Here is a 115,343-nt window from a genome sequence, read left to right as displayed (position 1 = left end):
AATTTGTACATCAGATAATGTTTGTGCAAAAGTACTTCGAAAAAATAGGATTTACAATATATATAAAGCTGAATAATTGTAACTTTGGACACAAAGTGTCATTTTTTTTATTTCACTCAAACCTTAAAAATATTTTTCAATAATATGATTTCAAAACAAGACATTATAAAACGATTTGTAGGTTACGTAACTGTAGATACCGAATCGGATCCAGAAAGTGATACCACACCAAGTACAGCAAAACAATGGGATTTAGCAAATGTGCTAGTCGAAGAGTTAAAAACTATTGGTATGCAAGATGTCACTATTGATGACAAAGCATACATTATGGCAACGTTACCAAGTAACGTAGATCATGACGCACCAACTATTGGTTTTATTTCGCATTTTGATACTACTCCAGATTTTACAGGAAAAGATGTAAAACCTCAGATTATTGAAAGTTATGACGGAAAAGATATTATTCTAAATGCTGCGGAAGACATTGTACTTTCTCCAGATTATTTTGAAGATTTACTTTTATATAAAGGACAAACATTAATCACTACCGACGGAACAACGCTTCTTGGTGCAGATGATAAAGCTGGTATTACTGAAATTATTTCGGCAATGGAATATTTAATTGCTAATCCAGAAATAAAACATGGTACCATTAGAGTTGGTTTTACACCAGATGAAGAAATTGGTCGTGGCGCACACCATTTTGATGTAGAAAAATTTGGAGCAGATTGGGCATACACCATGGATGGAAGCCAGATTGGTGAACTAGAATACGAAAACTTTAATGCAGCCGGAGCTGTTGTAAAAGTAAAAGGAAAAATAGTACATCCTGGATATGCAAAAGGAAAAATGATAAACTCGATGTACATAGCACAAGAGTTTATTAACTCGTTACCAAGAATGGAAACTCCAGAACATACCGAAGGTTACGAAGGTTTCTTTCATCTATATTCTATAAAAGGAGAAGTAGAAGAAACGGTTTTACAATACATTATTCGCGATCACGACAAAGGCCATTTTGAAGCTAGAAAAGAAATGATGCAAAAGCTTACTGATGAGCTAAATGCGCAATATGAGCGTGAAGTAGTTACTATTGAAATTAAAGATCAATATTTCAATATGAAAGAAAAGGTAGAACCTGTAATGCATATTGTAGATATTGCAGAAGAAGCAATGAAACAATTAAACATAAAACCGCTTATTAAAGCCATTCGTGGTGGTACAGATGGTTCACAACTTAGTTACATGGGATTACCTTGTCCGAATATTTTTGCCGGAGGACATAATTTTCATGGTCGTTATGAGTATGTTCCTGTAGAAAGTATGATTAAAGCAACCGAAGTAATTTGTAAGATTGCGGAACTTACAGCAGAGAAAAAATAAGTAATCATTAAATAAGATTCCCTTTTTAAAGAGAAATAAATATGAAGAAAATAATATTAACTTCTTGCCTTTGTTTATTTACATTATTTGCAAAAGCACAAGATGCAAGTGTTGAAAAATCTGTTTACGGAATTCAAACTGGACCGATAGGAATTTGGGGTTATAATGAAACTAAATTAACCAATAGCATTGCTTTAAGAAGCGAAATAGGTATAGAAGCTGGATTTTCTGGCGGAAGCAATTATAACGGTACATACTTTGTGGTTGCGCCTAGTATTTCATTAGAACCTAGATGGTATTATAATTTAAAAAAAAGAGAAGGCAAATCGAAAAGAATAGATGGAAATAGCGGAAACTTTATTTCATTAAAAATCAGCTATCAAACCGATTTAGAATTAGCTACTAATGATGACAATGTAGATTTAGTTAGTGATATCTCTATTGTACCAACTTGGGGAATTAGAAGAAACATTGGTATACATTTTAATTATGAAGCTGGTTTTGGTATTGGTTATATTCATTATTTTAAAAAGGATAATGTTAGACTTATTAACGAAGAAGATGTTGCTGTAAATGTACATGCAAGAATTGGGTATAAATTCTAATACATCACAGACGTACTCCAATCTTTTATATAGAAAGCCATAACGTATTTGTTATGGTTTTTTGCTTTTGGAAATATTTGGGTTTTTGGTTTTTTTAAGCTAACTTGGTTTAACATACCATATAGCTTATGGAAACGGCACGACACCCAAAACACTTTAAGCGACTCAAAAAACAGCATACTATGAAAAATTTAATTTTGTTTTTATTAATATCAATAACGCTAAGCTCTTGTGAAACTACAAAAGTTGACTACACTAAAGCTGAACTTAATTCTATTTCGTTTTATGAATTCAATGAAAAAGCTATTTCTATTGAAAACATAACTAAAGAATGGAATAAAAGAATTAATCAAGCTGAGAAAATCAATGCTCAAATAAAAAACCTGAAAATTATTACTATTGTCGACAAGGAAACAAATAAAAGCTCTCTAGTATTATTAGGAAATACCAATAGTAACTCCGTTAAAACAGCCACAAAATTAATAAAATTTAAAAATGGCCTGAAACTAAGTGAAATAGTTGTTAGTTGTAAAAATTGTAATAGTAAAAAGTTAAATCTTGGACTTAATGCTGGAAATTGGATTTGTATTAATGACATCGAAAATGATAATGATGATTGTACAAAAATTGCAACAATGAGAACGGAATAAAAAACTACATACAACATCATAAAATTGCTTTATAATTTTAAAAATCATTTTGTATTTTAGTTTAACGAAGCAATTAAAAGATTCCCACTTTCGTGGGAAATAAATATGAAAAAAGTCTACTCCGTTGAAGAATACATAGAAAGCAATCCACATTTTGCTGAAGCACTAACCATACTTCGCAATATTATTACTAAAACAGAATTAAACGAAGCCATAAAATGGTCTGCACCAACCTATGATTTAAAAGGAAAAAACATATTAGGCCTTGGTGCTTTTAAAAAGCATTTCTGTATTTGGTTTTTTAATGCTGTGTTTTTAAAAGATGAAGCGAAGCTATTAGTTAATGCACAAGAAAAAACAAAAGGTTTGCGACAAATGCGATTTACATCTATAGATGAAATAGACAAACATGTAGTATTAGCCTATGTAAAAGAAGCTATAGAAAATCAGAAATTAGGAAGAGAAATTAAAGTCGTAAAAACCACAAAAAAGGATATTGTTATTCCTCCAGAACTAAAAGAGATATTAGATTCAAATACATCACTACAGGACGCTTTTAAAACACTTTCCCTCTCCAAACAACGAGAATACTGCGAATATATAGGAACCGCTAAAAGAGAAGCTACAAAACAGTCTAGGCTTGAAAAAATAACACCTATGATTATGAAAGGGGTTGGTTTACACGATAAGTATAAGAATTGTTAGCTGTTAGTTGTTAGCTGTTAGCTGTTAGCTGTTAGCTGTTAGCTGTTAGCTGTTAGCTGTTAGCTGTTAGCTGTTAGCTGTTAGCTGTTAGCTGTTAGCTGTTAGCTGTTAGCTGTTAGCTGTTAGCTGTTAGCTGTTAGCTGTTAGCTGTTAGCTGTTAGCTGTTAGCTGAAAATAAAAAACAAACTCCTCTTTCTTCCAATTTCCTGTGGAAATTGAAATTCATTCTCCTCTTAAACGTAAGAGGAGAGCCACTACTTTAGAAAAATCACAATTAGGTACTTGCTCCTCTCTTTAGCTAAAGAGAGGTGGATTTATGAAAAATAAATCTGGAGCGTTTGACATAAAATGCGAAGCTATTTTTATATAGTATAAAGAAAAGCAGAAAGTATAAAAAAGCAAAAAGCTTCAAAAAGAAAATTCCTTTTGAAGCTTTTATATGATTTGAAGTTTTAAAACTTACTTCTTAATTTCGGTTGGAGATACATTTAAGTTCTTACTCATTTCCAAAGAAATTGCAGAACGATCAAACTTTAACTTTCCAGCCATCGTTTCAATAACACAACTGTTATCTTTATCGTTAAGGTCTGCTATTTTTCCATGCAAACCACTTTTTGTAATTACTTTGTCTCCTCGTTTTAATTCGCTAGCAAACTTTTTTTCTTGTTTGGCACGTTTCATTTGTGGTGCAATCATAAAGAAATACACTACAGCAAACATAGCAATAAACGGTAAAAATTGTCCTATTTCTCCCATTCTAATTAATCGTGGTTATGACCTTCGTGACCTGGTTGAGTACTAGACTTTACTGCTGTTGCAGCTGCATTAGATCCTGCTGGAATAGCTTGTTGTATTTGTTGCTTATTTGCTACAGGTGCTTTTACAGGAGCATTAGGATCTGCTTTTACAAAAGCTTTAATCTTAACTGTTTCTTTTCCTGTTTCTGTATTAGCAGTTACTGTAATGGTTTTAGATACTGCATTTTTACCAGAAGCATTATATTTTACAGTAAATTTCCCTGAATCTCCTGGAGCTAAAGGCTCTTTAGACCAATCTTGAGGTACTGTACATCCACATGTACTTTTAATATTTGTAATAACTAAAGGAGTTTTTCCTGTATTTTTATAAGTAAATACTGTTTCTACAGGAGTTTTAGCTTCAATTTCACCAAAATCGTGCTCTTTTTTATCGAAAGTTAATACTGGAAAATCTCCAGTGTTAGCATCTCTTACTGCTGCTTCTGCAACGTTTTTGTCATCAATTTTTTTTGATGCATCTTCTTTACATGAAGTAAAAGCGATTAAGCAAAATGCGCTTAAACCTAATAATACTTTTTTCATAATTCTATTTTTTTTAATGGTTCAAAATTATTTGGAGGTGTAAATGTAATAAATTTTACAATTACAGCAATCCTCTACCTATTTTATTTAACTTTTTTCCTTCTTGGTATTCTTTTACTAACTTATCTAAAACACCATTGATAAACGTACTGCTTTTAGGTGTTGAATACTCTTTTGCTATTTCTAAATATTCATTAATTGTAACTTTTACTGGAATGGAAGAAAAGTTTAACATTTCGCAAATTCCCATTTGCAGTAATATGTAGTCTATACTTGCAATACGATCTGTATCCCAATTTTTTGTTTTTCCTTCAATTTCGGCAGCCAGTGTACTTTGATTTAGAATTGTTTTCTTCAACAAATCTATTGCAAACTTTTTATCGTCTTCGTCTTTATATAGACTAGGGACAAAATATGTTGGTTTTACATTTTCCTTTACCTTTTTTAATAATTTTAAAATGGCTGTATTTATTATAGGTAAATCATCTAACCAAGTTAAATTCTTGTCTTCAATATATTCGTAAAGTTTTTCGTTAGGAGCAATAATTTCCTTAAATACATCAACAACAAAGTCTCTATCTTCTTTAAAAGTAGACGTTTTTGTTTGCATATATTCTGCATACAAATCGCTTGCTAGTATTTCTCTAAAAAGAATATCTACATATTCATCATCTAACTCCCAGTTAGTGATTTTATGTGCTTCAATATCTGCAAGAAGTTCTTGATCGTTTTTTAATAACAAAAAGACTTCGTTAAATATTAATTTCTTGTTTGGATTTTTGTCTTCTGAAGTAGCTAGAAGCTTTTTTTGTGTTTTTTCAATGTTTATTTCTGCTTTTTTATGTACCTCAATTAATAAGGACATTAAAAGCAAATACAGATTGTACATACCGTCAATACTGTGTAATAAAAACCTTTGGTCTTTACTGAAATTGTCACTTTCGCCTCCTTTAAAAGCGTAAAGGATTTGCATAACTTTAATACGAATGTGTCTTCTATTAAGCATATAAAAAAGAACTTAGTTTAAAAAAGGCGAAAGTAGTTACTTTCGCCTTGATATAATAGTATTTTAATAAGAATTATTTAGAATTTTCATTCTTTCTTGCTTCTATTCTACTTTTTGCAATATTAAGTGCTGCTTGATTGGTTGTTATCCCATTGGTATCAGCATTAGATAAAATTTCTAACGTAGTATTATAGATATTTTGAGTTTTACGCATAATTTCTTTTTTATCGTAACCTTCTAACTCTGCATATACATTAATAATTCCTCCGGCATTAATTAAAAAGTCTGGTGCATAAACAATTCCTTTTTCTTGAAGAATTGCTCCGTGTTTCGCTTCTTCTGCTAATTGATTATTAGCAGCTCCTGCAATTATTTTTGCTTGAATTCTATTAATAGTATCGTCATTAATAGTTGCTCCTAAAGCACAAGGTGCATAAATATCGACAGCTTCGCTATAAATATCGTTTCCAGTATATATAGTTGCTCCGTATTTTTTACTTACTTCTTCTAAACGTTCTTGGTTAATATCGGAAATAATAACCTTAGCGCCTTCATTTGTTAGGTGCTCAACAAGAGATTCTCCAACATGCCCAATACCTTGAACAATTACTTTTTTGTCTTCTAATATATCCGATCCAAATTTATATTTAGCAGCAGCTTTCATCCCCATAAACACACCATAAGCGGTTATAGGTGAAGGATTCCCTGCTCCTCCTTTACTTTCAGAAATACCAGTAACATAAGGAGTCACTTCACGAACTAAGTCCATATCCGCAGTTTCCATACCAACATCTTCTGCTGTAATATACTTTCCGCTTAAAGAATGTACAAATTCACCAAACTTTCTCATAAGTTCTGGTGTTTTTTGTGTTTTGGCATCTCCAATAATTACTGCTTTTCCTCCTCCAAGGTTTAAACCTGTAATTGCTGCTTTAAAAGTCATACCACGTGAAAGACGTAATACATCATTTAGCGCTTCCCATTCATTGTTATATTGCCACATTCTAGTTCCTCCAAGTGCAGGACCTAATACTGTATTATGTATTCCAATAATTGCTTTTAAACCTGTATCTTTGTCGTTGCAAAAAACAATTTGCTCATGATCATCGAAAGAAATTTGTCCAAAAACTGGATCTATTTTTTTTAGATCACTTGCATTAATAACGTCTGAAACCATTTAATTTTTAATTTAAAGTTAGGGTTGTTCTTTTGATGATTTACAAAAAACAACGAGCAAAATTAAACCAATATTCATATAAACGCAACATAATTGCTGTTAAATTATGAAATTGTTAAAAACATAAAAAAACACTACTCCTGTAAATGAAAGAATTACAGCACTTAAATAAGTACTTTTTAAAATATAAATTTAGTCTAATCCTTGGTATTTTAATAACCATAGTATCCAAGATTTTTTTACTTTATACCCCTAGACTCATTAGAAAATCTATTAATGTAGTAGATGAATATAGAAAAGGTAGTATTACAGATATTCAATTAGTTAAAGCAGAATTATTAGAGAACATTCTTTATATAATTGGTGCAGCATTAATTACAGGAGTACTTACCTTTTTTATGCGCCAAACCATAATTAATGTATCTCGATATATTGAGTTTGATTTAAAAAACGAAGTCTACCAACAATACCAAAAACTGTCTCTAAATTTCTATAAAAAAAATAGAACAGGAGATTTAATGAATAGAATTAGTGAAGACGTCATTAAAGTACGTATGTATGTAGGACCTGCAATTATGTACAGTATAAATACAATCACACTTTTTGTTATTGTTATTAGTTCTATGTATAGCCAATCGCCAAAATTAACTTTATACACGCTAATACCTTTACCTATTCTATCTATTATTGTATTTAAGGTAAGTAAAGAAATACATAAACGAAGCACCATAGTACAAGAGTATTTATCTAAACTTTCCACTTTTACCCAAGAATCTTTTAGCGGAATTTCTATTATAAAAGCGTATAGTATGGAACCACAAACGTTTAAAAATTTTAATGCGCTTTCGATCGCTAATAAAGAAAAGCAATTAAGTTTAGTCAAAGTACAAGCCTTATTTTTTCCTACCATGGTATTACTTATTGGTTTAAGTAACCTTATTGTAATTTACATTGGCGGACAGCAATATATCAATGGTGAAATTGAAAGCTTAGGAACCATTGCCGAATTTATTATTTACGTAAACATGTTAACATGGCCAGTTGCAACGGTGGGTTGGGTAACTTCTATAATACAACAAGCGGAAGCATCTCAAAAACGTATCAATCACTTTTTAAAAATAGAACCAGAAATTCAAAATAAGGTTAGTGAAACTTCTATTATAAAAGGAAATATATCCTTTAAACACGTTTCTTTTGTTTATGACGACACGAATATTGAAGCATTAAAAGATATCAGTTTTACTGTAAAACCAGGAGAAACTTTAGCTATAATAGGAAAAACAGGTTCTGGAAAATCTACGATTCTAGATTTAATAGGAAGACTTTATGATATAAAAAGCGGACAATTATTAATAGACGATACACCAATAGACCAAGTGAATCTTAAAAATTTACGCGATAGTATTGGTTATGTACCTCAAGATGCCTTTTTATTTAGTGATACCATTAATAACAACATAAAATTTGGTAAAGAAGATGCAACCGATGAAGAAGTAATACAAGCAGCAAAATATGCACAAGTACATAAAAATATTATGGGTTTCACTAAAGGTTATGAAACCGTTTTAGGTGAACGCGGAATCACACTTTCTGGCGGACAAAAACAACGTGTTTCTATTGCAAGAGCAATACTTAAAGATCCACAAATATTATTATTTGATGATTGCCTTTCTGCGGTAGATACCGAAACCGAAGAAAAAATACTTAAAAGCTTAAACAAACTCTCTAAAGGAAAAACAACGATTATTGTCAGTCATAGAATTTCTTCGGCTAAAAATGCAGACAAGATTATTGTTCTAGATGACGGAAAAATTATGCAGGAAGGTTCGCATGATACACTTATAGAAAAAGACGGGTATTATAAAGACCTATATTTAAAGCAACTATCTGAAAAAGCGTAGCTACGTTTATAACAAATTGTTCCTCTTCAATCCTATTCAAATCTTAGCTTTAAAAAGATTTGTAATATTTAGTTGGTTGTTATGTATTTTTTTTTGATTTTTGAACTTCTATTAATGAAACCTTAATATAAAAACAAGACTATGGAAACCAATGGCATGATGGAGAAAGAGGAAATTTATTCTAAAGTATTAAGAGCAGGACGACGCACTTATTTTTTTGATGTTAGAGCAACTAAAGCTGGAGATTATTATTTAACAGTTACAGAAAGTAAAAAGTTTACTAATGACGATGGTTCCTTCCACTACAAGAAACATAAAATCTATATATACAAAGAAGATTTTTCTGAATTCAATAGTATTTTAGCTGAAATGACAGATTATATTATAGCCGAAAAAGGAGATGAAGTAATTAGCGAGCGTCACCAAAAAGACTTTAAAAAAGAATATAATACGGAAGCTGTGGTAGAAAGTACAACAACTACAGAAACATCAGAACCTGCAGAAAGCAGATTTACAGATGTAGATTTTGATGATATTTAATATCTAATACAATTAGAATTTTAAAACCGTTGCTTTTAGTAACGGTTTTTTTTATGCTATAAGATTAGAACTAATACCTGCTCTTCTCTATAGTTAAAGAGAGGGGCTTCCGTTTTTACGGAATCGGAGCCTTTGACCTAAAATGCGAAGCTATTTTTATTAACACAAACTCCTCTTTCTTTTCATTTCCAGTAGAAATTAAAATTCATTCTCCTCTTTAACTAAAGAGGAGAGCTGCTATCTAATAATAATTAAAGTAAATACCGGCTCCTCTCTTTAGCTAAAGAGAGGTGGATTTTATGAAATAAAATTCGGAGAGTTTGACCTAAAATGCGAAGCTATTTTTACTTGCACATAACTCCTCTTTAATAAAACAGAATTCCTTTAACAGATTACTTCGTACCTCGCAATGACTTAATACTTCACATAAAACAAAGCCAACACAGAAACCACAAAAGCATAAATTATAGCAATTTGCCAACCTAAAAGTATAGATAAGGCTAAAACAACTATAAAGAACCAAAGAGGAAACAGTGTAATATAAATAGCAAACCTAAACGTTGCTACAAACTCTATTTCTTTAATTTTGGGTTTTAAATAACTTTTCCAAACTACAAAAGGAAGTATAAAATTTGCTAGAAGGATATACTTTATAACTATTTTTAAAAAACTAGCTTTGGGTTTTATTTGTTTCTGGCAGGTTTCAAAATTGGAAGCAATACAATGGTTTACGGCTTCCGGATTTAAAAAATCTACATTGTTCTCTAGAAGTTTCGCTAGGTTTTCTTCATAATTTTCAAGAGGAATATGTGTTGTTAATTTACAGATTTCCTGATGCACATCTTCTTTAAGCGCAATAACCGCTTGGCTTTTATCTTTTAAGAGATAGTTTTTTGCAACTATTGGCTTTCCGAAGAAAACCGCGGTACTATCTACAAAATGATCTGCTTTTATATAATTAACACCAACAGGGATAATTTGTAAATCTAATTCTGGATATTTCTCTAAAGTTTCGAAAACAATTCTAGTAAATCCTTTACTTAAAGGTCTAACGGTTCGGTTTAAATGATGATTTCCTTCGGGAAATATGGTAACCGCCTTATTTTGTTTTAAAATATCGGTACATGCAGAAAAGATAGAGTTGTTATTACTAATACTACTCCAACCATCTCTAATTCTGTACACAGGAAGCATTTGTAGACTTCGTAAAAGTTTATCGACAATAGGTTTATTAAAAACGGAAGCTCGAGTTAAAAAATAACAAAAACGTCCTGATTTAGTAGCTATTAACAACGGATCAATAAGTGCATTTTGGTGGTTACTTAAAAATAGAATCGGTTTATTTTTAGGTATATCTTCTACATGATACACCTTAAAACTTTTATAATAACAAAAAAGTCCTAGCCTAATATAGGTTCTTACAAAATGTAACCAAAGTAATTTCAAATGTTTTCTTTTTTAGATTTTGAAGACCAATAAAACGATAAGCATAGTCCAGAAACAATATGCCAAATCCCCCAGAATGCTGCCATTAGAGCCATTCCGCCAAGTCCATTAAAAAAGGTGAAAATCAGTAATAAACCTAAACCAGAGTTTTGTATTCCTGTTTCAATGGCCAATGTTTTTTGATTTTCAAAAGATAAACCAAAAGCTTTAGCTACAAAAAATCCCAATGCGAGCGCTATAATATTATGACTAATCCCAATAAGTAACACCTTATCTATATACTGATTAAAAATATCTAAATTATTTGAAAAAGCAATAATAACAATACCTACAAAAACGAGTATAGAAAAAGGTTTTAATACTTTGGAAAGCTTTTCTGCTAGTTTCGGCATTTTGCTACGTAAAGACATTCCTAATACTAACGGAACACCTAAAATGAGCAATACTAGTTTCACTAAATCAAAGAAATTCAATTCTACATTTTGTAATAGAAGTGCGGTTGGCTCGTATAAATTTCCATAAAACTGAAAATTTATCGGAGTTAGTATCATAGCTAAAAATGTAGCAAAAGCGGTTAAACTTACAGAAAGCGCTGTGTTTCCTTTAGCAAGATGCGTCATAAAGTTAGAAATATTTCCACCAGGACAAGCAGCAACCATCATCATACCAAGAGCAATACTGGCTTGTGGTTTTATTAGTAGAATAAAAAGATAGGTCACAAAAGGCAACAACACAAATTGGGAGAGTATCCCAATCAACACCACTTTTGGTTGTTTAAACAATTGTTTAAAATCGTTTATTGTTACACCAAGTGCAACGCCAAACATAACAACGGCAAGCGCTATATTTAATACCCAGAGTCCGTTGGCATCAAAATTAATTTTTACATTATCCAGTTCTACCATATTTATGCAACAGTAGATCCGTTTTTGACTTTATTTTCCGGATTTAACAAGATGACATCTTTGTTATTTACTGCTCCAAGAACAAGACATTCACTCATAAATTTACCAATCTGCTTTTTCTTAAAATTAACAACAGCTACAATTTGTCTGTTAAGTAAATCGTCTTTTTGATAGAGCGTTGTTATTTGTGCGGAACATTTTTTAATGCCTAAATCGCCAAAATCTATAGTAAGTTGGTATGCAGGATTTCGCGCTTCCGGAAAATCGTTTACTTCAATTATTGTTCCTACGCGTAAATCTACTTTGGTAAAATCGTCAAAAGTTATTGTATTACTCATGCGCTAAATGTACAAAATATTGTTTTTGGAATTTCTATTTTGCTTTTTGTATTTATCTTTTTTTTACATTAGTAAAAAATTAAATCATGGCAAGAACACCGTCAAATATGCTTCCGTTGGGCACAAAAGCTCCAAATTTTGAATTATTAGATACGGTTAGCAACAAACCTGTATCGCTTCAGCAATTAAAAGGAAAACAAGCAACTGTTGTTATGTTTATATGCAACCATTGTCCGTTTGTAATTCATGTTAATGCTGCATTAGTCCAAATAGCAAAACAATATGAAACGAAAGGGGTTTCGTTTATAGCAATTTCTAGTAATGATGCAGAAAATTATCCGCAAGACGGACCAGAAAAAATGACGGAACATGCGAAAAAAAACCAATATCCTTTTGCTTATTTATATGATGAAACGCAAGAAGTAGCAAAAGCTTATGATGCGGCTTGCACTCCAGATTTTTATGTTTTTAACTCCGATTTAAACCTAGTCTATCGCGGACAATTAGATGATTCGAGACCAGGAAATGGTATTGCTGTTACAGGAAACGATTTACAAAATGCATTAGATTGTATTTTAAATAAAACCGAAAACACAAAACAACAAAAACCAAGTATTGGTTGTAATATTAAATGGAAGAAATAAAAGTCCAAGTATTGCATAAAAAACTAGGTAATAATAAAGAATACAACACATTAGGTTACATTATTATTTTTATGCGTTAGATAAAAAAAGTAACTTAGCACCACATCACGCATAGTAACCAAACTAGTTTCTTCTAGCTAAATAAAAAGCTAATAAGTGTAATTAGGCCCCAATTAAAATGAAATCGAATTTAACCACAGCCATAATAGCCACAAACAATGATGGCATTATATATCAATTTAACGAAGGTGCAGAAGCCTTATTAGGATATTCTGCCTTTGAAATGATTGGATTTAAAAAAGTCATTTTTTTTCTTATTGAAGAAGAACTTAATCAATTTAAAAAAGATATTGTATTACAATATAAAAGTGAAAGTTCCGATATTGATCCGTATCAATTATTGGCTATAAATGATGGTTATGATTCTCGTGAGTGGACTATTATTAAAAAAGATGGTACTTCTTTTATTGCTGATTCCATACTAACTCCAATAAAAAATGAAAGCGGAAAAAGTATTGGTTTTTTAAGAGTAATCAGAGATATCACCGAACAAAAAGAAATAGAATCTGAACTTTTACGAAAAAACCAAGTATTAAATGCTGCCGAAAAAATAACCATGATGGGTAATTGGCAACTAGACGTTATTACCAATGAAGTTATATGGTCTGTTAATCTTTCTAATATTTTTGGAATAGACCCAGAAGAAAATTTAGTATACGATACCTATTTTAGTTATGTGCATCCAGACGATAAAGAATTGGTTACCATATCTATTGAAAAATCTAAAACGGATAAGAAGTTTTATGATTTATTACATCGTATTAAATTAAAAAATGGAAAAATAAAAACAATTCAACTTCTAGGAGAAGTCATTTTAGACAAGGATGGAAATCTTATTGAGATGATGGGAACTTGCCAAGATGTTACAGAACAAAGAATGGCAGAAATTAAATTTAAAGGACTGCTTGAATCTGCTCCAGATGCTATGGTAATTGTAAATGAAAAAGGCAAAATACAGTTAATTAATAAACAAGCAGAAAAATTATTTGGTTACGTATCTGAAGAATTAATTAATAAACCAGTAGAACTATTAATACCAGAAAGATATAATCATAAACATGTTACACATCGTAAAATATTTTTTAACATCCCCAAAACAAGAAAAATGGGAGAAGGAAAAGAGCTTTACGGTGTAAATAAATTAGGAAAAGAAATACCTATACAAATAAGTTTAAGTCCGCTTAAAACAGAAGAAGGTTTACTCGTTTCTGCAGCAATTAGAGATATAACCAATCAAAAAAAGGCAGAAAAAAAGATATTAGAAGCCAATGAAAGCTTAGAGGTATTAGCAAGAAAACTTACATTGCAAAACACCCAACTAGCAGATTTTGCGCATATAACCTCACATAATTTACGTGCACCTGTTAGTAATTTAAATTCTTTATTAGATTTCTATAATTTAGCAGAAACGGAAGATGAAAAAGTGATTTTATTCGAAAAATTTGAAATTGTCATCAATCATTTAACGGAAACTTTAAACACATTAATTGAAGCTTTAAAAACAAAAAATGAAGATTCAGGAAATTTAGAAATTATTTCATTTGATGATATATTAAACAAGACCAAAGAGATTCTTACCGGTCAAATTATAAAGACACAGGCTAAAATAACTAGTGATTTCTCAAAAAAAGAAAATATTAGCTATAATAAAGTATATTTAGAGAGTATTTTTCTTAATTTGTTAAGTAATGGATTAAAATACAAATCAGAAGATAGAATCCCAGAAATTTTTATTTATTCTGAATTTGAAAATGGGGAACTCCAACTAAAATTTAAAGATAATGGCTTAGGCATAGATTTAAAAAGGCATGGTCATAAATTATTTGGTTTAAACAAGGTATTCCATAGACATCCAGACGCTAAAGGAGTTGGTTTATTTATGACCAAAGTACAAATAGAAGCGATGGGAGGAAAAATAACAGTAGAAAGTGAAGTTAATGTTGGCTCTACTTTTAATATTAACTTTAATAAATAAAGAATAAATAATGAGTAAAAATTATAGCTTTTGTATTGTTGATGACGATGATGTTTATCAATTTACCATAAAAAAAACCATAAACTCTCTTAACATAGCAAAAAATATTATGGCTTTTTCTGATGGCGAAGAGGCTTTAAATTTTATGATTGAGAATCTTCACAATGACGAAGAACTACCAGATGTTATTCTGCTTGATATAAATATGCCTATAATGGATGGGTTTCAATTTATGGAGGAATACATAAAAATCAAACCTAAATTAGATAAGAAAATAACCATTTATATGATCTCTTCTTCTGTGGATGCTTCAGATGTTGAAAGAGCAAATAAGATAAGTGAAGTTTCCGATTACATTATTAAACCAATTAAAGAAGGTCAAATACAATCTATTCTTCTAGAACTATCTAATCAGTAAAATATATAAACATTAAAAACGCTAGTTGATGCCAATCACTAGCTTATTGAACCAAAAATTGCTCATCGATTTATCGACAAGCTTTTTCTTCTAAATTAAATCTACAGAAATCCTTTAAGCTAAAAAACTTGCAATCAAACCTTTAGAATGACTGGTTGCACGCACTGGAAAATCAAACCAGTTTTGTAACTTCTCTTCAAAGCCTGCATTATTTAAATAGTTATGAAGTGCTACGTTTAATCCTTTGGTATATTTAGGATGGTCTGCTCCTTGCGGATCTACATGATACAAGTCGTTTTGAGCAAATCCTTCAAAAACAGGCCCTGTTATTTCGATACCGAATGCTTCTGGGTTTTGACCAATCGGACTATGAATAGTCGTTGTAAATTGATGCCAAAATGCAGACTGAATACAATTCCTTTCAAATAATTGTCGTACGACTTCTAAAGAATCGATAGTTTCTTGTTCGGTTTGCGTTGGAAATCCGTACATGAGATACGCATGCACCATGATATTATTCTTAGAAAAATTATTGGTTACTCTGGTAACTTGTGCGATATCTACCCCTTTTTTCATCTTAGCCAATAACCTATCGGAAGCTACTTCTAGCCCACCAGTTACCGCAATACAACCAGATTTTGCCATAATCTCACATAATTCGAAGTCGAATGTTTTTTCGAATCGAATGTTCGTCCACCAAGTGATCTTTACATTTCTATCGATTAATGCTTTAGACAAAGCTCTTAGCATTTTAGGCGGTGCAGCTTCATCTACAAAATGAAAACCAGTAATGCCGGTATCCTTTGTTATTTTCTCAATTTTATCGACTAAATCTTCAGCTGTTGTGTTTTGATAATTCCCTATATAATCCAAGGTTACATCACAAAACGAACATTGTTTCCAGTAACAACCATGCGAAATAGTGAGTTTATTCCATCTGGCATCTGTCCACATACGATGCATCGGATTTACTACATCTAAGAAAGAAACATATTTCTCAAAAGGCAATCCGGAATAATCTGGTGCCGGTAAATTTTTATGGTGGTAAATGGTATTCGGAATTTTATTCTTGTACACCACTTCTTCATTTTCTAGAATAAAGGTTCGCTCCAGTTCACTAGCATCGACTTTACCTTCTAGATATCGGACTATTTTCAACAAAGGACCTTCGCCATCATCAAAGGAAATAAAATCTACAAATTCAAAAATTCTAGGATCTTCCAGCGTACGTAATTCGGTGTTACAATATCCACCTCCAAAAGCCACATGTATATCTGGAAAAAGTTGTTTGATAAACTGCGAACAGCGTAGTGCTGCGAATAAATTCCCAGGAAAAGGAATGGTAAAACAAACTAAAACAGGTGTATGTTCTTCAATTTGAGCGACTAGAATATCTAGCATTTCCTCTTCTATGATGGTAGGTTGATAACTCAAAAAAGTATCTAGTTGATCAAAACTACTTGCCGAAGTTGCAATTTGCTCGGCATATTTTGTAAATGCAAAAAACTCATCGACATTGGCTTGAATAAAATCGCCAATCTCTTCAATAAAAAACGTTGCATGATGCTTTGCTTTATCGATGACTCCTATTTCCCCAGCTTCCCATGTAATGGTGGTATTGACTTTAGATAAACGATGCCCTAATGGTAAAAAACCTTTTTCTAAGATTTTATTAGCCGTTTTAATATCTTGTTTCTGAAGAAATGCAAGCACCACATCCACTCTAGAAATATACATGTCCTTTCGTTTGCTCATTTCTGAATACTGATAATTCTCCAAATCGGTAGCTTCCTGAAAAATAGCACGCAAAAAATCACTTCTAAAAACAGAAGTAAAAAGCTCGATACTTAAATCGCAATGGGTAACCGAAATCTCGTGTTTTTCTAAAAACCCTTTAAGATAAGCAGTTGCAGGATACGCGGTATTTAACTGCGTAAAAGGTGGTGTAATAAAAAGGATTTTAGATTGCATGCTGCAAAGATATAGTTCTTAAAAATAAATGTGTGGAAATAGTCTGGTAATATTCTGAATGAATTAGTTTGCAATCAGAAACATTTTAAACAAAAAAAACAGACTGCATACACAATCTGTTTTTATATAAAATTCAGTAGAAACCCTACAAAGCAAAATTCACATAAACAGACAAACGCTGTTTAGATTCTACATTATCACCAAATAAACTTTGGCTAATTGGTAATGTATAACTGGCACCAAAAATAAATTTATCAATGGCTAATTCCGATCCAATAGAAGCATTTAAAATGTTTCCGTCGGTGTCTTCTAAAGTTTCGCCATACTGGGTAATCTTTTTATAGACATCTCCAGAAACACCAACAAATGGCATGATATTCATTTTTTCTGTTGCAAATGCGCGATATAGATTAGTTGCATAACTAAACTGGTTCCCAAATTGGTAATCGTTTTTATTTTCGCCTTTTAAGTAATAGCTAAAAAGGGTGTTTACACCATATTTGTCTCCACCATAATTATAACCTAAAGAGAAAATACCATCTACACTTCCAGTACCGACTTGAAAACCTGGATTTATATTATCTGCCAAGCTTTCTTCAAACTTACCGGTTGGTAATTTTATACCCAAACCAAATTGTAAAGAATGCCCCGAAGCTTCACGTTCGATATTAAAATCGACTTTATCGGTATTCTGTTTTTTATAAAATGGTAATTTAAACCAACCAATAACGCTTGCATCTCCTAAACCATTAATGTTTTCCTTCACATTATTAAAGTTTCTAGTTAAATCTTGATATGGCAAATTAGCACTAACATAAAAGGATTTATTAATTGGTATTTGCGCCCACAATTGGTAGGTATTAAAGCTTTCTTTACTGGTTGGGGAGTTTTCGAAAATACCATTTCTAGACTCAAAATTTTGGTATATGTATCGTACACCAACAAAATTGGCATTGCTTAAGGTACCAAAACCAAAGCTTCCGCTACTTGTAGCGCATCCACATAAATCACAATACACTTTAAATGGTTCGTCATGCGTGCATACTTTTTTTATAGTATGTGCTTGTACCAAATTGGTATGTAAAAGTACTAGTGCAAGTAGTATTATTCCTGTTTTAATATTCTGCAAAACGTTCATCTTCTAAAAATTCGTTATCTGTTAATGTTTTCAAGAAAGCGATTAAACTTTCTTTTTCGTAATCGTTAAGCGTGATTCCATAGGTATTATCTTCTCTTAAAAGTAATGGATCCACATTGCTATTATCTACAGCACCAGCATCATAAAAATCTAAAACCACTTCTAAAGTTGCAAATCGGCCATCATGCATATAAGGTCCGGAAACCTCAACGTTTCTGAGACTTGGTACTTTAAATTTGTATAAATCGTTAGGATCTTCAAGTATTTCATAGCGTCCGGTATCATTCAATAAAGGATTTACAGGCAAGCCATTATTTCTAAAAGTTTGATCGGTAAACAAATCTGTGGCATGGCAAGAAGTACATTTTTGTTGAAAAGTATTTAAGCCATCCAATTCTATTGTTGATAAAACGACATTGTCTTCTTGTCTAACATACTTATCGTATTTAGAATTGGAAGAAACCATCATTACCATGAATTGGGATAGTGCTTTCAGCATGTTTTCGGTACTAACTTCGCCATCTTCAAAAGCTTTAGTAAACTTTTTTTGATATTCACTATCTGCGCTTAACTTTTCAATAATATTACTCAAAGTTTCGCCCATTTCTATTTCACTAGTAATAGGAATAATAGGTTGTAAATCTAGATGTGTGGCAGATCCATTCCACATAAAAGAAGTTTGAAATGCTAAATTTTGCATGGGTTGTGCGTTTCTAAAACCTATTCCTCCATTTACACCATGACTTAAATTATGTCCGTGATGTGTAAACGCAAAAGCTTGTTCATGACAAAAAGCACATGCAATTGCACCGTTGGAAGACAGTTTCCCTTCGTAAAACAAATCTTTACCAAGTTCGAAACCAGCTTCTGTAACCGGATTATTATCCAAATTATAAGCCATTTCTGGAAAATTTTCTGGGAGCTCTACTTGTAGCGGAATTGCTACGTATCCTTCACTTTGTGTTTCTGAGTCTTTATTACACGACAAAACAACAAAGCACACGAATAAAAAAAGAGGTACTCTTTTCATGTTTTATGTGTTTAGTAAAATCAAGGAAAACCACATTGCTTCCCTTGATTTCTAATTACTAATTAATCGTTGTGTACGTGGTGTACAGAAAACATCGTATTTATGTTATCTGCTATAATAGGCGTTTCATTAGCATCGGTATGTACTTGATCATAACCATCTGCAAAGTTTACAGATGTAGCTCCATCAAATACTTTAGCGATATCTGCTTTAATATGTACTTCTGGTGAAGCATCATCTCTTACTAACACGGTATTTGGAAAAGCTAAAGTTACTTCGCGGTAATTATCTAATGCAGTACCTACACTTCCCATGTGTACGTTTAATGGCTCATCTGCAAGTGTACTTGTAGAGAATGTACCATCTAATTTAATAAATTTATAACCGGAAGCCCAGCTCCACATCATTCCTTCGTCGGATGCTTCGTCTAAAAAATCTCCTTGTCCGTCTGCACCTAGCGCAAAACGATCTTGGTCTATACCAACACCAAAGGTTACAGAAACATAATCTGCAGCATCTACATCGTCTAAAGTAACATAGATTTCACCTGCATTATTTCCATCGGCTTCATCTACTATAAACACATTATCTTCAGTAGGATACATAAAAGTATTTCCATTGCTATCTGTAAATTGTACATTACTAATAATGTATTTTACATTTTCTAGTTGAAAAGATTCGTTGTTTGATTTGTTATAGGTTGTTCCGAAGATAAAGTCTTGATCTCCTACCCCATTGTCAAACTTTAGAGTTACTTCGCCTGTTTGTCCTGTTAAGTCTTCTGAATTGTTGTTATCATCATCTGAGGTACAAGAAGTAATTGCTGCGCATGCTAATAACGTAAATGTATATTTTAATAATTTCATTTTGTATTATTTTAATTTTGTGAATTGTTGATTTGCTCCAAAAGAACATAAATAGTATTCATAGTAAACCACTACAAATTACAGCAAGGTTTCAGATACAGAGAAACGCGCTTAAATACTATTTAAAAGTTCATTGGATAAAGACTATAAAAGTCTAATTCTAAAAAATAAAATTATACAATTGGAGGTTTGAAATGAGTATGCGCAAAAGAATAGGCATAGTTTTTATTATGGAAAAAAGATTTTTCTCTATTCTCTAAAAAGAAAACAGTATGAAATATTATGGAAGGATATTCGTTATAATAAACAAATGTAAAAGCCTCTACTAAACTAGAAATAGCATCATTACTATTGTTGTCATTAGAAACCGGTTGTAGTTGTTTTGCCAAATGACACTTACCATTACATTGTAGTTCTGGTTTATCTTTATTAACGCAATAGGTATCTACAATATAATCAATATTAAGCTCATAGTAAAGTACTTGACTTACATAATACATTGGCTTAAAAGCAAATGCTAGTAATAATATGTATATAAATACTTTTTTCAGCTTAAAAAATTTTAGCAAATGTATTTCTTTAGATTAGAATTATAAAAAAAACTTGCTATTAAAAATAAAAAAAAGCGACTAATAGTCGCTTTCTTTTATTCTTTTAAATAGATTAAACATTGATTTAGCTCGGGATTTTGCTGTACAAGTGACTCTATAAATATTTTTAGTTCCTCAATTTCATAAGGTAACAATCTACTGATAGCTTTTTGCACTTCTCTGCAAAACAACGTAGCATCAAAACTTACTTTATTAAGTACAGTTTTGGTGTACTCGAACATTGCTCTTGCCATAATTTAATTTAGTTTAGTTGTAAATAAAAAGTAGAAATGTTTTATAGGCTGTTGGTTTGTTATTTTGATTAAATATAGTAAAAAAACTGCATTGGTATTCCATTTAAACAAAACTTTAACACAGAAAAGATATTAACTAAAACCTATTATCCCCATCTAGTAAATCGCCAATTCCTCCAAGAATACTACCTTCTCCTTTACTATTTCCTCCAGTTCTTGGTGCACTAGCTAATACTCTACCTGCTAATCTGCTAAAAGGTAAGGATTGTACAAAAACAGTTCCTGGTCCTTCTAGCTTTGCAAAGAATAATCCTTCACCACCAAAGACTGTATTTTTTATACCACCAACAAACTCAATGTCATAATTTACGGTTTGGTCAAAACCAACAATACAACCAGTATCAACACGTAATGTTTCTCCCGATTTTAGTTCTTTTCTAGCCATGGTACCTCCAGCATGAACAAATGCCATACCATCACCTTCTAATTTTTGCATGATAAAACCTTCGCCACCAAATAATCCTCTTCCAAGTTTTTTAGAAAACTCTACTCCTATACTTACACCTTTAGCTGCACATAAAAAGGCATCTTTTTGGCAAATAAATTTCCCACCAAACTCGGTTAAATCGATAGGGATAATTTTTCCTGGATACGGAGATGCAAAACTCACATTACGCTTACCAGTTAAATCATTATAAAAGGCAGTCATAAACATACTTTCTCCTGTAAGGATACGTTTCCCTGCGCCTAAAATCTTACCAAGAAATCCGGTATCTTTTTTCGAGCCATCACCAAAAATGGTTTCCATTTTAATACCATCATCCATCATCATAAAACTTCCAGATTCTGCAACAACGCCTTCTTGAGGATCTAACTCAATTTCTACGTATTGCATTTCTTCTCCATAAATACGATAATCTATTTCATGTGCTGTCATAATATTATTTTTTTTTGATTGCTATGGGTATAGGTTGGTTTCTTTTATGATTTGTTACAGATTATTTTTTACTCTTCACTTTAATAGACCACTCAAAATTAAATACAGAAACTTCAACGCCATCGGCATTAGTACCTATTGATTGCATCCAGATAGTTTGTCCTTCTCCTGTTTCTATAGCTTTTTTCATGGCAGCATCTATTTTATTCCCGTCGGTACATATAAAGGTTATCCTTCCGGTTGCCTTTTTAGTAAAAGTAGCATTGTTATTAGCGACAAGCATCGAAATATTTTTTCCACTTTCTTTAATTTTCATTAGCATTAAAGCTCCTGTGGTTAATTCGGCAGCCATCCCTTGTACCGCCCAAAACATAGATTTAAAAGGGTTTTGGTTTATCCATCTATGCTTAACAGATACGGTACAAGAAGTATCATCAATAGCTTTTACGCGAATTCCTGTAAAAAAAACAGAAGGTAGTTTAAGTAGATTGAAAGTATTTATCTTTCCTGGTGTTAGCTTCATTTTGTATCTTAATTTCTTCAAAAATATCGAAAAAAATTGACAAATCAATTTGTTAATTTTTTGTTAATTTTTAGTACTATGCGTAACATAATACCTTTTTAAAGACATATATTTGTATAAGAAACTATTATATACTTTTTAATCATGGAAAATAACCATCAAAAAAACATTGCAACTTTTATTCATTTATCTACCTTTTCTAGGTTTATTATTCCCTTAGGAAATTTTATTGGTCCGATAATACTTTGGGTTGCAAATAAGGATAAATCCGAATTTATAGATGCACATGGTAAGCAAGCAATTAATTTTCAGATTAGCATTTTACTATATAGTATTGTAATAGGATTGCTAACGGTTCCGTTTTTCATCTTTAATATTTTTAAACAAATCGACTTTATAGATATTAATGTTTTTGAAAATATTAGCATCAACCTAGACAAGCCTTCTCCCTTATTATATATAGGAGGCGCTTTTGCAGGATTAGCAATTATAGCTTTCTTATTAGAACTTGTTTTTATAATCAAAGCAAGTTTAACAGCAAGAGATGGCCAATTGTTTAATTACCCATTAACCATCAATTTTTTAAAATAAATTACACGAACTAATCACTCGTCCTATTACTAATCATCAATCTCATCCATCAAAAAATGAACAGTTATAACAAAATCAAAAGAAAACTATGAAGATAGAAAACACAAAAGCACAAATGCGAAAAGGTGTTTTAGAATACTGCATATTATCTGTCTTAAAAGACAATGATGCCTATGTTGCAGAAATTCTTGGAACATTAAAAGACGCTAAATTGCTAGTAGTAGAAGGAACTATTTACCCTTTACTTACTAGATTAAAAAACGCTGGACTTCTTAATTACAGATGGGAAGAATCCACCTCAGGACCTCCAAGAAAATATTATGGTTTAACAGAAACAGGAAAACTTTTTCTTAAAGAATTAACCACTACTTGGAACGAATTACAAAACGCAGTGAATATAGTAACAAGACAAAAAACCAACGAAAAATGAATAAAACAGTCAACATAAATTTAGCAGGTATATTTTTTCATATAGATGAAGATGCATATACAAAATTACAGCGCTATCTGGAGGCTATTAAACGTTCGTTTACAGACTCTCAAGGTCGTTCGGAAATCATTTCGGACATTGAAGCAAGAATTGCAGAACTTTTTAACGAGCGTGTTAAACACGACAAGCAAGTTATTGGTGTAAAAGAAGTAGACGATGTAATTACCATTATGGGACAACCAGAGGATTACATTGTAGACGATGAAATATTTGAAGACGAACCTAAGCAACACTCTAGTAACAGAACTGCTTCTAGAAAGCTTTTTAGAGATACAGACAACTCATATGTTGGTGGTGTTTCGGCTGGATTATCACATTATTTTGGTATCGACGCTATTTGGATTCGTTTAATATGGATTCTATTAATCTTTGGTGCAGGAACAGGAGTTTTATTATACATATTATTATGGATTTTAGTTCCGGAAGCAAAAACCACCAGTGATAAACTAATGATGAAAGGCGAGCCTGTTAACATTAGTAATATTGAAAAGAAAATTAAGGATGGTATTTCTACGGTTTCCGACGTTGCAAAAAACGTTTCCGACTCGGTTAGTGATGCTGCAAAAAATATAGACTTTAAAAAAAAAAGTAACTCCTTAAAATCAACATCCACATCGTTCTTTGACACTATTGGAGACATCTTTATGTTTTTCTTAAAAGTAGCAGCAAAATTTATAGGAATTATTCTTATCATCATTGGTGCTTCGGCATTAATAGGATTAATAATAGGTATGTTTACCGTTGGTATTTCTGATGCTATAAATGTTCCTGGATTTGATATTGTAGATACTGCAAATGCAGCAGGAACTCCAGTTTGGCTTGTTTCGCTTTTATCTTTATTCGCAATTGGTATTCCGTTTTTCTTTATCTTTTATTTAGGCTTAAAAATTCTAATTAACAACCTTAGATCGATTGGTAACATTGCAAAATTCTCGTTACTAGGTTTATGGTTAATGGCTATCATTGGATTAGTTGTCATTGGTGTTACGCAAGCTACAGAACATGCTTTTGATGCTACGGTGAATGAAAAAGAAGAGTACAACATCACTGCAAAGGACACCTTAAATATTAAAATGATGGACAATAATGCCTACAATAAAAGTATGCATAGAGGCGGAAACTCTTTTTACTTAGCCTATGGGGATAATGATGAAAAAATTATCTATTCTTCAGACATTAGACTAACCATTAGATCTACCGAAGATTCCATCGCTACTCTACATGTAGAAAAAAATGCAGATGGTAACAGTTATCAAACCGCTAAAGAACGTGCAGAAAACATAATTTATAAGTATGCACTAGTTAACAATACGATACAACTAGATAAGTATTTAACAACCGATGCTGAAAATAAATTTAGCGATCAAGAGATTGAATTAATCTTATATATCCCAGAAGGAACGGTTCTAAAATTAAACAAGAATACAAGGTCTTTTTTAAATTATTATACGTCCAACAACAACTTGGTGACCTATAAAGATGCTGGACATTATTTTAAAATACTTAATGACGAAGCAACTTGTTTAGATTGTCCGAAAGATGACGAAGAGGAAGACGACTATAAAATTAAAATAAATGTTAATGATGAAAAAGGAAGTATTAATATCCATAACGATGGTGTAGAAATTAAAACGAAAGATTCTAATCTAAAAATTGACGAAAATGGCGTTAGAGGAAATGCTAACGACGTAAAAGTACATATAGATGAAGATGGTATTCAAATACATTCAGACGACGATTAACAATTCATCATTAAAAAACAACAATTCAGATATTTAAGTTATTAATCACTAACAAAAAATATAATATTTGAACTATTAATCAATCAAAAAACGAACAATTATGACCACACTAGCCAAAATCATTATAACACTGCTTATCAGCTTGTTATTTACATCTTGTAATTTTGATGTTAATTTTAACAACGGAATTAACGGAACAGGAAACGTTTCTACAGAAAATAGAAACATTGAAGGTACTTTTACGTCAATAAAAGTCAGTCACGGATTAGACCTTTATTTAACCCAAGGCGAAGCTATTTCATTAACTGTAGAAGCAGATCAAAATCTTCATGAACTTATTAAGACAGAAGTAGAAAACGGTACTTTAAAAATTTATGCCGATAAAAATATAGGTAATGCAGATTCTAAAAAAATCAGACTAAGCTTTAAAGATATTTCAAGTATTAAATCTACCAGCGGAAGTGATGTGTTTTCGGTAAATACTATTACTACAAATCATTTAGAATTGAGTACCACAAGCGGAAGTGATATGGATTTAGATATTAATGTAGAAACTTTAGATTGTAAATCTACAAGCGGAAGCGATTTAGTATTAAGAGGAACTGCAAACTCACTAACTGCGCATGCAACTAGCGGAAGCGATATTGAAGCACAAAACTTAATAACCAACTCGTCCAAGGTAAAAGCTACAAGTGGTGCAGGAATTACAGTAAACACAAAAAAGGAATTATACGCCAAAGCTACTAGTGGTGGAGACATTTCTTATTATGGCGATCCTGTATTTATAGAAAAAAGTGATGGTGTCTCTGGCAGTATCCGTAAACAATAAAACCAACCAATTTTTGCTGAATTTATTTAGCATAAAAAACCATTCTAAACTTAAAATCAAGTTTGGGATGGTTTTTGCATATATTTGTATCTATAACAATTAATTACAAAATAAATGTTTAAAAAAGGACTCTTGACGCTATGTATTGCAATGCTTGCTGTAAAAGGATTTGCTCAAGAAAAAGTAAAAGGAAATAAAAATGTCACTACCATAGAAACTATAATAGACGATTTTAACGCGATTACTTTTGGTGATAAATTTGAAATAGAATTAATACAAAGTGATGCAACTTCCGTTGAAATTGAAACCGATGAAAACTTACATGATATCATTCAATTTTCGGTAAAAGATAGTGTGCTAAGTTTTAGTACTTCGGCAAAAATACAATCTAGTAAAAGATTAAATATCGTTGTAAACATTACAAAAAGTCTTCGTTATATAGAAGTAAATGATGATGCAGAAGTTAGTGCTGCTAATACGCTTAAAAATGATTCGTTAGAATTAAAAATTAACGACTATGCCAAAGCTTTTCTAAACATTAAAAACAAAAAATTCACCCTTACAAACAATAACAGATCGACTTTTGGTATCAGTTCAAAATCTAAGCTAAATATAGAAAGCGATAAGGTTATTATAGAACTAAATGAAAACAGTAAAACGGAAGCTTTAATTGAAACCGATAGTTTAAAAGTAGAAATGTACCAAGGTGCTTATGCTAAATTGGAAGGAGACGTGGAACACGCAATACTTAACACGATTAATTCTTCCGATTTTTCAGCAAAAAACTTAACCATAAACACGTGTAATTTAATTATTGAAGATTCTAGTGATGCTACAATTCATGTTGCAAATGAGTTAACTCTCGAAGCTTCTGGAACTAGCGATGTGAATCTTTATGGAGATCCAAAAATAACTATCAACAAATTTAAAGGTACTACTACATTGCACAAAAAGGAATTGTAAATAAAACTTAAATAATAAGGCGCATGCAAAAATGTACTTCTCCAAAATTCCTTTAGGAGATTCTTCTTTAGAAAATGAATTGACAAGTATGAGAAGCTTTTTAGGGCTAAACACTTTTAACTATGAAACCTTTCCTGGGAATACTATAATTAATAATGTTGCTTTAGACTTTTTTCCTGCGGAATATGAAAATCAAGAAATCGATTATTCTTCACGATTTGGAAACAATACAGATGCCTCTTTTACTATTGCATCTATCTTAGAAGTAGAAGATGGTTTGTTTGAAATAGAAGGAAATTTTAGTTGTAAACTATATAAATTTAATGAAGAAACGGAATACAAAATCTTAGAAAACGGACAATTTAAGATTAAAATTCACAGTAATTTAGAAGAATAATACATAAAGAAGATTCTAAGTAGTGACTTGAAACTTATTTTTATGGAGAAACATTAACATGCAATCACGTACAAAAATATCCTCTAACATAGCTTTCAAAAAATATTTTCTCTCTTGGTTTGTATTGGTACTAGCCTATTTTATAACAGCCTATTTCCATTTAAACCGATTTTGGGAGTATGCCACTTGGAGTATCGCCATACTAGCCTTTATCCTTTTTATTAGTTTAAAAAAATTAGAGTTTACCGCAACGGCACTTTACTTTGACAACAACAAAATACCATTTGAAGCTATTACAGCTTTAAGAACTTTCGAAATTCAACAGCGGACTTTTTATCTTTTTAAAACCGACGATAAGCACCTATTGAAACGTTATTATTTAACGCAATTGGGAGGCTTGGGATATTTCTCGATTATTAAAATTTTATTTTCTAAAAAAGGTAAATCCACTGTACCTCTTGTTACATTCTTAGCGCTTTTAGACGAAAAATCGAATATTTCTAAAAGTTAAACCTTATCAATTATTATTTCTGAGCAAATCTTATATTGGAGATAATGCTTCCCTTCTACTCTCACATATCCAATAGGATTTTGAGTTTCTCTTTATATTTCCTAAATTAGGAGTAAGAAATAAGCAAGAAAACCAAACCAATAGGTTTCCTTTTCTAAATGCGAACACCAAAAAAATTTCCCTATGAAAAATAATTTATCCAAAATCACCTCCGAATTAGAAGACTATGCGCAAGCATCAAACCTAACCGAGTTACAGGTGGTTAAAAAGCTTAACGATTACTATTTCAATAAAAAAGTAAACGAAAACTTAAAACTGTATAAAAAAGGAAAGAAAAAGGTTAGTGCTATCACTAAGGATTTAAAAATATCTCCTAGAAAATTTTATGCCATTTTAGAAAAGAAAAAAATACAACATAAAAAGTATAATAAAACGCTCGTAGAGCAAGAGGAAACAGACACGAACACATCTTCTTAAAGACTTCTAAAACCAGCATTTTATACTATAAAAAAAGCCGAAACATAAGTTTCGGCTTTTTTAGTAATTGATTATAAATCTAATATTTTATCTAGTTATAATTTGAAGTACTAACCTCAAAAGTAGCATCTTTAGCTGCTAAATAACGTTCTGCATCTAAAGCTGCCATACAACCTGTTCCTGCTGCTGTAATTGCTTGTCTGTATACATGATCTGCTGCATCACCAGATACAAAAACACCATCTACATTTGTTTTAGATGTTCCTGGTTTTGCATTAATAATATAACCGGTTTCATCTAAATCTAAGAATCCTTTAAAGATGCCTGTATTTGGTTTGTGACCAATGGCTACAAAAAATCCTGTTGCAGGAATATCTGTAGTTTCATTGGTTTTATTATTTAAAACTCGCACGCCAGTAACTACTTGTCCGTCACCTAAAACTTCTTCCGTTTCTGTATTGAATAAAATTTCAATATTTTCTGTGTTTGCCACACGAGCAGCCATGATTTTAGAAGCTCTAAATTCATCACGTCTTACAAGCATAGTAACTTTTTTACAAAGCTTAGATAAGTAATGAGCTTCTTCACAGGCGCTATCTCCAGCTCCAACGATTACTACTTCTTGATTTCTGTAGAAAAAACCATCACAAACGGCACAGGCAGAAACGCCACCTCCAAGTTTTAAATATTTTTGTTCCGAATCTAATCCTAGATATTTTGCTGAAGCTCCAGTAGATATAATTACCGTATCACAGTGAATCTCTTTTGTTTCGTTTATCCAAACTTTATGCACATCTCCTGAGAAATCTACTTTAGTCACCCAACCATCACGTACATCTGTTTCAAAACGTTCTGCTTGTGCTTGCAGCTCCATCATCATTGCTGGTCCTGTAATTCCTTCCGGGTAACCTGGAAAGTTTTCTACTTCATTTGTTGTAGTTAACTGTCCTCCTGGTTGTGTTCCTTGGTATAAAACAGGTTTCATATTCGCTCTGGCTGCATAAATTGCTGCTGTATAACCAGCAGGACCAGATCCTATTATTAAGCATTTTACTTTTTCTATTGTATCAGACATAATTTTAGTATCATATTATGTATACAAAAGTAGGATTTTTGATAGAAACCTTACGTTTAAGTTATCAACAGTTATTATCTATTCATAACAATTATTGATGTTTCCATAAACGACCTAAATATTTCGCTCATTTATAATCTTTCCGATTGGATTTAATCTAAAATTTAGCAATACAGTTAACATGTTATGTAAAGCGATTAATCTTTTATGTGACTTAAGCATACCTTTGGTAGTAGCAAATCCATTCGTGTATTAACTATAATAATTTCAGTTAAAACAAAACCAATAATTCCAATTTAAAATGAAGCAAATTAGCCATAAAGTTATTAATCAGCTCTTCCTATTAGCTATCATACTGAGCATAGCAAGTCTTATTTTATTAGAAATACTGCCTTATTTTTCAGGAGTTTTAGGCGCCATAACCATTTATGTTTTATTACGTATGCCTATGAAAAAACTGGTACAGAAGGGTTGGAATAAAGAACTTGCTGCTATCGTTTTATTAATCTTATCGTTTATATGTATTTTATTACCTGTTACAGGAATAGTATTTATGTTAGGTAATAAAGTGAGTAATGCTGCCGAAAATTCAGAACGTGTTACCAATGCGATTAAATTACAGCTTGAAAAAATTGAAAATGCTTTAGGCTACAATATTAGTTCTCAAATAGATGCCTCTCAAGTCTCTAGCATCGTTTCTGAAAAACTACAAAGTATTGCAGGTAGTACTTTTGAAGTCGCTATTGCCATCTTCATTATGTATTTCTTACTTTTTTACATGTTAACAAATAGACGAAAATTAAGAGAAAGCCTGTTTGCATATATTCCTCTGCATAAAGACAATTTAAAAATTATTGGCGAAGATGTTAATGTTATGGTACGTTCTAATGCATTAGGAATCCCTTTAGTTGCTATCGCTCAAGGTATTGTTGCGCTTATTGGATTTTTAATTTTCGGAATAGAGAATCCGTTCTTCTGGTTTGTCATGGTAACCATAGGTTCTATGATTCCGTTTGTTGGCGGCATGCTAGGTATAATACCTGCGTTTATATTAACCTACGCTAATGGAGATGCTTTTCAAGCTTGGGGAATACTACTCTACGGACTAATTATTGTTGGTTCTACAGATAATTTAATTCGACTTTTTGTTCTAAAAAAACTAGACAATGTGCATCCTTTAATCACTTTAATTGGTGTTATTATTGGTGTGCCTTTATTTGGTTTTATCGGATTAATTTTTGGCCCGTTATTATTAAGCCTATTCCTGGTAATGGTTCGGATTTATAAAAAGGAATACAGCGAAGAAATATAAATACGCTTTAAGAAACAAGTACAACTAAAAGCAAAAACAAATGGGAATAATATCAAAACATAAAAATAAGATTAAATTATATTACAGTTCTAATAGTTCTTTAGGGAAACAAACCTTAGCCTATGTTACTGCATCAAAAAAAGATGTTTTAGCTATTGATTTATCTAAAACAAAGCTAACAGGAACACAATGGATAGAGATTGCTGAAGCGCTTCATACTCCACTGTCTAGTTTGGTAAATCAAAAGCATCCGTATTTCACACAAAATTACACCGAAAAGGGCATCCATTTAGGTAATGAAGATTGGATTAAGGTTTTACATAAGAATCCGGAAGTACTTAAAGGATCTATATTAATAGTTGATAATTCATTTTATCTATTAGAAACGCCTACCGATTTCCTAAAACACATGGAACCAGATACTGCAGCATTACATCCTCAAAAACCACATGAAGATTAATTCGCATTATTATTTGATTTTGGTATTTCTTTAAAAAATTCTGCTAATTCTAAATTTCCTGTTGGTGCATAGCTAGCCAAAACAGTTCCTTTGAAACCAGAGTCTGTTTTTATAGCATATAATATAGAGGCATCTGACGGATTACTCATTCCTTCAAAGCGCATTTCTTGATCTATAAAGATTTGTTCTGGTTTTAATTTCTCCTTAGAATTTATTTCTACCAAAAGGCCGTCTATCATCCTAAAATTACTGGTATAGCCTTTTTCTTTTAATGCGTTTATATATTCTATTTCATGTTTTGCATATTCCATAATACTTGTATTTTAAATAAAAAAGGCAGTAAAATCGTGGATTAAACTGCCTTTCTTTGATTATTAAAAACTACTGACAATACTATTAAAGCTTGGCATTAATCTACTGCATCTTCTATTTCATCTCCTGCATCTTCAATACCATCTCCAATGTCGTCTGTTACATCTTCGACAGCGTCTTCTACTTTATCTTTTTTATCTTCTCTGCAACTGGTAAAAACGGCAGACATGGTAAATATTAGTAGTACTGAATAAATTAATTTTTTCATCGTGTTTTGTTTTAGTGTTTTAGTATTTATTAAATTTTCTTTCTTCCTGTAATTAAGGACACAACAAAGAGTACTATAAAAATATAAAATAGAATTTTTGCTATACTTGCTGCTCCTTCAGATATCCCTCCGAAACCAAAAATTCCGGCGATTATTGCTAAAATGACAAAAATGATTGCGTAACGTAACATATTATTTTGGTTTTAAATTAGTAATACAATGTCTTTCATTGCATTAGGGTAAAGGTCATTCATTATTAGGAATTAGATTAACGGTATCCAATCTTAAATGAACTCTTTTAAGAATTATTCCTGTATTTCTTAAAATTGGTTATTAGAAATAGCATAAAGATCTAATGTTTTTTGATCTACAACTTCAGATTCAAACGTATACGTATCTAAATCTTTTACAAGACTTTTTAAATCGAAAAACGAATTATCTTCGGCCAACCAATAATCGAAATATTTTTTCTTAAGCACTAAAGGTTGTTTTATAGAAAAGCTTGGAATAGAATTAGCTTTAGAATTTGTGTTTGTAGTTATAAGAACAGAGCAGGTTTTAAAACCATCGGCCAATTCATTATATATTCCAGCCAAGCAAAAAGGCAGGTTATTTTTACGAAAAACATGAAAAGATTTAATTTTCCCGTTACTTATGTAGGTGGTATAAAATCCGGTAACAATAATTAAGCAACGTCTTTTGTTTAAAGCTTCCGAAAGAAATGGATCTTTTTCATTTATATTCTGAATATCCACATTTAAGGTATTAGATATATTTTGAAAAACCGCCCAGTTTTCTTCAAAATCAGTAGGTAATAATCCCCAAATAGAAAAATCGATAATCTTCGGCTTTTCCATGGTGATAATTGGTAAGGAAACCTCTTTAAAACCATTTAACACTTGTATAGGCCTATATAATTTAGGATATGCAAATGGTGTATTAAGTTCCTGCTCTATTTGTTTTAAACTAGCTGTATTTCGTAATTTATAAAACATATCTTTTATTTTAAATAAAGGAATAATAAACCAAAGTTCTTAATGCCTTTGATAAAAATAGGTGCGCTATTCCCTTTAACAAAATAAAAAAGGAAATACCGTAATAGCATTTCCTTTTTTAATGCATTGGTGAAGCATTTTTTTATTTTAAATCTTCTAATCTCTTAATAGTATTAAGCTCTTGCTGAATGTGATTTTTCTGATTAAAAAGCATGTTTTTTGTATTTAAAGGCAAACCGACTTCACCAAGAACCTCTTCGTATTCTGCTATGGCCGCTTTTTCTCCTCTAATGGCTTCTTCTAACATGGATTCATCATTATCTGAAGATAAGGCAGCTTTTACATCCATCCAAGCTCTGTGTGCTTTTCCGGTTAGACTACCATCTTTTTCTGTGGGTTGCCCAAAAGATTTAATTTCTGTTTTTAGTTCATATCCAAAATCATAACGCTCTTGTGCCTTTTTATTAAAAAAGTTTTTTAGTCCAATATGCTTCGCGTTTTCTGCTGCTTTTTTATACCCTTTTTCGGCATCGTAGTTTTTCTCTAATAAAGCATTTAATCTGTTTCCTACTTTGTCTGTGTAATTGCTCATTTCTAAATGTTTTTTTGATTAGCAACATTTTATTTTAAGATATATGTCACATACTATCTAAACGTATCTCCAGTATAAGACCGAGTTCGTTATAGTCCAAAATTAACACTAAAGTACAAGAGGTATTAACGCACATCCTATGGATTTTAGCTCATTTAATGATTTAAGAAATCATTAACAGAATCTAGGTATATCTATTTTCATTATTTTAATATATCTTTACTTTAATATTTAGAATAACGAAACGCTTTATATGCTACGTCATTAAATGAAAATTATCAAAATTAATGCTGAAAATACTGTGGACAGTATTAAGCAATTTAAAGAGCAAATTGGAGGAAAGATTACTCAGAAATGGGGAGAATACCGTTTGGATCTGGATAATGATTCTGCCAAAGGATATATTCGATTAATGACCTTTGATTGGGGCGTAAGTTTTATAGAGTATCATCTTATCTTTTTTGAGGAAATACAAGTAATCGTAGATCCTTCTAATTTTAATCCCATCCGTTTTACGTATTCTTTAAATGGTTCTTTTCAACATAAATTTAGTGACCAGAAAGAATATACTATTGTAGAGCAGTTTCACTCCTTTATTGGCACTTGTGACAGTGATGTATCGCATCATTTTTACTTTCCTAAAGGAATACATTTAGAACTGAATAACATTAAAATTGTACGCAAACAGTTTTTAAACAAAAGGATTAATATTGCGCACATGCTAAACAAAAAATTACATGCTATTTTTGTGGATAAAGAGCATGAAAAAAAGTTTGCTTACTACGGACCTATTAGTCTTAAAATGGCAGATCGCGTGAAAGCTTTACAAGATATTAAAACGAAAGGCATGATTAGGCTACTAAAAGCAGAAGGCGAATTGTACCACCTTTTGTCCATGCATATTGAGTTTTATAACAAATACGACAATGCGAATGTTCTTGAAATTGATCTCCAAAAAACGGAATTAAAAATAATAAAGAAACTTGGTAAAAAAATAGTTAAAACTCCTTCTGACAATTATTCTTTAGACGAATTATCTAAAAAAACAGGCTTGTCGCAAGCGAAGTTACAAGAAGGTTTTAAATTTTTATTTGCAAGAACCGTAACCGAATATATTAGACACGTTAGACTAGAAAAAGCTAGAGATTTAATGAATAACACGAACTTAAATATTTCGCAAATAGTATATTCTATTGGTTTTACGAGCAGAAGTTATTTTTCTAAAATTTTTAAAAATAAATATAATATTACTCCTAATGAATATAAGAAACAGCTTGTAGTTCTTATAGAAGAAGACGAATCTTAAAACAACACCTTATTCTTTTACGGCTTCTTTTTCCGCGTCTTTAAAATCGATATCATTATCAATAACATTTTTAAACGCTTCTACCCATGCATTTTTAAAGATGTTAGTTATGGTTGGCCAAACTTTAGAATCTACCGTATTCAAATCTCCAGAAATCGGTACTTTAGTCGCCAACGTATTTTCTTTTTGATTTTTTAAAACAAACTTAAAAAAGCCTACAAATCCTTCCCAAAGGGTTTCTAAAAAACCATCTTCTTTTCCTATTAATACCGCATCTTTTAAAATGGGTTTCACATAGCCTTTTAGATAGCCGTCTGCAATAGCAACCTCACTAAAAACATTAAAATTTCCTTTTTTAAAATCAATACCAGCGTAGTGATTTGTAAAATCGTTTAGAGCAGAAACGTTTGCATTTTCTAAGGAAAAAGAAATATCCATATCTGGAATTTTCTTAATAATATTCATTTTACCATCTAACTTAAAGTTTCCTTCTCCAACAGAAATAGCAGTTGCATGAATGGTAGATGGTAATTTTACCGATTTTTCAACTACATTTCTTAAATTAGACATAGACAATTGTACTTTATCTAAATGCAGGTCTATGGTTGGGTCTGCAGTAACTTCGACAAACGCAAACTTACCGTCACGAATCTCTAAGTTATTAATATCTATGGGAACTAGATCGGTTAGTGCTTTGGACCAATCATCAATATCAGAAGTATTTTCTTTTTCCGATTGATCTTCAAACACATAAATAACTTCTGGACTAGTCATTACTATTTCACTTACAATCTTACCTTTAAACAAGGATTTCCATTCTATAGAAATATCGGTTTTTGGGAAGTTTAAAAAAGGTACTTGAGAACTTGCGTTCCCTTTATTCAAGTACAAATTATCTATAACATAAGCACCGCGTACTAAAGAAATATCAATATCTTCTACTTGTCCGTAATAGCCAGGAATATCTGCAAGCACCTTGTTTACGTGGTTTTTCACAATAAATGGCAACATTAATCTAAGAATTAATACGGTTACCACAAGTAAAAAAGGAATGATATATCTTTTCTTTTTAAATATTTTACGTTTGTTCATCTGGGACTTTAAAATTTAATTTTATTTACTTCCTTTTCCTGTTAATGTGCTTATTAAACCACTCTGTACATTAATCCACAAATAATTAAAGAAAGATTTTGTTGTATTACGATTCACCGCTATTTCTCCATGTCGGTACCCATCTTCATCTGTTTTAGAACCATCATTTACAAACACATTACCAATAGTTGTTAAAAAGGTATTAACCTTGTTTTTATCATTTAGTATTTCAAATTTAAACGCTTCGTATTTCATTTTCAAATCTCCTTTTGCGCTGGCATTATTCCCACTAAAAGTAAAGTAAATCTGTTCTATTTCTCCTTCTGCTTTTGCATTTAAATTTGTCTCAAAAAAAGTATTTGCTATTTCTGCATCGAAATTCTCAAACGCTCCAGAGGCTAAAAAAGCATCCTGTTTATTAGTAACATCAAAATGAATATCTAAGCGCATTGGTGCTTTATCCATAAAATTAGAACGAATAGCTATTTTGGTTTTCTCTCCTTTTTTATAGGTATTTCCTAGATTAGTTAACTTAGCATTTACGGTTTTAAAAAAGATTGCTCCAGCTCGCGTAGTAGCACCTAATCTTTCGGCATAAGCGACATTACCATTATTAACGTCTAGGTTATGTATGGATAAATCTATTGGTAAATCGCGTAACATTTTGCTATACATACTTTTGATTCGTATATCATCTGCAACTCTTTTATCTCTATAAAGACTTAAATTGGGTTGTTCTATTTTTCCGGAATCTGCGGTTACAAAAAAAACGTCTTTATGAAACCCGAAGTCTAATTTATGGAGTACTACTTCTGGAATATGAAGATTTACATGATCGCGTTCTACTTTAATTTTAGAAGACAACGCTTCTTTTGAAAACTTGGTTTCTAAGAAGATGTTTTTCAGATGAAGCCCTTTATTATCTAAGCTGAAATCGTCTATCTTTAAGACTTCATAAGTACTTAAATTCATGAAAAACTGTTTCGTAGTAAGCTGATAATCAAGATAATTAAACGGTATTTTTTGCTGTATTGTTTCCGCATTGAAATGAAGATTATTTACATTAAAATCGATTCTATCTACATTGGCTACAAGCGTATCTGATTTAGCATCTTTCACTTGTAAAGCGCCATTTACAACGGAGAAATTATGTATGGTAATTATTTTATTAAATGAAGACTTTTCAGTAGTATCTTTTTGTTCCCTTTGTTTTTCAGAATAGCTATGGTATTCCAATTTGGGTTGCGTGAAAACAATATTATCTACTGCAATGGTATTATTAAAAATAAACTGCCATAAACTAAATCCATCAACCTTAAGAGTATTCGCATTCAATGTTGCCATTAGATTTTTATCTGCATGTAGTACTTTTGCAGATAGACTTTCCAATTTCACTGTACCGTTAAAAACATTGGCATGTATTGTAGCATATTCTAGCGTTATGTTTTCTGGCAATTTAGTATCCAATACTTGAATTACTTCTTTTTTGAATTTATTTTGAAGAAAGAATAAGCTCCCAATACAAACCATTAAGAATATACTTATTATTATTTTTGACCTATGCATACATTAGATTTAAGAATAAGAAAGTGTGAAATTATAAACCTGAGTAATACCTAAAGTAATGAAGCACATACTCAAACCATAAAAGGAATAACTTAAAAAGCGATCTAAATTTCATAGATTTTTAGACAGCTTAACATCCAAATGCTGGCTTATCATTTAATGATCTTTTTCAATAACATATACCCACCCATTTTTCCCGCAATTTTTAATGCAGTATTCACCCAATTTAAAGGCTGAAGATCTTCTTTAAATTCTTCTTTAACTAGTTTCAATTCTTCCCAAGCTATTTGTCGCTCTAGGTCTAACTTTTTCAAGTCATTATCAATATCTTTAAAGGAATTATAGGTTTTCATAGGTCTTAATTAAAAAATTTAATGGAAATTTTCTGGATTATTTTTCGATCGATATGCTTTCTTAAAACATAAACTAATATGGCTAGCATCAAAAAAATGACAGCAACAATTAGGCAACCCAGTGTTATACTATCTAGGGCATTACCAATTGCAATAGCTCCAGAAATGGCTAAAAAAATGAGCCCTAAAAACACTAAAGCGCCAACAGCAAAAAGCTTCACAATTAAACTAAATGAAAAAGTTAATTGCTGAAATGCCTTAAGCGTGATATACTCTTGTGATGTTTTTAAATACTTTTCACCAAGATCTGTTGCCTTATCGGACGTGTTATTTAAAGATTCAAATACGCTCATCTATTATGACGTTTTTTGTAACTTCTTATTTTTCGCTTTTAAATCCTTCAGTTTTTCCTCTAAAGTAGCGATTACATCTTCGGCTTTATAGCTTGCACTAGACACTATAGATTCTACTTGTTCGTCTAAAGTTTCCTTTTTTAAAGTTGCAGTTGTTACTGCCTTTTCTTTTAGTTCCATTGCTGTTTCTGCTAATTTATCTTTAGCAGCTTGTGCTTCGTCAGAAATACGTTGTCTCGTTTTTGAACCTTTATCTGGTGCAAATAAAATCCCTAAGGTGGCTCCAATTGCGGTTCCTGCTAATATTCCTAATAACGTACTATTTGAATTACTCATAATTTTTCTTTTTTTTTGTTAAACATTTATTTACGGTAAAGATACTACCGAAGTAAAACACCCCTTGACGCAATAGAATCAAGTTTTGCCTCAAAAAGAATTAGGATAACGTTAAGACTTTTCGCAAATAAGTTAATACTATACTTATCTTAACTGTAATTTTGTAATACGTTTAATTAAAACCGAATAATATGTCAGACATCATAAAATCCGTGAACCCTTACAACCAAGAAACGATAAAAAGCTATCCTTTACATAGTAAAGAGGAAGTCTTTTCGAAATTAACTTTAGCTGAAAACATTTTTAAAGATTGGAGCACAAAAGAGGTTAGTAAAAGAGCACTCCTATTATTTGAAGTAGGTAATATTTTAGAAGAACGTCTTGAAGAATTAAGTCAGCTCATTACTCTAGAAATGGGTAAACCGATTAAAGAAAGCAGGGCAGAAATTAAAAAATGTGTTTTTCTATGTGATTTTTATGCCACTAATGCCGATGCTTTTTTAGCAGATCAAATAATTGAAACCGATGCACAGGAAAGCTTTATCAGTTATGATCCTTTAGGCGTGATACTATCGGTAATGCCATGGAATTATCCTTTTTGGCAAGTCTTTCGTTTTGCGGCACCAACATTAACTGCAGGAAATACGGCGCTTTTAAAACATGCTTCTAACGTTAGTGGTTGTGCTTTGGCTATTCAAGAGATATTTGAGGAAGCTGGATATCCAAAAGGCTGTTTTCAAACCTTAATTACAGATCATAAAAATATAGAAGCCATTTTAAAAGAGGACATTCTAAAAGCGGTTTCCTTAACTGGAAGTGAAAAAGCAGGAAGAACTATTGCAAGAATTGCTGGTGAAAATTTAAAGAAAGCGGTATTAGAGTTAGGCGGAAACAATGCTTGTATTGTATTAGATGATGCCAATTTGGATAAATATATGGATACCATGGTAAAAGCTAGAATGCAGAATGCTGGACAAAGTTGTATTGCTGCCAAACGATTTATAGTTACTGAAAATATTTACGATGCCTTTTTAGAACAATTTACAGCCAAAGTAAAAGCTATAAAATATGGAGATCCATTAAATGAAGAAACAGAAATTGCAACCCTTGCCAGAGAAGACCTTGCCGAAGATTTACAAAAACAAGTAGCAGATGCTATTAGTAAAGGAGCCAAAGTGATTACTGGAAACAAAAGAAACAAAGCTTATTTTGAACCAACAATACTTACTAATGTTTCTAAAAACATGGATGTGTTTAAAGAGGAAACTTTTGGTCCCGTAGCACCAATATTTAAAGTGAAAGATTTAGAAGAAGCCATAGCATTAGCAACAGATTCTAGATTTGGATTGGGTACTATGTTATTTACCGAAGATATAGAAACAGCAACCAAAGCTATTTCAAGCATACCAGATGGTGCTTTCTTTATTAATGAAATGGTAAAATCGGATCCAAGATTACCTTTTGGAGGAACAAAAGCTTCTGGTTATGGTAGAGAATTATCTAAAGAAGGTATTCACGAATTTGTAAATATTAAAACCGTTTATATCCAGAAATAAGAAAGAAATAAGAAAAGTATATGCATAAAAAAAGCCCAACATGAAGTTGAGCTTTAGTAGTCGGGGTGGCAGGATTCGAACCTGCGGCCTCCACGTCCCAAACGTGGCGCGATAACCGGGCTACGCTACACCCCGAAAATGTGTTACCATTTAAGGTTTGCAAATATATACCTTTTCTTTAAAAACAAACAATAAAAAGAAGTAAATTGTGAATACTTTTTATTTTGTTAATTATGAAGCATCCTTTATTCCTTTTATTGGCCTTAATTTCACTTAGTTATAATTCTTGTGCCCAAGATAAAAACCCTGTAAATACAGCGCATAGCTACGAAATAATTGTTCCAGAATTACAAAATCCGTGGGGATTTGCATTTTTACCTGATGGTTCTATTCTAATAAATGAAAAATCTGGCAAGATGATTCTTTTTAAAAACAATCAGAAAATCGAAATTTCTAACCTCCCAAAAATAGAACATCTTGGTCAAGGCGGTTTAATGGATGTAGCATTACATCCTAATTACAAAGAAAATGGATGGCTCTATATTTCTTATGCTTCCTCTAATGATGAAAATGATGGCGCACATACATCTATTATGCGCGCAAAATTAAATGGAAACAAACTTGTAGAACAAGAAGTACTTTATAAGGCTTTACCAAATACCACAGCAGGACAACATTTTGGTTCTAGAATAGCCTTTGATAATCAGAATTATCTATACTTCTCTATTGGAGAACGTGGCAAACGAGATATCAATCCGCAAGACATTACTCGTGATGGTGGAAAAATATATCGTTTGCATGACGATGGATCTATTCCTGATGACAATCCATTTCTAACTATTCCAAATGCAAAAAAGGCGATTTACTCCTACGGACATAGAAATCCGCAAGGTATGACTAAACACCCTATTACTGGAGAAATTTGGACACACGAGCATGGTCCTCGTGGAGGCGATGAAATAAATATTATTAAAGCTGGCAAAAATTATGGCTGGCCAGAAATAACCTATGGTATTAATTATCATGGTACAAAAATCACCGACAAAACCAACTTACCAGGAATGGAACAACCGCTTCACTATTGGGATCCTTCTATAGCTCCAAGTGGCATGGCATTTATTACAAGTGATATCTACCCAAAATGGAAGGGGAATCTATTGGTTGGCTCGTTAAAGTTTCAGTATTTAGACCGATGTGTACTTAAAAAGAACAAGGTGGTTTTTGAAGAAAGATTACTCGATGGAATTGGTAGAGTACGTAGTGTTCGTCAGGGTCCAGATGGATATATTTATGTTGGTGTAGAAAATGTTGGGATAGTTAAAATAATTCCGAAGAAATAATCTTAAATTTGTGAATCTAAATCAAAACAAACATTCATGCTTATTATAGGAATTGCTGGTGGAACCGGTTGTGGAAAAACAACGGTTGTAGACCAAATACTTAACGAATTACCAGAAGGAGAAGTTGGAGTAATCTCACAAGATCATTATTATAAAGATACCTCTCACCTTTCGTTAAACGAAAGAACAAAAATTAATTTCGATCATCCTAGAAGTATCGATTTCGATTTAATAGCCGAACATTTAAAAGAATTAAAAAACGGAAACCCAATAGATCAACCGGTTTACTCTTTTGTAAAGCACAACAGAACGGGTGATACCATTCATACCATGCCAAGAAAAGTTATGATTGTAGAAGGTATTTTAATCCTTACCAATCGAGAATTACGAGACATGTTTGATATTAAAATATTTGTGCATGCAGATAGCGATGAGCGTTTAATAAGACGTTTAAAACGAGATATTGCAGAACGTGGTAGAGATTTAGACGAAGTATTATCGCGTTATCAAAACACATTAAAACCAATGCATCAACAATTTATTGAACCCATGAAGGAGTATGCAGATATTATTATACCTAACAATAAGTACAATACCGTTGCTGTTGATATAGTTAGAACTATTATAAATGAAAGAATAAGCTAATGCTGAAGTATTTTAAAAACATATTCCTTATTATATTTGCAATATTCGCTGTTTGGATGCTGTTTTTTGATGCGAACTCGTTACTCATACATAACGAACTAAATAACGATATTAATGATCTTGAAGACGAAAAAAAATTCTATCTTAAAGAAATTGAAAAAGACAATAAAGAACTAAATAAACTAAGTACAGAGGAAGGATTAGAAAAATTTGCTCGCGAAGCATATTACATGAAACGCGATAACGAAGAAATTTATATTATAGAATACGAAGACAGCATAAAAAACAAGAAGGATGACTAAAAAATTATTTACTGATTTTGACAAAGTTTCTTCAAAACAATGGAAACAAAAAATACAAGCAGACTTAAAAGGTGCAGATTATAATGACACTTTAATCTGGAAAACCAACGAAGGCATCGATGTGAAACCATTTTATCATGCAGATGAATTCGATGCACCTTTTAAAAGTATTCCAAGCCCGGAAGGCTGGTCTATTTGTCAAACTATATTTGTGTATGATGTCGCTTTGAGTAACAAAAAAGCGATAAAAGTATTAGAACGAGGAGCAGAAAGCATTCAGTTTATTATTCCTAATAAAGAAGTTTCTATTACAGATTTACTCGAAAATATAGATTTAGAAACAACCACTCTATTTTTTGAATTACAGTTTTTAGATTCCGAATTCGTAAAACAACTTTCTACCATTGCTACAAAGTCCAGTATTCAAACAGACATTATTGGCAATCTTGCAAAAACTGGAAATTGGTTTACAAACTTACAAGAAGACCATCAACATTTTGATGCTATTGTTGCTCAAACCAAATCTTTTAGTGTAGATGTATCTTTATACCAAAATGCTGGAGCAACTATGGTACAGCAATTGGGATATGCTATGGCACAAACCAATGAATATTTAAATCATTTAGAGAATACAGAAAATCAAGCGCTTCAAATTATTTTCAACGTTTCTGTAGGTACCAATTACTTTTTCGAAATTGCTAAACTGCGTGCTTTACGTTTATTATTTACCACTTTAGTTCAAGAATACAAGCTAGATGCAACTTGCCATATTTTTGTTACACCAACAAAACGTAACAAAACGATTTATGATTATAATACGAATATGTTGCGTACCACCACAGAATGTATGAGTGCTATTCTTGGGGAAGCAGATACCGTTTGTAATTTAGCTTATGATGCGATTTACCATAAAGATAATGAATTTGGCGAGCGCATTGCACGAAACCAATTACTGATTTTAAAGAGTGAAAGTTATTTTGATGTTGTAGAAAATGCTTCCGAAGGTTCTTATTATATAGAAAGCTTAACCAATCAGCTAGCAGAAAAAGCTTTAGAATTATTTAAAGATATAGAAGCAAAAGGTGGATTTTTAAATCAGTTAAAAGAAGGCACTATTCAAAGAAAAATAAAAGAAAGTGCTACCAAAGAACAAGAGCAGTTTGACACAGGAGAAATTGCACTATTAGGAACCAATAAACATCCTAATAAAAACGACAAAATGAAAGACGAATTAGAACTCTTTCCTTTTGTAAAAACAAATATTAGAAAAACTTTAATACCGCCAATTATTGAAAAACGCTTGGCTGAAAAATTAGAACAAGAAAGATTAAAAACCGAAAATTAAACCTAATTAAATCATGAAACATCCTTACCTACTGCTTTATTCTGAAGTGAAAGGATTAAAAGGATGTCGCATAAGACCAATTAAAAACAATAAATATAAACGCATGAAAACCATTAGTATTAAACTTTTATTAGTAATCTTAATGATTAACCTATCTAGCTGTAAAAAAGAAAACACTTCTTTTTCCGATTATCAATTTTCAGAAAAGGATCAGGTTATTAATTGTACCGAAGTGGATAGCAAATTATTAAACGAAGCTTTATATTCTTTTGAAAAAGACATTACCCCTTATTTTGATAAAAAGTTACAAAACACAAATCGAGCATATAACATTTTCACAAAACAAGCTTCTAATAAAAGAATAGACTTTGCTAAATTTACCTCTAAACACTCTGTAGAAATTGCAAAGGCTTTAAAAGAAGCTGGTTTTATTAATGCAAATGGTGTGAATTACAAAAACCCACTTATACATTGTATTGGTGAAAACATGAAAAAAGACGATTTAAAAACAACCTTTAATGCTTTAGTTTCTACTAACAGCATGAATAGAACGCTTTTTAATCCTGCATTACAAACAAAATCACATATAGTTTATGGAGACAAATATCTATCTCTATATGTTGCTTTAGAATATTATTACGCCGAGATATTAAAAATAGATTTCACCAATGTGAATTTTGACAGAGAAGCAGATACCAAACCTGCTAATCCCGTAAAGGCAACATCACCTAACGCGAAAGTAGATTTTAATAAACGTCCAGCAAAGAAGTAAAATGTAATGATTAAAACGCTCTACATAAAAACATTACAAGTAGCTATTATAATTAGTACTATTTTTATGTTTTCTTGTGAGCAAAAATCGGAAGCGCAAATAAAAAGAAATGCATTACCAGGAACCTATTTTGATCTTGAAAAAGATAATATCAAAATTTTTCTTCCGGTTTATTTTGAAGCATTTTCTGAAGATGCATACGAAACATTAATAGATGCTCATGAAGAATCCTATGAAAAGGAACTCGAAAAGAATCGGTTCAACTTTTTAAAATTTTCAAAAGGAAACAATTATTTTTTCAAAGACATAGCCTCTTCTACCCTTGTTAATGTGAAAATGATGAATTATTTACCTTTTACTAAAAAAGAATCCTCTCAGTTATTAGGGATAATTTCAAAGTCTTGCAACGATTATGCTAAGGTGCTTCAAACCAATTGTAAAAAAATAACAGCTGGATATTCTGAAAACTATGTAACCAAGGTATTTAAAGCGGTATATGAAATATCTAATGATACTGGTTATTTAATTTATAATAACATATATTTAATCAGTTCAAGACATAAAACATTTTCCATTAATATTTACTCAAAAACGGATCAAAATTTCAATTCATTTATTGAAAAAATACAAGTAGAATAATGCGCAAAGACATCCAACATATTACGTTAAAAAACCAAGGATCTAAAGCAAGCAATACGGACACAAAAACGGTATTGACCGCTGAAGATATTCCAGTAAAATCACATTACAGTGAAAAAGACTTACAAGATGTAGAACATATAGGTTTTGTTGCAGGACTTGCACCCAATCTTCGTGGACCATACTCTACCATGTATGTTAGAAGACCTTGGACAATAAGGCAGTATGCCGGATTTAGTACTGCTGAAGAAAGTAATGCCTTTTATAGACGTAATTTAGAAGCAGGACAAAAAGGGCTTTCTGTTGCCTTCGACTTAGCAACACATAGAGGTTATGATAGTGATCATGAACGTGTTGTTGGAGATGTTGGAAAAGCTGGAGTTGCCATAGACTCTGTAGAAGATATGAAAGTACTCTTCGACCAGATTCCATTAGATAAAATGTCGGTTTCTATGACTATGAATGGTGCTGTTTTACCCATCATGGCATTTTATATTGTTGCTGCAGAAGAACAAGGTGTTTCGTTAGAATCCTTAGCAGGAACGATTCAAAATGATATTTTAAAGGAGTTTATGGTACGTAATACATACATCTATCCTCCTACACCATCCATGAAAATTATTTCAGATATTTTTCAATATACTAGTAAGCACATGCCAAAATTTAACAGCATAAGTATTTCTGGTTACCACATGCAAGAAGCTGGAGCGACTTGTGATATTGAGTTAGCATATACTCTTGCAGATGGATTAGAATATATTAGAAAAGGATTAGACGCAGGTATGGATATTGACACTTTTGCTCCTAGGCTTTCCTTTTTCTGGGCAATTGGTATGAACCATTTTATGGAAATTGCTAAAATGCGAGCAGCAAGAATGCTTTGGGCAAAATTGGTAAAACAATTTAATCCGAAAAACACAAAATCCCTTGCATTACGTACGCATTGTCAAACGTCTGGTTGGAGCTTAACAGAGCAAGATCCTTTTAATAATGTAGCAAGAACAACTATTGAAGCTGCTGCTGCTGCATTTGGTGGTACACAAAGTTTACATACCAATGCGTTAGATGAAGCCATTGCATTACCTACAGATTTTTCTGCACGTATAGCAAGAAACACACAAATATTTTTACAAGAAGAAACTAATATAACAAAGACGGTGGATCCTTGGGCAGGAAGTTATTATGTTGAGAAACTAACCCATGACATTGCACAAAAAGCTTGGTCACTAATTGAAGAAGTTGAAGAACTTGGAGGTATGACAAAAGCCATTGAAGCTGGTATACCAAAAATTAGAATTGAAGAAGCTGCTGCACGTAAACAAGCACGAATAGATTCTAGTCAAGATATTATAGTTGGTGTAAATAAATATGTTTTAGACGAAGAAGATGCGATTGCCACTTTAGAAGTAGACAATCAAACGGTACGTTTACAGCAAATTGAAGGTTTAAACAAAATTAAAGCCGAAAGAAATACAGCAAAAGTAAACCAAGCTTTAGCAGATTTAACGGAAGCAGCTAAAGATTCTAAGGATTCCTCTTTGCATGCGGACAAGAATTTATTAGCTTTAGCCGTAATAGCTGCTCGAGAAAGAGCAACTCTAGGCGAAATTAGTGATGCTTTAGAAGCTGTCTTTGGCCGTTATAAAGCACAAATTAAATCCTTTTCTGGTGTGTATAGTAAAGAAATAAAAGACGATAAATCTTTTGCTAAGGCAAAAGAACTAGCAGATAAATTTGCGGAACAAGATGGTAGACGTCCGCGAATTATGATTGCAAAAATGGGACAAGATGGTCATGACCGTGGCGCAAAAGTAGTTGCAACTGGTTATGCAGATGTTGGTTTTGATGTAGATATTGGTCCGCTTTTTCAAACCCCACACGAGGCTGCTAAGCAAGCTGTAGAAAATGATGTACACATTCTTGGTGTTTCGTCTTTAGCTGCAGGACACAAAACGTTGGTTCCTCAGGTAATTGAAGAGCTCAAAAAATATGGACGAGAAGATATTATGGTTATTGTTGGTGGTGTAATACCTAAACAAGATTACCAATATTTATTTGATGCTGGTGCTGTTGCCGTTTTTGGACCTGGAACAAAAATTAGCGAAGCTGCAATTAAGATATTGGAAATATTGATTGATTAATAAGAATTTAAATTCCCATATAATCCCCTTTATATCCTGCTTTTAAAATTTATATATGGGATATTATTAATAAATGTGATGTTATAAAAACGTTGTGAAACATTTGAAAAATGAAACATAAGATAACATATTTATTATTGTTGATCTCATTAATTTTTTTAATCTCATGTGATCGTCATGAATGTATAAATGAAAATCCAATATTTGAAACTAATGAACCAAATTCTAAAAAATACAAAGACGAATTAGTTAATCAATTAAATAAAATTGACCAATCTAAATTGACTTATTGGCTTCAAAAATATGATGACCAAAACGGAAAAGAATCCTTATACTTTAATATTCAAGGTGATGGATTATGTGCAACTCTTCATCTAACTGTTAATGATTGGAATAAGTTAGAAAATGTTAGGAAAAGAAAAGGAGTTGGCAGAAGAGGAGCAGAATTTACTAACTTAAAATTTAAAATCAAGCAAGACTCCATGTCTACTACTTTTTCATATATAACATATGATAGGTTAATTGATTAATTCAACAAGATTAAACATTATATTAACCCATAGGTAAATTATTTGCCCATATAATCTTGCCATTCTATAAGTATGTATTTCTCAATACCGTGCTCTACTCTTTTCAGAAACCCATATTCATATATAAATAAGTAAACATCCCCTTTATTATTTTTCCAATAATGAGTGAAGAAATTAGGATTAAATCCTTTCCCATTTAAAATTTCTGCTCTTACTGTTACTTTACCTCCTTTATTATATTCTTTTAATATTTTACGGTTAAGCTTCAATTGGTTATCCACTTTATTAAAAAAGCGCTCAGGTTGCTGTTTTGCTTGTTGATATTGGTAACCACTTTTACATTGTGGATCACAAAATTTCTTATCTGTTCTTCCTACTAATAGCTTCTTACAAAACAAACATTCTTTGTGAAATCTCATAAGCTTTAAATTAATCGTATTTTATACGCATCCTATTCGTATAAGATACGGTTAAATCATTTATAACCGTTAATTTTACAAAAAAAATGGAATTACAGAGAAGTATCACCTTAAAGCATTTACTTATTAATCAGAAAAAATGTATCGGACTTCAGTTTAGCACAAACAAGGTTATACAAGCATTGGTTGACTCACTTCCAGATATAACTTGGAGTAAGGAATTTGGGATGTTTTACGTTACAAACAATAAAAGCAACTTAGAATTAATATTTAAAAAATTCCATGGTATAGCTTGGGTTAATGGTAATTATTTCTTTTCTGAAAAAGTAATAAATCCCGATAATCCTGTTCTTAATCTAGAACGTTTTCGAAAAAGAAAACGAATAGACGGTTTTAAACCTTGTCCTGAAGAATACTTATTAAAACTTGAACTTAAAAGATATTCAGACAATACCGTTCGCAATTATGTATCCTCCTTTGAAGCTTTTATTAATTACTATTATAGCGAAGACCCCATCACTTTAAATGAAATAGACGTTAAAAAATATTTACAAAAACTCATACAGGAAGGAAAATCAAATTCCTATGTAAATTTAGCGGTTAACAGTATCAAATTCTTTTACGAAATTGTACACGGAATGCCCAATAGGTTTTATTCCATTGAAAGACCACGTAAAGAAAAAAAACTACCTAAGGTTTTATCTAAAGAAGAAATTATAAAGGTTATCAATAACACTAATAACATTAAACACAAGTGTATTGTTGGACTACTTTACTCGTCTGGACTTCGAAGAGGAGAGTTATTGAATCTTAATGTTACAGATATTGACAGTAAAAGAATGGTAGTAATAGTTCGAAGCGCCAAAGGTAATAAAGACCGTATCTCTGTGTTAAGTCCTAGTATTTTAAAAGACCTACAAAACTATTATAAAGAATATAGGCCTACAAAATATCTTTTTGAAGGTCCAAGAGGAGCTAAATATAGTGCTACTAGCGTACTAAACATTATTTCAGCAGCTACAAAAAAAGCAGGTATTCTTAAAAAAGTGACGCCTCACATGTTAAGGCATAGTTTTGCTACTCATCTATTGGAAAACGGCACTGACATTAGACATATTCAGCTTTTACTAGGCCATAATTCTACTAAAACAACTGAGATATACACACATGTAGCTAATAGATCATTTATGGAAATAAAAGATTTATTATCTTAGCATTACACATAAGACAGATATAGACAATTGTCTATATCCAATTGTTGGCAGTAATTTGAGCTAATTCTTCTTTTCAAATAAACTCATAGGATTTATTAATGGATATACTTCGCCTTGAATGATAGAACCTTTTGATTTCTCGTAAAGAATTCCTCTAACGGTTGAAACTGACAAAGAAACAATCGTTCTTAAAATTTCAGTAGGAACATTATGTTTATCCTCTGCTTCAATTTTTACAATTTTAGCTAAAGGTTTAATTTCAAATTCATTTTCAACATTTAATTCACAAAAAGACTCACCTGTCTCAATAATAGAAACATTTACTGAGACGATACAAGTAATCATTTCTTTATCAGGAAAAACTTTGAATTGAAAATTACTATTAAAATTGACCAAAGGCTTGGCTTCTTTATCGAATTCATCCTTTAAATCAAACTGAGAGAACTTACTAACATTTATGTTAGCATATCTAATATCTATATCTAATTTTTTATTTTCTTTATCCATTAGTTTCTATTGTGTATGAGTCAGCATCCAATTCATAATATTCAATGGGACTATTCTTTGAAGAAAACATATTCAATGCTTCAAATGAATCGTCAATATTAATATTTATCTGAATAAATGTATTTGCAAAACTTGTGATATAATTACATTCCTTTTTAGGTAAAATCTTGAATTCAACCTTTACTTCATAATGCTTTTCTAGTTTATTAATAAAAGAGGTGTTTATCTTTTTTACACCAGACATTAACTGACTAACATAAGCCTCTGTACAACCAATTTCGTCAGCTAACTTTCTTTGAGTGATTTTATTATAATCAAGAAAATAATCAACCTCTTTCATAAACCTTAAACTAACTAAAGACTCATCAATTTTAGTTCGATTTTTCTTTAAATAAGAATCAAAAGAAGTGGTATCTATTTTATTTACGTTGCTCATTCTAATAGCTTTTGTATTGTGATTTTTGATATTGAATTTATTATAGCAATTAACTTTTTATCGTTTGAGTTTGTTTGTTTTCTTCCATATCTCGAAATATATAATTCTCTATATCCAAGATTTTTACAAACCAATGTGTAGAATCGATGATTATCAACTTTAATAGCATAAATTTCGCCTAAATCACATTTTGATTCCCAATTCCATTGTGATTTATTTGCAACATTAACTTTAACAGCTTCAATTACAATTACGAATTTTTTAACTGTTTTTTCATCTCGGTTAATTTGATTGAATTTTTTCATCACATCAGCATTACTCGTGTTTAGATATATTCTAAACTTATTTATCTCGCAATTATGAATTAAGTAGAAATTATCCAAAAAACTTAACCTATTAGTTAAGTGCAAATGTATGAATAAATAATTAAATAAAAAACTACTGCCAACAACGTATATAATTTATTGCTACTTCTAGCCTATTTGCAATTTATTCTTGCTTAATCTTAGTTTCCGTTTTTATTTGTTAAATTAGGTGCTTAAACCACGCAACAAACCATATACAACAACGTTGGCAACAATTACTCACTCAAAATATGAAAAGCAAATTATATGAAAAAAATCTTATTAATAACATTATCAATTTGCTTTATGAATTGTTCATCTCAAACAGAACAAAACATTGACGGAAAATGGTATTTAATAAATAAAAGCGGATTTGCTGAATTTACGATTACAAAAGACAGTCTTATTAATCAAAAAGTATTTCCCAACTTTGACATGAAATACAAAGGTAGAAGAGCTGCCAAAATATCTAAAAAAGTATTTTTAAAAGACAGAATATTGCTACTTGGAGAAAACCCAAAAGATTCTACAGAATATTATACTTTAATGACTTTAGTTCAGTCAAAAGACAATAATTATTTGGAATATGTTTGGAACGGAATTGACTCAATCTCTTCTATCAAAACTTTAACAAAAATCAACCAAAATGATAATCGAGAACTTTTAGGCTATAATTTATATACAAAAGAATATCTCGAAACTTTGAGAACGAAAAGGTCTATTGAAAATATGACAGTAGAAGATTTTAAAAAGTATTTAGAAATATTTTCAAAAAATATTAAAATAGCAACAACCGAATATAAAAAGAATATAAAAGGTTATTATGGAGAAGCTTCGAGCTTTAATTTTCAGATAGGTTCACAAACGCTTTTAGAATTAGATTATAATCCAATACAAGATTCGAATACTATGAATTCAATGTTTTCAAAGTTTATGGAAAACGAGGAAATTAAAGAATTTATGAAAACTCTGAAAGAAAAATAACTGTTGCCAACACCGTATATAATTTATTGCTAGTTTTAGCTCACTTGGAATATTCCTTCGGAATATTCTCGTTCGTAATTTATTTAGTAAATTAGTTGCTTAAACCACGCAACAAACCATATACATAAACGTTGGCAGTAATTAAAAAAAATGAAAAACCTTATAAAATATGCTATTAAATACGGTCTATCAGAAGATTTAATTCAAGAGATAAATTTGAATGGTAAACAAATTGAAATCAAAAAAAACGAAAATATTCTTAATGTTGGAGAACATAGTAAATATATCTATATAGTAATCAAAGGTGGATTTATAAGTCAGTATTTTGATGATAATAAATCAAAATTTAGAACAACTTCGTTCCATATTGACAATTATCATCCATTTATGACGCAACCAGAAAGTTATTTTTCAAAGAAACCTTCTGATACGCAAATAAAAGCATTTAAAAATTCCCAAGTAATTGAATTTCATAGAAATACAATAGAAAAATTAAGTTTGAAACATAAATCTTTTGATAAATTTTGTAATACGCATATTATAGAAGCTCTCATTTTTATAAATCAAATAAAGTCTAAATTAATAGGTCTTCCCAAAGATAAATTATACGATTACCTCCTAGAAGAACACGGTCCAATTACTAAAAATGTTCCCTCAAAGTATATAGCAGAATTTATGGGAGTTACACCCCAATGGTTAAGTAAAATAAAACGTACTAGTTGAAACATGAAATTAGTTTCATCAAACTCAAATAAATTACATTTATTTTTGTGCTTTACAAAAACTATAGATCACAATTTAACTCAAATTAAAATGAAAAATAAAATCAGCCTTACACTTATAACACTTCTTTTTTCTACTTTTTTATTCAGTCAGAACTTAGCAAAAATTAGCAATGACTATAACAAAAGAAACTTAATAGAAGGTAATATTCCTGAAAAATGGGAAGACGGAATGAGAACATCCGGAGATAAAGGAAGCTATGAATGGTGGTATTTTGATGCTCATTTGCATGATGGGAGTACTGTTGTAATGACGTTTTACACCAAGTTCATGACCGACATAAAAAAACCTTTTAATCCATACTTGACGGTTAGTATAGATAAAGCTGATGGTAGTAAAATATCAGAAAAAATTTACTGTGACCCAGAAGATTTTTTCGCTTCAAAAGATTCGTGTAATGTTAAGATGGGTAATAGTTATGCAGAAGGAAACCTAAAGGAATACAAAATTCATATTGAAAATGAAGATATAAACTTAACAGCCGTAATAAAAAGAACTACGCAAAGCTGGAGACCAAAAACAGGACATATGGTATTTGGTGCTGACGAAAGCAAAGAATTCAATTGGGTAGTACCTGTACCTCAAGGTGAAATGGAAATTGAATATGATTACAAAGGTGTAACAACAAAAACAGTTGGTTCTGCCTACCATGACCATAATTGGGGAAATTTCTCTATGATGAAAATTTTTAACCATTGGTATTGGTCAAGAGCTGAAATTGGTCCTTATAACGTAATTGCTTCAGAAATGATATCAGAAAAAGAATTTAATAATGACAATATAATTACTTTTAATATTTCTAAGGATGGCGAAACAGTTGTTGATGATGGTGAATTAGTAACTCTATATAGAACTTATGGTAAGGAGCATCCAACATTAAAAAAAGATGTAAGTGACGATTTAATTTTTGTTTATAATGATCCTCAAACTGAATACAGGTATGAATATTCACTTTTTAGAGAAAAAACTATTGTTGAAGTAGATTTAATTTCGGCATCAGTCGGTAATGGGCTTAAATTCAAACTTGCAAAAATGCTTACTAGTATTGATCCTGCATATTTTAGATTTACTGGAAAAGCAGAAATAAGAGTTTACAAATCAGGTAAATTAATAGAGAAGCACACCAGTAACAAAGCGGTTTGGGAATTAATGTATTTTGGGGATCCTGTAGGTAAATAAAACTACTGCCAACAATGTATATAAAAAATAGGGCTTTTGTGCTAACTCCAAAGTTCTGTGTTTATTTACAAAGTCCGCTAAATATAAAATTTGGAATTTAAACGAAAATTAAAAACAAAATATTTATATTTAGCTAAGTGTTAAACCCGAAATATAGTGCTTATTTTATGCCCTACTTTTCATATACTAACCGTTAGCAGTCATTGCTCACTCGGCTCAAAAAACAGTAATTAGATCACTCTAAAGTGGTTTAAAATAGAAATGCAAAGGTTTAAATTACTCAATATTATGAGTAAAAATTCGGATTCTCCCAAAACGCAACTGTTGCTTCGGACAAACCTCACTCCTATCTAAATATTATAAAACGGATTTACAAAGCAGTTTGTAACTGTTGTGTCGGATTTATGCTCTGTTCGGCTAACTGTTTGTAAAACTAAAAAATAACGACTGCTAACATTGTATAAAAATAATGCTTAATTTAGTCCTTAAACAATGGAAGTGCTCTTTTTGCCAGCTTCTGATTTTCCTGCGGAAAATCCCAGCAAGCAAAAACGCACTATCCTTATACCAACCGTTGTGCTTCATTACCACAAACCGCTAACCAATGATAAAATTCTTTAGGAAAATTAGACAAAGAATGCTGACCGAAAATAAATTCAGTAAGTATCTTATTTACGCTATTGGTGAAATTGTACTTGTTGTAATTGGAATTTTGATTGCATTGTCAATCAATAATTGGAACCAAGAACGAATCCAGGAACTTGAAGAACAAACCATTGTAAAGAACATTCATACTGAATATTTGCAAAACAAAACGATTTTAAAAAGAAGAATTGATGAAGCTGAATTATGTGAGGCAGCCCTTAAAAAATTAATGAATATTATCGGCAAAGACGAAGATTATCTTAAAAAGCAAAATGTCGACAGTTTACTTTTTTATGCCTTTGACCCTCCTATATTCAGACCCTCGGAAAACACCATTTCTGGTCTCATACAATCAGGACGTTTGGATTTGCTCCAAAATAAGGAATTAGTTAATTTAATATATAATTGGGGACGAACGATGAAGGCGTTGACAGATAGAACAACAAGATTTACTGCAATATCTGATAACGAGATTTTTCCTTACTTATCAAAAAAATATTCCTATAAAGATATCGATGCCCATGGTCCATTAAATTGGAAAGAAAAATCAAACCTGAAGGTGGATAAACTTCAAATTTTTAAAGAAATTGAATTCGAAAACCTTACTGACGGGTTTTTATACTGGATGGCAGATAACAAAAATCTATTTATAGAATTAGACCTATTGATTGATAAAATTCTCATGAAAACTCAATATGATTAAATTATAAATAACGAAAGCACAACACCGTGTATATTTAATTGCTAGGTCTAGCTTGCTTACGAATATTCCTGCGGAATATTCTATTCGTTTTTTATTTACTAAATTAGTTGCTGAATCACGCAACTAAGCATACACAACAACGTTAGCCAACATTATGACCCGTCCTGAAATAAGGCTACATAATTTTAAACATTATGTATAGAAATGACAAAGTAATTAGACGTTACAGTGAGCCTTTTAAATTAAAAATTTTAGCCGAACTTACAATCGGAAAACACACAAAGAGTGAACTTTGTAAACTCTACTCTATTGCACCTACAACAGTAAACGTGTGGATTAAAAAGTATAATCGTAAAGACTTAATGAACACCAGAGTAAAAGTGGAAACAAAAGACGAAATATCTAGAATAAAAGCACTTCAAAAAGAGGTTGAACAACTTAAAAAACTACTACTTAAAAAGGATCTCGATGCTATGGTACAGGATTGTTATCTTGAAGTAGCAGCTGAAGATCTTGGTTATAAATCAGTTAATGAACTAAAAAAAAAGCTAAGTATAAAGCCTTAAGTAAAGCTAAAAAAAGATCTAAGGGATTTGCTTCTTTAACAACTATAACCCATTGTTTTGGACTTAAACGCAATGCTTATTACAAGCATAAAAACAGAGCTGATAAGCGTTTAAAACTAGAACAACAGATTATAGATATTGTTAGAAAAAGACGCAAATCCCTTCCTAGAGAAGGTGTTCGCAAACTTACCAGGTCCTTAGATAAAGAGTTTGTTAAAGCTAACATTAAAGTAGGTAGAGATACACTATTCAAAGTACTTAGGAAATATAATATGCTTACACTTAGAAAGAAAACCAGTGCTAGAACTACGAACTCTTATCATCGTTTTTATAAATACAATAACATTATAAAAGACCTAGAAGTTACTAGAGCGAACCAAGTTTGGGTATCTGATATCACATACATTAGAACCATAAAGGGCTTTTGTTATCTGGCTTTAATAACAGATATGCATTCCAGAAAAATAGTCGGTTATGACCTAAGTGATAGTTTAGAGTTAAATGGATGTGTAAGAGCGCTTAAGAAGGCAATTTATCAAGCTAAAAACATTAAGCAACTTATTCATCATTCGGATAGAGGAATACAGTATTGTAGCAATGTATACACACAAATTCTTAAAAGAAAAAAGATAGATATTAGTATGACTGAAGAAAATCATTGTTACGAAAACGCAATGGCAGAACGTGTAAATGGAATTTTAAAAGATGAATTTTATTTAGACCAAACCTTTGATAACGTGAGTCACGCAAAGAGAGCTGCAAAAAATGCAATTAATTTGTACAATGAAGTAAGATTACATTTATCTTTAGATTATAAAACACCAAATATGGTATATAAATTATCAGCTTAATTCAATTTTAACCTGTAGCCATATTTCAGGACAAGACATTAAAATGAAAAACAGTACACTAATCATATTAATTGCTTTAATATTAAGTAATTGCCAAAAAACTGAAATAGATTGTTCAAAAAAAGAATCCTATTTGGAACAATGTAAAATTTCAGGAAAAGTAAAATCAATTAAATCTAGAGCTTTTGAGTTAATTGAGACTAATAATGGAAACTATGAAAAAGGAAAAGAAAAACTTACTTTTTTTGGACACAGATATGATAAAGAAATTAACCCTTCTGGATATTTAGTAAGTTGGACAAACTATGAAAATAACACTAAGGAAATAAAGACCAAAAATGTATACAGTTATAATTCCGATAACATTAAAACGAGTGAAATTATTTACGACCAAGCGGATAAAGTAACTTTCAAAAGAATTATTGATGTTGAGAATAATTTGGCTATAAAAATGACTGATTTCAATGAGAATGGAAAAATTGAGTCTTATTCTGAAAATGAATTAAATGATATTGGTCAAATAACGAAACAAATTCAATTCAAAGACATTAATAAAAAACAGAAAAACTATTCATTTATTTATAAATATAAAGACTGCAAAATATCTAAATGCAAAACATTAGATAGAAATAACGAAATAATATCCGAAATAGAATATAGATATAACAAAAATGAAATGACTTATCTATCAAGTAAAGACAAATCTGGCTTAAATACTTATATCATTAAAAGAAATGAAATTGAACCTAAAAATTTTGAATCGATAAAGACTGATAAAGATGGAAAAGTGATTTCAGAAAAATTAGAAATAACCGATAATTTTAATAATATAATCAAGGAAATAAAAAATGATAAAGTAACACTGGAAAACATTTACACCTACGACAATAAGAATAATTGGATTACAATGAAACGATTTAAAAACAATAAACCTTTTGAAATTGTAATTAGAAATATTGAATATTATAAATAACGTTGGCTAACACCGTATATAATTTATTGCTGGCTTCTCGCCTACTTACGAAAGTCCTCGCGGACTTTCTTGGTCGGTAATTATTTACTAAATTAGTTGCCTGAAACACGCAACAAACCATATACAACAACGTTAGCTGTAATTATGACCCGTCCTGAAATAAGGCTACATAATTTTAAACATTATGTATAGAAATGACAAAGTAATTAGACGTTACAGTGAGCCTTTTAAATTAAAAATTTTAGCCGAACTTACAATCGGAAAACACACAAAGAGTGAACTTTGTAAACTCTACTCTATTGCACCTACAACAGTAAACGTGTGGATTAAAAAGTATAATCGTAAAGACTTAATGAACACCAGAGTAAAAGTGGAAACAAAAGACGAAATATCTAGAATAAAAGCACTTCAAAAAGAGGTTGAACAACTTAAAAAACTACTACTTAAAAAGGATCTCGATGCTATGGTACAGGATTGTTATCTTGAAGTAGCAGCTGAAGATCTTGGTTATAAATCAGTTAATGAACTAAAAAAAAAGCTAAGTATAAAGCCTTAAGTAAAGCTAAAAAAAGATCTAAGGGATTTGCTTCTTTAACAACTATAACCCATTGTTTTGGACTTAAACGCAATGCTTATTACAAGCATAAAAACAGAGCTGATAAGCGTTTAAAACTAGAACAACAGATTATAGATATTGTTAGAAAAAGACGCAAATCCCTTCCTAGAGAAGGTGTTCGCAAACTTACCAGGTCCTTAGATAAAGAGTTTGTTAAAGCTAACATTAAAGTAGGTAGAGATACACTATTCAAAGTACTTAGGAAATATAATATGCTTACACTTAGAAAGAAAACCAGTGCTAGAACTACGAACTCTTATCATCGTTTTTATAAATACAATAACATTATAAAAGACCTAGAAGTTACTAGAGCGAACCAAGTTTGGGTATCTGATATCACATACATTAGAACCATAAAGGGCTTTTGTTATCTGGCTTTAATAACAGATATGCATTCCAGAAAAATAGTCGGTTATGACCTAAGTGATAGTTTAGAGTTAAATGGATGTGTAAGAGCGCTTAAGAAGGCAATTTATCAAGCTAAAAACATTAAGCAACTTATTCATCATTCGGATAGAGGAATACAGTATTGTAGCAATGTATACACACAAATTCTTAAAAGAAAAAAGATAGATATTAGTATGACTGAAGAAAATCATTGTTACGAAAACGCAATGGCAGAACGTGTAAATGGAATTTTAAAAGATGAATTTTATTTAGACCAAACCTTTGATAACGTGAGTCACGCAAAGAGAGCTGCAAAAAATGCAATTAATTTGTACAATGAAGTAAGATTACATTTATCTTTAGATTATAAAACACCAAATATGGTATATAAATTATCAGCTTAATTCAATTTTAACCTGTAGCCATATTTCAGGACAAGACATTAAAACCGAACATATGAGTAATAAGATTTTTGATTTTAATGAATTACTAAATTCTGTTTGTGAATGTTACTCTGATGATGTTAAAAAATTATTACCCAAAATCAACAATTTTGATGATAATATTTATTCAGATTCTGGAATAAACGAACTGAAATTAAAAGCATTTATCAATAAGGAAAAAAACTGTTATTATCGTTCAGTAGCAAGAAGAATTCTAGCCATAAAAGGATTACAAAAAGCTCGAGATTCTAAAGTAAATTTAATGACAAACGATATCTGGAATCAGATTTATTTGTCTATTACTGAAATACCTTCAAACGCAACTGTCTCATCAATCGGTTCTCAAGGCTTTTTATCAATTCCGTTATATAGGTTCAAAACCGATATGAATAGATTTGAATTTATCAGATTGCATATTTGGGACGATAGTCTTAATCAGTATATAAATAGTGAGACAAGAAAAAATTTCAGTATTCATTCTCATGCTTTTCACGCTCAAAGTTGGATACTTGCTGGTTCAATATTTAATGAACGATATTCTTTTAAAAAATCATCTAAAAAAAAGGAACACTCATTATTTGAAATTAAATACAATAAAACATTAAATAAAGTAAACAAGCATTCATCGAATGCCGTAAATACAGATAACCATATAATCTTATCAAAAGTTTCTCAAGAACAATATTTCCCTTCAAGTACTTATGAAATAAGTGCAGGTGATTATCACAAAGGTGGCAGTAAAAGTGAAGACGGATTGAGCGCAACATTATTCTCATTTACTGCAGAAAATGGGTTTGTTAAAAATTCTTTTGTTGTTGGACCAAGCGATATTAAAAACTCTAAAATCAATAGAAAAATACATATTGAACCGTCTTATTTATTGGATAAATTAGATAAGAAAATGAATAGAATGCAAACTAATCAACGAAAAATGCTTTTAGATTGGATGCGAAAAGTTCATCAACTTGAATATGCTCATAGATATGAATCTATCAAGTGGTCTAATCGGCATTCATGGATTGGTTATCCTGCATTTATCATTTCAATTCTGATAGCTTTCTCTTTTAGATTTCCTTGGAAATCAATGATAGAAGGTAATGAATATCATTTTTACACAGATCATGGTTTTTATATTGCTTTGTTCACATCTTTTGTTGCTATTCTGACTGGATATCAAACATTTGTAGCACCAAACCAAAAGTCTGTTACTCATAAAAACACTGGACATCATTATGAAAAGATAAGACACCACATTGAGTATATTCTTACTTCAGAACTTGAAAATAAGAAAGAAACAACAAAATAGAACAGGTAAGAAAAGAATGGAATGAATTAGATGCTATTAACGTTTCTGATTCTAATTTTAAAAAAGGAAAAGACATGGTTAAATCGTTTCATAAATACCCAGAAGAGTTAAGTTTTATTAATGATTTTAAAAATAATTACAATTAAAAACATTAATAATTATGAGTCAAGTCGGTAGAAGAATTGATGGAATTAATGGGATTTTACAAACTATCAATATTAATACTTCATTGCTCAATTTTTTGAGTTTTCAAGTAGATAGACAAAATATTTCAGTCATAAATAATTCTGGATTACATTGGATTTCTGGATTACTTTTGGGTAATAATATTCTAGAATTCCATAAAATATTCGACAAAAACGAAAAACACACTTTTAAAAGACTAATCAATATAGCGAAGAATAGCAAAATTCAATTTGATTATAAAACATTAGAAAAAGAAATTGATGCTTTACAAATAGAATATGACAAATCTAATTTAAAAACTATTAGAGACAAATATATTGCACATCAAGACTTAACAGAAGATGAAGTAAAATCAGATTTTATTACATCTTTCAAATTCACTCAAAGCTCTACAAAATTATTTAAGAAAATATGCACTGAACTAAACTATGAATACAAGGAAGATAATGACGAAGTATTGAATTCTTTCAAGGATATATTCACTATTACTGAACAGATTAATGGAATTCAATTTTTAGTAGACCTTGCACAAAAAAACAAAGTCGACTGTATTCCAATAAATAAAATTAAAAGGTTTATAAGTAGTAAATAACTACAGCTAACAACGTGTATATTTAATTGCTAGTTCTAGCTTGCTTACGAATATTCCTGCGGAATATTCTATTCGTTTTTTATTTACTAAATTAGTTGCTCAAACACGCAACTAAGCATACACAACAACGTTAGCAAAAATTGGAAAAACAATCAATATGAATAAAATAATACTTACATCAATTAGCATAATTTTCGCTTTCAATTCAATTTTTGGACAAACTAACGATGAAAAATACGCAAAAGATGTAAAATCAGTAGATGCGATAATGAATGCATACTATGATGTTGTTTCTGGTTCGAGTAGTGAACCTTGGGAATTTGAAAGAGATAAATATATTCATTCAAAAAATGCTGTTATCACGAGATTAGACGAAAACGGAAAAGCGGAATCACATACTCTTGAAGCGGAATATATTCCAATCGGATTATCACAGAAAGAGGATTTTTATGAAAAGGAACTTAAAAGAAAAGTTAGCAAATACGGAAATATTGCACAAGTTTGGAGCGCATTTGAAATACGAACTGAGCCAAAAACTGAATCCAATGTTCGAGGACTAAATAGTGTTCAACTTCATTATGAAAATGGAAGATGGTTTATAGACAGTTGGACTTGTGAAATGGAATCTAAAAAGAACAATTTAGTAACGGAATTTTTGAATAAGGAATAAAAAACTTTTGCTAACACCGTGTATAATTAATTGCTTTGGCTAGTGCTTATTTGGAAAATTCCTTCGGAATTTTCTCTAGTCCGTATTTGTTTGCTAAATTAGTTGCTTAATCACGCAACTAACCATACACAATTCCGTTGGCAATAATTATGACCCGTCCTGAAATAAGGCTACATAATTTTAAACATTATGTATAGAAATGACAAAGTAATTAGACGTTACAGTGAGCCTTTTAAATTAAAAATTTTAGCCGAACTTACAATCGGAAAACACACAAAGAGTGAACTTTGTAAACTCTACTCTATTGCACCTACAACAGTAAACGTGTGGATTAAAAAGTATAATCGTAAAGACTTAATGAACACCAGAGTAAAAGTGGAAACAAAAGACGAAATATCTAGAATAAAAGCACTTCAAAAAGAGGTTGAACAACTTAAAAAACTACTACTTAAAAAGGATCTCGATGCTATGGTACAGGATTGTTATCTTGAAGTAGCAGCTGAAGATCTTGGTTATAAATCAGTTAATGAACTAAAAAAAAAGCTAAGTATAAAGCCTTAAGTAAAGCTAAAAAAAGATCTAAGGGATTTGCTTCTTTAACAACTATAACCCATTGTTTTGGACTTAAACGCAATGCTTATTACAAGCATAAAAACAGAGCTGATAAGCGTTTAAAACTAGAACAACAGATTATAGATATTGTTAGAAAAAGACGCAAATCCCTTCCTAGAGAAGGTGTTCGCAAACTTACCAGGTCCTTAGATAAAGAGTTTGTTAAAGCTAACATTAAAGTAGGTAGAGATACACTATTCAAAGTACTTAGGAAATATAATATGCTTACACTTAGAAAGAAAACCAGTGCTAGAACTACGAACTCTTATCATCGTTTTTATAAATACAATAACATTATAAAAGACCTAGAAGTTACTAGAGCGAACCAAGTTTGGGTATCTGATATCACATACATTAGAACCATAAAGGGCTTTTGTTATCTGGCTTTAATAACAGATATGCATTCCAGAAAAATAGTCGGTTATGACCTAAGTGATAGTTTAGAGTTAAATGGATGTGTAAGAGCGCTTAAGAAGGCAATTTATCAAGCTAAAAACATTAAGCAACTTATTCATCATTCAGATAGAGGAATACAGTATTGTAGCAATGTATACACACAAATTCTTAAAAGAAAAAAGATAGATATTAGTATGACTGAAGAAAATCATTGTTACGAAAACGCAATGGCAGAACGTGTAAATGGAATTTTAAAAGATGAATTTTATTTAGACCAAACCTTTGATAACGTGAGTCACGCAAAGAGAGCTGCAAAAAATGCAATTAATTTGTACAATGAAGTAAGATTACATTTATCTTTAGATTATAAAACACCAAATATGGTATATAAATTATCAGCTTAATTCAATTTTAACCTGTAGCCATATTTCAGGACAAGACATTTAAAAAAACTCATATAATGAAAAATAACATTTTATTTCTATTTCTATTAATTACGATAATCAGTTGTAAGGAAAAAAACGCAAAATCATCAACTAATGAATCAATTCCTAAAGAAACAACTAACGAAAAAATTTACAATGGAACAGGAAACGTAACCCAAGGATTAGCGGAAACACAAATTAAAAGTCTTATTTCTTGTAATCAAGGAGGTAGCAGAATTTCAGGAGTTGGAGAAATAAAAGATGATTTAGGAAATAGTTGGACAGTTCCCGGAATTAATCATTTCAACGAATCGACCAAAGCTTCTGATTTATATAATGAATGTAACTCTATAACACCAAATAATCTTTCAGAAATAGATATGAATTCCGTTCCTGTCTTTGAGATAGATTCGGACGGAGAAATCATTACAGGCTATCTTTTTGCGGATAATTATTTTGAACTTTACATTAACGGAAAATTAATAGCAGTTGACCCAGTACCTTTTACACCATTTAATTCAAACATTGTAAAATTCAAAGTAAAAAAACCTTATACAATTGCAGTAAAACTAATAGATTGGGAAGAACATTTAGGTTTAGGTTCAGAAAATAATAGAGGAAAAGATTTTCATCCTGGAGATGGAGGTTTTATAGCCAGCTTTAGTGATGGGACTATTACAAATAGCAAATGGAAAGCACAAACTTTTTATACTGCACCTATTAGTGATTTAAGTTGTTTAAGTGAAATTGGAGAAAAAAGAATCTCTTCAAATTGCAGTACAGATGGAGTTGATAATGGAACAGCATTTTACGGTATTCATTGGAAAATTCCAGAAAATAGTTTTGACGTTACTTTCAATGACAGCCAATGGCCAAATGCGACCACATATACTGAAGATGAAATAGGAGTAAATAATAAAAAAGCATATATGAACTTCATAGAAAAATTTAGTGGAAAAGGTGCTGAATTTATTTGGTCTACTAATGTCGTTTTGGATAATGAAGTCATTGTTCGTTACAAAGTGGAATAAAAACTACAGCTAACACCGTATATAATTTATTGCTGGCTTCTCGCCTACTTACGAAAGTCCTCGCGGACTTTCTTGGTCGGTAATTATTTACTAAATTAGTTGCTTAAACCACGCAACAAACCATATACAACAACGTTAGCCAACATTATGACCCGTCCTGAAATAAGGCTACATAATTTTAAACATTATGTATAGAAATGACAAAGTAATTAGACGTTACAGTGAGCCTTTTAAATTAAAAATTTTAGCCGAACTTACAATCGGAAAACACACAAAGAGTGAACTTTGTAAACTCTACTCTATTGCACCTACAACAGTAAACGTGTGGATTAAAAAGTATAATCGTAAAGACTTAATGAACACCAGAGTAAAAGTGGAAACAAAAGACGAAATATCTAGAATAAAAGCACTTCAAAAAGAGGTTGAACAACTTAAAAAACTACTACTTAAAAAGGATCTCGATGCTATGGTACAGGATTGTTATCTTGAAGTAGCAGCTGAAGATCTTGGTTATAAATCAGTTAATGAACTAAAAAAAAAGCTAAGTATAAAGCCTTAAGTAAAGCTAAAAAAAGATCTAAGGGATTTGCTTCTTTAACAACTATAACCCATTGTTTTGGACTTAAACGCAATGCTTATTACAAGCATAAAAACAGAGCTGATAAGCGTTTAAAACTAGAACAACAGATTATAGATATTGTTAGAAAAAGACGCAAATCCCTTCCTAGAGAAGGTGTTCGCAAACTTACCAGGTCCTTAGATAAAGAGTTTGTTAAAGCTAACATTAAAGTAGGTAGAGATACACTATTCAAAGTACTTAGGAAATATAATATGCTTACACTTAGAAAGAAAACCAGTGCTAGAACTACGAACTCTTATCATCGTTTTTATAAATACAATAACATTATAAAAGACCTAGAAGTTACTAGAGCGAACCAAGTTTGGGTATCTGATATCACATACATTAGAACCATAAAGGGCTTTTGTTATCTGGCTTTAATAACAGATATGCATTCCAGAAAAATAGTCGGTTATGACCTAAGTGATAGTTTAGAGTTAAATGGATGTGTAAGAGCGCTTAAGAAGGCAATTTATCAAGCTAAAAACATTAAGCAACTTATTCATCATTCGGATAGAGGAATACAGTATTGTAGCAATGTATACACACAAATTCTTAAAAGAAAAAAGATAGATATTAGTATGACTGAAGAAAATCATTGTTACGAAAACGCAATGGCAGAACGTGTAAATGGAATTTTAAAAGATGAATTTTATTTAGACCAAACCTTTGATAACGTGAGTCACGCAAAGAGAGCTGCAAAAAATGCAATTAATTTGTACAATGAAGTAAGATTACATTTATCTTTAGATTATAAAACACCAAATATGGTATATAAATTATCAGCTTAATTCAATTTTAACCTGTAGCCATATTTCAGGACAAGACATTAAAATGAAAAACAGTACACTAATCATATTAATTGCTTTAATATTAAGTAATTGCCAAAAAACTGAAATAGATTGTTCAAAAAAAGAATCCTATTTGGAACAATGTAAAATTTCAGGAAAAGTAAAATCAATTAAATCTAGAGCTTTTGAGTTAATTGAGACTAATAATGGAAACTATGAAAAAGGAAAAGAAAAACTTACTTTTTTTGGACACAGATATGATAAAGAAATTAACCCTTCTGGATATTTAGTAAGTTGGACAAACTATGAAAATAACACTAAGGAAATAAAGACCAAAAATGTATACAGTTATAATTCCGATAACATTAAAACGAGTGAAATTATTTACGACCAAGCGGATAAAGTAACTTTCAAAAGAATTATTGATGTTGAGAATAATTTGGCTATAAAAATGACTGATTTCAATGAGAATGGAAAAATTGAGTCTTATTCTGAAAATGAATTAAATGATATTGGTCAAATAACGAAACAAATTCAATTCAAAGACATTAATAAAAAACAGAAAAACTATTCATTTATTTATAAATATAAAGACTGCAAAATATCTAAATGCAAAACATTAGATAGAAATAACGAAATAATATCCGAAATAGAATATAGATATAACAAAAATGAAATGACTTATCTATCAAGTAAAGACAAATCTGGCTTAAATACTTATATCATTAAAAGAAATGAAATTGAACCTAAAAATTTTGAATCGATAAAGACTGATAAAGATGGAAAAGTGATTTCAGAAAAATTAGAAATAACCGATAATTTTAATAATATAATCAAGGAAATAAAAAATGATAAAGTAACACTGGAAAACATTTACACCTACGACAATAAGAATAATTGGATTACAATGAAACGATTTAAAAACAATAAACCTTTTGAAATTGTAATTAGAAATATTGAATATTATAAATAACGTTGGCTAACACCGTATATAATTTATTGCTGGCTTCTCGCCTACTTACGAAAGTCCTCGCGGACTTTCTTGGTCGGTAATTATTTACTAAATTAGTTGCCTGAAACACGCAACAAACCATATACAACAACGTTGGCAAACATTATGACCCGTCCTGAAATAAGGCTACATAATTTTAAACATTATGTATAGAAATGACAAAGTAATTAGACGTTACAGTGAGCCTTTTAAATTAAAAATTTTAGCCGAACTTACAATCGGAAAACACACAAAGAGTGAACTTTGTAAACTCTACTCTATTGCACCTACAACAGTAAACGTGTGGATTAAAAAGTATAATCGTAAAGACTTAATGAACACCAGAGTAAAAGTGGAAACAAAAGACGAAATATCTAGAATAAAAGCACTTCAAAAAGAGGTTGAACAACTTAAAAAACTACTACTTAAAAAGGATCTCGATGCTATGGTACAGGATTGTTATCTTGAAGTAGCAGCTGAAGATCTTGGTTATAAATCAGTTAATGAACTAAAAAAAAAGCTAAGTATAAAGCCTTAAGTAAAGCTAAAAAAAGATCTAAGGGATTTGCTTCTTTAACAACTATAACCCATTGTTTTGGACTTAAACGCAATGCTTATTACAAGCATAAAAACAGAGCTGATAAGCGTTTAAAACTAGAACAACAGATTATAGATATTGTTAGAAAAAGACGCAAATCCCTTCCTAGAGAAGGTGTTCGCAAACTTACCAGGTCCTTAGATAAAGAGTTTGTTAAAGCTAACATTAAAGTAGGTAGAGATACACTATTCAAAGTACTTAGGAAATATAATATGCTTACACTTAGAAAGAAAACCAGTGCTAGAACTACGAACTCTTATCATCGTTTTTATAAATACAATAACATTATAAAAGACCTAGAAGTTACTAGAGCGAACCAAGTTTGGGTATCTGATATCACATACATTAGAACCATAAAGGGCTTTTGTTATCTGGCTTTAATAACAGATATGCATTCCAGAAAAATAGTCGGTTATGACCTAAGTGATAGTTTAGAGTTAAATGGATGTGTAAGAGCGCTTAAGAAGGCAATTTATCAAGCTAAAAACATTAAGCAACTTATTCATCATTCGGATAGAGGAATACAGTATTGTAGCAATGTATACACACAAATTCTTAAAAGAAAAAAGATAGATATTAGTATGACTGAAGAAAATCATTGTTACGAAAACGCAATGGCAGAACGTGTAAATGGAATTTTAAAAGATGAATTTTATTTAGACCAAACCTTTGATAACGTGAGTCACGCAAAGAGAGCTGCAAAAAATGCAATTAATTTGTACAATGAAGTAAGATTACATTTATCTTTAGATTATAAAACACCAAATATGGTATATAAATTATCAGCTTAATTCAATTTTAACCTGTAGCCATATTTCAGGACAAGACATTAGAGAGAAATCTCGAAAACATATGAATGAAATTTTATCAGGAATTATTTTTATGACATTTGCTCTGTCTTTCTTTTCATTTGGAATTGGAATTTATATGAATCTTTGGATTTACTATTCAACAGACAAAAACAAATATCCACTTTTTCCTATTCTTAATCCATTTTCGTTTTCTTCTTATGAATTAATGCTAAACTCAATGTTTAAAATAAGTTGGAAAGTCGAAAATCCGACTAAAAACTTAAAACGAAAATCGAATAATTTGCGAAAGTTTTCAGGAATAATGTTATTAATTACTATCGCTCTTGGAATTTTAAGTTTAATAATAACCTAAAACTATAAATCTAATTGAATAACGCCACAATCGGAATTGGAATTGCAATCGGAGTTTGTTTCTTTCTTCTATATACAAGAAAGGCAAAATGGATGAAACCGAAAATAGTTTGGACAATTACTATTGGACTTTTTTTAATTGGACTGTCTGAAATTTTATTCTCTAAATCTGAATTTAAAGCTGACCGAATATTATATTTGGGATTATGTATTCCTTTAATTTATTGGACATTTGACAGAATTTTTAAACGAATAAGTGAAAATATCCATAATAGAGATTTTATTCTATTTTTACGAGGTTCAGGAGAAGTAAATGAAAGAATTGGAGCAAAAAACCCACAAGTGAAAAAATCTGACAAATTATTTACATTTGGACTTTTGATAATAATTATTGGAACTTTATTAATAGGAATTCAGATTGCATAAAATAAAAACGATTTGCCAACACCGTGTATAATTTATTGCTGGTTTTAGCCAACTTACGAAAGTCCTCGCGGACTTTCTTGGTTCGTGTTTTATTTACTAACTTTACTACATAAAATACGCAACAAATCATACACAACAACGTTGGCATTCATTAAAAACAGAACTTAAAATTGACAGAATTAGATTATATTATTAAGCAGATTTCCAAAACGAACAAAAAGAATTTTGAAAATTATGTAATTACTCGAATTTGGCACGGAATTAATCAAAGTGATATAAAATTTACAACTCAACAATATGTAAATCGACCAAATGGACACGCATTAACTGATATGTATTTTCCACAATTTAACTTGCATATTGAAATTGACGAACCGTTTCATAACAAACAAAAAGAACTTGACATAAATCGTGAAACTGATATAATCGAAGCTACTAATCATAAAATTGAAAGAGTCAAAATAACTAATGACATTAATTTCATTAATGAACAAGTTGACAAAATAATTGAGAATGTAAAAAATTTACGATTAGCAAAAATTAAAAACAATACATTCAAACCTTGGGATTTAGAAAAAGAATTTAATCCAAACTTTCACAGAGAAAAAGGTTATTTGGATATTGAAGAAAATCCAGCATTTAGAACAATTTTAGATGCAAGTAATTGTTTAGGACAGAACTATAAAGGTGTTCAACGAGCTTGGTTTAAAAGTAAAGTTTATGAAAATCATAATTTATGGTTTCCGAAGTTTTACGAAAATGCAGATTGGGATAACAAAATGATTGAAGACGGAAAGACTATAATAGAAAAATGTAAAATAGAAGGCAGAAAAGACACTCATTATTACGATTTAATAAATAGTCCAATAAAAAGAATTGTCTTTCCACGAAGTATTGATAATTTAGGTTTCATTTTATACAAGTTCAAAGGAATATTTGTAACCGACAAAGAAAGGTCAAGTCCTGAAAATGGAATGGTTTATAAACGAATTGATACTCGATTTGAAATGAAAAAATAACGAAATGCCAACACCGTATATAATTTATTGCTAGTTCTAGCCTGCTTACGAAAACCCTCGCGGATTTTCTATTCGGTTTTTATTTGCTAAATTACGTACTTAACCACGCAACAAACCATATACGTATTCCAAGATCAAATCCTAATAAATTAGTCTTTTTTTTAAGCCGCATATTGTTGAAGAACTACATAAGGTGTTCCTCTTTTTACAACCGCAAAAGCTCTTGCTATTAATTTATTTCTAACATTATTTATAGCAAGCATTTTATCTTTTCCTTCTGCTAATTTTCTCTGATAATACAATCGTAGTTCACTATCATGTTGTATAGCACTTACACTTGCCATACTTAATAAACTTTTCATCTTTCTATCTCCTAAATAATGACATTGTTTTCGTCGGTGAATACTGGTTCCAGAGCGATGCTCAAAAGGTGCTGTGCCGCAATAACTTGAAAACGCACGCCAACTATCGAAGCGTGTAAAGTTTCCTGTATGATAAATAAGCTGACAAGCGACAACCAAACCAACACCTTTGAGGCTTGTAAGTAATTCGTGATTTTTATTCATAGAATCATCCCCTGAAATGATTTCCTTAATTCTAGACTCTATACCTTTTACTTGCTTTGACAAGTAGTCTATACTTCGTTTTAAGCTTATACAACCAGAATCGGTTGTTGGACTGGACAAAAGCACTTTCAGCTCTTTTAATGTTCCTTTAAGACCTGCATTGTTTCTTACTAATTGATCTCGTAAAGCTAATAACCTCCCTAACTCTAAATGAGACATACTTTTTACTGTACTTGGACTCAACTCTTCTCTATAAAGCCAAGCATAACGAGCGATTATACTCGAATCCAATTTATCTGTCTTTTCTTTTACAATCCCAGATGAACGCTTGATTTTCAATGGACTTTCTTCTACATAAACAACTCCTTGACCATGTAAATAAAGGGCTAGCTTTAAGGAGTAATAACCCGTATTCTCAAAACAATAAAAAACCTTGCTTGATTGTGTCTCTTTAGAAACCCATTTTAATAGACTTTTATAACCTATTAAATCATTAACAAACTCCTTGTGTAATTGCCCATGATAGCAATAAGCATCAATCGTCTTTTTTGATACATCAATTCCGACTACTTCTTCATAATTTTTCATATTTTTACAATTAGAGTGAATAAATATGTTGCTTTAACTACTTCCTTTATCGGGAGTTTATTCTCCTGGTATTCCAAATGGTTCTTCGCAACTGTATAGAAAGAGAGGACTCGTACGTGTACTGGATCACTATTCTAAAACACGTTATAGTTCTCCTCTTTTTCTATATAAAGATATTTATTACAAACTAAAGAAACACGTTGTGCGTCATTAAACCAAACCATATGAAAAAGACCTTATTAATCATTTTAATCTTCGGATTTGTTTCTTGTAAAACGAATAATGAAAATTCACAAACCGAATTAAAAGAAGTAATTGAGGATAATGCTGAATTAGTTGAAATTTATAAAAACGACCAAGCTGATAGACAAGCAGGAGAGAATATTGACTGGAGTGTTGTTTCAAAAAGAGACAGTTTGAGAGAACTAAGGGTTTATCAACTTTTGGATTCAAATAAAGTTAGGACTTCTAAAGACTATCGTAATGCAGCTATGGTTTATCAACACGGAGGAGATTCTACTGCGTACGGAATGGCAGTTAAAATGATGCGTAAATCAATAGAGCTTGATTCTACAGCTGACAAATGGCTTTTAGCAGCAGCAATTGACAGATATTTATTAAGTAAAGATGAACTGCAAATTTATGGTACTCAATATCATAAATATGGAAAAGGTGAACCTTGGCAAATTGCAAGAATGGATACTACAAAAATTTCGGATGCCGAACGAATCGAATATGGCGTAGAAACTTTGGCGGAACAAAAAGAGAAAGTTAAGCGTATTAATCAGAAAAAATTATATGACCTCTATTCTCAAGGGAAATCTGTTGATCAGATTATCAGAATAATAAAAGAAGAAAACAAAAATGACACTAAATACGACATTTCTGAAAATGGAATTAATGGCTTTGGATATAATTTAATGGGAGAAGACAATTATGAAAATGCTTTAAAAATTTTAACTCTCAATACGGAATTATATCCTAATGCTTTCAATACTTGGGATAGCTTGGGAGAATGTCTTTTAGCACTTGGAAAAAAAGAAGATGGAATTGAAGCATATAAAAAATCATTAGAGCTTAATCCTGCAAATGAAAACGCTGAAACAATAATTTCGGATAATAAATAACGAACGCACAACACCGTATATAATTTATTGCTAAGTCCTCACCTATTTACGAAAGTTTGTGAGGACTTTTTATTTAGTTATTATTTACTAAATTAGTTGCTTAAAACACGCAACAAACCATATACGAAAACGTTAGGCACTATTAAAAAAAATCGCCAATGAAAATCTACATAGTCATTTTATTATCAATATTCACGCTTTCTTGCAAGGCTCAACGTGAAACTGAATATTTATCCAAAGCTCAAATCGAAAAGGATTTAACCATTGTTGATGAAATTCTTCAGAACAAATCTTCCTATCAAGGATTAAACGGATACGACTACAGAGTAGATTTTGAAAATTATTTAAATTCTGTAACTGACAAGAAAATCACTCAATTTGATTTTGGACTATTTTTATCCAAAACTATTGGAAAAATAGGAGACCGACATTCGTATATAAAAGATTATGACATACGTGATTCACTTTATCTAACACTTGCATTTGCACCATTTAAGGAAAAAGTTTTGGTGGTCGATTATTACAAAGAAATTAAAGAATATAAATTTTGGAATTCAGAATTTCCATATTTACATTCTATTAATAGCACACCTATCCAAGAAATACTGCCAAAAATCAAAATTGGAGAAATCCTTGCACCTAAAGATGCTTATATAACGAATGCTATTAGAGATTTAAGAGACATTGAAACTATTTTTAGAATACTTAAAATAGAGTTGCCAAATCCGTTACCGATAACATTATCTGACGACAAAGGAAACAAAAAAGAAATAAGCGTAAAACTTGTTGATGGAAAAAACAGAGCAACATTATGGGATGAACGTTTTTTTAAAAGCACTTTTCGTGTAAAAGAAGAAGAGTATAACAATAAGGATTTCATCAAAAGGTTTTTCAGTTTAAACAATAATGTTGGCTATATCCAAATTGGCGAAATGTTAGAAAAAGAGAGTTGTCCAGTTTTCTTTGAATATCTAAATGAATTTATGACAAACTCCAAAAAAAGTGATGCCTTAATTATAGATGTTAGAGATAATGGTGGTGGAACTCGTGACTTAATTCAAGAATTAGCTGGCTACTTTATTCATCCCGATTCTATTTATGTTGTTAATGCAACCAAACAAAGAGGAAAACTACCTTTAAATAAAGAACTTAAAGAGAGACTACAAAGTCGTTATTTATTATCAAAAGATGATTTAGACATTAAAGAGCAAAATGCAGTTGACAAGTTTATGTATTCATTTAAGCCAATGTATGATTTGAGTAAAGAAAAATTTAGTGAGTTTCATTATTATATTCTCAATGGTCAGAAAATTACCAAAGACAAATTTCATTACAATAAACCAATTTATATACTTGCGAATGAAAGGAGTTTTAGTGCTGCTTCTGTTTTAGTTTCTGTATTTAAGGATTTACCAAACATAAAAATAGTTGGAGTAAATACTGATGGTTCAAGTGGAAATAGCGAAAGATTTGAATTACCAAATTCAGAATTACGTGGAAAAATAAGCACAATGGTTTCTTTTCAAAAGAACGGTGAAATATTAGATGGAATTGGAACAGAACCTGACATTAAAATAGAAAGAAGTTTAGACCAAATATTCCTAAAAGAAGATTATCAACTGAATAAATTAATTGAAATCATTAAACAGAAATAATAACTGTGCCTAACACCGTGTATAATTAATTGCTGGTTATAGCCTACTTACGAAAGTCCTCGCGGACTTTCTATTCGGTTTTATTGGCTAACTTTAGTGCTTAAAACACGCAACTAATCATACACATCAACGTTAGCCACAAGCAGAAAAAAAGTATGCGAATAGCTTTAATCATATTAATTGGAATACACGGAATTATCCACTTATTCGGATTTCTGAAAGCATTTGGCATATCTGAATTTAATGCTATTTCACAACCGATTTCTAAAACTTTTGGATTAATATGGTTATTGACATTTGTTATTTTTGCAATTACAATGATTTTATTGATTTTTCAGTCCCATTTTTGGTGGTTAAGTGGATTTTTGGCTGTAATTGCTTCACAAGTTTTGATTTTTAATTATTGGTCTGACGCAAAATTTGGTACAATAGCAAACCTAATAATTCTCGTTTCTGTAATAATAGCTTATTCAAACTTTAGTTTTAAAAATAAGATTGTCGAAGAAAGGAAAAAACTGTTTGAAAACTCACAGGCTGTTAGTGAAATAGTAATTACAAAAGAGACTATTTCGGAATTACCTTCAATTGTACAAAAGTGGCTGATTAACAGCGGAACAATTGGTAAAAGTCCAATTTCTAATGTGCATTTGACTCAAGAATTACAACTTAAATTAAGTCCCGACCAAGAAAACTGGAACAATGGAAAAGCGGAACAATATTTTACGATAAATCCGCCAGCATTTAATTGGAACATTAATACTAAAATGAATTCAATTTTTAGCGTAGTTGGTCGAGATAAATTTGAGAACGGAAATGGAGAAATGATAATAAAGTTATTATCGCTAATTTCTGTAGCAGATGCCAAAAACAGCGATAAAATTGACCAAGCTACCTTACAAAGATATTTAGCAGAAATAGTTTGGTTTCCTTCAGCGTCTTTAAGTCCATATATTAAATGGGAATCTTTGGATGAATATTCCGCTAAAGCAACTATGAAATATAACGGAGCAAAAGGTTCGGGAGAATTCCACTTTGATGAAATAGGAAACTTTAAAAAATTTGTTGCAATGCGTTTTCAAGATTCCAATGCAGTAGAACCAACCGAATGGACTGTAATTGCAACACAAACAGAAGAACGGAATGGAATAAAAATACCTATCGAATGCGAAGCAAGTTGGAAATTAGAAAGTGGCAAATGGACTTGGCTAAAATTAAAGATTAAGGACATTCAATACAACGTGAAAGAAATGCCAGATGGCTAACAAAGAACTGAGTTAAAAAACTAGTAATTTTAAACTAACCTTGAAACAAAGTTTTCATCGTAAGGTCGTCCACTCTTTGCTATAGAAAAAGCTTGTTTTAATAGCTTATTACCTACTGCTATTAATGCCAGCTTCTTACTTTTCCCTTTAGCTACTAATCGTTCATAAATCTCTCTACAAGCCTTATTGTGCTTACACGCTGAAAAAGAACATAAAAACAATAAATTCCTTAGTTTCTTGTTACCTACTTTACTTATTCTACTTCGACCTCTTACACTACTCCCTGATTTTCGTATAGTGGGAGTAATTCCAACATAACTACATAGCTGTGATGCGTTTTCAAACTTGTTAAATCCATCGGTTACTACTATTAAAAACAAAGCGGTTTTAACTCCCATTCCTGGAATGCTTTTTATCAATGTTAATTGATGCTGCTGATCTTGTTTTACTAATGCTAATAGACGAGATTCCAATACTAAAACCTCTTTGTTTAAATGCTTCAGATTTCTAGTTAAAGAACGATAAACAAATCTTGAAGGAATTCCTAAAACTTCTTCTCCTTTTAGTTTATTCTTTGTCACTGTTCTGTGTTTTATATAAATATCCAATAGTCTAAACAACTGTAAACACTCACTCTGAACATCTATTAAAGCGGAATACAATGGGACATCATTCATTTCACCATATTCACTTATTGCTTTAGCATCACTTTTATCTGTTTTTACCTTAGCTAATTTCATCTGAATAAATCGCTTTACAGATAATGGATTTACTACAGAAACGCTAATTCCTGATTTATATAAAAACTGTGCTAAACGATAATGATAATAGCCTGTAGCTTCCATGACTATTAAAACGTCTTTTGGTAAATGTTTTACAAAGCTTACAAAACCTTTTGCATCATTTTTAAATTGATTATGCCCACTTTTTGAACCATAAACATCAAAGACATCTTTACTGATGTCTATTCCATAAATTTCTTTATATTTATTCATAACAACTTGCATTTTGGAAAGAACATAGCTACTGATGTTTCAACAACTTGAAAACGAGATCTAGGTCTCACAGAACTAAACGAAATCTTAGTAGTAAAAGAGAGAGGATTATCAATGTTGTCGAAGTCTAAAGCTTCACCCTGTATACTAATCTTATTTCTCTCATTTGTTCTTTCTATTTATTAGTTAAATTTAATGAAAGACAAACTTAAGACGTGTAAAATTAATGGCTTGGTTACTGCCGACTTACGAATATTCTTGCGGAATATTCTATTCGTTTTTTATTTGCTAAATTAGTTGCTTAAACAGGCAACTAAGCATACACAAAACCGTTAGCCAAATGATAAAATTCTTTAGAAAAATTCGCAAAAACCTACTTTCAGAAAATAAATTTAGCAAATACGTACTGTACGCTATAGGCGAGATTGTACTTGTTATTATTGGTATTCTTATCGCACTTCAAATAAATAATAAAAACGAACAGCGTAAAACCGAAAATAAGATTGTTTCTATTTTAAAAGAAGTACAAAATGATTTAGGACTAGATATTCAAAAATCGGACGAACTAATTGCTTATTATAAAACAAAAGATTCCATCATCAACTTAGTACAAACCGATAAACTAACATATGATGATTATAAAAATGATAATCAACTTTTTTTAAGATTCGCTATTATGAACGCTTTCCACATGAAAATTCATGCAAATGGATATACCAACCTCATAGAAAATGTTGATAATGTTCCAAAAAATCTAAAAGCAATTATAGAGCCATTACACGATATATATATTTATAACAAATACGAAATAGACAAGTTCGATAATCGATTGGACTTGATTACAGATAAAGTGATGGACGAGTTAGCAAAAAGTAAAGATTGGTATTACAGATTAGATCAGCCTCAATTAGAAGATGAGATGATTGATTTTTTCCTAAATGACCCGTACTATAAAAATGATGTAGCTCTATATCAAAATGCTGGCTGGCAAAACTTGACTTTAACACATGTTATGCCATTTAGAGAAAACGCAATTAATGCATACAAACATATTAACACACTTATTGAAAGTAATGAACCGATTCCCGATTTTATACCACATAATTTAGTTCATCTAACAATGGCACAACTAAATGAATATGTGGGTACTTTTAAGGTTGTAAAGGTTGAAGGTTATGGTGGTCCAATTCCAGATTTAAACTATAAAATTCAGATACAAGACAATGACCTAGTAGGCATTTTTGATGGAGATCTTGAAGATATGGATTATTACTATTTTGAAACAATAGATAAGATATTTGGACAAACGGATATTTACTTTAAAGGAGAGTTTATAAGAGATAGCTCGAATGAAATTACATCTTTAATAATTATTAAAAATGAAAGAGTATTTCACTTAAATAAACTTTAAACCAATTAAAAGAAATTAGTAACGAAAGGCTAACAACCCATAAAATTAATTACTAGTTTTAACCTACTTATGAAAGTCCTCGCAGACTTTCTAACTGTTATTTATTTGCTGCATTTAGTGCTTAAAAACACAACAAACCATACACAAAACCGTTGTAAGTATTTTATTAGTAGACTCTAAAACAAAAATAAATGATGGGGAAATATATATTAATATTAGGATTTATTCTTTTTTCAGGTAAAAAAATGAATTCTCAAGACCTTAATAAACATGTAGAATTATCTACATCTAAAGTGACCGAGAATGATAATGACCTAAAGCAATTAAGTTCTTATTTTAATGATATTACTTTAGTAGGTATGGGAGAATCTACACATGGCACGCATGAATTTTTCACAATGCGACATAGAATGTTTAAATATCTAGTAGAAAACCATCAGTTTAATACTTTTTTTTTAGAGGCTGATTACGCAAGTTGTTTACGTGCAAATGCATATATACATGGTAAAAAAGATGATGCCATAAAGGTGGTTAAGGAAATAGGTTTATGGCCATGGCAAACATATGAAATGGTTGCTTTAATAAAATGGATGAGAGCCTATAATTTAGAAAACCCCATTAGCAAACTCAATTTTGTTGGAGTGGATATGCAACAATATTTAGAAACAATAACACAAATGGATAATATTTTGAGAAAATATAACCTGTCAACAACAGATGACAATATTTATCAAAGAATGTTAAACACTAATTTTCATCAAGTAAATAAATCAGACGACTTAGAAATATATAAAACAACTTGGGCGGAAAAAAAAGCAATTGACATAAGTGTATTTAACCAGAAAGACGAATATACCTATACTATTTTGCTTCGTCATTTAACCCAAATTATAAATGGAAAAAACAAATTGGGTAAAAAACCTGATTATAGAGATAAAAAAATGGCAGAAAACATATTATTTTATCAAAATGAAAACACTTTAACAAAAGGTTTTTTTTGGGCACACAATGGACATGTGATGAAATCTATATTTAATGAAGGTAAGAAAAAAGAGTCAGGAAGTGCAGGAGGATACTTAAAACAGAAAATGGGTAGCCAGTATTTTGTAATCGGTCAAGATTTTGAAGAGGGCACTTTTAATGCTTATTTTCCGGATAGTAATTCTTTAAAAAACCTAGAAGGTGATACATATACTTTAGGTCCAGTTACAGTTACCCCATTTCTTAAGAGTAGTTTTATAACTAATTATGGAACTCTAAAAAGCCCAGTATTTATTAACTGTTCATATTTGCCACAAAAAAAACACATAGAACTAAGTTCCATTGGTGCTGCTTATTATCCCGATAAAAATGGAAATCATAAATCGAAAAATTCTAGATTTTATCATGAGAAAAGTGAATTTGACGCAATCATCTTAATCCAAAAATCCACTGCAACTCACTTATTGGAAGATCTAACAAATAATAATGGCAACTAAGCATACACAACAACGTTGGCAATAAGCTAAAAAATGAAACACAGAATAAACATTATTTTTCTAATTTTAGCTCTGATATCTTGTAAGAACACAACCGAAAAGATAACGGAGGAAATATTAAAAGAGAAACCAAAACAAATTGTTTTAATTTCAAAATATTCACCTGAATCATACAAACACTATATAAAACAAGATAGTATTGGACAGCAATCGAATGAAAAATCTGGACCTTACTCCATTTTTGAAAGTCCTTCATTTACTTATTTCGATTCACAAAACAATATAAGAAATTGGAAACCTAAAGCGAACGGAATCGATACCTTAATAATTCCATATTATAGAGATTATTTGGAATTAAGTACCCTAAACACTTATACATATACCTCTATACCTAATACATATTTAATAAAAAATGGAGATACCATTGTTATTGAGTATGAAAATAAAATACCAATTGCTAAAATCACTAATCGCGTAGTTAATGATATTGAACTGAACTATAATAATTTTAGACTCAAAGAATTATTTGACAACAAATATCCAAGTCATCATAAAATATTTCTTGGTTTCTTATTAAGTAAGGAAAAATCAATGGAAGAAACTACTGTTCATTTTTACCAACAAGCAATTAAAGATGGAGAAAGAGAAATAAAATTTTTAGACTCATTACAAAAAGAGAAATTAATTTCAAATGACAACTATGTTTATCGTAAAGAAATATTAAAAGGGTTATTAGAAAAACATAAACACAATAAAATAATAAAGAAAGCGCTAGAAAAAAATAAATCTTTTTCTAATAAAGAAAATATTGAAACTATTTACAGTTTGGATTTATCAAAAACCGACTCTTTAATGAATTTTTCATATTTCAGAGATTATTTAAACAATATTTCTAAATATGACCTTTCTTTTATTCAAGAGAACAATATAAACTCTGGTGCATTTTATATAGATTCAAGAGTTAGATTTGATTCTATTCTAAACGATAAAAGATTCAACCAAACTGCAAAAAATCATCTTTTAGTTAATACATATGACGGCATTGCACAAAACTTTAGAGTTAAAGACAAAGAAAAATATTTCAACAAGTTAATTGAGAATACCACAAATCCAGAAAAAATAAATGAATTGCAAAAGAAATATAAATTAGATTTTAGTAAATCAGAGAAACTAGTTTTAACTAATTTTAAAAACGATACAATCACTTTTTCAGATGTCATATCCAACAATAAAGGAAAATGGCTCTATATAGATGTTTGGGCAAGCTGGTGTAGACCTTGTAGAGAAACAATGCCAAAATCTATTATACTGAAAAAAGAACTTGAGAATGAAAATATTGAATTCATTTATTTAAGTTTAAATGATAAAAAAGAAAAATGGAAATCGGCAATAGAATCGGATGGTATATCAAAAAACCAAAATTTCTTTATCGAAAATGGAAATGCCTCCAAAGTTATCGAAGAACTAGGGATTAAAACAATTCCTCATTATTTAATTTACAATCCAAATGGAAAATTAGCAAATGGATTTGCAAATCGACCTGGACAAGGAGCAAAAGAACAATTGAAAAAACTAATTAGCGAAAATTAAAAGCTAGTTGCTAACACCCTATATAATTTATTACTAGTTCTAGAATACTTGCAAAAATCCGTTCGGATTTTATATTCGGTTTTTATTTACTAAATTAGTTACTTAAACACACCACTAATCATACACAAAACCGTTAGGCAACATTACGAAAATGAGAAAAATACTGAACATATTAACAATCTTTTTAATTTGTAATTATTCATATACTCAAGAAATTGACACAGAAAAAGAACCAACTTTTAAAGAAATTGTTGAAGCGTCTTATAGCGCAAAACGAAGTGGTGAATTATTAAGAGAAGATGCTCTTAAACAAAAAACAAATAGAAAGGAAATCTACAATCCGAAAGGAATTATAATTGAATATTGGCAATATGAAACTGATGGAACGATTTACGAAAAGACCATATTAACAAAAAACGGAAATGGTAAATTAATCAAGAGAACTACATTTGATAGTAAGGGTAATATAAAAAATTCCAGCAAAACAGAAATTGATAAAAATGGAAATATTGTTTTTTTTAGAAACTTTGATTCGCAAGATAAACCGATTTCTATTCAAGAGAATCAATATGATTCAAGTGGTAACATAGTATCCATTTCGAGCAAAAGTGTCTCATCAAATAATACTTTTAAAACAATTAAAAAATACAATTCTAAAAGTCAATTAATTAAAGAAACTGATTTAAATTATGATGGCTCAATTAAAGATGTTAGAACTTTTAAATACGACAAAAATAAAAATGAAGTAGAATCTGACTTAACAAGACCGAACGGAGATTACACCAAATTCATTTCCGAATATGACGAAAACAAAAATATGACAATTCAAAAGTGGTATGACAAAGAAGGAAATCAAAAACATCAAACTTCTTTCACATACGAATATGATAATCACAATAATTGGATTACAAAAAAAAGATTCTCAAACGGAGAATTGGGAATAGTTTGGGAAAGAACAATCGAATACAATTGAAAAACGTTGCCTAACAACGCATAAAAATAATGCGTAGATTAGTGCTTAAACAATGAACAGTGCACTTTTGTTACTTCTGATTTTCCTGCGGAAAATCCTCGCACACAAAACCGCAACTATTCTTATACATAAACGTTAGGCACAAACTGAAAACCGAACCTGGCATTAAAATTATGCTACTATAAATTATTAACTAAAAATATAACCTAATGAAAAAATCGCTACTATTATTTTTAACAATTGGAATTTTCGCTTCTTTAAGTTTTACACTACTATCAGGAGGAAATACTCCTGTAGAAGGAATTGATATTATTATAAAAGAAGCAGGAATTAACAATGGATTTGTACCTATCGCAGGCGCTGCTTTAGCAGTTGAGGACTTAAAAGAAATAAGTGCTTTAACAGATATAGAACGTTCAGAATATATTGCTAAAGTAATAACACCAATAGTTGAAAAAGCAACTAAAGAAAAAGGACTTGAAAAAGTGATATTAAAAGGACTTATAGAAACAAGATGTATAGAATGTAAAAGTTTTGAAGTATTTGATTTTAAAGTACCTTCAAATGAGTCTAAAAAGATATACTCAATTACTTTAAAAACAACATTTGACACAAAATGGATAACTGTAATTACAGACAGAGAGAATTTTGAAAAACCAATTGCTAATCCACATAATTTTGAATTAATTGATAAGGTTAATGAATTAGAATCCAAAATAAAACCTGAAAACAGAAAAGAATTAGTTCAAAAATTTAAAAATGAATTTTATAGAATTGAAGGTCATATGGGTAAAGAATACAAAACTAAAGAACAGGTATTTAATGCATACATTGCTTCCTTGAAAAAGAAGATTTCAGAACAAAGTACAAGTAAAACAAAGGCAACTTCTTACGGTTCAACAAGGAGCAATAGGAGAGGAATTATTCTAAATACAGAAAAGAAACCGATTCCTAAAAAGGCTGTAAATGCAAATATAAATACATCTAGGTCGAATAAAAAAGAACAATAAAGTCAGTGCATAACAACGTATATAATCCATTGCTAGTTCTAGCCTACTTACGAAAATCCTCGCAGATTTTCTATTCGGTTTTTATTTGCTAAATTAGTTACTAAAACACGCCACTAATCAAACACAAAACCGTTGCCAATAATATTGACCACCCGAAGAACAAGAATTAAAACATTAAGATAGTTTACAATAAATGAAAATAATTTTCACCCTAATTTCTTGCTTGTTTTTGACAATAGCTCAATCACAAGAATTAAAAACGATAGAACTTCTTCCACCAGAATCAAAAGAATACAAAGATTTAACGTTTCTAAAAAATGAATTGCAAGGAAAACAACTTGTAATGCTTGGAGAGCAAACTCATATGTACGGAAATATTTTTGAGATGAAAGCTCGAGTTTTGGAGTACCTTCATCAAGAACTAGGATTTACAACTATTGCTATGGAATCTTCAATGTACGACATATGGAAAATGAACAAAAATGGTTTTAATCCCAAAGATTTTAATAATGCAATTTGGGGAGTTTGGTCTAGCACGTTAGAATTTCAAAGAGTAGTAAACTATATTAAAAAAAACAATTTAAAAGTTATTGGCTTTGACTCACAAGTCATTAATAGTTCGCAATTTGTAGAAGATTTTTATGATTATTTAGAAAGACGGAATATTACTTTAAAATTAGATGAAGATGATTTTGGAATTATCATAGAAGGAGTTTTGGAAAATGTAACAGTTGAGGAAGATGATATAAAGTATAAAGTTTACGAAAAAGAAGTTAATAGAATTATAAAGCTAATAGAAGGTTTAGATGCCAATGAAACCAATTACAATTGGAAACAATTTACCAAAAGTCTTTTAGCTTGTTCACAAGACGCATATTACAATAAAAAAGAAATCTTGACAACAGATTTCGGTAATGCAAATGACAATATCAGAGATAAACAAATGGCTGATAATCTATTGAGTTACATGAATAGAAATCCAAACGAAAAAATTATTTGTTGGGCAGATAATGTTCATATTATGAACGATAATTCAAGTATTACAAAACCAATTGCGAAAGAATTTATTTCAATGGGTTCTTATATTTATAAAGAACTAAATGACAAATCTTATAGCTTAGCAACAATTCACGCAAACGATTCACTTTTTGATTTAGGAACTAAAAAATGGCATTCAACACCAATTAAAATTAATTCATTTGAGTATGAATTGAATAATCTAAACAAGCCTTACCTCTTTGTAACCTCAAACCAAAAAGAAATACAATCATTAAAAGAAACTAGGTTATTAAACTTCATCGATTTCACAAATGCAAGATTAGACCAATTACACGATGGTTATATCTTTTTTAAAAATGCAACATTACCAAAATTAGAGACAATAAAAGACAGCATTCACATTTCTAGTAAACAAGTAGCTTTAGGTAAAAAAATAGAGCAAATCGAAATAGGCGAAAATGTTATACTAAAAGGACAATTAGTTAATAAAGAGAATAATGAACCTATTCCATTTGCTACCTTAATCATAAAAAAAGAAGAAATCTACAGAGTAGCAGATGAAAATGGTTTTTACGAATTACCAATTAAGAAAACAATACTAGAAAATGCAACTGTTGCTATTTCGTCAATGGGTTTTGAAACTAAAACAGTTTCACTAAAAGAACTAAAAGATATAACGTATTTAAAATCAAAATTTGAAGATTTAAACGAAGTTGTTATTACTAGCTACTTATCGCCAAAAACAGTATTAAAAAAGGCGATTTCTAACAAAAAACTAAATCACCCTACTGAACCTTTTAATTTTTACAGATATGGTAATGTTCTGGTAAATAAAAATGACTTAACTGAATTAGATTTAGAATTAATAACAAAAGACTACGACGATGGATATTTGTCACCTTTTGTAATAACCCAAAGAGTTGAGCATATAAAATGGAATAAAAATATAAATCCAAAAAATTATAAATACTCATCTCAATTTTTCCATTATAGACAAAATGCTATTCGCTACGCGAATATTTTACACAAAAGAAAATATAAAAAATTCAATTTGAAATTTGTCAAATCAGATAATCCAACAGATGAGGGAATGTACATTATAGCATTTCAAACAGAGAGAAATAAATGGAATTACACAAATAAACCTTATCCAACCGAGTATTCTGGAAGAGTGTATATTAATAAAGATAATTTTGCAATAATAAAAGTTATTGAAAATTGGGAAACTAGCTTAAATAAAGATGAAATTGAAAAACACTTTAAAGAATCTGCCAGTTATAAAAATATAGTTTTAACCACTATAAAAGAAGAAAATATTTGTTACTATTCAGACATTACTGGTAATGGAAAATTTTATGCTACAAAATTTTTTAATCGTAGATATAACGAAACTCTAGACAAAGACAACAATAAAAATTATGGAGTTTTCGAGAGAGATTCGTATTTATTTGACTTTGAATTAAAGAATGTTGAAGAAATTGAATACGAATGGCGTAAAAAGAAACAAACAGTATTAAACCGAGTGGAATATGATAAAACTTTCTGGGATTCATTTTATAAACGAAAGATAAAAGGAAAATCTGAATAAAAAACTATAGGCAACAATGCATAACGCTCATTTCTTGCAACTTTACTTACATCGTGTCACTATAAATAATTAACTTATCTTAGTTTCTGAATAAAACGAACTCGCTTGCCTTTCTGAGTCTCACGCAGCTCCGAATAATTTGTTGCCGAGGCTAAAGATCAAGCTGTTGACAACCGCGCGCTGCGTAGGCGAAACGAACGTTATACTTAACCGTTACAGCACATATGACGAAAACCATAGGTAAAGACATAATGCTACTTCTGATTTCAATAATTCTTTTGATAATCTCAATCGGAATTACATTGTTTACAGATTATACTCTGAATTATAAGTATTACGCTGGAATTGGATTAATTGTAATTTCAACGCTTTTGTATTTTAAGAACAAAAAGCTATTTGTTTATGTATTCGGACTGACTTTGATTCTCGGAATTCTAAATCTGATTGACATTTATTATTCAAACATAATATTCGGAATTGGACCAATTAAGTTCAATCCAATATTTCTTACTTTACTAATTATTTTTGTGGCTTTGAATAAGGAACTGCTGAATAAAATGTTTCCTGAAAAAGAATTATCGGAAAAAATGCTAAAAACATAAAATGGATTAAAAATTACGAACAAAAATTCGAATCGATTACGGAATTGGAATTAAAAAATATTACGGACGAAAAAACGGGTACGTGAACGAGGCTAAAATAGCTTCGAGAAATATTTTACGGAATAAATACGTGCTGTAACACCATATAACCACTTAGAAAAATAAAAGATCCCCTTGCAAGTAGAAATAAAAACCCCAAGAATAGAATGCTACAAATGTATGAGGCCTTCCAGCACATGTATTTGCAAACACATTAGTCCTTTCCAAACGAATACTCGTTTTATTATTCTTATGCACCCAAAAGAATACAAAAAAGAAAAGAACGGTACCGGACATATGACTAACCTTCAACTTGAAAATTCAGAAATTATAGTTGGTGTCGATTTTACCAATAATAATCGTGTAAATGAAATCTTGACACAAGAAAAAAACACCTCTTTCTTACTTTATCCGGGAAAAGATAATTTCAACTTATCGATAAGAAAAAGTTCAGAAATAAATTCTTTTATGGGTAATAATCCACACGTCTTCCTTATTGATGGTACATGGCCTTGTGCACGTAAAATACTTAAACTAAGTAAGAATTTACAAAAACTAAAAAGAGTGAGTTTTGATAACAAAATAAAATCAAAATTTATTATCAAGCAACAACCAGAATCTCTTTGCCTTAGTACTATTGAGTCCGTCTATACGGTCTTAAATTTACTTAATAAAGGAGACTTAGAACAATGCGATACGAAGGATTTCCTTATTCCTTTTGATGCAATGATTGCGTATCAACTCGACTATATTCTAAACCCAAATAGTAAAAACTATTGTGCCACTGCAAATAGAGCCGTTATTCCTAAGAACATGTATAAGAAAAACACGGAAAGAAACGTTATTTTTGAACAAGAGTAAATGTAATTACGGAATCCAGAATTATAAAAACAAGCTATAACATCGAATATCTTTTATTGCCAGGTTCTCTATTGCTTACTAAAATCTTCGCAAATGTTCTATCTGTGTTTTATACATTCAATTAGGTACTTAAACACAAGAATTTTGCGCAACATTTGAAAAACATCCAGAATGAAAAAATAGAACCTAATACTATTCCTTATTATATGGACAGTTATTTTTTTGAAAGTGACCCAAAGCTTACATCAGAAAAAACAATTTCAAAAAAACACAGGTGGTTCTGGAATGGTAATACTTAAAAAGAAAGATGGCATCTAGACAGCTAACAGAAATTTTATTTTAGGTTTGCATATCCCCGATTATGAATAAATAACGTACAACACGGCATAGAATTTTTTGGAGGTAAAGATTAACAAAAATAAAAACTTGCCAACTAGAATAATTACTAGTCGGCAAGTTTTATGTTATAAAAGTGACTTAAATTAATCTACTTTTTTATCCTCTTTTTTAATTTCAAAACTTTCAAAATCTCCCGCATTTACAACGGTCCATTTTTCAAAATTCTTAAAGTGTTTTTTAATCGCTTTATTCACATCTTCAACGGTAAGACTACTTACTTTGGCTTCCATGTTTTTCTGAAAATTTAAATCTCTATCATAATACATGTTATCATTAATAACTCTAGACAATTCACCATCTTTTGCTCTAGATACACTTTGTTCTTGCACCCATCCATCTACAGCTGTTTTTAGTTCTTCTTCCGTAATACCATCTTTAATAAAACGAGCGATTTCTTCGGTAAAACCGAGTTGTACTTTAGCTGCATTTTCTGGTGCATAAATAGCATAAACCATAGCTGCAGAATTGTTATCCGTTTTATTATTATCCACATTAACTCTTCCGCCAGCACCGTAACTTACACCATCTTGTTGGCGTAAACGATTTGCTATTCTAGAACTTATAAAACCACCTCCTAAAATTTCACCAGCCATTTGAAGCGCTGCGTAATCTTCATCATATTTACTAGTTGCCATTGGTAATATTCCGAAAGAAATAGCATTCTTTTTATCTGGGGTTTTAATTTTTTGGTTTACCGCTTTATTATCTTGATAAGGGTCACTAATTGCGGTATACGCTAAATCGGATTTAAAATCTCCAAACTCCTTTTCAAAATAATCTTTTAATCCTGCTTCGTCAATATTACCAATAGCGACTAAGGTTGCATTATCTGAAATACCATAAAACGCATCGTGATATGCTTGAAGATCTTTAGTGGTAACGGCATTAATTGCAGCAATTTCTTCGTCTATAGTCATACTATAAAGCGGATGTCCTTTTGGATAATGCTGATTTAATAATCCCATTTCTCTAACCGCTAAAAACTGAGGATCGGTTTTATTTTGCTCAATACCAGCCAAAGCTTCGGTTTTTAGCTTATCCAATTCGGTAGCATCAAACAACGGATTCTTAAGCATGTCTGCCATTAAGGATAAAGCTTCGGTAAGATGTTCTTCAGTACTGTTCACATTTGCTGTAATTCTACCATTAGAACCTCCAAAACTAACCGAAGATTTAATCGCGCTTAACTTATCTTCAATATCTTGTCTCGATTTACTTTTAGTTCCTTTATTCAACATTTTTGCGGTATAACTCGCCGCAAGTCCTTTGTTCATTAATTGAGACTCATTTCCCGTTCTACTTGTAAAGGAAACGGTTACTGTTTTACCACGATTATTCTTTTTAATAAAACCATATTCTATTGGACTTTTACTTAACGTTCCAGAATTCAATGTATTTTGAATATTTTCAAAAGACACATCAAAAGCATCTCCTGCTCCCATTCCTTCTTTTCCTTTATAGTTGGTTACTAAATTGGTAACATCTTTGGTATGTTCAATTTCTATGCGCATTGGTTTTTTCTCTGGAATAAAAAGACCAACCGTTCTATTGGTTTTAATTATATAGCGTTGTATTGCAGCATTCACTTTATCTGCTGTCATATTTTCTACACGATCCCGAAAGATAAATGCTAAACGCCAGTCTCCTGCTCCAATAAATTCACTCATAAAAGTTCCTAATCGGGAAGAGTTTCTAAAAATAGCATCAGCTTCCTTTAAAAATTTTCCTTTTCCACGATTCACTTCTTCTTCGGTAACCGGATTGTTTGCTAAATTATCTAATAAAGATAATAAGGTAGATTCTGCTTCCGATAAGGATTTATCAGAAGGTACATCCACATTGATATACATAAAACCTGGTTCCTTTGTAAAAGGAGTAAAAGACCAAATGCTAGATGCTTTTTTTTCATTTATTAATGCTTTATATAATCTTCCAGAAGGAGAATCGGTAAGTATTAACTCTGCAACTGCCATCGCAGCCGCATCTTCATGTGATCCTGCTGGAACATGATACAATGCAGAAACTATTTGTAAATCGCCAACGCGACTAAGCGTTACTCTTTTTTCTCCATCTTGAGCAGGCTCTATGGTTGGTATGTCTTTTAAAGGCGCTCCCGGGTTTTTAAGAACACCAAACTTCTTTATCACTTTAGCTAACATGTCTGTTTCTTCAAACTTTCCGGTTACCATTAAAACGGCATTATCTGGACGATAATATTTTTTATAAAATGCTTTTAAATTTTCAATTGGCACACGTTCTATATCCGATCGATTTCCTATGGTAGTTTTACCGTAATTATGCCATAAAAATGCAGCATTACTTACATTGTCTAAAAGTACTCTGGATGGTGAATTTTCCCCCATTTCAAATTCATTTCGTACTACTGAAAATTCCGACTTCAAGTCTTCTTCTGCTATAAATGAATTTAACATTCTATCCGACTCCAAATCTAAAGCCCAATCAAGATTTTCTTCGGTTGCATTAAACGTTTCAAAATAATTGGTACGATCATACCAAGTAGTTCCGTTAGGTCGTGCACCATGTGAAGTTAATTCTTCTGGTATATTTGGATGGTTTGGTGTGCCTTTAAACACCATATGTTCTAATAAATGCGCCATTCCTTTTTCACCATAGCCTTCATGACGTGAACCCACTTTGTACGTAATATTTACCGTTATGGTTTGTGCTGAATTATCTGGAAATAATAGCACTTTTAAACCATTATCTAGCATATATTCTGTAATACCTTCCACGCTTGCCGTCTTTTTTATTTGCGAATGCACGGATACAGAAAATGCGAATAGTAGGATTACAATTAGGACCTTTTGAAAAATAATATTATTTTTTTTCATGATTAAAGAATTGATTAATAGATATTAAAGATAAATAAAAGTATTTAACCCCCTGTAAATCAGCTGTTATATTTTATCTTTCAATGAATAAAAAAGTAATAACACGTAAGATTAATCGTTCGAAATTTTAAAAAAAAGAAGTAAAATAGCATTCAAAGCACTAAACTTATGCCACGTATAGAAATTAATACCTTCTTTTAACCAACTGTTAACAACTTCCATTTTATAAACCCATAAATAATCGTATTTTTGGTTGTTCCTAAAATCAAATGAAATTAATGGGTAAAATTATAGCAATTGCTAATCAAAAAGGTGGTGTTGGCAAAACTACAACTTCAATAAACTTAGCTGCTTCACTTGGTGTACTTGAAAAAAAAGTACTTTTAATTGATGCAGATCCACAAGCCAATGCAACATCTGGTTTAGGTATTAATGTAGAAGAAGTAGAAATTGGTACCTACCAACTTTTAGAACACACAAACACAGCTAAACAAGCTATTGTTAAAACAGATACACCAAATCTAGATATTATTCCTGCGCATATTGATCTTGTAGCCATTGAAATTGAGCTTGTAGATAAAGAAGCACGAGAGTATATGCTTAAAAAAGCATTACAAGAAGTAAAAGAAGATTATGATTTTATTATCATTGACTGTGCTCCTTCTCTTGGTTTATTAACACTAAACGCATTAACTGCAGCAGATGCGGTAATTATTCCTATACAATGTGAATATTTTGCTTTAGAAGGTTTAGGTAAATTATTAAACACCATAAAAAGTGTTCAAAAAATTCACAATCCGGAATTAGATATTGAAGGTTTACTGCTTACTATGTACGATTCGCGTTTACGTTTATCTAACCAAGTGGTAGAAGAAGTACAAAAACATTTTAACGATATGGTTTTTACAACCATTATACAACGTAACGTACGTTTAAGTGAAGCACCAAGTTATGGTGAAAGCATAATTAATTATGATGCGGCTAGTAAAGGTGCATCTAATTATTTAAGTTTGGCTAAAGAAGTGATTACAAAAAACTCCTAGATTATGGCGAAGGCAACCAAAAAACAAGCTTTAGGTAGAGGACTTTCTGCTCTTTTAAAAGACCCAAGCAACGATATACAAAATGCAGAAGACAAAAATGCAGATAAAGTAATAGGTAATATTGTCGAGTTAGAATTGGATTTAATAGAAATGAATCCGTTTCAACCACGTACTAATTTTAATGAAGAATCGCTTCGCGAATTAGCTTCCTCTATTAAAGAACTAGGTGTTATACAACCAATTACGGTTAGAAAATTAGCATTTAACAAATACCAACTGGTTTCTGGAGAGCGTCGTTTTCGCGCAAGTAAACTTATTGGTTTAGCGTCTGTACCTGCGTACATTCGTATTGCAAACGACCAAGAAAGTCTAGAAATGGCTTTGGTGGAGAACATTCAACGTCAAGATTTAGATCCTATAGAAATTGCATTATCCTATCAACGTTTAATTGATGAAATTCAATTAACCCAAGAGCAAATGAGTGAACGTGTTGGAAAAAAACGTTCTACTATTGCTAACTATTTACGATTGTTAAAACTAGATCCTATCATTCAAACAGGAATGCGAGATGGTTTTATTTCTATGGGTCATGGTCGTGCAATTATTAATATTGAAGACCAATCGATTCAGTTAGATATCTACGAAAAAATACTACAAAACAAACTTTCTGTTAGAGATACAGAAACGTTAGTAAGAACCTATAACGAGACACAAGAAGTAAGTGTACCACCAAAATTAAAAGAAGAATTGCCAAAGTTTGTTAAAAAAGGCATGAAAGATTTTTCAGAATACTTTGGTCATAAAATAGACGTTAAAGTTTCTAGTAATGGAAAAGGAAGAATTACGATTCCATTTCATTCTGAAGAAGATTTTAATAGAATTAAAAAGTTAGTACAAAGTGAAAAATAAACTTTTCATATTAATAATATTTAGCATTTGTTTTAGTTTTTCGGCTTTAGCCCAAGAAAAGGAATCTAAAGAAGAAGAAAACAAAGCGCTAAAAAAAGAAAAAAAACAACTCGCGGATCAAGGTATTGTTATCGATGGCGAAATTAGCACTAGAGAACCAATAGACCCTTTAACTCCTGCTCGAGCTGCTTTTTACTCTGCTGTTTTACCGGGTTTAGGACACATTCATTTGAAACAATACTGGAAGGTTCCTGTTATTTACGCCGGACTTGGTGCCGGAATGTATTTTTATTTAGACAACCATAAGGAATACAATCGATATCGCGATGCGTACAAACGCAGATTAGCTGGCTTTACAGATGATGAATTTTATGGTTCTATAACCGATGATGGATTAGAAGAAGCACAAAAAACACTTCGAAGAAACAAAGAATTATCGCTTTTAGTAACTGCTGGAATTTATATATTGAATATTGTTTGGGCCAATGTAGATGCACATTTACTACAATTTAATGTAGATGAAAATCTGACCTTTATGCCACATTATAAAATTAACGAATTTGATAACACAGGAGATGTTGGACTCTCGGTAAATTTTAAATTTTAGAAAAATATTAATAAGATTTTCGATAACTCGGAAACAAAAATCATACAGATTCCCTTCTGCAAGGGAGTGAAAAAAAAATACTTTTTCAATGAAAATTGCACTTCTTGGCTACGGAAAAATGGGTAAAACCATTGAACAAATAGCCTTACAACGTGGTCACACTATTGTTACAAAAGCAATAGATGACAATTATGATATTACAGATGCCGATGTAGCTATAGATTTTAGCATTCCTTCTGCTGCTTTTAAAAACATCTCTAATTGTTTTAATCAAAATGTACCTGTTATCTCCGGAACTACTGGTTGGCTAGAAGATTATGAGAAAGCGGTTTCTTTATGCAAAGAAAAAAAGGGGGCTTTTATTTATGCTTCTAATTTTAGTTTAGGTGTCAATATATTTTTTGAGCTGAATAGTTATTTGGCAAAAATGATGAATACTTTAAAAGATTATAAAGTATCTATGGAAGAAATTCACCATACCCAAAAATTAGATGCGCCAAGCGGAACAGCAATTACGCTTGCAAATGCAATTATTAAAGAAAATACGAAGTACACTTCTTGGAGTTTAGATACCGAAACAGAAAAAGCAATTCCTATTACCGCTAAAAGAATAGAAGATGTTCCTGGCACACATACTATTAGCTATAAAAGTGATGTAGACACTATAGATATTACACATACCGCACATAACAGACAAGGTTTTGCGCTTGGTGCTGTTGTAGCTGCAGAATGGCTTCATGGAAAAACAGGTGTATTTACAATGAAAGATGTGTTAAACATTAGTTAACTATCAATATATTTGTAACGTACAAAACGTTTACATCACTAACATAAATTAAACAATTGTCTTTAGACAATTATTAGTATACAAATTATGACATTTACGCAATTATTTATCTTTTTCTTTAGTATTCAAGTAATTCACGGATTAGGAACTTGGAAACTATATGTAAAAGCTGGAAGACAAGCTTGGGAAGCATTTGTACCAGTTTACAATGCTGTGGTTTTAATGAAAATTATAAACAGACCTTGGTATTATACAATTTTACTATTTTTACCTATTGTTAATCTTATTATGTTTCCTGTAATCTGGGTAGAAACGGCTAGAAGCTTTGGTAAAAACCAACCTTTAGATACTTTTTTAGCAATTATTACATTAGGTTTTTACAATTATTACCTGAATTACTTTACCGATGTAGAACATGTAAAAGATAGAAGTTTACATCCTAAATCTGGATCTGGAGATTGGGTAAGTTCTATTTTATTTGCTATTGTAGCTGCTACAATAGTACACACGTATGTAATGCAACCGTATACCATTCCTACTTCTTCTTTAGAGAAATCTTTATTAGTTGGTGACTTTCTATTTGTGAGTAAATTTCATTACGGAGCAAGAGTACCAATGACAACTATTGCTGCTCCAATGGTTCACGATACGATTCCTTTCATAAAAAAGAAATCGTATTTATATGATGATAGATTAGAAGAAAAAAATACTTCATGGATCAACAAACTATCTTTGCCTTATATGCGACTTCCTGGGTTGCAAAAGATAAAGCGTAATGATATTGTAGTCTTTAACTGGCCAATAGATACTTCATATAGTATGTCTGTGCCAAGACCAGACAGAAACTATAACAAACCAATTGACAAGAAAACAAACTATGTAAAACGTTGTGTTGGTTTACCTGGAGATTCTTTATCTGTTCGCGATGGTTATGTATTTATAAACGGAAAACAAAACGAATTACCAGATAGAGCGAAATTGCAATTTTCGTATTTAGTAAAAACAAAAAACAATCAAGATTTTAACTTGCAATACCTTCATGACAGATATGGTATGAACCCAAATAGAGTTGGTAAAGTAGATCAAGATGTTTATAAATTTATGGGAATTTATAAAGGCGATTTAGAGAAGTTTAAAAACAACCCTAAAGTAGATCAAATTATTCCTGTAAAAGAAGAAGAAGGAAAACGAAATCCTGGTATTTTTCCTCATGATCCAAACTATAACTGGAATAACGATTATTTCGGAAACTTATATATTCCTAAAAAAGGAGCTACTGTAGCTTTAAATTTAAATGTTTTACCGCTTTATAAACGTATCATTACAGAATACGAAAACAATACTTTACAAGTAAAAGGAAATCAGATATTTGTTAATGGTGCTCTTGCAACAAGCTACACCTTTAAGCAAGACTACTATTGGTTAATGGGAGACAACAGACATGACTCTCAAGATTCTAGAACTTGGGGATTTGTACCATTTGATCACGTTGTTGGTAAACCAGTATTTATATGGTTTAGTTTTGATAGTGACGGCATTGGCTTAAAAAACAAAATCCGTTGGGATCGTTTATTCACTACTGTTGGCGGAAGCGGAGAACGCGTTTCTTATTTAATTCCTTTTATCATTTTACTACTTGGATGGTTTGGATATGGTAAATGGAAAAAGAGAAAAGAACCGAATAGTTAATTGTTAAAATGAACATTATCCTTCATCCAACATACTTCCCAAACATAGCACACTTTACTGCCATGCTTAAAGCAGGCGAGGTTGTGTTGGAGATGCATGATAATTACCAAAAGCAAACCTATAGAAATAGAACATTTATTTATGGTGCAAATGGTAAATTACAATTAAGCGTACCTATAATATATTCGCAAAAGGAAAGACAGCAGTATCAAGATATAAAAATCCATAATACCGAAAAATGGCAAATGCTACATTGGAAATCTTTAGAATCTGCATACAAAACTTCTCCTTTCTTTGAATTTTATGAAGACGAGCTTTTACCACTATTTACAGAGAAAGCAGAAAACCTTTTAAACTTTAATTTGAAGTGTTTTAAAACTATTTTGGAATGCTTACAACTAGATTTAAACACATTGGAAACCAAAAGCTTTCAAAAAGAAATAACCGACAAAACAGACTTTAGATATTTAGTAAACTCTAGAAAAGAACCTCATTTCAACTTTGAACAATACACGCAAGTATTTGGAGAAAAGCATGGTTTTATTGGTAATTTAAGCATCTTAGACTTACTGTTTAATGAAGGTCCGAATGCTCTGAATTATTTAGAAAATCAGTTTAAACACCTATAATGCTACAATCCATTTTACATTATGGCATTCACTTTGGTTTGCCTTTACTAGTTGCTTTACTCTTCTTTAAAAGCAATTGGAAAGTAGCCTATCTAATTATGGCAGCAGCAATACTAATAGACGTAGACCATTTACTGGCAACACCTATTTTTGAAGCCAATAGATGCAGCATCAACTTTCATCCTTTACATACTTATTATGCCATGGTAGTTTATGTACTATTATTACTTCCAAAGAAAACAAGATTAATTGGATTAGGCTTATGTATTCATATGCTTGCAGATTATGTGGATTGTTCTTTTATGTAACACAAAAACACTTCTTCCAAAAAACAGGAAGTTTTTACGCAACCAATACTTGTTTTTCGCATCTAACAGATATAACCTTAAACTTTTACGTTATGCAATTCAAAAAAACACTTGTATTCGTTTTTATTTGCTTAAGCTTTTTAGCATGCTGTAATAATGATGATGACAACCAAAACGAAACACAAGAACATGCCATTCATGGCACCTGGAACTTATCTAATGTAAGTGGCGGATTTGTAGGAATAGATATCGATTACAATCGGGGAGAAGTTGTTTGGACTTTTAACGACAACAATAAACAATTAATTGTAGAGAATAATATAATGACTACTGGTCCTGAACAAATATATTCTGGATTAAATACAGGTAATTATACGTATGAAATTCAAGAAATTGAAGATACAGAAGTACTCTATATTGATGGAAATACGAGAGGAGTTATTAGCATTTCCAATACTACGTTAACTATTGATGATGGCGTTGCAGCTGATGGCTTTTTAACTACGTTTGAAAGGTAACCATAACTAAAAACTGCGACTGAGACTGAGACTGAGACTGAGACTGAGATTGTAAACTAAAACATCAATCCATCATAGACAATCGAGCCATTACTGGAAAGTGATCGGAATAATGCACATCATAAGTTTTAAAAGCATCTACGTGCAACGCTTTATCAATTAAAATAAAATCAATACGCGTAGGAAAGAATTTAAAATCATAAGTTCTACCAAAGCCATTTCCTGCAACTTTAAAAGCATCTTGCAAACCTTCTTTCATTTCTTTATACACATATGAAAACGCCGTATTGTTAAAATCGCCACTAATAACTACCTTATACTTACATGCATTTTTGTGTTTTAAAAACAATTCGGTTTGTGTTTGTTGCATTTCAAAAGATTTACCAATACGTTTTACCAAACGTTCGGAATCTTCTTGAGAAATCGTTTCTACTTTAACCTTAGTATCTAATTTTAAAGATTGCAAGTGCACATTATATATACGAATCGTATCGTTATGCTTTACTATATCAGCAAAAATGGCATTATTAGAAGTATTAGGGAAACCAACGGAACCAGAATTTATTATGGGATATTGCGAAAAAATAGCTTGTCCGAATTTAATTTTATTTCCAGTTAGCTTTTCAAATTTATATTTAAAAAAAGATAAATCTACATTTTCATTCGGATGGTATTCTTGAAAATTAATTACATCTGGCGCTTTTTCTTTAATAAAATCAATCAGTTTTACATCTGTATTTGCTTCTTCAATCCAATCATATAAATTAAAAAGTCGAACATTATAATTCATGACCGTAAGACTGTTTTCATTGTTTACTTCATTTGTATTGGAAAACTTATACAAAGATCCAAACGACAAATAACCTATTACTAAAACAACAAAAGATAGAAAGAACTGTTTTTTAATTTTTAATAACCAGTATAGAAAAAACAAAACGTTTACTATAATTAAAAAAGGAACACCTAAACTTAAAACAGATAAAATAGAAAATGTTTTTGGCGCTACAAAAGGCAACACATAAGAAAGCAATAAAAAAGTAGCTGCAACAGAGTTGAAGAAGAAGACTATTTTATTTAAAAAATTTAATTTTTTCATGTATTATTTTAAGTGCCTGAAACAACTAGTTGTAACTTTTACTGCGACTGCGACTGTGACTGTGACTGTGACTGTGACTGTGACTGAGAACTAAATACTACTTCCCTGCTCGAAACAATAATTCTTTTTCTTCTTTGGTTAAACTTTCATAACCACTTTTACTTATTTTATCTAGAATAATATCTATTTGCTTTTGGTTGTTAAACTCTTTAAACTCATCTTTAGTATAACCAGCAACTTTACCTTTCTTTTTATGTACGGTTTTTAGTCTAGATGGATTCTTTTTAAAGAAGTTTGTAATGCCATCCATAAAACCTTCAAATCCTTTACCAATATCTTTTCCTTTGGTTAATTGTGTAGCATAAAAATAACCAAGAATGGTTCCTCCAAAATGGGCAAGATTCCCTCCTGCATTACCACCAAAAAGACCAATAAAATCAAGAAGAACGATGACAATACCAACATGTTTCAGTTTGATATTAAAAGTAAAAACACGTAAATCCATATTAGGCATATACGCACACATAAAAATCAATAATGCTCTAACTGCTCCAGAAGCACCAACTAAACGGTGTCCAGAACTAAAAACAGTTGGTAATAATGCATAGGCCAATAAAAACAATAATGCACCAGAAATAGCACCAAGAAAATATACGTTTAAAGCAAGTTTGGTATTAAATAAATTTATAAACATTCTACCTATAAAATACAATACAATCATATTAAATAGCATGTGTATAAAATCATAATGCACAAAAGCATAGGTAATAATACTCCAAGGTTGCTTAATAAAATCAAAGAAATCACTAGGAAGCTCTAACCAAGACATACTAGAGCTAGTATTTAAAACAAATCTTAAAATTTGTGCTACTATAAAAACAAGAACATTAACAGCAATAAGTTTTTCAAACACATTAAGCTGTGTCAGTTTTTGTTTAATATCTTGATTTAAATTTGTCATTAATCCCAACGGTTTTGATTAAACTGATTTTTTTTCCAATACCACATGATTAAAAATCCTGTAATAGCTCCACCAACGTGCGCCATATACGCTGTGTTACTTGGACTAAAGAAAGATTGTCCTGAAATGGCAGAGATGACATCTAATAGTATAATTCCTGGAATAAAATACTTTGCCTTTATAGGAATTGGTAAAAAGATCATCATCAGCTTTGCTTCCGGATTCATCATACCAAACGCTGCTAAAACCCCCATAATACAACCAGAAGCACCAACCATGGAAGCATTATAAATAGGGAAAGCTGCTTTTAGATTTACTAATTGTGCATCGGTAATTCCTGAAATAGTTTCGTTAGAAGTAAACATGTGTACCAATTGATCATTGGTCAAGCCAGAGCTTATCAAATCATCATATAACGGAATATAGTTAAAGTAATAATATCCTAATTGAAACAATACCGCTCCCAATCCTGCAGATATATACAGGAATAAAAACTTCTTACTTCCTAAGGCTTGTTCCACTGGTGAACCAAACATCCATAAGGCAAACATATTAAACAATATATGTGTAACGCCACCATGCATAAACATGTGTGTGATTAACTGCCAAGGCTGAAACGCTTCACTCTTTGGAAAATACAGAGCAAACCATTCATAAAATGATTGTCCGCCACCTATGGTTAAAGTACCAATAAACATAATCACATTTATAATGATTAAATGTTTTACTGTATCTGTTATTCTATTCATATTTATTTTTTCATTCCCTTGAAAAAGGGAATCTTTTTATTTTATTATACTTTATAAAAATTTTCTATCCAACTCATCCATAGTCATGGTAACAAAAGTTGGCCTATTCATGGCAGAAACATTAGGTTCTTTACAAGCAAATAGCTTGTTTACCAAATGTTCTTGTTCTTGAATTGTTAAGCTTTGCCCAGTTTTAATAGCCAAGCTTTTTGACATGGATTTTGCTAGTAAATCTGCTGCACTAAAATTACTATCTGGCACTTCATTTTCTACATCGCTAATAAGTTGTTCTAAAATAATAGAAACCTCACTTTCTGGAACACTTACAGGAACTCCTGTGATTTCTAAGCTATCTTCATTTACAGAAGCAAACATAAAACCGGTATGCTCTAAATCTTCTTTTACTTGATTAATAATTGCAATTTCTTGTGTAGAAAAATGCAGCTGCAAGGGAAACAGCAATTGCTGACTCATCGCTTCCTTTACGGTTAGGTTTTTAAGAAAATCTTCGTATAAAACACGTTGGTGTGCTCTATGCTGATCAATAAGTAGCATTCCCGACTTCACCTTACTAATAATATATTTATTATTTAATTGGTAGGTAGATTGTTGCTGTTCTACTTCGTTTTCATTCGTAAACATGGAAGCTGTTTCCTCGTCACTTTCAAAATGGACTTCACTAAAATCTTGTTGTGTTTTGGTACTTTTAGATTCCAATCCAACATATAAACCTTCCCAACTGCCTGCAACTTCTTTTTTATAGGAAACTTGTTGTTTGGCAACAGGAGTTCTTTCTTCTTGAAAAGGATTAAAACTACGATCTACTTCAATTGTTGGTGTACTAGCTCCTTTATTTTTAAAGCCATAAGGCGTATCTAAATTGGCATCCCGATCAAAGTCTAAAACAGGAGCAATATTAAATTGTCCTAAACTATGTTTTACAGAAGAACGCAAAATAGCATAAAGCGTATGTTCATCATCAAACTTAATTTCGGTTTTAGTAGGATGTATATTAATATCAATGGTTTGCGGATTTACCTGCAAGTTTAAAAAGTAACTTGCATGTGCTCCATCTTTTAATAAACCCTCGAAAGCCGAACCTATTGCATGATTTAAATAGGCACTTTTTATAAATCTATCGTTCACAAAAAAGAATTGTTCTCCTCTAGATTTTTTAGCATATTCTGGTTTTCCTACAAATCCAGAAATCTTTAGTACTTCAGTATCTTCTTCTACAGGAACTAATTTCTCGTTGGTTTTTGTTCCGAAAAGGTTTACAATACGCTGTCTGTAATTACTTTCTGGAAGCTGAAAAACCTCAGAACCATTATGATACATAGCGAATGTAATATTTGGATGTGCTAAGGTAACCCGATGAAATTCGTCAATAATATGACGTAATTCTACGGTATTCGATTTTAAAAAATTGCGTCTTGCAGGAATATTAAAAAACAGATTTTTAACAGCAATGGAAGTTCCTTTTGGAGTAACAATTACTTCTTGTTCTACAATTTCACTACCTTCAATAATAATGCTAGTACCAACCTCTTCGTCTTCTTGTTTGGTTTTTAATTCTACATGAGCAATGGCAGCAATACTTGCTAAAGCCTCACCACGAAAACCTTTGGTGTTTAGTTTAAAAAGATCATCTGCCGTTCTTATTTTAGAAGTTGCATGACGTTCAAAACTTAAACGAGCATCTGTTGTGCTCATTCCTTTTCCATCGTCTATTACTTGAATTAAAGTTTTACCAGCTTCTTTTACTATTAGTTTAATGCTTGTTGCTTGCGCATCAATCGCATTTTCTAGTAATTCTTTTACTACAGAAGCAGGTCGTTGTACTACTTCACCAGCTGCAATCTGGTTAGCAACATGGTCTGGTAAAAGTTGAATAATGTCTGCCATAAATTATTTTGAAAAGAATATAGATAATTCGAAATCTATAATAAACAAAAATACAAATATGAGTATAGCAAGAATAATTAAAACGCGTTTATTTGCGGTTTTATCTTCGTTGTTTTTATAGTCGTTAAGCGCAGAAATTAGTTTTGTTTTTATTCCTCCTTGACTGCCAACCGTTTGTCTTTGGTCATCAAATTTATGTTTAATTTCATACGGATTTCCCTCTCCTTTGAAATATTGAGGCGTGTAATCAAATTTTCTGTTTTGTCTTGTTTTAAAAATTCCCATAATCTTTGCTTTATTAGTAACTACCTAAAATGTATAACAACACCAATACAGCTATCAAAAATAACACCATAACTGTCAAACTAGAAAGAAAACTTCCTTTTCGTTTAGAGGTTCTACGAATCCCTTCCCATTGTGAAGTTAGATCTTCTTTTTGGGTTTTATCCTGCTCTCTTTGGTGCTTAGGTGTATAACTAAACGATTTGTTCCTGCGCTGATTAAATAAATTCACTGTAAAATTAAAAGTATACGTTACCTTCAAATTTACTTAATTTACAAGGAAAAATGGGTTTGTAAGTGCTAAAAATTGTTAACAAATGTGGAGAATGACAGTCAACAAATAATAGAATACACTATTTTCTCACAAAATTACGAAGACTGAAACAAACGAAATGCTTTCTTGACCTGTTAAAACAAAGACGGAACATTGCGACTGCGATTGCATACTGCGACTGCCTACTGCAACTGAATACTATGACTGAACACTGTGACTGATAAAGTAACTATAAATTATTTAAAGCAGCCATTTTAATTGCAGCAACCGCAGCTTCTGTACCTTTATTCCCGTGAATTCCACCAGAACGTTCAATACCCTGTTGCATATTCATATCTGTAAGTACACAGAAAATTACAGGAACGTCATGTATCACATTTAAGTCTTTGATACCTTGAGAAACGGCTTCACAAACAAAATCGAAATGTTTGGTTTCGCCTTGAATGACACTACCAATAGCAATTACAGCATCTACATTATACTGTTGCATTTTTTTTGCTCCAAATATAAGTTCATAACTACCAGGAACATTCCAGCGTAGTATGTTTTCTTCTGAAACACCATTTTCAATTAGTGTTTCAAAAGCACCTTTGTATAGCCCTTCGGTGATGTTATCGTTCCATTCTGAAACAACAATCCCAAACCGAAAATCTTTCGCGTTTGGGATTGTGTTTTTATCGTAATCGGATAAATTTTTATTTACTGTTGCCATGTTTCTTTCCGCGAAAGCGGTAATTTATTTAGTAGCCAACACTTCTGCTTTACCTATAAATACGTCAATATTTGTAGCTTCAGTTGCAGTAGGATATTCTTCTTTAATTTTAGTAAAATATTTTAACGCCTCACTAGCTTTTCCTAAATCTAAAGCAGTAATTCCTGCTTTGTATAAGTACATTGGCGTTGTTAATTCATTGTTGCGCATTTCTGCCGCTTGCACATAATAACCTAAAGCATCTTCTTTTTGGTTTAATTGTACAAATGCATCTCCAATTGCTCCTTTAGCAATAGGTCCAGTTGCTTCATCTTTACCAGTATATTTACCTAAATACGAAACTGCATTTTTGTAATCTTTTTGGTTTAAGTAAGCCATTCCTGCGTAATAGTTTGCAAGGTTTGCAGCTTCCGTTCCGCTATGTTCTGATATAATATCTAACATACCAAACTTACCTTCTCCTCCATTTAATGCTAAATTAAATAAAGAATCTTTGTCTGTTCCTGTTACTGCTTCGTTATAATATTTTTGCGCTTGAAACATATCGTTCATCGCTTCTGTTTGCGCTGGTTTAGCTACAAATTCTTTATAACCTAAATAACCTAATACACCCACAGCTACAATACCAATTATTACAAAAATGTACTTTTGGTTTTTAATAACCCAGTCTTCCGTTTTAGAAGCTGTTTCATCTAGTGTATTAAATACTTCAGCAGTTGTTGAATTTACTTCTTCAACATGTTCTACTTCTTCTTTCGTATTTGCTTTATATCCTCTTTTCTTGTACGTTGCCATTATTTTCTTAATTATTGCGTGGCAAAAATAAAATTTTTCTTCACAAATAAGGTTTATTTATTTGTTATTTTTCAATATTTTGCAAGACATTTCAAGAAAACAACTTCTAGAATTCCGATTATCACACTTTTTTATGATTTTAAAATCACTTTCTTTACTTAATTATAAGAATTTTGACAGCATTTCTTTCACCTTTAATGAAAAAATAAACTGCATTGTTGGTAACAACGGCGTGGGTAAGACCAATATTCTAGATGCTATTTATCATCTTTCATTTGGTAAAAGCTATTTTAATCCGGTTGCATCACAAAATATAAAACACAACGAAGAGTTTTTTGTCATTAATGGCGATTATGAAAAAGAAAATAACATAGAGAAAGTTGCAATTAGCTTAAAAAAAGGTCAGAAAAAGGTTATTAAGCGAAATAATAAGGCTTATGAAAAATTTAGTGCCCATATTGGATTCTTGCCTTTGGTTATTATTTCACCAGCAGATCGAGATTTAATTACCGAAGGAAGTGACACCAGACGTAAATTTATTGATAGTGTGATTTCGCAAAGTGATAAAACCTATTTAGACGATTTAATTAAGTACAATAAGATTTTAGCACAACGAAACTCGTTATTGAAATATTTTGCACTTAACAACACGTATAACCAAGATACTATTGAGATTTATAACAATCAGTTAACCGATTATGGAACCCGAATTTTTAAATCTCGTGATGCTTTTTTACAAGAGTTTATTCCTATTTTCAAATCGCGTTACGAAGCTATTAGCAATAATAACGAAAGTGTAGATCTGGTATATAAAAGTGATTTATTTGAAGCAGACCTCAACACGCTTTTAATGCGCGTTATTAATAAAGACAAAGCGCTACAATATACTAGTACAGGTATTCATAAAGACGATTTGGTTTTTAATATTGCAGAACATCCTATTAAAAAATTTGGAAGTCAAGGACAGCAAAAGTCCTTCTTAATTGCATTAAAATTGGCACAATTCGATTTTATAAAGAAACAAAGTGGCGTAAACCCGATTCTACTTTTAGATGATATTTTTGATAAGTTAGATGAACAACGCGTTGCACAAATTATTAAATTGGTAGATGATGAAAACTTCGGACAACTTTTTATTAGTGATACACACGCCGAACGAACTGAAAATGCCGTAAAACAAGTACACCAATCTTTTGAAATTTTTAAGCTATGAAAAAATATGCAATCCTTTTATTAGCCCTAACTATTTTTAGTTGTTCGCCAAATCCGGAAACCTTTATACCACATATAAATGGATATTGGGAAATTGACGAAGTAACCTTACATGATGGCAGTATAAAAGACTACAACTATAATGATACTATAGATTATTTTGAAATAAACGATAGTTTAACTGGGTTTAGAAAAAAAATGAAACCTAATTTTTTAGGCACTTACGAAACGTCTAAAGATGCCGAAACGATGCAACTTATAATAGAAAACGACAGTTTAAATGTATATTATAAGACCCCTTTTGCTACATGGAAAGAAACTATATTATTAGCAAGTACATCGCAATTAAAAATAATAAACCAGAATAAGGACGTATATTTATACAAACGCTATCAACCTTTAGATTTAGAAGGGATAAATAAAAATTAAAAAGATTTCCGCTTTTGCGGAAAAGGAATATGGCAAAACGTAATAATGAAAATCTAAGCATTTCGGATGCTTTAAAAGAATTTGTAGAAACCAATAAATTAGAACGTGGCTTAGATAAAGTCAATGTGGCTGAAGCTTGGGCAAACCTAATGGGAAATGGTGTAAATAATTACACTACAGCAGTACAATTAGAACGCGAAACTTTATATATACAATTAAGCTCTAGTGTTTTACGCGAAGAATTGAGTTATGGCAAAGAAAAAATAGTTAAGATGCTTAATGAAAGCCTAGGTAAAGAGATTATAAAGAAACTAGTATTAAGATAATTTAGTGAATTTTTTTTTATTTAATTTATTGGCATTATATTTGTAAACTATTACATATTAACAAATTAAATTACATTACAATGAGTAAAGGAACAGTAAAGTTCTTCAACGATACCAAAGGATTTGGTTTTATCACAGAAGAAGGTTCAAACAAAGAACATTTTGTACACATTTCGGGATTAATCGATGAGATTCGTGAAGGCGATGAAGTTGAGTTCGAATTAACAGAAGGAAAAAAAGGATTAAACGCAATAAACGTAAAAGTTATATAATTTATACTTATCTTTTTAAAACAAAAACGCAACCTATTGGTTGCGTTTTTTTGTTTGTAATAGTCATGTTTTAATTCTCTGCGTTACACTACATTTCTTTTTTAGTTTAGAATGTAAACTAACGAGAAAACGGAAATAAATAACCACAATATACATGCAAACACGACTGGTTTAACACCAGATGCTTTTAAATCATTAATAGAGATATTAGATCCTACAAGAAAAAGTGTTACAACAAGCAATCGTTTTGCCATAAGCACAATAAAACTAGTTGCTGGTTCTGGTAAAACATGGCAACTGTTTATAAAAATTGCAATTATAAATAGAATAATAAAATAGGGAATCTTTATTTTCTCTCCTTTCGTTTTAAATAGAAACATAGATAAAATAGATAAAGGAATAATCCACAGGGTTCGTGTTAGCTTCACTGTTGTTGCTATTCGTAAAGCTTTATCCCCATAACCTAAGGCAGCTCCAACTACAGAGCTTGTGTCATGAATAGCAATAGCACACCATAAACCAAACTGTTCTTGTGTTAAGTTAAAAAAATGACCTACCGCAGGAAAAATAAACAGCGCAATAGCGTTTAAAAAAAACACAATACCTATTGCCACACTTATGGTTTTACTTTTCGCTTTAATAACTGGTGCAATTGCTGCAATGGCACTTCCGCCACAAATAGCAGTTCCCGAACTAATAAGATGTGATAATTTTACATCTAACTTCAAAATTCTTCCTAAGATGTATCCGAAACCAATCGTTAAAAAAATTGAAAACATAGTTAATTCTAAACCTTGCTTACCAATTTCTAATGTTTCATTAATAAACATTCCAAAACCTAAACCAACTACAGAGATCTTCAAAAAAAGATGAAACCCCTTCTGACTGTATACTGGAAAGGGATTATGAAATACAAGTGTAAACACAAAGCCAAGCATTAATGCTGTCGGACTATTTATTCCGCCTAAAAAAGCGATACTAATTATAAGGAGGTAGGCTGCTTTGGTAAACAAATCTTTCATCTAATTTTAGATTATTACCATACAAAAGTAAACCTAAGAAATAACCTTTAAGCAAATTAATTAGTTATTAAGCATAACTAAAAGTTATAGTTTTGTCGGATGAAATTTTCTAGATAATCTACAGTCTTCGATTGAAAACCGGTTCTTTTGATAAAGTAAAACCATCTTTCGATACTTAAATCTTTAATATCTATTATTTTTAATTTATTATGGACAAGATCGTTATGAATAGCATTAATAGATAAAAGCGCATAATGATCGGAATGATACAAGTAGTTTTTAATCGCTTCGGTACTATTTAAAGACACAACACTATTTAGCTTTTTTATATTGTTTTGTAATAGAAACGCATCAATAATAGTTCTTGTTCCAGAACCTTTTTCGCGTTCAATAATAGGGATTTCCTGTAACGTCTCCATAGTGATACTCCCTTTTTTAAAAAGATTGTTATTCACATTAGTGACCAATACAATTTCGTCTTTAATAAATTTTTCAAAATGCAGTTTGGTATTAGATATACTACCTTCGGTAATACCAAAATCTATTTCTTCATTCAGAATAAAATCTTCAATATGGGCTGAATTATCACTTATTATTTTAAATTTTGTTTGCGGAAACTGGACTCTAAACTTTGCTATTATTTTAGGAATTATATAATTAGACAATGTCGTACTAACGCCTAATTCAATAACCTCTGGAAAAACATCCTTTTTGTGGAGAAACTGTTCCTCCATTTCAGAAAAAACAGCGAGTATTCTATTGACATATAAAAGAAAAGACTTCCCTTCTGGCGTAAGTTCTATAGAGTTTCTCTTTCTAGTAAAAAACGTTGTTTTATATTCTTCTTCTAAATTTTTAATGGATTTAGATACCGCTGGTTGCGAAATAAATAATTGCTCTGCAGCTTTGGTAAAGCTCAAATGTTTTGCAACAACTTTAAATATATGTAGTTTCGTTTTCATTCTATCTTATGTAAATAACCAATAAAAGCACAACTATTACTAGCTGTGCTTTTTATTAAATTATTATAATCTACTTATTCTTTTACAAGTTTTATAACCGTTTTACTATCTAGTGAAGTAACCGTCATAAAATAAATACCAGAAGCAAGATCTGTAATATTCATTTGTCTTTCAACCTGCATGGTACTTAAATCTATTTGCTTAATGAATCGTCCATTAATATCATGAATACTAGCGGAACTTAAATCTATATTCTGTGTTTTCTTTAATGTAAACATCCCTTTTGAAGGATTTGGATATACTACAATACTGCTATGTAAAGCCTCATATTCTGAAACAGACAATGGCATATTACAATTATAAATTACAAGATCATCCAGATACCAACCTATTAAACCATTACAACCGTCTGTACCAATTTCAAATCTAAGATTAAAAGTACTATTCGCTCCAAGACCAATTACAGATAAATCTATAATACTTTTTCCCCAACTACCGGTTATAGAACCTCCATCAGAACCTGTGAAGGCATCTTGACCTTGCATTGGATTATCATTTCCGTTCGTATTTAATATGCTGTTGTATGCATTATGTGTAAATGCTGTACTTGGCACCATATCCCAAGTAACCCCATTATTTATACTATATTTAATATTACCACCATCCCATTGAAATTCTGTAGCAACGTAATGATCAAAAGCCAATTCATAAACTCCTTCTGTAAAATCTGGCAAAGTAATTAAAGGACTATCTAGTCTTAGAATTCCGTTTTGCAAATTTGCTCCACAATCTCCATTAATAGGATCTGCACCAAAAACCGCTTGTCCTTCTCTTCCATTTGGTAAATCCGTCTGAATATTCCAAGATCTTGACTCCCAAGTAGCAGAATTGACAACAAACTCTGAAACTTGCCAACTTCCTAAACCAGACTCCCAATTTTCAAAAAATACGGGGTTATTTTCTGCTAAATCACATAATTCTGGAGCCTCTTTTAAAATCGCTTCAAAACCACATTGTTCTGGATTTATGCGCATTTCGACAGCTAAAATAGCTTTAACCAAATTATCATAATCTGCAGTTGTTATTATTTCTCCAGATGCTCCTGCCGGCGTACTTGTAGTTGTAAGTCCTTCTAAATTAATTCCTATTAAATCTAAGCAAGAAGCTTCTAAAGCATCTGCTAACACATAAAAATTACTTGTTGCAGTAAGATAGGTGCTCTGTGCTCTCCAAAAAATATGTGCTGCTTTTGTAAAACCAATTCCGTTAATGGTTTGTCCATTATATGTACCTCCATCAACTAATAAAGCATAGGCATGATTGGATACACCTGAATTAATATGAACTCCACCAGAATCCGAATTCTCACAATGGTAATCATTATCTGTAAGTTTCCCTGGGTTTCCATTACAAGTAGGATCCCAAAGATCCCGTATTGGAGCACTAAAAAAAGATGCATCTTCTCCCATTCTCCATCGCACAGAACTTTGACAACCCGTTCTTAAGGAAACATCTTCTCCTTCATCTTCATAATTATTTATTAAATCTACAGTTTCTCCCCAAATATCAGAATACGACTCATTAATAGCTCCAGATTGCCAAGCATAAATTAAACCACTTGTATATTCTGTATATGCATGTCCCCATTCATGCGCAATAACATCATCTGCAGCAGTACCATCACGATAATTAGTGGTAGAACCATTCCAACTTGCATTTGCAACATTAGGATCATTATTAATTGTTCTCATTTGTGCACCTGCTCCATCATAAGAATCAAAACCAAAAGTATGATTAAATAGGTTATACATGTGTCCCGCAGTTTCTACCTCATTTCTTTGCCAAATAGTTAATGCTCCTGGTAAAGGATCTCCTTCTTCCCAAACAACAAAACCAGCATTACTTTCGTAAACAACTCTATGTAAAACATTTGCCATTCCTGTAAATTGCTCTACAATTTCACCAGTAATAGCATCTATAAAAATAAATTCTCTAACATCATTATCATTACGTACTTCCACTTCATATACAAGGTGTTTGGATGTGAAATTCCCTTGCGCTAATCCTTTTTGAAAAACATATAATGTGTTTTTATTTACTTTTAAAGGAGTTCCTGAAGCATTTATTTTTTGATTTTCAACCGTTTGAATTGCCAAGCTATTAGCTTTTGAAGCAGATATACTTGGTACAGCATTAAGTTTTATATTAGGAATAAAGTTTCCATTAATAGAAGTTAATTTACTTTCTATATCAAAATGAAACTTTAATTTACCATCGTACACAGCAACGCCATTATACACTTGATTTAGCGTTAAGTGTTTAAATCCGTATGTATCTGTTTTATACTCTTCAACAACAAACGAATCATTAACCGTTTTTATATTAAAAATAGCTTTATATTTTTCTAAGAAAGTAAATGCTTTTTCTTCTATCGTTGCTCCGTCTACTGCTAAAGGATTATTATACTGAAAGGTAATAAAACTTGCAATTTTTGTATTCTCATTAATGGAGACAGTTGCATTTGTTTCTTTTACAAAAGAAGAGATACTTCTTTGTGTTTCCTGTCCATAACTAGCAATTGTAAACAAGAATAAAACAAATAAAAGTTTAGTAGAATTTTTCATTATGTCTTTTTTTTTCTAAATATACCACAGTTATTTTAATTTTATTGTTAGCTGGCTTACAGAAACAAAAAAAGCCTGCAAATTGCAGGCTTTTTTATACTTGTTATATTTATGTACTAGAACATTTCTCTACCAGAAAAATGGAAAGCGCTTTCAATAGCTGCGTTTTCATCACTATCACTTCCGTGAACAGCGTTTTCACCAATAGATGCTGCATAAAGTTTACGAATAGTACCTTCTGCTGCGTCTGCCGGATTAGTTGCTCCAATTAAAGTTCTAAAATCTTCCACTGCATTGTCTTTTTCTAAAACTGCTGCTACAATTGGTCCACGTGTCATGTACTCTACTAATTCCCCAAAGAAAGGACGTTCGCTGTGTACTGCATAAAATGCTTGCGCATCTGCTGATGTCATTTGTGTTAACTTTAAAGCTACGATTCTAAAACCAGAAGCAGTAATTTTTTCTAAAATTGCACCAATATTCCCTTTTTCAACAGAATCTGGTTTAAGCATTGTAAATGTTCTATTTGTTGCCATTTCTTTAAATTTAATTTTTTGCAAAAGTAATGTATTTCTTCATAAAAACAATATAATCCATTATTAAAAAATTGTATCTTCGCTACTTATGAAAAAATTAGACATTACCAACATAAAGACACTTTTACAATCTCCTAAAAAAATTGTAATTGTTCCTCATAAAAACCCTGATGGAGATGCTATAGGGGCTACATTAGGCTTATACTTATATCTTTTAAAATATAATCATGAAGTTCGTGTTATTGCACCAAATGATTACCCAGAGTTTTTAAAATGGATGCCTAGTGAAGACACTGTTTTAAAATACGATGCGGAAACAGAAGCTAGCAATACCTTAATAAATCAAGCCGAAATTATTTTTACTTTAGATTTTAACGCATTAAATAGAACTGGAGATATGGAGTCTGTTCTTGCTAAAAGTGAAGCTATAAAAATAATGATAGACCATCACCAACAACCAGATGATTATGCATTATATACGTATAGTGATGTAACGATGAGCTCTACCTGTGAAATGGTATATCATTTTATAGACATGTTAAACGATCTAAATAAGATTGACGCAGATATTGCTACATGTTTATATACAGGAATCATGACAGATACTGGGTCATTCCGATTTTCTTCAACTACATCTACAACGCATAAAGTGATTGCCGACTTAATAGATAAAGGAGCTGAAAACTCTCAAATACACAATGCTATTTACGATACCAATAGCTACAACAGATTACAATTATTAGGTTGTACGTTGAGTAATTTAAAGGTATTACCAGAATATAGAACGGCATACATAACACTTTCGCAACAAGAGTTAAACAAATTTGATTATAAAAAAGGAGACACGGAAGGCTTTGTAAACTATGCCCTTTCATTAGCGAACATAGTATTTGCAGCTATTTTTATAGAGGATCAAAAGCAAAACATTATTAAAATATCCTTTCGTTCTAAAGGTGATTTTTCTGTAAACGAATTTTCAAGAGCACATTTTTCTGGAGGAGGACATACTAATGCCGCTGGAGGTAAAAGTGATACCGACTTAAATGAAACCGTTGAAAAATTTATTAGTATATTACCAAGCTATAAAAAGGCTTTAAACAATGAATAAGTTTTTAATAATACCATTTATATTCCTACTATTTGCTTCTTGTAAATCACCAGAAGCAAGAAGACCTGTATCTGCAACTTCTGGTTCTTTTATTGAAGAATCTGTTGCAAGAAACAAAAAACTCTATGCTAAAGAACAGGTTCGTATTGAGGCTATTATGGATAAAAACCCTGAAAACAACTATATAGCTTCACAAAGTGGGTTTTGGTATTACTATAACACTAAAATAGAAGACAGCTTAATTAAACCAAGTTTTGGTGACATTGTAAATTTTAATTATAATGTTAAATCTTTAAACGGAGATCTGATTTATTCTAAAGAGGAATTAAAAACCCAAAACTATGCAATGGATAAGCAAGAACTTTTTACAGGTTTACGTGAAGGTTTAAAACTTATGAAATCTGGCGAAACCGTTACTTTTCTTTTCCCTTCACCAAAAGCGTATGGTTATTATGGCGACAATAATAGAATTGGTACTAGCATCCCATTAATATGCGAAGTAACAGTAAATTCAATAACTCTAAATCAATCTAATTAACATGAATTTTTTAAAACAAACTATGAAAATTTTTATTCTAGCGCTTTTGCTAAGTGCTACCTCTTGCCAAGATAAATACCCTGATCTTGATGATGGTCTTTACGCCGAATTTGTAACAAATAAAGGAACTATGGTTGCTAAATTATATTTTGAGCAAGCACCTGTTACTGTTGCAAACTTTGTTGCTCTTGCAGAAGGAACGCATCCAAATGTTACAGATTCTTTAAAAGGAAAAAGATTTTATAACGGTATTATTTTTCACAGAATTATCGACAATTTTATGATTCAAGGAGGAGATCCTACAGGAACAGGATCTGGAAATCCAGGATATAAATTTACCGATGAATTTAATCCAGATTTAAGACACAACAAACCTGGAATATTATCCATGGCAAATTCTGGAGCAAACACTAATGGAAGTCAGTTTTTTATAACCGAAGGTCCTACACCAAACCTAGATGCATTTGATGCACAGGGAAATTTAAAACAATGTGATAACCCAAGAGTAAGTTGTCATGCTGTTTTTGGAGAAATCGTTTTAGGAATGGATGTACAAGACAGCATTTCTAACGTAAAAACACAAAAACCAAATAACAAACCTTTAAATGATGTTGTTATTAATGAAGTAAACATTATTAGAAAAGGAAAATTAGCTAAAGCTTTTGATGCTCCTAAAGTATACACAGAAGAGTTACCAAAAATTGAAGAAAACATTAAAAAGCTGAAAGAAGAATCGGAAGCTAAACTTAAAGAACAAGCAAAACTAGCTACAGATAACTTCTTAAAAAAGAACGAAAACTTAAAAGGAACTATTAAAGTACTTCCTACTGGTTTGGTTATGATTATTGATGAAGCTAAAAATGGTGTTAAACCAAGTTCTACAGATAAAGTATTAATTAATTATGCTGGATTCTTTGAAGATGGAAGATTATTCGATACCAGTTGGGTTCAAGTAGCAAAAGATAACGATCAATATAACGAACAACGCGACAAAGGTAATGGTTACAAACCTTTCGCTATGATTTATAACGAAACTGCAGGATTAGTTCCTGGTTTTAGAGAAGCAATGCTTAATATGAACGTTGGTGATAAAGCGCACGTTTTTATTCCTAGTTATTTAGGATATGGTGAAAACGGAATGGGACCAATTCCAGGAAACACAAACTTAGTTTTTGACTTAGAAATAATGGGAATTGAAAAATAATTTCTAATTACATATCATAAAAAAAGCAGCTCGATGAGCTGCTTTTTTGTTTTCTACTATGTTGTATTTATAGTTTTTATTTCTTCGGAATCTCTTTCAAAATCTCTAAAACAAACTTCCAGTATTTTTGAGCAGAAGAAATACTTGCTCTTTCATCAGGAGAGTGCGCTCCTTTGATGGTTGGTCCAAAACTAATCATTTCCATTTCTGGATAATGCGTTCCAAGAATACCACATTCTAATCCTGCGTGACAAGCAGCAACATGCGCTTTTTCTCCATTCATTTTTTCATATAAACCATCTAATACTTTTAGTATAGAAGAATCCATATTTGGCGCCCAACCAGGATAATCTCCAGATAGTTCTACCTCACAACCTGTAAGTTCAAAAGTTGCACGAAGTGTATTTGCTAAATCGTCTTTAGCACTTTCTACAGAAGAACGTGTTAAACATCCTATTTTAATAGCGCCATCTTTAATAATTACTCTTGCAATATTATTCGATGTTTCTACCAAACCAGGAATCTCTGCACTCATTCTATACACCCCATTACAAGCGGCATAAATAGCTCTGGTTATTCCTTCTTGTACACCAAGATCCATAATAGTTTCTGGTGTTTCGGTTTTAGAAACTGTAATTTCTAAATCCGGTTCCATAGTTCTTAATTCAGTTTTAATGGTATTTGCCATTTCTTCCGTTTCTGCTATAAAAGCAACTTCATGTACCGCATCGATAGCAACTATAGCGTTACTTTCTCTTGGAATTGCATTACGTAAACTTCCTCCATCAATTTCAGAAATACGCAAACCAAAGTTTTCAAATCCGTCAAATAAAACACGATTCATAATTTTGTTTGCATTCCCTAAACCTTCGTGAATTTGCATTCCTGAGTGTCCGCCTTGTAAACCGTTTACCGTAATAGCAAACCCTGTTTTAAATTCTGGCGTTTCTTCTACATTATATTCTCTAGTTGCTGTAACATCGATTCCACCAGCACAACCTACTCCTATTTCATCGTCTTCTTCGGTATCTAAGTTTAATAAGATTCCGCCTTCCAGCAAACCTCCTTTTAAACCCATTGCTCCTGTCATACCCGTTTCTTCGTCAATAGTAAACAAAGCTTCTATTGCAGGATGTGCAATGTCTGTGCTTTCTAAAATTGCCATGATTGTTGCAACACCTAAACCGTTGTCTGCACCAAGAGTAGTTCCTTTTGCACGTACCCAATCACCATCTACATACATTTCAATTCCTTGTGTATCGAAATCGAATTCTGTATCGTTATTTTTTTGGTGTACCATATCTAAATGCGATTGCATTACAATAGTAACTCTATCTTCCATTCCTGAAGTAGCAGGTTTTTTTATAATTACGTTTCCTACTTCATCTTCAATAACTTCTAAACCAAGCTTGTTTCCAAAATCTTTCATAAACGCAATAACACGTTCTTCTTTTTTAGATGCTCTTGGCACTGCATTAAGGTCTGCAAACTTATTCCAAAGTTGTTGCGGTTCTAGTTGTCTTATTTCTGAATTCATTTGTATATATTTTTGAAAGTGCGAAGATACGAATAGTCTACTAACTAACCTTGCTGGTTTTTAAAACCTCAGCTTAAGGAAGACAAGTTATTGGAATTTGCTTTCCAATAAAAAAACTCCCTAAAGCCACCTCTAAAGGGCAATGCTTGGATTAAAGGAAGTAAATCGTCCTCTGTACAGGAAGTTAGTGATAAAAAACAGGATAACAATTGCCATAGAAACTCTTTCTATCACCATATTTTTTTCAAAGACTACAAGCAAAGTATTTGCTACATTTGCTTACTTTTGAAAGATGCTGAAAAACCCAAAAACCTATATTGCTTTTTCTATAGTGCCGCTTTACTTTATAGTGAAGTTGCTTTCTAGGTATCCAGAATTTATAGAAACTTATTATAGTAACGGTTTATATCCAGTAATTTCGAATCTTTTTAGATTTACCTTGGGATGGATTCCGTTTTCGTTTGGCGATTTAGTATATGCTTTTTCTATTATTTACATGATTCGATGGTTTATTCTGAATAGAAAGCGAATTATAAAAGACACCAAAAACTGGTTGATTGATGTTTTTGCTGCAGTTTCCATTATCTATTTCGCCTTTCATCTTTTTTGGGCTATGAATTATTACAGACAGCCTTTACACCAAAATTTAAATTTAGAAGCAGATTATACCACAGAGCAATTAATTACAGTTACCAAACAGCTGATTGAAAAATCGAATGCCCTACATCTTCAAATCACCAATAACGA

The 115,343-nt window shown here is 31.1% G+C and carries 119 protein-coding genes, 1 tRNA gene and 5 pseudogenes (2 of these 125 running past the window's edge); 78 read left to right on the top strand and 47 right to left on the bottom strand.

Going from position 1 to position 115,343, the window contains the following annotated elements; translation table 11 throughout:
• On the bottom strand, positions 1-11 hold the beginning of the coding sequence (locus FG167_RS11540) for a quinone-dependent dihydroorotate dehydrogenase (RefSeq protein ID WP_203458405.1). 1,015 nt of this gene lie to the left of the window's left edge; only the first 11 of its 1,026 coding nucleotides appear in the window; its start codon is at positions 9-11; the stop codon falls past the left edge of the window.
• A gap of 133 nt (positions 12-144) precedes the next feature.
• Between FG167_RS11540 and pepT the strand changes: the two genes are divergently transcribed.
• The 4 genes from pepT (at position 145) to FG167_RS11520 (ending at position 3,343) form a co-directional block, all read left to right on the top strand.
• Positions 145-1,383 carry a peptidase T gene (pepT, locus tag FG167_RS11535; protein WP_203458404.1) on the top strand — a complete coding sequence of 413 codons (1,239 nt, stop codon included), beginning with the start codon at positions 145-147 and terminating at the stop codon, positions 1,381-1,383.
• A 41-nt stretch (positions 1,384-1,424) separates the two neighbouring features.
• Positions 1,425-1,988, top strand: coding sequence for a hypothetical protein (locus FG167_RS11530; RefSeq protein ID WP_203458403.1), 564 nt, complete (start codon positions 1,425-1,427; stop codon positions 1,986-1,988).
• A 182-nt stretch (positions 1,989-2,170) separates the two neighbouring features.
• Positions 2,171-2,638 (top strand): hypothetical protein, encoded by a 468-nt coding sequence (locus FG167_RS11525; protein ID WP_203458402.1) that lies wholly within the window; start codon positions 2,171-2,173, stop codon positions 2,636-2,638.
• Between the two features lie 105 nt (positions 2,639-2,743).
• Positions 2,744-3,343, top strand: a complete 600-nt coding sequence (locus tag FG167_RS11520; RefSeq protein ID WP_203458401.1) for a YdeI family protein — start codon at positions 2,744-2,746, stop codon at positions 3,341-3,343.
• Between the two features lie 459 nt (positions 3,344-3,802).
• On the opposite strand, the gene yajC is transcribed toward FG167_RS11520, so the two are convergent.
• The 4 genes from yajC to FG167_RS11500 form a co-directional block, all read right to left on the bottom strand.
• On the bottom strand, positions 3,803-4,099 hold the full coding sequence (gene yajC, locus FG167_RS11515) for a preprotein translocase subunit YajC (RefSeq protein WP_055442445.1): 297 nt from the start codon (positions 4,097-4,099) through the stop codon (positions 3,803-3,805).
• Positions 4,100-4,104: 5 nt separating this feature from the next.
• Positions 4,105-4,683: a DUF1573 domain-containing protein gene (locus FG167_RS11510; RefSeq protein ID WP_203458400.1), complete on the bottom strand. Its 579-nt coding sequence runs from the start codon at positions 4,681-4,683 to the stop codon at positions 4,105-4,107.
• Positions 4,684-4,744: 61 nt separating this feature from the next.
• Complete coding sequence (gene nusB / locus FG167_RS11505; protein ID WP_239004378.1) at positions 4,745-5,656, bottom strand: transcription antitermination factor NusB; 912 nt, start codon at positions 5,654-5,656, stop codon at positions 4,745-4,747.
• A gap of 106 nt (positions 5,657-5,762) precedes the next feature.
• Positions 5,763-6,866: a Glu/Leu/Phe/Val dehydrogenase gene (locus tag FG167_RS11500; RefSeq protein ID WP_203458398.1), complete on the bottom strand. Its 1,104-nt coding sequence runs from the start codon at positions 6,864-6,866 to the stop codon at positions 5,763-5,765.
• Positions 6,867-7,012: 146 nt separating this feature from the next.
• Between FG167_RS11500 and FG167_RS11495 the strand changes: the two genes are divergently transcribed.
• Positions 7,013-8,767 carry an ABC transporter ATP-binding protein gene (locus FG167_RS11495; RefSeq protein WP_203458397.1) on the top strand — a complete coding sequence of 585 codons (1,755 nt, stop codon included), beginning with the start codon at positions 7,013-7,015 and terminating at the stop codon, positions 8,765-8,767.
• A 141-nt stretch (positions 8,768-8,908) separates the two neighbouring features.
• Positions 8,909-9,307 carry a PUR family DNA/RNA-binding protein gene (locus tag FG167_RS11490; RefSeq protein ID WP_203458396.1) on the top strand — a complete coding sequence of 133 codons (399 nt, stop codon included), beginning with the start codon at positions 8,909-8,911 and terminating at the stop codon, positions 9,305-9,307.
• Positions 9,308-9,721: 414 nt separating this feature from the next.
• On the opposite strand, the gene FG167_RS11485 is transcribed toward FG167_RS11490, so the two are convergent.
• Genes FG167_RS11485 through FG167_RS11475 form a run of 3 tightly spaced genes read right to left on the bottom strand, consistent with a single transcriptional unit; the run spans position 9,722 to position 11,996 of the window.
• Positions 9,722-10,753: a lysophospholipid acyltransferase family protein gene (locus tag FG167_RS11485; RefSeq protein ID WP_239004377.1), complete on the bottom strand. Its 1,032-nt coding sequence runs from the start codon at positions 10,751-10,753 to the stop codon at positions 9,722-9,724.
• On the bottom strand, positions 10,750-11,658 hold the full coding sequence (locus FG167_RS11480) for a bile acid:sodium symporter family protein (RefSeq protein ID WP_203458395.1): 909 nt from the start codon (positions 11,656-11,658) through the stop codon (positions 10,750-10,752). The genes FG167_RS11485 and FG167_RS11480 overlap by 4 nt, the downstream gene beginning before the upstream one ends.
• Before the next feature lie 2 nt (positions 11,659-11,660).
• A complete protein-coding gene (locus FG167_RS11475; RefSeq protein ID WP_203458394.1) occupies positions 11,661-11,996 on the bottom strand; it encodes a tRNA-binding protein in 336 nt (111 codons plus the stop codon).
• An 86-nt stretch (positions 11,997-12,082) separates the two neighbouring features.
• On the opposite strand from FG167_RS11475, the gene FG167_RS11470 reads away from it, so the two are divergent.
• The 3 genes from FG167_RS11470 to FG167_RS11460 all read left to right on the top strand — a co-directional run bounded on the left by FG167_RS11470 (position 12,083) and on the right by FG167_RS11460 (position 15,093).
• Positions 12,083-12,640: a thioredoxin family protein gene (locus tag FG167_RS11470; protein WP_203458393.1), complete on the top strand. Its 558-nt coding sequence runs from the start codon at positions 12,083-12,085 to the stop codon at positions 12,638-12,640.
• A 178-nt stretch (positions 12,641-12,818) separates the two neighbouring features.
• On the top strand, positions 12,819-14,675 hold the full coding sequence (locus FG167_RS11465) for a sensor histidine kinase (RefSeq protein ID WP_203458392.1): 1,857 nt from the start codon (positions 12,819-12,821) through the stop codon (positions 14,673-14,675).
• A gap of 10 nt (positions 14,676-14,685) precedes the next feature.
• Positions 14,686-15,093, top strand: a complete 408-nt coding sequence (locus FG167_RS11460; protein WP_203458391.1) for a response regulator — start codon at positions 14,686-14,688, stop codon at positions 15,091-15,093.
• A 114-nt stretch (positions 15,094-15,207) separates the two neighbouring features.
• Here FG167_RS11460 and FG167_RS11455 read toward each other — a convergent pair whose 3' ends face one another.
• The 8 genes from FG167_RS11455 to FG167_RS11425 all read right to left on the bottom strand — a co-directional run bounded on the left by FG167_RS11455 (position 15,208) and on the right by FG167_RS11425 (position 22,402).
• A complete protein-coding gene (locus FG167_RS11455) occupies positions 15,208-17,064 on the bottom strand; it encodes a radical SAM protein (RefSeq protein WP_203458390.1) in 1,857 nt (618 codons plus the stop codon).
• A 145-nt stretch (positions 17,065-17,209) separates the two neighbouring features.
• The gene (locus FG167_RS11450; protein ID WP_203458389.1) at positions 17,210-18,202 is read right to left on the bottom strand and encodes a hypothetical protein; all 993 of its coding nucleotides are present in this window, start codon (positions 18,200-18,202) and stop codon (positions 17,210-17,212) included.
• Complete coding sequence (locus FG167_RS11445) at positions 18,180-19,232, bottom strand: cytochrome-c peroxidase (RefSeq protein WP_203458388.1); 1,053 nt, start codon at positions 19,230-19,232, stop codon at positions 18,180-18,182. Before FG167_RS11445 ends, FG167_RS11450 begins: the two co-directional genes overlap by 23 nt.
• A gap of 62 nt (positions 19,233-19,294) precedes the next feature.
• A complete protein-coding gene (locus tag FG167_RS11440) occupies positions 19,295-20,098 on the bottom strand; it encodes an MbnP family protein (RefSeq protein ID WP_203458387.1) in 804 nt (267 codons plus the stop codon).
• A gap of 173 nt (positions 20,099-20,271) precedes the next feature.
• Positions 20,272-20,667 (bottom strand): hypothetical protein, encoded by a 396-nt coding sequence (locus FG167_RS11435; protein WP_203458386.1) that lies wholly within the window; start codon positions 20,665-20,667, stop codon positions 20,272-20,274.
• A 77-nt stretch (positions 20,668-20,744) separates the two neighbouring features.
• Positions 20,745-20,942, bottom strand: a complete 198-nt coding sequence (locus FG167_RS17430; protein WP_239004376.1) for a hypothetical protein — start codon at positions 20,940-20,942, stop codon at positions 20,745-20,747.
• A gap of 136 nt (positions 20,943-21,078) precedes the next feature.
• Positions 21,079-21,879: a TIGR00266 family protein gene (locus FG167_RS11430; protein WP_203458385.1), complete on the bottom strand. Its 801-nt coding sequence runs from the start codon at positions 21,877-21,879 to the stop codon at positions 21,079-21,081.
• Positions 21,880-21,940: 61 nt separating this feature from the next.
• A complete protein-coding gene (locus FG167_RS11425; protein ID WP_203458384.1) occupies positions 21,941-22,402 on the bottom strand; it encodes a DUF4442 domain-containing protein in 462 nt (153 codons plus the stop codon).
• Between the two features lie 144 nt (positions 22,403-22,546).
• Between FG167_RS11425 and FG167_RS11420 the strand changes: the two genes are divergently transcribed.
• From FG167_RS11420 to FG167_RS11385, 8 genes are all read left to right on the top strand, one after another.
• Positions 22,547-22,993 carry a DUF4870 domain-containing protein gene (locus FG167_RS11420; protein WP_203458383.1) on the top strand — a complete coding sequence of 149 codons (447 nt, stop codon included), beginning with the start codon at positions 22,547-22,549 and terminating at the stop codon, positions 22,991-22,993.
• 88 nt (positions 22,994-23,081) lie between these two features.
• Positions 23,082-23,423 (top strand): PadR family transcriptional regulator, encoded by a 342-nt coding sequence (locus tag FG167_RS11415; protein ID WP_203458382.1) that lies wholly within the window; start codon positions 23,082-23,084, stop codon positions 23,421-23,423.
• The gene (locus FG167_RS11410; protein WP_203458381.1) at positions 23,420-25,225 is read left to right on the top strand and encodes a PspC domain-containing protein; all 1,806 of its coding nucleotides are present in this window, start codon (positions 23,420-23,422) and stop codon (positions 25,223-25,225) included. The genes FG167_RS11415 and FG167_RS11410 overlap by 4 nt, the downstream gene beginning before the upstream one ends.
• A 100-nt stretch (positions 25,226-25,325) precedes the next feature.
• Positions 25,326-26,054 (top strand): head GIN domain-containing protein, encoded by a 729-nt coding sequence (locus FG167_RS11405; protein ID WP_203458380.1) that lies wholly within the window; start codon positions 25,326-25,328, stop codon positions 26,052-26,054.
• A 114-nt stretch (positions 26,055-26,168) separates the two neighbouring features.
• On the top strand, positions 26,169-27,017 hold the full coding sequence (locus tag FG167_RS11400) for a GIN domain-containing protein (RefSeq protein ID WP_203458379.1): 849 nt from the start codon (positions 26,169-26,171) through the stop codon (positions 27,015-27,017).
• 31 nt (positions 27,018-27,048) lie between these two features.
• The gene (locus FG167_RS11395; RefSeq protein ID WP_203458378.1) at positions 27,049-27,414 is read left to right on the top strand and encodes a hypothetical protein; all 366 of its coding nucleotides are present in this window, start codon (positions 27,049-27,051) and stop codon (positions 27,412-27,414) included.
• A gap of 58 nt (positions 27,415-27,472) precedes the next feature.
• On the top strand, positions 27,473-27,925 hold the full coding sequence (locus FG167_RS11390; protein WP_203458377.1) for a hypothetical protein: 453 nt from the start codon (positions 27,473-27,475) through the stop codon (positions 27,923-27,925).
• Positions 27,926-28,108: 183 nt separating this feature from the next.
• The gene (locus FG167_RS11385) at positions 28,109-28,402 is read left to right on the top strand and encodes a hypothetical protein (RefSeq protein WP_203458376.1); all 294 of its coding nucleotides are present in this window, start codon (positions 28,109-28,111) and stop codon (positions 28,400-28,402) included.
• A gap of 91 nt (positions 28,403-28,493) precedes the next feature.
• On the opposite strand, the gene trxB is transcribed toward FG167_RS11385, so the two are convergent.
• Positions 28,494-29,477 carry a thioredoxin-disulfide reductase gene (gene trxB / locus FG167_RS11380; protein ID WP_203458375.1) on the bottom strand — a complete coding sequence of 328 codons (984 nt, stop codon included), beginning with the start codon at positions 29,475-29,477 and terminating at the stop codon, positions 28,494-28,496.
• A gap of 301 nt (positions 29,478-29,778) precedes the next feature.
• On the opposite strand from trxB, the gene FG167_RS11375 reads away from it, so the two are divergent.
• Both FG167_RS11375 and FG167_RS11370 read left to right on the top strand, forming a co-directional pair.
• A complete protein-coding gene (locus FG167_RS11375; protein ID WP_203458374.1) occupies positions 29,779-30,789 on the top strand; it encodes an AI-2E family transporter in 1,011 nt (336 codons plus the stop codon).
• Positions 30,790-30,829: 40 nt separating this feature from the next.
• Positions 30,830-31,249, top strand: coding sequence for an arsenate reductase family protein (locus tag FG167_RS11370; protein ID WP_203458373.1), 420 nt, complete (start codon positions 30,830-30,832; stop codon positions 31,247-31,249).
• Here the strand turns inward: FG167_RS11370 and FG167_RS11365 are convergent.
• The 5 genes from FG167_RS11365 to FG167_RS11345 all read right to left on the bottom strand — a co-directional run bounded on the left by FG167_RS11365 (position 31,246) and on the right by FG167_RS11345 (position 33,416).
• Entirely contained in the window at positions 31,246-31,560 is a 315-nt protein-coding gene (locus FG167_RS11365) for a hypothetical protein (protein ID WP_203458372.1), read from the bottom strand. The genes FG167_RS11370 and FG167_RS11365 overlap by 4 nt on opposite strands.
• 98 nt (positions 31,561-31,658) lie before the next feature.
• Positions 31,659-31,829: a hypothetical protein gene (locus FG167_RS11360; RefSeq protein ID WP_203458371.1), complete on the bottom strand. Its 171-nt coding sequence runs from the start codon at positions 31,827-31,829 to the stop codon at positions 31,659-31,661.
• Between the two features lie 29 nt (positions 31,830-31,858).
• Entirely contained in the window at positions 31,859-32,020 is a 162-nt protein-coding gene (locus tag FG167_RS11355; protein WP_203458370.1) for a DUF1328 domain-containing protein, read from the bottom strand.
• 129 nt (positions 32,021-32,149) lie between these two features.
• Positions 32,150-32,824 (bottom strand): SOS response-associated peptidase family protein, encoded by a 675-nt coding sequence (locus FG167_RS11350; protein ID WP_203458369.1) that lies wholly within the window; start codon positions 32,822-32,824, stop codon positions 32,150-32,152.
• Between the two features lie 142 nt (positions 32,825-32,966).
• Entirely contained in the window at positions 32,967-33,416 is a 450-nt protein-coding gene (locus FG167_RS11345; protein ID WP_203458368.1) for a PA2169 family four-helix-bundle protein, read from the bottom strand.
• A gap of 268 nt (positions 33,417-33,684) precedes the next feature.
• On the opposite strand from FG167_RS11345, the gene FG167_RS11340 reads away from it, so the two are divergent.
• On the top strand, positions 33,685-34,722 hold the full coding sequence (locus FG167_RS11340) for an AraC family transcriptional regulator (protein ID WP_203458367.1): 1,038 nt from the start codon (positions 33,685-33,687) through the stop codon (positions 34,720-34,722).
• Positions 34,723-34,731: 9 nt separating this feature from the next.
• On the opposite strand, the gene FG167_RS11335 is transcribed toward FG167_RS11340, so the two are convergent.
• The 5 genes from FG167_RS11335 to FG167_RS11315 all read right to left on the bottom strand — a co-directional run bounded on the left by FG167_RS11335 (position 34,732) and on the right by FG167_RS11315 (position 38,422).
• Positions 34,732-35,814: a DUF748 domain-containing protein gene (locus FG167_RS11335; protein ID WP_203458366.1), complete on the bottom strand. Its 1,083-nt coding sequence runs from the start codon at positions 35,812-35,814 to the stop codon at positions 34,732-34,734.
• A gap of 21 nt (positions 35,815-35,835) precedes the next feature.
• Positions 35,836-37,380: a hypothetical protein gene (locus FG167_RS11330; RefSeq protein ID WP_203458365.1), complete on the bottom strand. Its 1,545-nt coding sequence runs from the start codon at positions 37,378-37,380 to the stop codon at positions 35,836-35,838.
• Between the two features lie 152 nt (positions 37,381-37,532).
• A complete protein-coding gene (locus tag FG167_RS11325; RefSeq protein WP_055442486.1) occupies positions 37,533-37,733 on the bottom strand; it encodes a DUF6327 family protein in 201 nt (66 codons plus the stop codon).
• Positions 37,734-37,738: 5 nt separating this feature from the next.
• The gene (locus FG167_RS11320; protein WP_055442487.1) at positions 37,739-38,086 is read right to left on the bottom strand and encodes a hypothetical protein; all 348 of its coding nucleotides are present in this window, start codon (positions 38,084-38,086) and stop codon (positions 37,739-37,741) included.
• Positions 38,087-38,089: 3 nt separating this feature from the next.
• Complete coding sequence (locus FG167_RS11315; protein ID WP_055442488.1) at positions 38,090-38,422, bottom strand: YtxH domain-containing protein; 333 nt, start codon at positions 38,420-38,422, stop codon at positions 38,090-38,092.
• Positions 38,423-38,613: 191 nt separating this feature from the next.
• Between FG167_RS11315 and FG167_RS11310 the strand changes: the two genes are divergently transcribed.
• Complete coding sequence (locus FG167_RS11310; RefSeq protein WP_203458364.1) at positions 38,614-39,978, top strand: NAD-dependent succinate-semialdehyde dehydrogenase; 1,365 nt, start codon at positions 38,614-38,616, stop codon at positions 39,976-39,978.
• Positions 39,979-40,038: 60 nt separating this feature from the next.
• Here FG167_RS11310 and FG167_RS11305 read toward each other — a convergent pair.
• Positions 40,039-40,113, bottom strand: a tRNA-Pro gene (locus FG167_RS11305).
• A gap of 98 nt (positions 40,114-40,211) precedes the next feature.
• Here FG167_RS11305 and FG167_RS11300 point away from each other — a divergent pair.
• The 8 genes from FG167_RS11300 to FG167_RS11265 all read left to right on the top strand — a co-directional run bounded on the left by FG167_RS11300 (position 40,212) and on the right by FG167_RS11265 (position 47,692).
• Positions 40,212-41,318: a PQQ-dependent sugar dehydrogenase gene (locus FG167_RS11300; RefSeq protein WP_203458363.1), complete on the top strand. Its 1,107-nt coding sequence runs from the start codon at positions 40,212-40,214 to the stop codon at positions 41,316-41,318.
• Positions 41,319-41,354: 36 nt separating this feature from the next.
• Positions 41,355-41,963, top strand: coding sequence for a uridine kinase (udk, locus tag FG167_RS11295; RefSeq protein ID WP_203458362.1), 609 nt, complete (start codon positions 41,355-41,357; stop codon positions 41,961-41,963).
• Positions 41,963-42,265: a septum formation initiator family protein gene (locus FG167_RS11290; protein WP_203458361.1), complete on the top strand. Its 303-nt coding sequence runs from the start codon at positions 41,963-41,965 to the stop codon at positions 42,263-42,265. Before udk ends, FG167_RS11290 begins: the two co-directional genes overlap by 1 nt.
• Positions 42,258-43,610, top strand: coding sequence for a methylmalonyl-CoA mutase subunit beta (locus tag FG167_RS11285; RefSeq protein ID WP_203458360.1), 1,353 nt, complete (start codon positions 42,258-42,260; stop codon positions 43,608-43,610). The genes FG167_RS11290 and FG167_RS11285 overlap by 8 nt, the downstream gene beginning before the upstream one ends.
• Before the next feature lie 13 nt (positions 43,611-43,623).
• Complete coding sequence (locus FG167_RS11280; protein ID WP_203458359.1) at positions 43,624-44,382, top strand: hypothetical protein; 759 nt, start codon at positions 43,624-43,626, stop codon at positions 44,380-44,382.
• Positions 44,383-44,388: 6 nt separating this feature from the next.
• Positions 44,389-45,021, top strand: coding sequence for a hypothetical protein (locus FG167_RS11275; protein ID WP_203458358.1), 633 nt, complete (start codon positions 44,389-44,391; stop codon positions 45,019-45,021).
• A complete protein-coding gene (gene scpA / locus FG167_RS11270) occupies positions 45,018-47,162 on the top strand; it encodes a methylmalonyl-CoA mutase (RefSeq protein ID WP_203461103.1) in 2,145 nt (714 codons plus the stop codon). The genes FG167_RS11275 and scpA overlap by 4 nt, the downstream gene beginning before the upstream one ends.
• Positions 47,163-47,272: 110 nt before the next feature.
• The gene (locus tag FG167_RS11265; RefSeq protein ID WP_203458357.1) at positions 47,273-47,692 is read left to right on the top strand and encodes a hypothetical protein; all 420 of its coding nucleotides are present in this window, start codon (positions 47,273-47,275) and stop codon (positions 47,690-47,692) included.
• Positions 47,693-47,730: 38 nt separating this feature from the next.
• Here FG167_RS11265 and FG167_RS11260 read toward each other — a convergent pair whose 3' ends face one another.
• Positions 47,731-48,111: a hypothetical protein gene (locus FG167_RS11260; protein WP_203458356.1), complete on the bottom strand. Its 381-nt coding sequence runs from the start codon at positions 48,109-48,111 to the stop codon at positions 47,731-47,733.
• A gap of 86 nt (positions 48,112-48,197) precedes the next feature.
• On the opposite strand from FG167_RS11260, the gene xerA reads away from it, so the two are divergent.
• Positions 48,198-49,325, top strand: coding sequence for a site-specific tyrosine recombinase/integron integrase (gene xerA, locus FG167_RS11255; protein WP_203458355.1), 1,128 nt, complete (start codon positions 48,198-48,200; stop codon positions 49,323-49,325).
• A gap of 60 nt (positions 49,326-49,385) precedes the next feature.
• Here xerA and FG167_RS11250 read toward each other — a convergent pair whose 3' ends face one another.
• The 3 genes from FG167_RS11250 to FG167_RS11240 are packed head-to-tail and all read right to left on the bottom strand — an operon-like array spanning position 49,386 to position 50,573.
• A complete protein-coding gene (locus tag FG167_RS11250; protein WP_203458354.1) occupies positions 49,386-49,832 on the bottom strand; it encodes a hypothetical protein in 447 nt (148 codons plus the stop codon).
• Complete coding sequence (locus tag FG167_RS11245; protein ID WP_203458353.1) at positions 49,825-50,268, bottom strand: helix-turn-helix transcriptional regulator; 444 nt, start codon at positions 50,266-50,268, stop codon at positions 49,825-49,827. The genes FG167_RS11250 and FG167_RS11245 overlap by 8 nt, the downstream gene beginning before the upstream one ends.
• Positions 50,265-50,573, bottom strand: a complete 309-nt coding sequence (locus FG167_RS11240) for a hypothetical protein (RefSeq protein WP_203458352.1) — start codon at positions 50,571-50,573, stop codon at positions 50,265-50,267. Before FG167_RS11240 ends, FG167_RS11245 begins: the two co-directional genes overlap by 4 nt.
• A gap of 306 nt (positions 50,574-50,879) precedes the next feature.
• Here FG167_RS11240 and FG167_RS11235 point away from each other — a divergent pair, with 306 nt between their 5' ends.
• From FG167_RS11235 to FG167_RS11130, 22 genes and pseudogenes are all read left to right on the top strand, one after another.
• Complete coding sequence (locus tag FG167_RS11235) at positions 50,880-51,596, top strand: hypothetical protein (protein WP_203458351.1); 717 nt, start codon at positions 50,880-50,882, stop codon at positions 51,594-51,596.
• A gap of 150 nt (positions 51,597-51,746) precedes the next feature.
• A complete protein-coding gene (locus FG167_RS11230) occupies positions 51,747-52,319 on the top strand; it encodes a Crp/Fnr family transcriptional regulator (protein WP_055436620.1) in 573 nt (190 codons plus the stop codon).
• Positions 52,320-52,409: 90 nt separating this feature from the next.
• Entirely contained in the window at positions 52,410-53,558 is a 1,149-nt protein-coding gene (locus tag FG167_RS11225; protein WP_055436619.1) for a hypothetical protein, read from the top strand.
• 604 nt (positions 53,559-54,162) lie between these two features.
• Entirely contained in the window at positions 54,163-54,906 is a 744-nt protein-coding gene (locus FG167_RS11220) for a DUF6090 family protein (protein ID WP_203458350.1), read from the top strand.
• Positions 54,907-55,100: 194 nt separating this feature from the next.
• Entirely contained in the window at positions 55,101-55,472 is a 372-nt protein-coding gene (locus FG167_RS11215) for a transposase (protein ID WP_055434618.1), read from the top strand.
• Between the two features lie 26 nt (positions 55,473-55,498).
• Positions 55,499-56,323: pseudogene (locus tag FG167_RS11210) on the top strand (IS3 family transposase); the annotation flags it as partial.
• A gap of 43 nt (positions 56,324-56,366) precedes the next feature.
• The gene (locus FG167_RS11205; protein WP_203458346.1) at positions 56,367-57,296 is read left to right on the top strand and encodes a hypothetical protein; all 930 of its coding nucleotides are present in this window, start codon (positions 56,367-56,369) and stop codon (positions 57,294-57,296) included.
• A 184-nt stretch (positions 57,297-57,480) separates the two neighbouring features.
• Entirely contained in the window at positions 57,481-57,852 is a 372-nt protein-coding gene (locus tag FG167_RS11200) for a transposase (protein ID WP_055434618.1), read from the top strand.
• Between the two features lie 26 nt (positions 57,853-57,878).
• A pseudogene (locus FG167_RS11195) lies at positions 57,879-58,703 on the top strand (IS3 family transposase); the annotation flags it as partial.
• Between the two features lie 52 nt (positions 58,704-58,755).
• Positions 58,756-60,048 carry an SLATT domain-containing protein gene (locus FG167_RS11190; RefSeq protein WP_203458349.1) on the top strand — a complete coding sequence of 431 codons (1,293 nt, stop codon included), beginning with the start codon at positions 58,756-58,758 and terminating at the stop codon, positions 60,046-60,048.
• 160 nt (positions 60,049-60,208) lie between these two features.
• On the top strand, positions 60,209-60,826 hold the full coding sequence (locus FG167_RS11185) for a hypothetical protein (RefSeq protein ID WP_203458348.1): 618 nt from the start codon (positions 60,209-60,211) through the stop codon (positions 60,824-60,826).
• A 157-nt stretch (positions 60,827-60,983) separates the two neighbouring features.
• Positions 60,984-61,496: a hypothetical protein gene (locus FG167_RS11180; protein WP_203458347.1), complete on the top strand. Its 513-nt coding sequence runs from the start codon at positions 60,984-60,986 to the stop codon at positions 61,494-61,496.
• A 189-nt stretch (positions 61,497-61,685) separates the two neighbouring features.
• Positions 61,686-62,057 carry a transposase gene (locus FG167_RS11175; protein WP_055434618.1) on the top strand — a complete coding sequence of 124 codons (372 nt, stop codon included), beginning with the start codon at positions 61,686-61,688 and terminating at the stop codon, positions 62,055-62,057.
• A gap of 26 nt (positions 62,058-62,083) precedes the next feature.
• Positions 62,084-62,908 (top strand): annotated as a pseudogene (locus FG167_RS11170) (IS3 family transposase); the annotation flags it as partial.
• 56 nt (positions 62,909-62,964) lie between these two features.
• Positions 62,965-63,960 carry a hypothetical protein gene (locus tag FG167_RS11165; RefSeq protein WP_136582482.1) on the top strand — a complete coding sequence of 332 codons (996 nt, stop codon included), beginning with the start codon at positions 62,965-62,967 and terminating at the stop codon, positions 63,958-63,960.
• Between the two features lie 187 nt (positions 63,961-64,147).
• On the top strand, positions 64,148-64,519 hold the full coding sequence (locus tag FG167_RS11160; protein ID WP_055434618.1) for a transposase: 372 nt from the start codon (positions 64,148-64,150) through the stop codon (positions 64,517-64,519).
• Between the two features lie 26 nt (positions 64,520-64,545).
• Positions 64,546-65,370, top strand: a pseudogene (locus tag FG167_RS11155) (IS3 family transposase); the annotation flags it as partial.
• Positions 65,371-65,413: 43 nt separating this feature from the next.
• Entirely contained in the window at positions 65,414-66,343 is a 930-nt protein-coding gene (locus FG167_RS11150; protein WP_203458346.1) for a hypothetical protein, read from the top strand.
• A 184-nt stretch (positions 66,344-66,527) separates the two neighbouring features.
• Positions 66,528-66,899, top strand: coding sequence for a transposase (locus tag FG167_RS11145; protein ID WP_055434618.1), 372 nt, complete (start codon positions 66,528-66,530; stop codon positions 66,897-66,899).
• 26 nt (positions 66,900-66,925) lie between these two features.
• A pseudogene (locus FG167_RS11140) lies at positions 66,926-67,750 on the top strand (IS3 family transposase); the annotation flags it as partial.
• A gap of 387 nt (positions 67,751-68,137) precedes the next feature.
• Positions 68,138-68,548 carry a hypothetical protein gene (locus FG167_RS11135; RefSeq protein WP_203458345.1) on the top strand — a complete coding sequence of 137 codons (411 nt, stop codon included), beginning with the start codon at positions 68,138-68,140 and terminating at the stop codon, positions 68,546-68,548.
• 170 nt (positions 68,549-68,718) lie between these two features.
• A complete protein-coding gene (locus FG167_RS11130; protein WP_203458344.1) occupies positions 68,719-69,567 on the top strand; it encodes an AbaSI family restriction endonuclease in 849 nt (282 codons plus the stop codon).
• Positions 69,568-69,728: 161 nt separating this feature from the next.
• On the opposite strand, the gene FG167_RS11125 is transcribed toward FG167_RS11130, so the two are convergent.
• Positions 69,729-70,721 carry an IS110 family transposase gene (locus tag FG167_RS11125; RefSeq protein ID WP_203458343.1) on the bottom strand — a complete coding sequence of 331 codons (993 nt, stop codon included), beginning with the start codon at positions 70,719-70,721 and terminating at the stop codon, positions 69,729-69,731.
• Between the two features lie 224 nt (positions 70,722-70,945).
• Between FG167_RS11125 and FG167_RS11120 the strand changes: the two genes are divergently transcribed.
• The 3 genes from FG167_RS11120 to FG167_RS11110 all read left to right on the top strand — a co-directional run bounded on the left by FG167_RS11120 (position 70,946) and on the right by FG167_RS11110 (position 74,765).
• The gene (locus FG167_RS11120) at positions 70,946-71,848 is read left to right on the top strand and encodes a tetratricopeptide repeat protein (RefSeq protein WP_203458342.1); all 903 of its coding nucleotides are present in this window, start codon (positions 70,946-70,948) and stop codon (positions 71,846-71,848) included.
• A gap of 158 nt (positions 71,849-72,006) precedes the next feature.
• Positions 72,007-73,503 (top strand): S41 family peptidase, encoded by a 1,497-nt coding sequence (locus FG167_RS11115; RefSeq protein ID WP_203458341.1) that lies wholly within the window; start codon positions 72,007-72,009, stop codon positions 73,501-73,503.
• 155 nt (positions 73,504-73,658) lie between these two features.
• Positions 73,659-74,765: a DUF6544 family protein gene (locus FG167_RS11110; RefSeq protein WP_203458340.1), complete on the top strand. Its 1,107-nt coding sequence runs from the start codon at positions 73,659-73,661 to the stop codon at positions 74,763-74,765.
• A 29-nt stretch (positions 74,766-74,794) separates the two neighbouring features.
• Here the strand turns inward: FG167_RS11110 and FG167_RS11105 are convergent, their stop codons facing one another.
• A complete protein-coding gene (locus tag FG167_RS11105) occupies positions 74,795-75,760 on the bottom strand; it encodes a transposase (protein ID WP_203458339.1) in 966 nt (321 codons plus the stop codon).
• A gap of 340 nt (positions 75,761-76,100) precedes the next feature.
• Between FG167_RS11105 and FG167_RS11100 the strand changes: the two genes are divergently transcribed.
• The 7 genes from FG167_RS11100 (at position 76,101) to FG167_RS11070 (ending at position 86,311) form a co-directional block, all read left to right on the top strand.
• Positions 76,101-77,171: a DUF6090 family protein gene (locus FG167_RS11100; protein WP_203461149.1), complete on the top strand. Its 1,071-nt coding sequence runs from the start codon at positions 76,101-76,103 to the stop codon at positions 77,169-77,171.
• Positions 77,172-77,362: 191 nt separating this feature from the next.
• On the top strand, positions 77,363-78,649 hold the full coding sequence (locus tag FG167_RS11095) for an erythromycin esterase family protein (protein WP_203458338.1): 1,287 nt from the start codon (positions 77,363-77,365) through the stop codon (positions 78,647-78,649).
• 348 nt (positions 78,650-78,997) lie between these two features.
• Positions 78,998-80,239, top strand: coding sequence for a TlpA disulfide reductase family protein (locus tag FG167_RS11090; protein WP_203458337.1), 1,242 nt, complete (start codon positions 78,998-79,000; stop codon positions 80,237-80,239).
• 151 nt (positions 80,240-80,390) lie between these two features.
• Positions 80,391-81,212 (top strand): hypothetical protein, encoded by an 822-nt coding sequence (locus FG167_RS11085; RefSeq protein ID WP_203458336.1) that lies wholly within the window; start codon positions 80,391-80,393, stop codon positions 81,210-81,212.
• A gap of 209 nt (positions 81,213-81,421) precedes the next feature.
• Positions 81,422-82,222, top strand: a complete 801-nt coding sequence (locus FG167_RS11080) for a hypothetical protein (protein WP_203458335.1) — start codon at positions 81,422-81,424, stop codon at positions 82,220-82,222.
• A 193-nt stretch (positions 82,223-82,415) separates the two neighbouring features.
• Positions 82,416-84,809, top strand: coding sequence for an erythromycin esterase family protein (locus FG167_RS11075; protein WP_203458334.1), 2,394 nt, complete (start codon positions 82,416-82,418; stop codon positions 84,807-84,809).
• A 776-nt stretch (positions 84,810-85,585) separates the two neighbouring features.
• Entirely contained in the window at positions 85,586-86,311 is a 726-nt protein-coding gene (locus FG167_RS11070) for a tRNA-uridine aminocarboxypropyltransferase (protein WP_255564080.1), read from the top strand.
• Positions 86,312-86,793: 482 nt separating this feature from the next.
• Here the strand turns inward: FG167_RS11070 and FG167_RS11065 are convergent, their stop codons facing one another.
• Positions 86,794-89,562, bottom strand: coding sequence for a pitrilysin family protein (locus tag FG167_RS11065; RefSeq protein ID WP_203458333.1), 2,769 nt, complete (start codon positions 89,560-89,562; stop codon positions 86,794-86,796).
• 278 nt (positions 89,563-89,840) lie between these two features.
• Here FG167_RS11065 and FG167_RS11060 point away from each other — a divergent pair, with 278 nt between their 5' ends.
• From FG167_RS11060 to FG167_RS11025, 8 genes are all read left to right on the top strand, one after another.
• On the top strand, positions 89,841-90,605 hold the full coding sequence (locus tag FG167_RS11060; protein ID WP_055445392.1) for a ParA family protein: 765 nt from the start codon (positions 89,841-89,843) through the stop codon (positions 90,603-90,605).
• 3 nt (positions 90,606-90,608) lie between these two features.
• Positions 90,609-91,514, top strand: coding sequence for a ParB/RepB/Spo0J family partition protein (locus tag FG167_RS11055; protein ID WP_203458332.1), 906 nt, complete (start codon positions 90,609-90,611; stop codon positions 91,512-91,514).
• A complete protein-coding gene (locus FG167_RS11050; protein ID WP_203458331.1) occupies positions 91,504-92,121 on the top strand; it encodes a DUF5683 domain-containing protein in 618 nt (205 codons plus the stop codon). The genes FG167_RS11055 and FG167_RS11050 overlap by 11 nt, the downstream gene beginning before the upstream one ends.
• 88 nt (positions 92,122-92,209) lie before the next feature.
• Positions 92,210-92,908 carry a 4-hydroxy-tetrahydrodipicolinate reductase gene (gene dapB, locus FG167_RS11045; RefSeq protein ID WP_203458330.1) on the top strand — a complete coding sequence of 233 codons (699 nt, stop codon included), beginning with the start codon at positions 92,210-92,212 and terminating at the stop codon, positions 92,906-92,908.
• An 87-nt stretch (positions 92,909-92,995) separates the two neighbouring features.
• Complete coding sequence (lepB, locus tag FG167_RS11040) at positions 92,996-94,597, top strand: signal peptidase I (protein ID WP_203458329.1); 1,602 nt, start codon at positions 92,996-92,998, stop codon at positions 94,595-94,597.
• Between the two features lie 8 nt (positions 94,598-94,605).
• Positions 94,606-95,226, top strand: a complete 621-nt coding sequence (locus FG167_RS11035) for a WbqC family protein (RefSeq protein ID WP_203458328.1) — start codon at positions 94,606-94,608, stop codon at positions 95,224-95,226.
• Positions 95,226-95,534 (top strand): DUF6122 family protein, encoded by a 309-nt coding sequence (locus FG167_RS11030; protein WP_203458327.1) that lies wholly within the window; start codon positions 95,226-95,228, stop codon positions 95,532-95,534. The genes FG167_RS11035 and FG167_RS11030 overlap by 1 nt, the downstream gene beginning before the upstream one ends.
• A 92-nt stretch (positions 95,535-95,626) precedes the next feature.
• Entirely contained in the window at positions 95,627-96,052 is a 426-nt protein-coding gene (locus tag FG167_RS11025) for a hypothetical protein (protein WP_203458326.1), read from the top strand.
• 64 nt (positions 96,053-96,116) lie between these two features.
• Here the strand turns inward: FG167_RS11025 and FG167_RS11020 are convergent, their stop codons facing one another.
• The 7 genes from FG167_RS11020 to FG167_RS10990 all read right to left on the bottom strand — a co-directional run bounded on the left by FG167_RS11020 (position 96,117) and on the right by FG167_RS10990 (position 102,826).
• Positions 96,117-97,148, bottom strand: a complete 1,032-nt coding sequence (locus FG167_RS11020; protein WP_203458325.1) for an endonuclease/exonuclease/phosphatase family protein — start codon at positions 97,146-97,148, stop codon at positions 96,117-96,119.
• 97 nt (positions 97,149-97,245) lie between these two features.
• On the bottom strand, positions 97,246-98,109 hold the full coding sequence (locus FG167_RS11015) for a rhomboid family intramembrane serine protease (RefSeq protein WP_203458324.1): 864 nt from the start codon (positions 98,107-98,109) through the stop codon (positions 97,246-97,248).
• Entirely contained in the window at positions 98,109-98,858 is a 750-nt protein-coding gene (locus FG167_RS11010; protein WP_203458323.1) for a rhomboid family intramembrane serine protease, read from the bottom strand. Before FG167_RS11010 ends, FG167_RS11015 begins: the two co-directional genes overlap by 1 nt.
• Positions 98,859-98,909: 51 nt before the next feature.
• Complete coding sequence (gene mutL, locus FG167_RS11005) at positions 98,910-100,763, bottom strand: DNA mismatch repair endonuclease MutL (RefSeq protein ID WP_203458322.1); 1,854 nt, start codon at positions 100,761-100,763, stop codon at positions 98,910-98,912.
• 3 nt (positions 100,764-100,766) lie between these two features.
• Positions 100,767-101,048, bottom strand: a complete 282-nt coding sequence (locus FG167_RS11000) for a riboflavin synthase subunit beta (RefSeq protein WP_203458321.1) — start codon at positions 101,046-101,048, stop codon at positions 100,767-100,769.
• Positions 101,049-101,548: 500 nt separating this feature from the next.
• Complete coding sequence (gene ribH, locus FG167_RS10995; RefSeq protein WP_203458320.1) at positions 101,549-102,031, bottom strand: 6,7-dimethyl-8-ribityllumazine synthase; 483 nt, start codon at positions 102,029-102,031, stop codon at positions 101,549-101,551.
• Between the two features lie 24 nt (positions 102,032-102,055).
• The gene (locus FG167_RS10990; protein ID WP_203458319.1) at positions 102,056-102,826 is read right to left on the bottom strand and encodes a tetratricopeptide repeat protein; all 771 of its coding nucleotides are present in this window, start codon (positions 102,824-102,826) and stop codon (positions 102,056-102,058) included.
• Between the two features lie 133 nt (positions 102,827-102,959).
• Here FG167_RS10990 and FG167_RS10985 point away from each other — a divergent pair, with 133 nt between their 5' ends.
• From FG167_RS10985 to FG167_RS10970, 4 genes are all read left to right on the top strand, one after another.
• On the top strand, positions 102,960-104,039 hold the full coding sequence (locus FG167_RS10985; protein ID WP_203458318.1) for a DNA replication/repair protein RecF: 1,080 nt from the start codon (positions 102,960-102,962) through the stop codon (positions 104,037-104,039).
• Positions 104,036-104,467, top strand: coding sequence for a hypothetical protein (locus tag FG167_RS10980; RefSeq protein ID WP_203458317.1), 432 nt, complete (start codon positions 104,036-104,038; stop codon positions 104,465-104,467). The genes FG167_RS10985 and FG167_RS10980 overlap by 4 nt, the downstream gene beginning before the upstream one ends.
• Positions 104,468-104,496: 29 nt before the next feature.
• Complete coding sequence (locus tag FG167_RS10975; protein WP_203458316.1) at positions 104,497-104,793, top strand: DUF721 domain-containing protein; 297 nt, start codon at positions 104,497-104,499, stop codon at positions 104,791-104,793.
• 80 nt (positions 104,794-104,873) lie between these two features.
• Positions 104,874-105,065 (top strand): cold-shock protein, encoded by a 192-nt coding sequence (locus tag FG167_RS10970; RefSeq protein WP_183488476.1) that lies wholly within the window; start codon positions 104,874-104,876, stop codon positions 105,063-105,065.
• A gap of 101 nt (positions 105,066-105,166) precedes the next feature.
• Here FG167_RS10970 and FG167_RS10965 read toward each other — a convergent pair whose 3' ends face one another.
• From FG167_RS10965 to FG167_RS10950, 4 genes are all read right to left on the bottom strand, one after another.
• Positions 105,167-106,087, bottom strand: a complete 921-nt coding sequence (locus tag FG167_RS10965) for a YeiH family protein (protein WP_203458315.1) — start codon at positions 106,085-106,087, stop codon at positions 105,167-105,169.
• A 77-nt stretch (positions 106,088-106,164) separates the two neighbouring features.
• Positions 106,165-107,049, bottom strand: a complete 885-nt coding sequence (locus FG167_RS10960; RefSeq protein ID WP_203458314.1) for a LysR family transcriptional regulator — start codon at positions 107,047-107,049, stop codon at positions 106,165-106,167.
• Between the two features lie 74 nt (positions 107,050-107,123).
• Entirely contained in the window at positions 107,124-109,673 is a 2,550-nt protein-coding gene (locus FG167_RS10955) for a M4 family metallopeptidase (RefSeq protein WP_203458313.1), read from the bottom strand.
• A 116-nt stretch (positions 109,674-109,789) separates the two neighbouring features.
• Positions 109,790-110,209 (bottom strand): nucleoside-diphosphate kinase, encoded by a 420-nt coding sequence (locus FG167_RS10950; protein ID WP_203458312.1) that lies wholly within the window; start codon positions 110,207-110,209, stop codon positions 109,790-109,792.
• An 88-nt stretch (positions 110,210-110,297) separates the two neighbouring features.
• Between FG167_RS10950 and FG167_RS10945 the strand changes: the two genes are divergently transcribed.
• From FG167_RS10945 to FG167_RS10935, 3 genes are read left to right on the top strand one after another with little or no spacing between them, the layout of a single operon-like run.
• Entirely contained in the window at positions 110,298-111,317 is a 1,020-nt protein-coding gene (locus tag FG167_RS10945; RefSeq protein WP_203458311.1) for a bifunctional oligoribonuclease/PAP phosphatase NrnA, read from the top strand.
• Positions 111,310-111,855: a gliding motility-associated peptidyl-prolyl isomerase GldI gene (gene gldI, locus FG167_RS10940; RefSeq protein ID WP_203458310.1), complete on the top strand. Its 546-nt coding sequence runs from the start codon at positions 111,310-111,312 to the stop codon at positions 111,853-111,855. The genes FG167_RS10945 and gldI overlap by 8 nt, the downstream gene beginning before the upstream one ends.
• Positions 111,856-111,877: 22 nt before the next feature.
• Complete coding sequence (locus FG167_RS10935) at positions 111,878-113,059, top strand: peptidylprolyl isomerase (RefSeq protein WP_203458309.1); 1,182 nt, start codon at positions 111,878-111,880, stop codon at positions 113,057-113,059.
• Between the two features lie 76 nt (positions 113,060-113,135).
• On the opposite strand, the gene FG167_RS10930 is transcribed toward FG167_RS10935, so the two are convergent.
• Positions 113,136-114,596, bottom strand: coding sequence for an aminoacyl-histidine dipeptidase (locus FG167_RS10930; RefSeq protein WP_203458308.1), 1,461 nt, complete (start codon positions 114,594-114,596; stop codon positions 113,136-113,138).
• A 292-nt stretch (positions 114,597-114,888) separates the two neighbouring features.
• On the opposite strand from FG167_RS10930, the gene FG167_RS10925 reads away from it, so the two are divergent.
• A protein-coding gene (locus FG167_RS10925) for a DUF3810 domain-containing protein (protein ID WP_203458307.1) crosses the window boundary here: on the top strand, positions 114,889-115,343 show its 5' end (the start). The gene runs 613 nt beyond the window's last position; the window shows 455 of its 1,068 coding nt (coding positions 1-455); the start codon lies at positions 114,889-114,891; the stop codon falls past the right edge of the window.

Origin of the sequence: Lacinutrix sp. WUR7 (assembly GCF_016864015.1) — a bacterium.
Classification (GTDB): domain Bacteria; phylum Bacteroidota; class Bacteroidia; order Flavobacteriales; family Flavobacteriaceae; genus Oceanihabitans.
The sequence above is the reverse complement of the archived record's forward strand: the minus strand, read 5'-3'. Positions and strand labels throughout refer to the sequence as shown.

Coding starts and splice junctions, on each gene's coding strand:
- nusB (WP_239004378.1), bottom strand. CDS start 5,656: ATGCAAATCCTTTACGCTTTTAAAGGAGGCGAAAGTGACAATTTCAGT.
- FG167_RS10975 (WP_203458316.1), top strand. CDS start 104,497: ATGGCAAAACGTAATAATGAAAATCTAAGCATTTCGGATGCTTTAAAA.
- FG167_RS11125 (WP_203458343.1), bottom strand. CDS start 70,721: ATGAAAAATTATGAAGAAGTAGTCGGAATTGATGTATCAAAAAAGACG.
- FG167_RS11530 (WP_203458403.1), top strand. CDS start 1,425: ATGAAGAAAATAATATTAACTTCTTGCCTTTGTTTATTTACATTATTT.
- FG167_RS11055 (WP_203458332.1), top strand. CDS start 90,609: ATGGCGAAGGCAACCAAAAAACAAGCTTTAGGTAGAGGACTTTCTGCT.
- udk (WP_203458362.1), top strand. CDS start 41,355: ATGCTTATTATAGGAATTGCTGGTGGAACCGGTTGTGGAAAAACAACG.
- FG167_RS11065 (WP_203458333.1), bottom strand. CDS start 89,562: ATGAAAAAAAATAATATTATTTTTCAAAAGGTCCTAATTGTAATCCTA.
- FG167_RS11405 (WP_203458380.1), top strand. CDS start 25,326: ATGACCACACTAGCCAAAATCATTATAACACTGCTTATCAGCTTGTTA.
- FG167_RS10930 (WP_203458308.1), bottom strand. CDS start 114,596: ATGAATTCAGAAATAAGACAACTAGAACCGCAACAACTTTGGAATAAG.
- FG167_RS11410 (WP_203458381.1), top strand. CDS start 23,420: ATGAATAAAACAGTCAACATAAATTTAGCAGGTATATTTTTTCATATA.
- xerA (WP_203458355.1), top strand. CDS start 48,198: ATGGAATTACAGAGAAGTATCACCTTAAAGCATTTACTTATTAATCAG.
- FG167_RS11500 (WP_203458398.1), bottom strand. CDS start 6,866: ATGGTTTCAGACGTTATTAATGCAAGTGATCTAAAAAAAATAGATCCA.
- FG167_RS11495 (WP_203458397.1), top strand. CDS start 7,013: ATGAAAGAATTACAGCACTTAAATAAGTACTTTTTAAAATATAAATTT.
- FG167_RS11385 (WP_203458376.1), top strand. CDS start 28,109: ATGAAAAATAATTTATCCAAAATCACCTCCGAATTAGAAGACTATGCG.
- FG167_RS11320 (WP_055442487.1), bottom strand. CDS start 38,086: ATGAGCGTATTTGAATCTTTAAATAACACGTCCGATAAGGCAACAGAT.
- FG167_RS11365 (WP_203458372.1), bottom strand. CDS start 31,560: ATGGAATATGCAAAACATGAAATAGAATATATAAACGCATTAAAAGAA.
- FG167_RS11430 (WP_203458385.1), bottom strand. CDS start 21,879: ATGACAGCACATGAAATAGATTATCGTATTTATGGAGAAGAAATGCAA.
- mutL (WP_203458322.1), bottom strand. CDS start 100,763: ATGGCAGACATTATTCAACTTTTACCAGACCATGTTGCTAACCAGATT.
- FG167_RS11345 (WP_203458368.1), bottom strand. CDS start 33,416: ATGAGCAATTACACAGACAAAGTAGGAAACAGATTAAATGCTTTATTA.
- FG167_RS11265 (WP_203458357.1), top strand. CDS start 47,273: ATGAAACATAAGATAACATATTTATTATTGTTGATCTCATTAATTTTT.
- FG167_RS11330 (WP_203458365.1), bottom strand. CDS start 37,380: ATGCATAGGTCAAAAATAATAATAAGTATATTCTTAATGGTTTGTATT.
- FG167_RS11520 (WP_203458401.1), top strand. CDS start 2,744: ATGAAAAAAGTCTACTCCGTTGAAGAATACATAGAAAGCAATCCACAT.
- FG167_RS11480 (WP_203458395.1), bottom strand. CDS start 11,658: ATGGTAGAACTGGATAATGTAAAAATTAATTTTGATGCCAACGGACTC.
- ribH (WP_203458320.1), bottom strand. CDS start 102,031: ATGGCAACAGTAAATAAAAATTTATCCGATTACGATAAAAACACAATC.
- FG167_RS11470 (WP_203458393.1), top strand. CDS start 12,083: ATGGCAAGAACACCGTCAAATATGCTTCCGTTGGGCACAAAAGCTCCA.
- FG167_RS11455 (WP_203458390.1), bottom strand. CDS start 17,064: ATGCAATCTAAAATCCTTTTTATTACACCACCTTTTACGCAGTTAAAT.
- FG167_RS10980 (WP_203458317.1), top strand. CDS start 104,036: ATGAAAAAATATGCAATCCTTTTATTAGCCCTAACTATTTTTAGTTGT.
- FG167_RS11030 (WP_203458327.1), top strand. CDS start 95,226: ATGCTACAATCCATTTTACATTATGGCATTCACTTTGGTTTGCCTTTA.
- FG167_RS11390 (WP_203458377.1), top strand. CDS start 27,473: ATGCAATCACGTACAAAAATATCCTCTAACATAGCTTTCAAAAAATAT.
- FG167_RS11025 (WP_203458326.1), top strand. CDS start 95,627: ATGCAATTCAAAAAAACACTTGTATTCGTTTTTATTTGCTTAAGCTTT.
- FG167_RS11110 (WP_203458340.1), top strand. CDS start 73,659: ATGCGAATAGCTTTAATCATATTAATTGGAATACACGGAATTATCCAC.
- FG167_RS11150 (WP_203458346.1), top strand. CDS start 65,414: ATGAAAAACAGTACACTAATCATATTAATTGCTTTAATATTAAGTAAT.
- FG167_RS11080 (WP_203458335.1), top strand. CDS start 81,422: ATGAAAAAATCGCTACTATTATTTTTAACAATTGGAATTTTCGCTTCT.
- FG167_RS11260 (WP_203458356.1), bottom strand. CDS start 48,111: ATGAGATTTCACAAAGAATGTTTGTTTTGTAAGAAGCTATTAGTAGGA.
- FG167_RS11060 (WP_055445392.1), top strand. CDS start 89,841: ATGGGTAAAATTATAGCAATTGCTAATCAAAAAGGTGGTGTTGGCAAA.
- FG167_RS10960 (WP_203458314.1), bottom strand. CDS start 107,049: ATGAAAACGAAACTACATATATTTAAAGTTGTTGCAAAACATTTGAGC.
- FG167_RS10965 (WP_203458315.1), bottom strand. CDS start 106,087: ATGAAAGATTTGTTTACCAAAGCAGCCTACCTCCTTATAATTAGTATC.
- FG167_RS11230 (WP_055436620.1), top strand. CDS start 51,747: ATGAAAAACCTTATAAAATATGCTATTAAATACGGTCTATCAGAAGAT.
- dapB (WP_203458330.1), top strand. CDS start 92,210: ATGAAAATTGCACTTCTTGGCTACGGAAAAATGGGTAAAACCATTGAA.
- FG167_RS10955 (WP_203458313.1), bottom strand. CDS start 109,673: ATGAAAAATTCTACTAAACTTTTATTTGTTTTATTCTTGTTTACAATT.
- FG167_RS11400 (WP_203458379.1), top strand. CDS start 26,169: ATGTTTAAAAAAGGACTCTTGACGCTATGTATTGCAATGCTTGCTGTA.
- FG167_RS11285 (WP_203458360.1), top strand. CDS start 42,258: ATGACTAAAAAATTATTTACTGATTTTGACAAAGTTTCTTCAAAACAA.
- FG167_RS11180 (WP_203458347.1), top strand. CDS start 60,984: ATGAATAAAATAATACTTACATCAATTAGCATAATTTTCGCTTTCAAT.
- FG167_RS11335 (WP_203458366.1), bottom strand. CDS start 35,814: ATGAACAAACGTAAAATATTTAAAAAGAAAAGATATATCATTCCTTTT.
- FG167_RS11225 (WP_055436619.1), top strand. CDS start 52,410: ATGAAAAATAAAATCAGCCTTACACTTATAACACTTCTTTTTTCTACT.
- FG167_RS11115 (WP_203458341.1), top strand. CDS start 72,007: ATGAAAATCTACATAGTCATTTTATTATCAATATTCACGCTTTCTTGC.
- FG167_RS11010 (WP_203458323.1), bottom strand. CDS start 98,858: ATGAATAGAATAACAGATACAGTAAAACATTTAATCATTATAAATGTG.
- FG167_RS11425 (WP_203458384.1), bottom strand. CDS start 22,402: ATGAAGCTAACACCAGGAAAGATAAATACTTTCAATCTACTTAAACTA.
- FG167_RS11370 (WP_203458373.1), top strand. CDS start 30,830: ATGGGAATAATATCAAAACATAAAAATAAGATTAAATTATATTACAGT.
- FG167_RS11350 (WP_203458369.1), bottom strand. CDS start 32,824: ATGTTTTATAAATTACGAAATACAGCTAGTTTAAAACAAATAGAGCAG.
- FG167_RS11015 (WP_203458324.1), bottom strand. CDS start 98,109: ATGACAAATTTAAATCAAGATATTAAACAAAAACTGACACAGCTTAAT.
- FG167_RS11175 (WP_055434618.1), top strand. CDS start 61,686: ATGTATAGAAATGACAAAGTAATTAGACGTTACAGTGAGCCTTTTAAA.
- FG167_RS11445 (WP_203458388.1), bottom strand. CDS start 19,232: ATGAAAAGAGTACCTCTTTTTTTATTCGTGTGCTTTGTTGTTTTGTCG.
- FG167_RS11205 (WP_203458346.1), top strand. CDS start 56,367: ATGAAAAACAGTACACTAATCATATTAATTGCTTTAATATTAAGTAAT.
- gldI (WP_203458310.1), top strand. CDS start 111,310: ATGAATAAGTTTTTAATAATACCATTTATATTCCTACTATTTGCTTCT.
- FG167_RS11165 (WP_136582482.1), top strand. CDS start 62,965: ATGAAAAATAACATTTTATTTCTATTTCTATTAATTACGATAATCAGT.
- FG167_RS11280 (WP_203458359.1), top strand. CDS start 43,624: ATGAAACATCCTTACCTACTGCTTTATTCTGAAGTGAAAGGATTAAAA.
- FG167_RS11200 (WP_055434618.1), top strand. CDS start 57,481: ATGTATAGAAATGACAAAGTAATTAGACGTTACAGTGAGCCTTTTAAA.
- FG167_RS11375 (WP_203458374.1), top strand. CDS start 29,779: ATGAAGCAAATTAGCCATAAAGTTATTAATCAGCTCTTCCTATTAGCT.
- FG167_RS11300 (WP_203458363.1), top strand. CDS start 40,212: ATGAAGCATCCTTTATTCCTTTTATTGGCCTTAATTTCACTTAGTTAT.
- trxB (WP_203458375.1), bottom strand. CDS start 29,477: ATGTCTGATACAATAGAAAAAGTAAAATGCTTAATAATAGGATCTGGT.
- FG167_RS11490 (WP_203458396.1), top strand. CDS start 8,909: ATGGAAACCAATGGCATGATGGAGAAAGAGGAAATTTATTCTAAAGTA.
- FG167_RS11220 (WP_203458350.1), top strand. CDS start 54,163: ATGATAAAATTCTTTAGGAAAATTAGACAAAGAATGCTGACCGAAAAT.
- FG167_RS10950 (WP_203458312.1), bottom strand. CDS start 110,209: ATGGCAACAAATAGAACATTTACAATGCTTAAACCAGATTCTGTTGAA.
- FG167_RS11035 (WP_203458328.1), top strand. CDS start 94,606: ATGAACATTATCCTTCATCCAACATACTTCCCAAACATAGCACACTTT.
- FG167_RS11275 (WP_203458358.1), top strand. CDS start 44,389: ATGATTAAAACGCTCTACATAAAAACATTACAAGTAGCTATTATAATT.
- lepB (WP_203458329.1), top strand. CDS start 92,996: ATGACATTTACGCAATTATTTATCTTTTTCTTTAGTATTCAAGTAATT.
- FG167_RS11245 (WP_203458353.1), bottom strand. CDS start 50,268: ATGAGCAACGTAAATAAAATAGATACCACTTCTTTTGATTCTTATTTA.
- FG167_RS11120 (WP_203458342.1), top strand. CDS start 70,946: ATGAAAAAGACCTTATTAATCATTTTAATCTTCGGATTTGTTTCTTGT.
- FG167_RS11525 (WP_203458402.1), top strand. CDS start 2,171: ATGAAAAATTTAATTTTGTTTTTATTAATATCAATAACGCTAAGCTCT.
- FG167_RS11000 (WP_203458321.1), bottom strand. CDS start 101,048: ATGGGAATTTTTAAAACAAGACAAAACAGAAAATTTGATTACACGCCT.
- pepT (WP_203458404.1), top strand. CDS start 145: ATGATTTCAAAACAAGACATTATAAAACGATTTGTAGGTTACGTAACT.
- FG167_RS11510 (WP_203458400.1), bottom strand. CDS start 4,683: ATGAAAAAAGTATTATTAGGTTTAAGCGCATTTTGCTTAATCGCTTTT.
- FG167_RS11095 (WP_203458338.1), top strand. CDS start 77,363: ATGATGGGGAAATATATATTAATATTAGGATTTATTCTTTTTTCAGGT.
- FG167_RS11415 (WP_203458382.1), top strand. CDS start 23,082: ATGAAGATAGAAAACACAAAAGCACAAATGCGAAAAGGTGTTTTAGAA.
- FG167_RS11340 (WP_203458367.1), top strand. CDS start 33,685: ATGAAAATTATCAAAATTAATGCTGAAAATACTGTGGACAGTATTAAG.
- yajC (WP_055442445.1), bottom strand. CDS start 4,099: ATGGGAGAAATAGGACAATTTTTACCGTTTATTGCTATGTTTGCTGTA.
- FG167_RS11315 (WP_055442488.1), bottom strand. CDS start 38,422: ATGAGTAATTCAAATAGTACGTTATTAGGAATATTAGCAGGAACCGCA.
- FG167_RS11190 (WP_203458349.1), top strand. CDS start 58,756: ATGAGTAATAAGATTTTTGATTTTAATGAATTACTAAATTCTGTTTGT.
- FG167_RS11355 (WP_203458370.1), bottom strand. CDS start 32,020: ATGTTACGTTACGCAATCATTTTTGTCATTTTAGCAATAATCGCCGGA.
- FG167_RS11075 (WP_203458334.1), top strand. CDS start 82,416: ATGAAAATAATTTTCACCCTAATTTCTTGCTTGTTTTTGACAATAGCT.
- FG167_RS11395 (WP_203458378.1), top strand. CDS start 27,049: ATGTACTTCTCCAAAATTCCTTTAGGAGATTCTTCTTTAGAAAATGAA.
- FG167_RS11185 (WP_203458348.1), top strand. CDS start 60,209: ATGAGTCAAGTCGGTAGAAGAATTGATGGAATTAATGGGATTTTACAA.
- FG167_RS11420 (WP_203458383.1), top strand. CDS start 22,547: ATGGAAAATAACCATCAAAAAAACATTGCAACTTTTATTCATTTATCT.
- FG167_RS10970 (WP_183488476.1), top strand. CDS start 104,874: ATGAGTAAAGGAACAGTAAAGTTCTTCAACGATACCAAAGGATTTGGT.
- FG167_RS11290 (WP_203458361.1), top strand. CDS start 41,963: ATGCTGAAGTATTTTAAAAACATATTCCTTATTATATTTGCAATATTC.
- FG167_RS11250 (WP_203458354.1), bottom strand. CDS start 49,832: ATGGATAAAGAAAATAAAAAATTAGATATAGATATTAGATATGCTAAC.
- FG167_RS11325 (WP_055442486.1), bottom strand. CDS start 37,733: ATGAAAACCTATAATTCCTTTAAAGATATTGATAATGACTTGAAAAAG.
- FG167_RS11020 (WP_203458325.1), bottom strand. CDS start 97,148: ATGAAAAAATTAAATTTTTTAAATAAAATAGTCTTCTTCTTCAACTCT.
- FG167_RS11360 (WP_203458371.1), bottom strand. CDS start 31,829: ATGAAAAAATTAATTTATTCAGTACTACTAATATTTACCATGTCTGCC.
- FG167_RS11310 (WP_203458364.1), top strand. CDS start 38,614: ATGTCAGACATCATAAAATCCGTGAACCCTTACAACCAAGAAACGATA.
- FG167_RS11215 (WP_055434618.1), top strand. CDS start 55,101: ATGTATAGAAATGACAAAGTAATTAGACGTTACAGTGAGCCTTTTAAA.
- FG167_RS10935 (WP_203458309.1), top strand. CDS start 111,878: ATGAAAATTTTTATTCTAGCGCTTTTGCTAAGTGCTACCTCTTGCCAA.
- FG167_RS11235 (WP_203458351.1), top strand. CDS start 50,880: ATGAAAAAAATCTTATTAATAACATTATCAATTTGCTTTATGAATTGT.
- FG167_RS11465 (WP_203458392.1), top strand. CDS start 12,819: ATGAAATCGAATTTAACCACAGCCATAATAGCCACAAACAATGATGGC.
- FG167_RS11240 (WP_203458352.1), bottom strand. CDS start 50,573: ATGAAAAAATTCAATCAAATTAACCGAGATGAAAAAACAGTTAAAAAA.
- FG167_RS10985 (WP_203458318.1), top strand. CDS start 102,960: ATGATTTTAAAATCACTTTCTTTACTTAATTATAAGAATTTTGACAGC.
- FG167_RS11100 (WP_203461149.1), top strand. CDS start 76,101: ATGATAAAATTCTTTAGAAAAATTCGCAAAAACCTACTTTCAGAAAAT.
- FG167_RS11440 (WP_203458387.1), bottom strand. CDS start 20,098: ATGAAATTATTAAAATATACATTTACGTTATTAGCATGCGCAGCAATT.
- FG167_RS17430 (WP_239004376.1), bottom strand. CDS start 20,942: ATGGCAAGAGCAATGTTCGAGTACACCAAAACTGTACTTAATAAAGTA.
- FG167_RS10945 (WP_203458311.1), top strand. CDS start 110,298: ATGAAAAAATTAGACATTACCAACATAAAGACACTTTTACAATCTCCT.
- FG167_RS11475 (WP_203458394.1), bottom strand. CDS start 11,996: ATGAGTAATACAATAACTTTTGACGATTTTACCAAAGTAGATTTACGC.
- FG167_RS11460 (WP_203458391.1), top strand. CDS start 14,686: ATGAGTAAAAATTATAGCTTTTGTATTGTTGATGACGATGATGTTTAT.
- FG167_RS11160 (WP_055434618.1), top strand. CDS start 64,148: ATGTATAGAAATGACAAAGTAATTAGACGTTACAGTGAGCCTTTTAAA.
- FG167_RS11105 (WP_203458339.1), bottom strand. CDS start 75,760: ATGAATAAATATAAAGAAATTTATGGAATAGACATCAGTAAAGATGTC.
- FG167_RS11145 (WP_055434618.1), top strand. CDS start 66,528: ATGTATAGAAATGACAAAGTAATTAGACGTTACAGTGAGCCTTTTAAA.
- FG167_RS11085 (WP_203458336.1), top strand. CDS start 80,391: ATGAGAAAAATACTGAACATATTAACAATCTTTTTAATTTGTAATTAT.
- FG167_RS11450 (WP_203458389.1), bottom strand. CDS start 18,202: ATGAACGTTTTGCAGAATATTAAAACAGGAATAATACTACTTGCACTA.
- FG167_RS10990 (WP_203458319.1), bottom strand. CDS start 102,826: ATGGCAACGTACAAGAAAAGAGGATATAAAGCAAATACGAAAGAAGAA.